Origin of the sequence: Streptomyces hokutonensis (assembly GCF_000376565.1) — a bacterium.
GTDB classification, from domain to species: domain Bacteria; phylum Actinomycetota; class Actinomycetes; order Streptomycetales; family Streptomycetaceae; genus Streptomyces; species Streptomyces hokutonensis.
This window is the reverse complement of sequence record NZ_BARG01000088.1, coordinates 1-98,831: the sequence shown is the minus strand read 5'-3', so window position 1 is coordinate 98,831 and position 98,831 is coordinate 1. Positions and strand designations below refer to the sequence as shown.

Sequence of the window (98,831 nt, the reverse complement as noted above, 5' to 3'; positions counted from 1 at the left end):
CATCACCCTGGAAGAACTCACCAACCACATGGCCGGCGGCACCGAACTCGCCGCACTCAAACACGAGTTGTCCCAGGTCCGTGGTGTCGACGTCGAAAAACTCCCCGACACGACGGACCTCAAAGCCACGGTCGAAAGCGTCGGCTGACGACGACATCAGGACGCCCGCCGTACGCCCACGCGAGCGGATGGCTCCGCCCGACGCACCCTCGCTCCCCTACACCCGAAGGCATTCCCTCATGAAGATCGCCCTCGACCCGTACATGATCCGTCATGTCCCGCTGCTCGAACTGCCCGGTGTGGTGGCCGAGTTGGGCTATGAGTGGATCGAGCTCTCCCCCCGCGAGGACTTCATCCCGTTCTTCCGGCACCCTCGGGTGGACGACGCCACCGTGCGCAAGTTCCGCAAGGCGCTCGACGCGGCCGGTGTCGGAATCTCCTCCCTGCTGCCGCTGTTCCGCTGGTCCGGTCCCGACGAGGACGCCCGGCAAGCCGCCGTACGGTACTGGAAGCGGTCGATCCAGATCGCCTCCGAGCTGGGCGTGGACAGCATGATCTCGGAGTTCAACGGCCGGCCCGAGGAAGCGGACCGCAGCGAGGCCCAGTTCTGGAAGTCGATGGACGAACTCCTCCCGCTCTTCGAACAGGAGGGCATCCGGCTGACCCTGGAACCGCACCCGGACGACTTCATCGAGGACGGCCACCAGGCGGTCGACTTCATCCGGGGCATCAACCACCCCAGCGTCAGCTTCCTCTACTGCGCCCCGCACACCTTCCACATCGGTGACGACGCCCCCGGCATCGTCCGGCACGCGGGCGATCTGCTCACCCATGTCCATCTGGCCGATGCGTTCGACCACAACGCGTCCTCCGGCAACCGCTACATCCTCAACCCGCCCGGCACCACCGCCCGGATCCACCAGCATCTCGACATGGGCCAGGGCGAGGTCGACTTCGGCGAGCTGTTCCGGGCCCTCCGGGACAACGACTTCGACGGCACCCTCACGGCGTGCGTCTTCGCCTGGGAGGAACGGGCCAAGGAGTCCTCGCTGTTCATGCGCGCGAAGATCGACGAGTACCTCGCCGCATCGTCGTAGCAAACCGCTGGCATGGCCGTTCAGCTCGGAAACAACGCTCCGCCACATGCGCTCTTAAAGCGCTCCAAGTCACCCGTGCCGAGCGGAGCTCACTCTCCGCTCGGCACGGGCCCATGCACACCGGGCCCAAGGTTCGTCGCGCACTGCCGCACGCCCGGCCATCCCGGCCTCCCCCACCCCCAGCTGACCTCTCTTCTCAAGGGACACCTCATGACCTCCTCCGCCAAGCCCCTGTCCGTCGCGGTGATCGGAGCCGGTATGGCCGGCCGTAGTCACGCCGCCGGGTATCGCAACGCCAACACCGTGTTCGGGCCGGGACTGCCGCCGGTCCGGCTGGCCGCGATAGCCGATGCCAACACCGCGCTCGCCGAGGACGCCGCCCGCCGCTACAGGTTCGAGAAGGCGTTGCCGAGTTGGGAGGCCGTCGCCGAGGACCCGACGATCGACGCGGTCAGCATCGTCGTAGGAAACGCGCTGCACCGGCCGATCGCCGAGGCGTTGGTCGCCGCCGGGAAGCATGTGCTGTGCGAGAAGCCGCTGGCCGGTTCGCTCGAAGACGCGCGTGCGATGGCCGAGTTGGAGCGGACCGCCGACGTCGTGACCGCCGTCGGATACACCTTCCGCCGCTCCCCCGGTATCGCCGCGATCCGCGAGCATGTGCGGCGCGGCGAGCTGGGTGACCTCACCCTGTTCAGCGGACGTTACTGGTGCGACTACGCCACCGACCCCAAGGGGCCGCTGAGTTGGCGGTTCAAGGGGGGTGCAGGTTCCGGCGCGCTCGGTGATGTCGGCTCGCATGTCATCGATGCCGCCGAGTACGTCGCGGGCCCCATCATCTCGGTTTCCGGCGCCACGCTCTCCACGCAGATCCCCAAGCGTCCGCTGCCGCTGGGTGCGGTCGTCGGGCACAACGCGGCTCCCGTCTCGGACGAGTTCGGCGAGGTGGAGAACGAGGACACCGCGTCCTTCACCGCCCGCTTCGAGTCCGGGCTCGTCGGTACCTTCTCCGTCACCCGTACCGGCTTCGGGCTGCCCAACGGGCTCGCGTTCGACGTCCTCGGGGTCGGCGGGCGGGCCGCGTTCGACCAGCACCGGCCGGCCGAGTACCTCTTCGACGACGCCCAGCCCGACGCCCGTACCCGAGGCGCCCGGCAGATCATCGCCGGACCCCAACTGCCGTACTTCGCGGGCGGGGTGCCCATGGAGGCACCTGGTGTCGGGGCCAGCAACGCGGACAACTTCACCTACCAGGCCCGGGCGTTCCTCGACCAGGTCGCGGGCGTCGCCGAGCCGTTGCCCGCCTGCGCCACGTTCGCCGAGGGGCTGCGGACCATGGAGATCATCCGCGCGATCGTCGAGTCCTCGCAGGCCGGCGGTACTGCCGTCACCGTCCCGCCCGCCATCTGACCACCCGCACCCATACCAAGGAGCTTCCCAATGCTGATGTCAAGCCGCTGCCGTGGCAGGTGGTGTGGCTTGGTAGCACGCTCCGTCGCGGATCATGGCCCACAGGACGTTGAGGCGGCGGCGCGCGAGCGCCAGCAGCGCCTGCTTGTGTCCCTTCCCCTCGGCGCGCTTGCGCGCGTAGAACGCCTTGGAAGCCGGGCAGCTCTTCAGACTGGAGAGTGCGGAGAGATACATCGCGTTGAGCAGGCCGCGGTGGAAGCGGCGCGGCCTGCGGAGGTTGCCACTGACGCGGCCGGAGTCACGCGGGGCAGGCGCCAGGCCGGCGAAGCCGGCGAGCCGGTCGGCGCTGTCGAAGGCGTCCATGTCGCCTCCGGTGGCGGCGATGAACACGGCGCCCATCATCTTGCCCATGCCGGGCAGGCTGAGGATCACCTCGGCATGCGGATGCTCGCGAAACCGGGCCTCGACGAGTGCTTCGACTTCCGCGATCTCCTCATCGAGGGCCATCACCCCCTTTGCGAGGCGGACCACCATGGCGGCGGCCAGCTTCTCGCCGGGAAGGGCGGTGTGTTGGGCCTCGGCCGCCTCCACCGCCGTCCCGGCGAGCGTGGCGGCACCTCGGACCTTGCGGTTGCGCAACCACGTCTCAATCCGCTTGGCCCCGCTTCGGCGGATCGCAGCAGGTGTCTGGTATCCCGTGAGCAGGATGGCCGGCCCCTTGTTGGTCAGGTCCAGCGACCGCTCCAATGCCGGGAAGATCTCCAGCAGCTGAGCGCGGAGCCGGTTGATCTGGCGAGTGCGGTCGGCCACGAGGTCGGTGCGGCGGGTGGTCAGAGTGCGCAGGTCGACGGCGACTTCGTCGCCGGGCCGCAGCGGGCCGAGGTCGCGGCGCATACGGGCCTGATCGGCGATGATGAAGGCGTCCTTGGCGTCCGTCTTGCCCTCGCCCCGGTAGGAGGCCGAGGCCCGATGCACGGTCAGGCCGGTGATGTAGACCATCGGCTGGGCGTGGCTGAGCAGCAGACCGATCAGCAGGGCGGCACCACCGCCGTTGAGGTCGACAGCCCACAGCACGTCAGTGTCGAGGGCCAGGACGTCGCCGATCAGCTCCAGCAGTGCCGACTCGTCGTTCAGGACCCGGCGGGACAGAAGCCGTTCGCCGTCCTGGTTGATCACCACGCAGTGGTGATGTTCCTTGCCGATGTCCACTCCGGCCCATATCCGGGGCACGGTCACCTCCGCCAGCTCGTCGCACATGCACAGCCCAGCAGACGACCTCGCCGACGTTGCCCTACGCAGCGATCGAGTCGCATCTCCCAATTGGCGGTCGAGTCGTCGCGGGGCTCCGGGTGGCCAAGCTCCTTGAGCCATCAAGCGGTCTCACCCACATCAGCCATGCCCAGAACCCCTGGATCCCGCTGATCTTACGAATGATCATTTCGAACCCACCAGAAAGGTAGGGCACCCGCATGTCCCTCAAGCTCGGCGCCTACACCGCCTGTCTGCACGACCGCCCGCTGGCCGAGGCCCTCGACATCCTCAAGGAGAACGGCCTGACCTCCGTCGAGGTCAACACCGGCGGGTTCATCCCCTCCCCGCACTGCCCGGTCGATCTGCTGCTGTCCTCGGCGACCGCGCGCGAGGAGTACCTGGCGACCTTCGCCGAGCGCGGGATGGAGCTGACCGGCCTCAACTGCAACGGGAATCCGCTCAATCCGCTGCCCGGGGTCGGCCCGAAGCACGCCGACGACCTGCGTCGTACGATCCGCCTCGCGGGGCTGCTCGGAGTACGGCACGTGGTCACCATGTCCGGCACGCCGGGCTCCGACCCGGACGCCAAGTATCCGTCCTGGGTGGTGAATCCGTGGGACGGCGTCTACATGGACGTCCTGGACTACCAGTGGGGAGTGGCGGTCGAGTTCTGGAAGGAGATCGACGCGCTGGCCCGGGAGAACGACGTCCGGGTCGCCATCGAGATGCACCCCCACAACCTCGTCTTCTCCCCCGTCACCCTGAAGCGGCTCGTCGACGCGACCGGCGCGACCAACGTCGGTGCGGAGATGGACCCTTCGCACCTGATGTGGCAGGGCATGGACATCGTCGCGTCCATCAAGTGGCTGGGCCCGCTGGTGTTCCACGCCGCCGCGAAGGACGCAATGCTCTGCCCCGGCGCCGACATCCGAGGTGTCCTGGACACCTCCTTCACCCGCGTGCCCGCCGACGCACCCGACAAGGTGCCCACCGGCTACGGCTTCTGGTGCAACTCCTGGCCCGAGAACCCGGCGTGGAAGTTCGTCGCCGTCGGGATCGGCCACGACGTCGCGTACTGGACCGAGTTCCTGCGCGCCCTCGCCGAGGTCGACCCGGACATGGCCGTCAACATCGAGCACGAGGACGCCGCGTACTCGCAGACCGAGGGCCTCGCTCTGGCCGCGAAGAACCTGCACGCCGCCGCAGCCGCCGTCTGACGCGAACTCCCCACCGCCACCACGGTGGGGATCAGCTGTCGGTCCTGTGCAGCTTGAGGACGCGACCGGTGAGGGGATTCGAGATCGCGCGGAGATAGGCGAGGCCGACTTCGGCGGCCGGCACCGTGGGGAATCCGGGGAAGTACGGATGGTAGGCCACGGACTCCGTCAGCACCGTGGGGCTGACGCAGTTGATCCGCACACCGCGTGGCAGTTCCGTCGCGGACGCCTTCACGAAGCCCTCCACCATGTGGTTCACCGTCGCGCCGATCGTGGCGGCCTGCGTGAACTCGTCCGCCAGCACGCCGGAGACCAGCGTGAACGAGCCCCGGTCGGCGATGTGCGGCAGGGCGGCCCGTACGAGGTTGATCTGCCCCATTCCCTTTGCCGCGACGGAGTCGGCCCACTGCTGGTCAGTGGTCTGCTCCAGCGGCGCCGGGAACACGTCTCCGGCCGCGCTCGCCACGGCGTCGAAGCCGCCGGTCTCGGCGACCCCGGCGAAGAGAGTCCGCAGGCCGGCCATGTCCGTGATGTCCGCGCGGAGGTCGCCGGAGTGGCGGCCCACCGACAGAACCTCGTGTCCATGGGCGACAAGCGCGTCCCGCACGGCCGCCCCGATCGTCCCGGTTCCGACAACGATCACCTTCATGATGCGCTCACTCCTCAAGATCATCGATCGCTTCACACGTGGGTCCGGTCGACGCCCGGACCGGTGTCAACCATAGACGAGATTGTCAGTGACTGACAGGTAAGGCAGCGACCGCTATTCTGGACACATGGCCAACACAGCGAGGGCGAAGTCGGGGCTGCGGGAGATGACCCGGCGCGCCGTGCGCGCGCAGATCGCCGAGACCGCGATGACACTGTTCGCGGCGAACGGCTTCGAGCAGACGACCGTCGACCAGATCGCCGCCGAGGTCGGCATGTCGGGACGCAGCGTGTTCCGCTACTTCCCGACCAAGGAGGACATGGTCGTCGGCCACATGGACGAGATCGGCGAGGGACTCGCCGAAGCCCTGGCGGCACGCCCCCTCGACGAAGACCCCTGGACCGCGCTGCGCCACGCCATGCAACCCCACCTCGACGAGCTCACCGCCGACGCCGACACCAACATCGCGATGGCGAGGATGCTCGACGCGACGCCCGCGCTGCGGCCGTCGTTGCTGAACAAGCGGGCACGCTGGGCGGAGGCCCTGCTCCCCGACACCACCCGAAGGCTCCGGGGGCCGACCCGTACCCGGGAGCTGCGGGCCCGCGCGATCGTCTCCTCCGCCCTCGCCTGCCTGAACGTCGCCGTCGACGAGTGGGCGCGAACCGGCGGCACCAAGCCGCTCGATGGACTCCTCGACACCGCGCTGACCGCCGTCCGGAGCTGACGACGGGCCGCGAACCGAGTCGAGGCCCGGGAGATCTTCTCCTTCGTCGGCAGGGAGCGCAGAGCCTTCACTCCGGCCGCGCCACCGAGGAGTCGAACCCGTCGTCGTCGACGCCGGAACCGGCCGCCGGCTCGATGACAGCAGCGCGTACGTCTTCACGGCGGGCCCCGCCGCGAGCGACGCGATGCGCGACCGCTACGCACCGACGACAGGGAAATGAAGGCGAGGGGCTGGTCTACGGTCCTTCGGTACGGAGGGCTCAGAGCGGCGGGAGTAGTCCTCACGCACTGCGGCGCCCAGAAGGGCGCCGAGTTCCCGGGGCACGGCCGTGGGGGCACGAACGTCCGGCTCGGCCCGGGCGAAGAGGATCTCTCCCTCCAAGGCGCTGATCATGAGCGTGACCATCGCTTCGACACGCCTGGGTCGACCTGATGGGCGAGCTGGGCCGGGAGCCGCTGCGCGACCACCATCCGCTGCCCGAACGCGACGGCGACACCCTCACACGTCTGCTCTGAGCGGTCCACGAGACGAGGGCGCGGCATCGGCAGAAGACCGGTCCCGTCTCGACCAACTCCGGCTTCATCCAGACCTGTTCGTCAGTCCGCCGGCCCGCGGACCGGGATGCCGAGTCGGTCGGCGACGGTCGTCAGGGCCGTCCCCAGCGGCAGCGCGATCCGGGTGCGGGCGTGCGGGTCGCCCCGGGTGGGGTCCCGGTTGACGATCAGCACCGGCTTGCCCTCCTGCGACGCCTGACGGACGAACCGCAACCCGGACATCACCGTCAGCGACGAGCCGAGTACCAGCAGCGCGGTCGACTCGCGGACCAGCCGCCGGCAGTGCTCGACGCGCTGCGGCGGAACCGACTCGCCGAAGAACACCACGTCCGGTTTGAGGACGCCCCCGCAGTCGGCGCACGGCATGACCCGGAAGTCCCCGACCTGCGCGTCGGTGAGGTCCGCGTCGCCGTCCGGGTTGATCCCGGCGGCGACCGGGTCGAAGCCCGGGTTCTCGGTCTCCAGGCGCCGGGCGAGTTCGCGGCGCGGGCTGGTGGCGCGGCAGGAGAGGCACACGACCCGGTCCAGGCTGCCGTGGAGCTCCACGACGTCCTCGCTGCCTGCGGCCTGGTGCAGGCCGTCGACGTTCTGGGTGATCACGCCCGAGACGCGGGCGTCCCGGGCGAAGGCGGCCACCGCCAGGTGTCCCGCGTTGGGGCGGGCCAGCCCGAAGGTGCGCCAGCCGAGGTGGCTGCGCGCCCAGTACCGGCGCCGCGCGTGCGCGCTCCCGGTGAAGTCCTGGTAGGTCATCGGGGTGTGCCGGCTCAGGCTCCCGCCCTCGCCCCGGTAGTCGGGGATGCCCGACTCCGTGGAGATGCCCGCCCCACTGAGCACCAGCACACCGCCGGTGCTCAGCGCGTCGACGACCGGCTCCAGGTCGGTGGTGCCCGGCAGCAGGTCCGCCGCCGCGGAGTTCCAGCTCAGGGTGGGGCGCATGCGCATGCCGCAAGGGTACGGAATCGGCGTTGGTCCTCGGCGGGCATGGGCGGTTGCCGGGGAACAGTCCGCCATCCGTCGCGGGCAAACCGGCGCCCGGCGCACCGGGCGGGCGCGTGGGCGCGCGGACACCCGCCGCGGTGAGCGCGAGCGCCGTTGCGAGCCGGCCGCCCGCGGAAAGCATGTCCTCAGTACTGCGCGTGAGGAGACATGTGATGTCCAGCGAGTTCCAGCGGGCCAAGCTCCAGGCCATGTTCGAGGCGTTCGACGCGGACGGCAACGGCTATCTGGAGGAGGCGGACTTCGTGGCCCTGGCGGACCGCTGGGGGCGACTGCCGCGCGTGAGAGAGGGATCGGAACTGGCCGCGCGCGTGGACGGCGTGCTGAAGGGCTGGTGGCAGCAGCTGGCGGAGACCGTGGACACGGACCGGGACGGCCGGATCGACATGGACGACCTCCTCGCCATGGTGGACCTGCTGCCCACCGTCCCCGAGGCCGTCACCGCCACCGCCGACACCATCTTCGACGCGGTCGACGAGAACGCCGACGGGCGTATCTCGCGCGGCGAGCACCAGCGTCTCGTCGACACCTGGCACGGGCGGCCGGTGGAGACCGGCGACGTCTTCGACCGGCTCGACCAGGACGCCGACGGCTACCTCGGCCGCCCTGAGTTCGCCGCGCTGTGGACCCAGTTCTGGACCAGCGACGACCCTGCCGAACCCGGCAACCTGATGTGCGGACCGATCGGCGCCGGGTGAGGCACCGGCGGCGACCGTTCAGAGCCGACCGTGGCGGGCCGCCTGCCCGGAGAGCCGCATACGGGCCGTGGGCCCGGCGAGGATCGTCATCCGCTGGATGTGACGCTATATCGTGCGCCGGCTGAGCCCCGTCCGGCTGGCGAAGGCCTTGTCCGCGATGCCCGCCACCGTGAAGAAGACCGTGGCCCGGGCACGCGCGCTCTGCCTCGCCGGCGGATGACGTGCTTGCGTCCGGTCCGAAGCGCTCTCCGTCCCCCGGGGAATCCGGTGATCAGATCGCACGCCCACGCCGCGGGGCCCTGAGGATCTCCTGTATGCCGTGGCACGCCCCACGGATAGGGTGGACGGTGATCGACAGTGACCGGCTGGGTGAGGGCGGCGGACGGCGTGGGCGGTGCCGGGGAGAGCGGGAACACGGGCACCGGGCGCCCGACGTCACGGGACGTCGCCCGGCTCGCCGGTGTGTCGCACACCGCTGTGTCCTTCGTGTTCAACGGCAGGGCCGAGGGCAACCTCTCGGCCGCCACCCAGGAACGCATCCGGGAGGCCGCGGTCCAGCTGGGCTACCGCCCCGACCCGGTGGCCCGCGGTCTGCGCCGTCGCCGTACGGCCGTGATCGGGTTGGTCACCGATGAGATCGCGTCCTCGCCGTTCGCCGGCCGGCTGCTGCGCGGCGCCATGGAGACCGCGTGGGACAGCGACCATCTCGTCCTCACCGTCGACTCCGGCGGTGACCCGGCCAAGGAGGACGCGGCCGTCGCGGAACTGCTCGACCGGCGCGTGGACGGCATCATCTACGCGGCCATGTCACTGCGCCGGGTCCGCGTCCCCGAGGGCCTGCACCGCACCCACTCCGTGCTGGCCAACTGTCTGCCCGAGGACGACTCCCTGCCCGCCGTGGTCCCGGCCGAGCGCGCCGGTGGCCGTACCGCGGCCCGGCTGCTGCTCGGCGCGGGCCACCGTCGGCTCGCCGTGATCGGCGGCCTGGACGACATCGCCTCGGTGGAACGCACCCGCGGCTTCCGGGACGCGCTGCGCGCCGAGGGCGTCACCGTGCCCAAGGAGTGGATCGTGCGCGGCGGCGGGGAAATCTCCGCAGGGTACGCGGGAGCGCTGCGCCTGCTCGACGGGGTCGAGCCGGGCCGCCGCCCCACCGGCGTCCTCTGCTACAACGACCGGGTCGCGGCGGGCGTCCTGCACGCCGCGACCCGGCTCGGGATCGACGTACCCGCCGACCTGTCCGTGGTCGGCTACGACGACCAGGAGCACATGGCCGCGTTCCTCACCCCGCCGCTCACCTCGGTCGCACTGCCGCACCGGGCGATGGGCGAGGCGGCGACCCGACTGCTCCTGGACGCCATCGAAGCGGGCCAGGCACCGCCCACGACTGTCCGGCGCCTGACCTGCCCCGTTGTCAGCCGCGCTTCCGTGGGTCCGGCACCCAGCCAATGACCGGGGCGCCCTGCCGGTCATGGCGAGGCACCGGCCGGGTTGCTCCTGGACGCCATCAAAGCCGACCAGACCCGGCCCGTGACCGTCCGGACGCCTGGCCAGCCGGTCTCGTCAGCCGCGCCTCCCTCCGTCCAGCGCCCACCCCGTGACGCGCGCACCTGGCCCGTCGACGACCAGCTCGGCGATGTAGTCGGCACGTCGGTAGACGCGCTCGGTGACCATGGCCCGGTCCGCGACGAAGAGTTCGAGGAGTGAGCCGTCGACGAGCAGTCGGAGCGTGAGTTCCGGTGCCTTCGGCACGTGCACGGTTATTGGGGCGGAGCCTTCCCTGCCGGTCCGGGGCCAGGCGCTGCGGTCGAGGACGACGGTTCCGGAGGCGGGGTCCGCTCGGATGGTCAACTCCCGCCCCGCCGCGTCCCGGAGCAGGCTCACCGTGGTCGGTTCGCATGCGGTGACCATCAGGTCGTACGACTGTGGAAGCGGGACCCGGCCCGGCGCGGTGACGAACGGCTCAGCCGGGTGCAGCAGTTCGAGTTCCGGGGCCGGGGTCACGCGTAGCGAACCGTCGGGGTGGACGTCGACCACCCGGGGTGCCGTGAGTACGCCCGCCCATCCGGCCCGATCCGTCTCCTCCTGCTCGCGGGCCTCCCACGACCAGCCCCACAGCAGTGCGCGGTCCGGCTCCTGGAGCACGGCGGGGGCGTAGAAGTCCCGCCCCTGGTCGAGTCGGCCGCCGGTGCGCGGAACCAACCTCAACTCGCCCTGTCCGTCAGCCTCCAGATAGCCCGTCAGGTATCCCGTGGAGCAGGGATCTCCGTCCCACAGGGACAGCACGAGCACATGGTCGCCGCTTGCCGTCCGGTACAGGTGCGGGCACTCCCAGCCCACCGCCTTGTCGCCGAACACGCCCGCCGCCACAGGGTCGTTGCCGTCCAGCAACACGCCGGCGAACCGCCAGTCGGTCAGGTCGTCGCAGTCGTAGAGCAGGACCGAGGGCGTGCCGTCGGCGTGCCCGGCCCCGACGAGAGCCCAGCGCCGGTCCGCGAAATAGAAGACGAACGGATCGCGGAACATCACCACATCCAAGCCCGGCGGCGGACCCGCCACCACCGGCGTCGGCAGCGGCTTCCACTCGGTCAGTAGCTCGTCGTCCGGGTCCGCCGCCCGTGCCAGGCAGATGGTGCCGAGTCCGGTGTGGGCATGGTCAACTCCCGTGTATACGGCGGTCGGTATGCCCGCGTCGTCGGTCACGCACCCCGACCAGCAGCCGGCTTCGTCGGGGCCGCCGGGCGTCGGGGTGAGGGCGATCGAGTGGTGCTCCCAGTGGGCGAGGTCGGTGCTGGAGGCGTGACCCCAGTGGACGTTCGCGTGTACCGGCGCGTCGGGGTTGTGCTGGTAGAAGAGGTGGTAGCGGTCCCGCCAACGGAACGGCCCATTGGGGTCGTTGATCCAGCCGACGGGCGGACGGACCCTGAAACGCGGTGCGTTGGGGTCATGGCTCAACGGTTGACTCCTGCCGAGGTGATGCCCTCACGCAGAGGGCGTTGGCCGACGACGAACACGGCGAGGGCGGGGAGCATCGAGAGGACGACACCGGCGAGGACGACGGAGATCGAGCCGGTGCCGAGGTTGCCCTGCAGGGAGACCAGCCCCAGCGGAAGCGTGTAGTTCTGGCCGGAGGTCTCCAGGATCAGCGGGCGGAAGAACTCGTTCCAGTGGTAGTTGAAGGCCAGTACGCCGACGATCGCCAGGCCGGGCGCGGCCAGCGGCGCGTACACCGAGCGGAAGATCCGCCAGGGCCCCGCGCCGTCCAGCATGGCCGCCTCGCCCAGGTCCTTGGGCATACCGAGGAAGTACTGGCGCATGAGGAAGGTACCGAAGGCCGTCGGGAAGGCGGGAATGATCAGGCCCAGGAGTGTGTCGGTGAGGCCCATCGATTTCAGCACCAGGAACACCGGCACGATGGTGACCTGCAGCGGCACCATCATGGTCGCCAGGACCAGGCCGAAGAGCGGCTTCTTGAAGCGGAACTCCAGGCGCGCGAAGGCGTATCCGGCCAGGCCCGCCGTGATCATCTGGCCTACGGCGACCAGTGCCGTCACCAAAGTGGAGTTCAGGGCGAGCAGCCAGACGTCGATCTGATCGAAGACCCCGCGGTAGGCGGCGGTCGTCGGGTGGGTCGGGATGATCTGCGGGGGCAGGTCGAAGGACTGGGCCGGCGTGCGCAGCGAGGTGGCGACGGTCCAGATGACCGGGCCCAGCGTCAGCAGCGCGCACACGGTCAGTGCGGCGATCCGGGCCCAGGGGGTGAGTGAATAACGTACGCGGCTCAGGGTCGGGGTTGCTTGGCTCATGGCACTCATGCGGCTCACCGGCTCACTGGTAGTGGACGAAACGCCGGCTGAGCCGGAACTGGACGGCGGTGACCGCCATGATCAGCGCGAAGAGCAGCACGCCCACCGCGGACGCCTCGCCAAAGTCGAGCTGCTCGAAGGCCCTCTCGTAGATCACCATCACCACGGTGCGGGTGGCGTCGCCGGGGCCGCCGTCGGTGAGGACGTAGGGCTGTTCGAAGACCTGGAGGGCGTTGATGATGCCGACCACCGACGCGACGAGCAGCGTCGGCGACAGCAGCGGCAGCGTGATGCCCAGGTGCTTGCGCAGGCCGGTCGCGCCGTCGAGGGCGGCGGCCTCGTGGATCTCCTTGGGGATGTTGTTCAGACCGCCGACGAACAGCAGGAACGAGAAGCCGAACTGCTGCCAGACGTAGACCAGGATCACCGTGGCCATCGCCGCGTGCTCCGAGGTCAGCCAGGGCACGGGCGCGATGCCGACCAGGCCGATCAGCCAGTTCACCACCCCGAAGTCCTGGTTGAACAGGTACTTCATCACCACCGAGATGGACGCGGCGGACAGTACGAGGGGGAAGAAGAAGGCCGAGCGGAACAGCGACCGCAGCCACCCCGGCATCCGCGCGTTCAGCGCGAGTGCCAGCGACAGCGCGATCAGCAGTTGCAGCGCGACCGCGAGGACCATGAAGACGAGCGTGTTGCGGAAGGAGACCAGGACGGTCGAATCCGTGAAGGTGGTGCGGTAGTTGGCGCCGCCGGCGAAACGGGGCGGGTCGATCACGTTCCAGTGGAACAGACTCAGCACGAGGGACCCGACGATCGGCACGACCGTGAAGACGACGATGCCGACGACCGTGGGCGCCAGGAACAGCGCGGCCAGCAGCCGGGAGCCGCGGTCACGGACGGACGGCCGTACGGCGACGGCGGGGGGTGATGGTGTGGCGGGTCGCGAACGCACCGAGGGGACCTGGGTGTTCGTCATATCTCACGCTCCATGGCCTGCTCCAGGTCGCCCTGCATCCGGCGCAGCGCGGGACCCACCGCGCGCGGCGAGGCGAGCGCGGTGCCGGTGTACTTGAGCAGGACGTCGGTCACCTCGGCGACCTGCGGCGGCGCGGGGATCGGGCCGGTGTCGGGGAACCGGTCGAGGGTGTCGTAGAAGACCTGCCAGTGCGCGGGGCCGCTCTCGGCGTAGCGTGCGGCGTTGAGCATCGAACGGCGGGCCGGGGTGGTCTGGTTGCCCTGGAACAGCCGGGTCATGGTGTCCTTGCGGGCCGCGTACTTGATGAACTCCCAGGCGGCATCCTGCTTCTTCGAGGTGCGCAGCAGCGCGTAGCCCGCCGCGCCGAACTGGTGGCGCTGGGTGCGCCAGCGGGGGAAGTACTGCACGTCGTAGTCGGCGGCCGGCATGCCGGCCAGGTGCAGGCCGCCCGCCCAGAATCCGCCCGCCGGGGTGACGCCGACGCGGCCGGTGGAGAACACGCCGACCAGATTGCTGCCGTTGCCGCCCTCGGGCCGGGTGCACAGGTCCTCCTGGACGAGCGAGGCGAGATAGTCGTACGCCTCCTCGACCCGGTCGGCGTCGGCCTGCGGGGTGCTCCAGCGGAAGCCCCCGCCGCGCCCCTGCCGGTCGGCGGCCGGGTAGAAGGTGTCCCACAGCCAGGAGCCGCCGGGCGCCTTCGACTCCTTCAGCAGGTTCGTGCCGTTCGCGAAGAGCCAGGGCACCACGCCGCCCCACAGCCGGTTGGTCCAGAAGTACGGCGTGAAGTGCGCGTCGCTGGAACGCTTCAACTCCCGTAGCAGCGCGGTGAATTCGTCGCGGCTCCAGTCGGCCGCCGGGAAACCCGCGCCCGCCCGTTTCAGTACCTGCTTGTTCAGGTACATGTCGGCGGCGTTGAACTCCATGGGGAGTTGGTAGAGGTGTCCCTCGTACATCATCGACTCGACCAGGGAGGGGTGGACGTCGGCGAAGTACTCGCGCAGCTCCACCGCGTCCCGCCGCACCCAGCGGTCCAGGGGAACGCCGAGCTTCTGGGCGAACAACTGCACGCCCTCGGTGGCCACATACACGAGGTCGGGTGCGGTGCCCGCGGCGATCTGGGTGAGGATCTTCGCGAAGAAGTCCGACCAGTCGACGGCCTGCACCGCGTTCACCCGCAGCGGGATGTCGGGGTGGAGGCGGTGGAAGCCCTTGGTGAGGGCGTCGATGGTGGCCGGGTCGAAGGCGGCGCCGAGGGTGGCGACGACGAGGGAGCCGTCGTCACGGCCGGGGATGTCGGCTCCCGTGAGCCGGTCCCAGCTCGCGGCGGTCCCGGCCAGGGCGGCTGCTCCGGCCCCGTACGCGCCGTACCGCAGCAGCGTGCGACGGGGGATGTGCGAGTCAGTCATCAACGGGCCTAACTCGTGTTAGTTCAGGGGTGATGCCCAGATGATGGGAACCGGGCGGCGGACCTGTCAAGGGTCGGGAAGGCTTGACCTTTAACGGGTTAGGCCTCTTGACCTTTATCGAGTTAGGTCTACAGTCCTCGTTCGCAGGAGCCGCCATGAGAGGAACGATGCGTCATGCCCGGAACCCAGGGGATTTCCAGGAGATCACTGTTCGCGGGATCGGCGGCGGGTACCGCCGCCGCGCTGCTGTCCAGCGGAACGGCCACGGCCGAGGGAAGTACCAACTCCGCTGCATGCGGAGCGAGTTACCGTGCCGCGTACCACTTCACGGTCCCCGACCAGTGGAAGAACGACCCGCAGCGGCCCGTCTGGATCGACGGCGAGTACCGCTACTACTACCTCTACAACGCCGACTACTTCACGGGTGTCACCGGCACCGCGTGGCGCCTGGCCACCACCAAGGACCTGGTCTCCTTCACCGACCGCGGGGTCGCCGTGCCCAAGGACACCACGTCCAACGGCGATCTCTGGTCGGGTTCGGCAGTGGTCGACACCGGCAACACGGCCGGATTCGGCGCGGGGGCGGTCGTCGTCATCGTCACCATGTCACCTGGCGGCGGCACCGACCACCAGGAGCAGTTCCTGTACTACTCGACCGACGGCGGTCTCACCTTCACCAACTACGGGACCGACCCCGTTCTGCCCAACCCCGGCGTCGCCGACTTCCGCGACCCCAAGGTGATCCGCGACGAGGACCGGGGCCGCTGGGTGATGGCCCTCGCCGAGAACGACAAGGTCGGTCTCTACCACTCCAGCAACCTCAAGTCCTGGACGTACGTGGGCGGTTTCATCCACGACGGCATCGGCGTCCTGGAGTGCCCCGACCTGTTCCGCATCACCGCGGGCGACGGCACCGTGAAGTGGGTGCTCGGCGTGAGCGCCAACGGGAAGGGCTCGGGGCTGCCCAACACGTATGCCTACTGGACGGGTTCCTTCGACGGGAGCGCGTTCACCGCCGACGCGAGTGAACCGCAGTGGCTCGACCACGGCTGGGACTGGTACGGCGCCGTCACCTTCGAGAAGCGGGGCGCGGGCGGCGCGGTGGACGCGACCGCCCGCTACGCGATCGGGTGGGTGAACAACTGGGACTACGCGAACACCACCCCCACCATCGACTGCGACGGCTTCAACGGCACCGACTCCGTCGTCCGCGAGATCGCCCTGAAGAAGGCGTCCGACAACACCTACTACCTCGCCTCCCGGCCCGTCGCCGGCCTCGACTCGTACGTCTCCCGCACCGTGAACCTGGGCGACGTGACCGTGGACGGCACGAAGGTGCTCGACTACACCGGTATCTCCTACGAGGTGACGACCGAGATCACCTGGTCCCAACTCACCGGCGCCGGACTCCAGTTGAGGCGCTCGCCCGACGGCGGCCGGCACATCGACGCCGGGATCTACGCCGACTACGCCTTCCTCAACCGGCGCAACACCGTGAACGCCGACACGTCCGGCAAGTGGCAGGAGAGCCACACCCCGTTCGACCCGTCCGCCGGCACGGTGAAGTTGCGCATCCTGGTGGACCGCACGTCGGTGGAGATGTTCGTCGACGACGGCCGCTATGTGCACACCAGCCAGGTGTTCCCGTACCTGCTGGACACCCGGCTCGCGCTGTTCACGATCGGTGGCAGCGCGGTGTTCCGGAACACGGTGATACGCGAGTTCGCGGTGTGAGCGCCGTCAGGCGGGGATCTCGGCGGTGACGGTCAGGACCGCGCGGGCGAGGATGTGGCTGGTCATGGTGAAGCCGAGGTAGGCCGGGGTGGCCTCGGCCGGTACGCCGATCCGCTCGGTGTCGAGGGCGTGCACGACGACGACGTAGCGGTGTGGGCCGTGCCCGGCCGGCGGGGCGGCGCCGATGTAGCGTGCCACGCGGGCGTCGTTGGGCAGTTGCCGGGCCCCCTCGGGGAGACCCGAGCCGGTCAACTCGCCGACGCCCTCGGTGAGTCGGCACCCGCATTCTGATCCTCACGATGCAGGAGGATCCCGCGTTCGCCCGCGCGGCCCTGCGGATCGGAGCGGCAGGGTATTTGCTCAAGGAGGCGGCGGCCGAGGAACTGCTCAGCGCGGCCCGACAGGTCGCGCAGGGAGGCATCTATCTGCAACCCGCCATGGGCGCCCGCCTCGCCGTCGCGGGCGCCGGGGCTCCTGGTACCGATGGGGACCCCTCTCTGACGGCGCGTGAGCTTCAAGTCCTGTCCCTGCTCGCCCTGGGTCACACCAACCAGGAAGTCGCCCGACGTCTCTTCGTCTCCGTCCGGACGGTGGAGACCCATCGCGCCAGGGTTCGGGACAAGCTCGGGACCGAGACACGGGCGGAACTCATCGCCGCCGCTCGCGAGCGCGGGCTGCTGGGATGACCGGCACGCTGCGCGCCAAGGCCGGCCCGGTCATGGAGGCCACCGGTGCCACGCTGCTCGTCGTCGCCTTCGCGGTCGAGGTCCTCCAGCAGCAGCCCCGCTGGGTGATGCGCTTCTCGCTCGGCGCCGCCGCCGTCCTCATCGTCGCGGCGGCGCTGAGCAACGCCGTCCGGAGGGCCTGGCTGGCGGCGCTGTGCGGACTCGCGCTCATCCTCTCCGTGTCACAGCTGGTCCGCATGACCGACGAGCCGCTCTTCAACGGCTTGAACATCGTGCCCCTGCTGCTGATCGGCTGCGCCTTCATGCTGGGCCGCAGTGCGGTGGCACGCCGGCAGAGTCTCGCCCGGGAGCGGGCCCAGGCACGCAGCGACGGCGAGGAACGTGAACGTCGGCGCTGGGCACGTGAGTTGCACGACGAGACCCTTCAGGAACTGGTCGCCGTTCAGCTCGTCCTGTCCAGCGCCGCCGGCACGGGCCGGCTCGACGCCATGGACGAGGCCATCGGCCAGGCACGGAGCCTGATCGCGAACCAGATCACGTCCTTGCGGCACCTGATCGTTGAGATGCGGCCTTTCGCCCTCGATCAGCTCGGACTCGCGCCCGCTCTCGAGACGCTCTGCCGGCGCACCGAGGACACCTTCGGGCTGAAAGTCGAGCTGCGCGTCGCAGCCGAGTGGCACGGGTTGGAGGCCGAACTGTCGCCGGAGGCCCAGGTCCACGTCTATCGCATCGTGCAGGAAGCGGTGAACAACGCGGTCAAGCACGCCCACGCAGACCGGCTTCTCGTCGAACTCGACAGCGACGAGCGGGCGTTCGGCGTGACGGTCAGGGACAACGGCCGCGGGATGGACCAGCAGTCTTCTGCCTCGGTCGGCCGATCCGCGCTCCCCACGGTGGTCTCGACAGGCACCGGGCTGTCGGCCATGCGGGAACGCGGCCATCTGTTGAACGGACACCTCGATGTCGGCTCCGCCCCGGGTGGGGGAACCTGCGTCACGCTCCTGATGCCTCGCCACGCCAAACGACGTTCCAGCCGGTAGTCCCCGCCCCGTGAGCCGGGGCGGCGAGGCCGGCACCCTATTTCGCTACAAGTTCCGAAATTATTCGTGACGGCTCCGCCACGCCGTCGAAATAGGTACTTCTTAGCGTTACTGCCAGTCGCATAGGCGTCATCGCACCCATTGGGTCCCTCAAGCCGCAAGAGGTGCTTTCTCACGAAAAAACATCGCTGTCCTCAGCGATGTCATGAGACAGGAGCCACCGAGTGTCCAACCCCTCCCGTCGCGGCGTCCTCAGACTGACCGCCGGCACAGCTCTCCTCGGCACCCTCGCCCTGACCGGCTGCGGGCGCGGTGACGAGACCACCGCCGCGAAGACCTCCGCCAAGCCGGTCGGCACCACCCCGGCGACCGGCACCGTCAATGTCTGGGCGACCCAGGACGACGCCAGCGTGCTCGACAAGGTGATCAAGCCGTTCAAGGCCGCGAACCCGGACGTCACCCTGAAGTTCACGCTGATACCGAACTCCGACTACTACACGAAGCTCCAGGCGGCGATCGCGGCGGGCAAGGGCCCGGACGTGGCCCAGTTCTTCCCCGAGTCGCAGGCGCAGTTCCTCGACCCGGCGATCCTGCGGCCCGTGCCGGACGGGCTCGTCGACTCCGGCAGCTTCTTCAAGAGCCTGTGGGACGCCGGTGTGGCCAAGGACGTCGCCTACACGGTGCCCTGGTACGCGTACACGTACGCCCTCGTCTACCGCGCCGACCTCGCCAAGAAGGCGGGCGTCAAGGCGCCGACCACCTGGGCCGAGATGGTGCCTTTCTTCAAGGCACTGCAAGGTGCCGGAGCCGTGCACGGGCTCGGGGCCGACAACGGCTGGGACATCTTCAACGGCCAGGACGCCGCGATGTACGCCTGGCAGGCCGGCGGCTCCCTGCTCTCCGCCGACGGCAAGTGGACGCTCGACACACCGGCGATGGTCGACGCGATCAAGTACAACGCGTCGTTCTTCACCTCGGGCGTCGCCGACACCGCGACCCCCACCTTCCTCGACTCCCAGCCGTACTTCGTCTCCGGCAAGACCGCCTGCATGATCACCGGCCCCTGGGTCGTCGGCCAGCTCGACACCGCCGCGAAGAAGACCGGCTGGACGGCGTCCCACGTCGCCACCGCGCCGCTGCCCGCCGGCACCTCGAGCAGCGCCTCCTTCTCCGGCGGCGGCAGCTGGGGTGTGCTCACGACCGGCGGCAACACGGACGCGTCGTGGAAGTTCATCCGCCACGTCTCGCAGCCGAGCACCCAGGTCGCGCAGTTCAAGGCGTACAGCTCGTTGCCGGCGGTCGTGTCGGCCTGGGACGACCCGGCCATCAAGGGGCAGCCGCTCCTCGACGCGTTCTTCACGCAGCTGAAGAAGGCGCGGGCGTTCCCGCAGGTGAGCACCTGGCAGCAGGTCGCGACCCGGCTGGGCAAGGAGATGGAGGCCGTGGCCAAGGGCAAGGAGACCGCGGCGAAGGCCGCCGCGAACATCCAGGCGTACGCCGAGAGCGTCGGCACGAGCACGAAGTGAGCCGCCGATGACCACCACTCTCACCCCACGGGCGCCGCGCACGGAACCGCGCGGGCGGCCGGTCAAGGCACCCGCGCGCGCTCGCAGCCAGGGTCTGCGGCGCACGGCCGTCGCCTGGTTGTTCCTGACCCCGTTCATCGTCGTGTTCCTGCTCTACACGGCGATCCCGACCGTGGCCGCGCTCGGCTTCAGCCTCACCGACCTGCACGGCGCGGATCTGCGGCATCCCTTCGCGGTCAACTTCACCGGCCTTGAGAACTACCTCCGGCTGTTCCAGGACCAGACCTTCCTGCGCGACATCCTGAACACCGCCGTCTTCGTGGCCGTCGGCGTGCCGCTCACCATGGGCGTCGGCTTCGCGCTGGCCCTGGCGCTGAACTCCGGGATCCGGCGGCTGCGCGGCCTCTTCCGTACGGTGTTCTTCGCACCGGTCGTCACCAACGTCGTGGCCGCCGCCCTGATCTGGCAGTACGCCTTCAACCCGAGCGGCACCGTCAACAAGGTCCTCGGCACGTTCGGTTTCGCCGGACCGAACTGGCTGGACGACCAGCGCCTGGCCATGCCCGTGGTCATCCTGCTCGGCGTCTGGCGCAACTTCGGCACCGCGATGGTCCTCTTCCTCGCCGGACTCCAGTCCATCCCGCAGGACGTCTACGAGGCCGCCGCCCTCGACGGGGCGGGAAAATGGCGGCAGTTGAGGCACATCACCGTCCCCCTGCTGCTGCCCACCACCCTCATGGTGTCGGTGCTGCTGACCGTCTTCTACCTCCAGGTCTTCGACGAGCCCTACCTGCTCACCAACGGCGGCCCGCTCGGCTCCACCGAGTCCGTGGCGCTGTACACCTACCACCAGTTCGGGGTCGGCGAGTTCGGGGTGTCCTCGGCCGCCTCCTTCGTGACCCTCCTGCTCGTGGCCCTGGTGAGCGTCGTCCAGTTCCGATTGCTGAGGCCCCGCGCATGACCGCCGTCACCGCGTCGGAGAACACCGACATGACCGCACGCACCGCCACGGCCCGAAGTGCCGTACGGACGCGACCAGTCGCACAGCCCCTGCTCTACGCCGCGCTTGTACTGTGCGCGCTGCTCACCCTCCTCCCGTTCGTCTGGGGGATCAGCGGCTCGCTGCGCAGCCTCGACGAGATCCGCTCCGACCCCGGCTCCCTCCTTCCCCACCACTTCACGCTCGACAACTTCACCCGGCTGTTCAGGACCCAGGGCTTCGGCCGGTTCATGGTCAACAGCATCGTGGTCGCGGCGATGGTGGTGGTCGGCAACATCGTGGCGGCGTCGGCGGCCGGCTACGCGCTCGCGAAACTCGAATTCGCGGGCAGGCGGCTCGCGTTCGGCGCGGTCATGGCGGCGATGATGGTGCCGTTCACTGCGGTGTTCGTCCCGCAGTTCGTGCTCACCGTCGACATGGGTCTGGCGGACACCCTCGCCGGTATCGCGCTGCCCAGCCTGGCGATGCCGATGTCGGTGTTCATCATGCGGCAGTACGCGTCGTCGATCCCCGACGAGTTGCTGGAGGCGGCCCGCATCGACGGCGCCGGTGAGTTCCGTATCTTCTTCCGGATCTTCCTCCCGCTGGCCGGCCCGGCGGTCGCGACGATCACGATCATGTCGTTCCTCAACTCGTGGAACTACTTCATCTGGCCGCTCATCGTCGCCCAGAGCACGTCCAGTTACACGCTCCCAGTGGGCCTCGCGGCCACCAGCCAGGCGGCCGCGCACGTCACCGACTACGGCCTGATGCTCGCCGGTGCCGTCGTCGTCATGCTGCCGGTGCTCGTGCTCTTCCTGTTCCTGCAGCGGTACTTCGTGCAGGGCATCGCCGGAACGGGAATGAGGTGAGCCGGCTGAAGTCCGCGACCAACGGGATGAACCAGAGCGCCGTCCGCCGCGTCAACACGTCAGTCATTCTGCGCACGTTGGCGGTGTCGGCCGGTCCGATGACTCTGACCGAGCTCGCCGAGCAGGCCGGACTCTCCCGCCGTACCAACGAGTTGATCCTGGACTCGCTCATCGAGGCGGGCTGGGTCACCGAGCTCGACCGCGTGCCCACCAGCGGCTGCGCCGGCCGCCCCGCCCGCCGGTACCAACTGCGGGCCGAACACGCCCTGTTGGCAGCCGTCCGCATCAGCACCCTGGACGTGTCCGCGGTGGTGGCCGACGTCCGCGGCCGTATCCTCGGCCGCGCGCACCGACCGCTGCGCGCCTACCAGGACCCGCAGTCCACGCTCGACGACGCGGCGGCCCTCGTACGGGAGGCGCTCCACGACGCGGGCGGCTCGCCGGACCGGCTGCGCGCCGGTGCGGTCGCGGCCGGTGGCGCCATCGACGACGAAGGTGTCGTACGACGCCTGGTGCACACCACGCGCTGGGAAGGCGTGTGTCTGCCCGACGAACTCGGGCGCCGCGTCCGGATGCCCTGGTTCGCCGACAACGACACCAACCTCGGTGCGCTGGCCGAGCGTTGGCGGGGTGTCGCCGGCGACCACGACAACGTCGTCTGGGCGGTCCTCGGCAACCGGACCGGCCTCGGCATCCTCATCCGGGGCGCCGTGCACCGGGGCCTTGACGGGGCCGCCGGCGAGATCATCGAGGCGCACTCGATACCCGTCGGCTCGGTCGAGAACCGCCCGGTCGCCTGGCTCACCTCGCCCGAAGCGGATCGACGCCGTATCGCGCTGGACCGCTTCGACGCGGCCCGCGCGGGGGACACGGAAGCACTCGCCGAGGTGGACGAGTTCGTCGAGAACATCACCTCGATCCTCACCACCCTGTCCTGGACGGTCGCGCCCTCGCTCATCGTGCTCGGCGGCGGCCTGGAGGACGCGGCCGACGTGCTGCTGCCCCGCGTCCGTGAGGCGATGCGCCTCGCCCGCACCCCCGCGATCGAACTGCGCGCCACCAGCCTGGGCCGCGACGCCGCGCTGATCGGCGCCGTGAAGATGGCATTGGACCGCATGGACACGGAGCTGTTCGGCCCGCTCGTCCCGGGCGCGTAACTCCCCCCACACCAGACGACTTTGGAGCTCCCCTGTGACCGACACCCCGCACACCGACGTCCTCATCGTGGGCAGCGGCATCATGGGATCCGCCGTGGCCCGGCTGCTGCGGGACAGCGATCCGGGGCTGGGCATCACGATGGTCGACGGCGGCAGCGCGATCGGCAGGACACCCGGGCTGCACTTGCACGACGTCGACGACCCGGTCCTCTGGGCGCGCTACAACGAACAGGTCGTCAGCGGCATCCAGGGCATGTACACCGGCGCCGAGGTGGTGCGCGAGGCCGCCGACAGCCTCACCGGCCTGACGCCCGGCATGTTCCACGCACTGGCCTTCGGCGAGGACGCCGAGGCGATGCCCGCGACGGCACTGGCCTGGAACGCGGGCGGCATGGGCGTGCACTGGACCGCCGCGACCCCGTGGCCCGCCGGAGACGAGGTGTTCGACTTCGGCGACCCGGCCGGCTGGGCGGCGGACCTGGACACCGCGCGCCGACTGCTCGCTGTCACGCCCTCCCCCATCGGCCCGACCGAGGTCGGCCGCCTGGTCCTCGACGTACTGCGAAGGCGCTACGACGCCACCGCGCCGGCCGACCGGCGCCCGCAGCCGATGCCCATGGCCGTCGCGACGGCGCCGTCCGGACCCCTGCCGCGCACCGCGCCCGGGACGATCTTCCCGCCCATCGCGTCGGGCGACGACCCGGCATTCGCTCTGCTGACCGGCACACTCGCCACCCGGTTGCTCGTCTCGGACGGCCGGGTCGCGGGCGCCCGGCTGCGCCGTGTCGCCGACGGCACGGAGACCGAACTCCACGCGGACACCGTCGTCGTGTGTGCCGACGCGCTGCGCACGCCGCAGCTGCTGTTCGCCTCGGGCATCCGCCCCGCGGCCCTGGGCCGCCGGCTCAACGAGCACGCGTTCATCACGGCCCGGGTGCTGCTCGACCTGGACCGGTTCGGCATCGCCCTCGACGAGCTGCCCCTGCCGCGCACCGGCGAGTTCAGCACGGACTCGCTCTGGCTGCCGCAGAACGGGACGGCACAGCCCTTCCACGGGCAGATCATGAACCGGACGTACGTCGACGACGACGGCCGCCCTCTCGCGCACTCCGTGGGCCTCACCTTGTACGCCCCGGTCGAGTCGCGCCCCGAGAACCGCCTCGTCTTCTCGGAGTCGGAGACCGATCTCGCCGGACTGCCGCGCATCCGCGTCGAGTTCGACTACTCCGACACCGACCGCGCGCTCATCGACCGGGCGTTCGCCGAAGTCCGGTCGCTGGCCGAGGAGTTCGGCCCGTTCGACCCCGACACCGAACTCGCGCTGCTGCCGCCCGGATCCTCCCTGCACCTGACCGGCACCGTCCGCTCGGGCACCGCCGACGACGGCACCACCGTCTGCGACCCGGACGGCCGGGTGTGGGGCTACGACAACCTGTACCTCGCCGGCAACGGCGTGATCCCCACCCCGATGGCCGCCAACGTCACCCTGACCGGCGCGGTGACCGCCGTACGGGCCGCCCGAGCCGTCGCCACCCGTACCGCGCCGCTCGCCGCGCGCTGAAAGGAAGTTCGACCGTGATCAGCACAGTCAAGGAATACCGCGTGGCGCTACCGGCCTGGATCGACGACGAGTTGGCCGACGTGCCCGCCGTGGTCCCCGGCCGCGAGGACCGGATGCGGCTCGTGCACCGCCTCGCCGACCGCAACTGGCGGGAGGGCAACGGCGGTCCGTTCGCGGCCCTCGTCGCGGAGCGCGACACCGGCCGGATCGTCTCCGTCGGCGTGAACGTCGTGCTCGCCTCCGGTGTCTCCAGCGCCCACGCGGAGGTGGTGGCGCTGGGGCTCGCCCAAAAGACCGTCGGCGGCTGGGACTTGGGCGCCGAGGGGTTGCCCGTCCACGAACTCGTCGTCAACTGGCGCCCCTGCGTGCAGTGTTACGGCGCCACGATGTGGTCCGGGGTGCGCGCGCTGGTGGTCGCGGGGGAAGGACCCGAGCTGGAGGAGATCACCACGTTCGACGAGGGCCCCCTCGGCGCGGACTGGGCCGAGCAGTTCGAGGCGCGCGGGATCGCGGTCGTAGGAGATGTGCTCCGGGACGAGGCGCTGGCCGTGTTCCGGAACTACCGCGAGGCGGTCGACGCGGCCGACGGGATCGTCGTCTACAACGCCCGCGGAGGTGCCGAATGACCGCCACGGCACCACGTTTCGCCACCGACGTGATCACCTTCTACCACCCGGACTTCTGGAACCTCCCCTCCACCGACGCCGTACGCGACTGGGCCCTGACCCACCCCGAGCGCTTCTGGGCACGGGTGATGGACGGGCTGGTCGAGGCCGGTGTCACGGGCATCGAGCTGACCTTCGCGCCGGGCGACATCGACTCGGCCCTGCGGGCCTTCGGCAGCGCACCCGCCTTCCGCCGCGAACTCGCGGCCCGGGGCCTGTCCGTCGTCAGCGCGTTCATCGCCGACAGCGACGCCCCCGACTGGCGGCACGGCGACGACCTCCCCGCGATCGTCGCCGACGCCGAACGCCGCGCGGCCTTCCTCGCCGAGGTGGGCGCGGAACTCCTCGTCGCCGGCCTGCCCATGCGGACGACATTCGGCACGCGACCGCCCTTCTTCGTCGACGCCGCGTACATGACCCGCATGGCCGACATCGCGCACGCGGTAGGAGAGGCCGTGTCCCATCTCGGCGTGAAGCTCGCCTTCCACACCGAGTCCAACAGCACCCTCTGGTACGAGCGGGACATCGACCTGTTCATGGCCCTGACCGACCCGCGCTACGTCTGGCTGTGCCCCGACTCCTGCCACATCGCCCTCGGCGGCGGCGACCCGGTGGCGGTGGCCCGCCGCCACGCCCCGCGCATCGCCCTCGCCCACTGGAAGGACGCGGTCAGGCCCATCGACGTCGAACTCACCGTCGACGAAACGGTCTTCGCCCAACAACAGCCTTACATGGCCGAGTTGGGTACGGGCATCGTCGACTGGCAGGGCTGGGCCGACGCCATGTCCCGCACCCCCGGCGCCGACACCGTACTCATCGAACTGGACGAGGCACCCGACCCGGTCGCCGCCCTCAGAGCCGGAACAGCCGTGGCGCGCACGGCAGTTCGCCCGTGATCGACTTCTCCGCCTGCATCGAGACGATGTTCCTGGAGAACGAACGCCCCCTCGACGACCGCGTACGCGCAGCGGCCGACTCCGGGTTCCGCGCGGTGGAAATCTGGGAGTGGTGGAACAAGGACCTGCCCCGCCTCGCCCGCGCACTGGATTCGACCGGCACACGCCTGATCACCCTGTGCGTCGAGTCCTGGCGGGACAAGTGCGACCTGGGCGACCCGTCGTCGCACGACGAATTCCTCACCCGCGTACGGGCAGCCGCCGACGCGGCCCGACTCCTGAACACACCGGGGCTCGTGGTCCTCGCCGGGGACGCCGTCCCAGGAATCGAGCCGGCCACCCAGCTCCGCAACGCGGCCGATGTGCTCGCGCGGGCGGGAGAGGAAACCAGCGGGCACGGCCTCGAACTGCTCGTTGAGGTCGTCAATCGCGCCCACGAGGGCCCCAACGCCCTGATCTCCGACTCACGCTCGGCGCTCTCCCTCCTGCGCGCGATCGATCTCCCGAACGTCCGCTTCCTCTACGACCGTTACCACGCGATCCTCAACGGCGAGCCCCTCGGAGCCGAGATCCAGGAGGCCGTGCCGTTGATCGGTCACGTCCAGGCGGCCGACGTCCCGGGCCGCCACGAGTTCGGCACCGGGACCATCGACTGGGCCACGGAACTCGCCTGGCTCCACAAGGCCGGCTACGACGGCTACGTAGGCATCGAGGCGACCCCGCTCGGCGACAGCAGCCACGTCTACGCCGCCGCCCGCGCCCTCCTTTGACGGCGGCCGATGTCACAAAATCGGGGCGCCGGTTCGTCGTCCAGGAGATCGACATCCCGCGACGGGGTGTCCAGGACGCTGTCCCGACAGAACCGGAGAAGACGTGTTCGCCGCCTACATCACGGTCACCCTCCTCGGCGCGGTATTCAACGGCGCCGCCGCCGTCACCTACCTGATCGGCCATGAGTACCCCAAGACCCAGGCGGACATGAAGGGCATACCCCGGAAGTACGTACCGGTGCTGGGCATGCTGCTGGCAGCGGGCACCGCGGGACTGCTGGCCGGGCTCGCCGTACCGGTCCTGGGAACCCTCGCCGCTTCCGGTCTCGTGCTGTACTTCATCGGCGCGATCTTCGCCCACCTGCGGGTGGGCTCCCGCAACATCGTCGGCGGGATCGTGTTCCTCGCCACGGCGGCGGCTGCCCTGACTCTGGGTCTGCTGCACCACGGCGCCTGACGGCCGCCGGAGATCAGCGGCCACGTCGGGAACAGCGGGTCCGGTCTGCGCGGTTGCACCGGCCGAGGGACCGGCGCCGTTCGGGCGGGGAACACGGGGCGACCGCGAGGTCGTCCGCCCCACCCGGGCTCCGGGCCCCAGGATGGCGGTAGACCGGCCACGCCCCGTGGACCGCGACGTATTTCTGTTGGAGGACTTCTCATGACCGACCGGCCCTTGACGCTCATGGCGGTACACGCCCACCCCGACGACGAGGCCACCACGACCGGAGGAGTCCTCGCGCGGTACGCGGCGGAAGGCATCCGTACGGTGCTCGTGACCTGTACCGACGGCAGTTGCGGTGACGGACCGGGAGGCGTCAAGCCGGGCGATCCCGGCCACGATCCGGCGGCCGTCGCCCTCATGCGCCGCCAGGAACTCGAAGCGAGCTGCGAGGTCCTGAAGATCAGCGACCTGGAACTGCTCGACTACGCCGACTCCGGGATGATGGGCTGGCCCAGCAACGACGCCCCCGGAGCCTTCTGGCAGACCCCTGTACCGGAGGCCGCGGCCCGGCTCGCGGACCTCATGCGGCACTACCGGCCCGATGTGGTCGTCACCTACGACGAGAACGGCTTCTACGGCCACCCCGACCACATCCAGGCCCACCGCATCACGATGGCGGCCGTGGAGATGACCGACCTGACACCGAAGGTGTACTGGACCACGATGCCCCGCTCGATGATGAGGCGGTTCGGCGAGGTCATCCGCGAGTTGCACCCGGACATGCCGGAGCCGGATCCCACCGAGGCCGCCGAGATGGCCGAGATGGGGCTCCCCGACGACGAGATCAGCACCTGGGTGGACACCACCGCGTTCAGCGGTCAGAAGTTCGACTCGCTGGCCGCGCACGCCAGTCAGGGCGACAACATCTTCTTCCTCAAGATGGGCAAGGAGAGGTTCGGCGAGCTGATGGGCATCGAGACCTTCTCACGTGTGAAGGACGCGACCGGTGCGGCCGTACCCGAGAAGGACCTCTTCGCCGGACTGCGCTGACCTGTCCGTCCGCCCGGCCGGGAAGGCGCGGCGTTTCCGCGTGTCTCCTGGCCGGGCATGGGCATGCGCGAATCGAGTGCGCGCTTTGTCCGTCGACGGGTTCGCAGGTCACGGGTAGTGTCCCCCGGGCAGCTGCTGCGGGACTTCGAGAGCGCTGCCATCTTTCGGGATCGGCATCGGTACGGAGGGCACTTCATGACCAAACTTGTCCGGTACCTGACACTACTGGTGGTGGGCGTTTCCCTGCTGTTCCCGTCCACGGGGACAGCCTCTGCGACTCCGGCGGCCCCCGCCGCGCCCGCCGCTGCCGACAGCACCTGGCAGCCGCCCCTGTCCACACGCGGGCGCTACATCGTCGACGCGAACGGCAACCGCTTCCGGCTGAAGTCGGCCAACTGGGACGGCGCCCAGGGCTCCTGGACCGGCAGCGGCAGCACGGCCGACAGCGCCAATCACCACGCCGGGCAGAACTCCTACGGCATCCCCCTGGGCCTGGACCGCGTGCCCCTGGCCCAACTGATGGCCGACTTCCGCAAGTTGGGCATCAACAGCATCCGACTGCCGTTCTCCAACGCGATGATCCACGACACCACCCCTGTACCGGACGCCGCCGTGGCGGCCAACCCGCAGCTGCGCGGCCGGACGCCGCTCGGGGTGTTCGACGCCGTGGTCTCCGCACTGACGTCGGCCGACTTCGCCGTCATCCTCAACAACCACACCAACACCTCCCGTTGGTGCTGCGGCATCGACGGCAACGAGCGGTGGAACAGCAGCCAGTCGACCGGGCAGTGGGCGGACGACTGGGTGTTCATGGCCCGCCGCTACGCCGCCGACCCCCGCGTGGTGGGGGCCGACCTCTACAACGAGGTACGCCGCGACGTCTGGGACGACCCGAACTGGGGCGGCGGCGACGCACACGACTGGTACGCCGCCGCCCAACTCGCCGCCGACCGCATCCTCACCGAGGCCAACCCGAACCTGCTCATCGTCATCGAGGGCATCAACTGGACCGGCATACCCGTCGACGGATTCGCCCACGGCCGCCCCCTCCTCACCCCCGCCCGCACGCTGTCGCACACCTTGGTGGCCGCCCACAAACTCGTCTACTCGGCCCACTTCTACGGCTACACCGGCCCCCACCACAGCGGTGCCACCGGCATCGGCGAGACCAGCGACCCCCGCTACCAGGACCTCAGCCGCGACGACCTGTTCCAAGCCCTGTACGACGAGGCGTTCTTCATCTCCCAGGACAGCGGCAAGCACTACACCGCCCCTGTGTGGATCAGCGAGTTCGGCATCGGAGCGGGCGAGACGGGCACCGCGGCACGCACCTGGTTCGGCAACATCACCGACTACTTCGCCGACCACGACGCCGACTTCGCCTACTGGCCCCTGGTCGGCTGGCAGGGCCACGACGACTGGGCCCTGCTGCGCTACGACACGGACGGCAGCCGCCACGGCCTCCTGGACGACGCGGACTGGCGCGCCACCGGCTGGCAGCGGCTGATGTCCGCCGCCTCGCTCAGCGGTCCGGTCGCCCCGGTCCCCGCCTGGCAGATGCTCGCCACCGACCACGGCGACTACGTCCAGTCCGTACGGGTGCGCGCCACCGGCGACTGGGACCCGGGCGCCGCCAAGGCGGCCTGCCCGGACGGGCTGCGACTGATCGGCCTCGGGCACACCTCGGGCCGAGGACTGTGCACGGACATCACCGCGGGCGACCTGCGCGCCGCCGACACCGCCCAGACGGTCGTCACCGACGAACGCAACGTCCCCCAGGGCGGCGACTGGGCCACCGGATACACCAAACTCCAGTGCGCCCAGGGCCAGTTCCTCATCGGCTACAGCCACCGGGGTGTGCGGACGTCGGCGGCCCTGTGCGCTCCCTCCGGTACCGCCCTTGCGGGAGCGGGACGCACGGTGTGGTTCGACCGCTCCGACAACCGGCCCGGCGACGCCGGCGGTGACTTCGCCGTCGGCGACTACAAGGGCCAGTGCGCGGACGACGAGTACGCCGCGGGCATCGCGTACACCACCCGCACCGGCAGCTCACCGGGTCCCGCGGCCCTGCTGTGCCGCAAACTGGTCCACTGACCCGCACGGGGGAAGTTGGTGCCGGGCGGGCCGGCTGATCCGCTGCCGCCGCACAGCGCGCCGAGCAGTCCTGACACGGCCGACCCCCGCCTCGCGGGTACTGCCTAGCAGGTCCGGTAGTTGTATCCGGCGATGCGGTCGTCGACGTTGCCGTCGGGGAAGTGGTAGTAGCCGTTGCTGTCGCGGGTGAGGTAGAAGTCGTACAAGGAACCGTTGTAGAAGCTCACGGTGTTGCCGGTGGTCGTGTTGCTGGAGTTGCGCAGCAGCTTGCCTGCCGCGGTCCAGGTGATCTGCCCGGCCGAGCCGTCGGGTTCGGCGGTCGTGTGGACGCTCTGCCACAGCTCCGTCGCGGCCGCGGTCTGGGGCCCGAAGTCGCCGTCGATGTCGCCGGCCGCGAGGAAGCCGTCGGCGTAGAGGATCTTCTGCCACAGGCAAGTCGCGTTGGACACGGTGTTGTGGCTCTGGTCCACGATGCCTTCGTTGCCCCAGTCGTCGGCGAAGACCCCCGCGCCGTAGACGTAGGCCAGACCGCTGTAGGTGCCGCTCGCCGACGCGGGGCTGGCACTCAGGCCGAGGACTGCGGCGGTCAGGGCCGCGATGGTGCCGGCGGTCGCCTTGGCTCTCTTCGAAAACACGCGGGTTCCTCCTGGTTCGGGCGGTCGAACGTCGGATTCGGCCACGGCGCCTTCTTGGCCTGGCGGAACCTTGGCAGGGTCTCGTCAACGGCGAAACACTCTTGCGCCTGAGCGCAAATGTGGAGCTCTTCGGGGGGAATCGCGTGCTCCGTATCCACTTCACTGAGGTCGACCTCGCCCGTGTCCGCGTCGCCGCGGAGCCCGACCCGATGTGGGAAGTGCTCTCGACACTCCACCGGCTGCAGTCGCGGGGCGGCCGGTGGCAGTTCGCGGCCTGGCACCGGACGGTCCGGGCCGCCCTGGACGCGGCCGGGCTTGCCCGGCCGGTGCGCACGGTGCTCTTCCCGCAGTATGCCCTCGGGCCGTACCTGCCCGACCTCCTGACGCCGCCGGAGTCCGAGGACGGAATCGGCGCGGCCCTCGACGGCATCCTCCGTATGCCCGGACGGGACAGGCGCGCCGAGTTACGGCTCCTGGACCAGGTTTCTCCGGTGCCGTCCTGGGTGCTGCGGCTGGATCAGGGGGCCGAGCGCCGGGAGTTGACCGAGCTTATCCGCCGGTACCACGAGGTGGCCGTCGCACCGTTCACGGAATGCGTGGCCGGCGGGATCGTCGCGCACCGCGCCCTGCTTGCCCGCGCGCTGCTGGCCGGGGGCGTCGAGGGGCTTCTGTCGAGCCTGGGGCCCCGGTTCCGCTGGCGCCCGCCGGTCCTGGAGGTGGACTACCGAACGGACCGCGATCTCCATCTGCGCGGACGCGGGATGAGGATCGTACCGACGTACTTCTCGTGGGGAACGCCGGTCGCCCTGGCCGACGACGGCCTGCCGCCCGTGCTCTCGTACCCGCTCAACCACCCGGCGGTGCCCGAGGGAGCACTCCCCGCGGAACACGTGCCGCTGGGCGCACTGCTCGGGGGCACGCGGGCGCGGGTCCTGCGGTGCGTCGCGGACGGGCTGACCGCGGGAGAACTCGCCCAGGTCGTGGGCATCTCGCAGTCCGCCGCCGGCCGGCACGCCTCGGTGCTGCGCGACGCCGGGGTGACGACCAGCCGGCAGATCGGTCCGACCGTCCTGCACACGCTGCCCCCGCTCGGGGCCGCGCTGCTCGGGCAGACGCGCGGCGCGGGGCCCGAGAACCGTGATGCCTCTCGGGCCCTGCCCCGGCGTGAGAGGTATCGGGCCGTACGACCGTGACGGCCGCCGCGGGCCCACACCGGACCGCCGAAGAGTGTTTCCGCTTCGGGGCGAGTGCCTTCTCCGCCCGACTACGGGGAGACATAGGCAAGTTGACCGGATGTTCGGGCCCGCGCCTGCGAGAGTGCGCGAGTCGTGCCTTCCGCCTTCGGCTGCTCGACGATCCCGTCCTGTGTCACTCCAGCGAGATCGCGACCGCGATGACGCAGGCGCTGGCCGCGATCCTGGCGTCCGCCGGATTCGCTGCGAGGACGCGCACGACGAGTACCGCTCTCACCAGCTGCGGGTGACCGACGCGACCCCAGTTCCCCGTTCCCGGTGCCACACCGGTTTCACCACCTCCGGCACCCCTGAGAACGCCCTGAAACCGCGCTGAATGGCGAGGCGGTCACGCTGTGCGGCATGACGACGACGGCCCCGTCAGGGGCAGTGGCCAGGGAGGGGATCGCCATGAACAGCCTGCGACTGATCCGTAGGCACGCGGTGGCCTTCGGGCGCTTCGCCGGGCTGGGCAGTGTGCTCACCCTGGCGGCCTCTGCGGCTCTGGTCCTGCTCTCGCAGTGGATTCCGTGGACGGTGGCGAACGCGCTGACCACCGTCGTGTCCACCGTGGTCGCCACCGAGTTGCACGCCCGCGTCTCGTTCCGCCACGGACGGCCCGGTCTGGCCGGCCACTTGAAGAGCGCTGCCACCATGGCCCTCGGCTGGCTGGTCACGTCCGCCGCGGTCGGCGCGCTGGCCGCGCTCTGCCCCGACGCCGGACTTGTCCTGCAGCAGACGGTGTACCTGTCGGCCACCGCGCTCGTCGGGATCGGCCGCTATCTCGTGCTGCGGCTGGCTGTGTTCGCCCAGGGCACTCCACGTTCCGGGACCGGCAGCGACATCCGGTTGCGGGCCGCCTACGACGCGGTTGCGTAAGTGCTCGGCGCGCGTCACGGCAAGCGCGACCTGCCCGGTGGGTGGGCCCACCAGTTGGCCGTCACAGCCCGTCCCGGGTGACGGTGGGAGGCGCCGACCGGTGACTCGGTTCGGGTCCGGCGGCACCGGCCGTAGAGCCGTGCCAGGCCTGGAGCAGGCGGCCCAGGCGGCGAGCCGGTGTCTCGCTGGGGACGAAGAGCACTGCCGCCACCAGTAGGAGGCCGCCTGCGGCGAGAGCTCCGGCGACCCAGGCGGTCAGCCCTCCCCGCACCATGGCCATCGCGAATGCGGCCAGTGTCCCGAGGGCGGTCCCCAGTCGCGCCGCCCCGCTCGTCATCGTTGTTCCTGAGAGGCAGGACGGCGCAGTGTCATGGAGAGTCGGGGTGCGCCGAGCAGGACGTGGAGTGTGAAGCGGGTGCGGGCGCGGCGGGTGGTGAGGGTCGCCAGGTCGGCGCTCCATTCCTCTTGCCAGCGCACTCGTCGCTGTGACGGCAGCAGCAGAGTGAGGACGGCCAGGATTCGGGTCGTGACGGCGTAGGAAGACACCGCCGGTTGCAGGACTGCTGAGGCGAGGTCCTGCAGTTCACGGCCGACCGACTCCAGTCCCACTGCGCAAGCCGCGGGTGCAAAGACGTCAAGGGTTTCACGCGCCTTGAGGAGCCGCCTGGCTGGGTCCATGAACGCGATGGTGCGCATGTTGTGGAGCCGGTCCGCGAGCCGGATGGCCAGTACGGCCGTCTCCCATGACGGAGCGGCGGCGTCGGAGGCGAGCATGGCGCCTTCGCCGTTCTGCGGGTGCGCGGAGACCACGGCGGTGCGAACTGCCGCGGTCAAGTCGGCGACCTCCTGGCCGATTTGACCGGCGATTCGTTGCGGCGGGCAGGCGGTGTCCTCCACGTCGTGGAGCAGCGCCGCGCACACCACGGGCGGAGGCATGCGAAGCTCGGCGACGATGGCTGCGACGGCAAGGCAGTGGGTGATGTAGGGGTCACCGCTGCGGCGCCTCTGCCCCGCGTGCCAGATCGAAGCCTCGGCATAGGCGCGTTCCAGCAGACCGGCGTCGGAGTCCGGGTGATACGAGCGGACTGCGGCGATGACGCCCTCAAGGGTCGGCGCCAGGTCTGTCCGCGCGGTTGAGGACGGCGGAAACCGCCGCTGCCTCTTCATGACGCCCCTCCCCCAGTGGCCTGGTGAGCGCTGACCCACCCCGGCAAGGGCTGCTTCCGCGACCGATAGGTGCGCGCCAGGGCCTCGCGGGCTGCTTCGGCACCGTCCTGCGTGACCCCGTAGAAGCGGCGGCGCGGGCGCCCCTCCGCCTCGTGCACAGCCGAGTCCTCCCAACTGCTCTCCAACCAGCCGACCTGTTCCAGCCGGGCCAGGATCGGATAGATCGTGCCCGACGGCAGTCCCGCCAGTTCGCACAGCTCAAGGCCGTACCGCAGCCTGGCGGGGTCCTCCAGCAAAGCCCGCAGCACCAGTTGAGTCTGCAGGGTCATACGCGGCGCACCCATACTCGTACTCTACATAGCCCACATACAGGCTGTCGAGAGAAAGTGACGCTTTGTGATCGACTCCCGGGGTTTCGTCCTGGTCCGCACCAGAGACCGCTTCGAACGCGGCCGGCTCACCGGACGATCCAGCAACCAGTCTCCGTTCACGCCAGCATCACGGATCGTCACCGTGTGATCCGTCGTCACCGAGACTTTCTGATGCGGCTGTTGCCGAGTTCCTGGCTCCTGTCCGCGGATGCCTCAGTTCGCTTTCGACGCGGACCGCTTGGTGTTCTTGCTCCTGCTGGTGCGCGTGCCGCTTCGGCCGGGCTCGGCGGGCGCCCTCTTGGCCCGTCCGGCCTTCTTCGCGGCTGCAACCGTTCGCGACGGCGTCGTGCGGGGCGGCGCGGTCGGCCACTTGAACTCGATCTCCAGCTCGATCTCCCCATTACCGATCTCGACCTCTGTCTCGCTGCGCAGGTCGTCGGGGATCCGCAGGCTGAGCGTTCCGAGCCCGAGTTCCACTTCGACATCCCCGCCTTCCCGCAGTGCGGCTGCGAGTGCCGCGAGTTGATCAGCAGCCTCAAAGCGCGACAGAGAGCGCTTCTGCTCGAACTTCAGGTCCTTCATGGGTGTCTCCCCTTCGGAAGAGAAGAGTCGATTACGCCCATTCTGAGGCCAAGCACGAGATCGGACATCCGCACGGCCGGGCGCCCGGAGCTTCTCTCCGACACGACGGACCATGCGCCCCCGCGCGCGAGGCCCGGAAGCGTTCTACCGTGGAGAGGAATCCCTCGCTCGCGGAACTCGGTTCCTTCCGCCTGTTGTCTCTCGGGGTCGAATCTCACCAGGAGGACATACGGCATGTCCACTTCATCGGAAACACCCGTCCTTGACACCCTCGCCGCCATGACGATCGACTCGATCGAGCGATGCGGGATGACCCCGGACCTGCTCATCCTCACGCGTATCGCCGCGCTCGCCGCCTCGGACGCTCCGCCGATCTCGTACGTGGCCCATATCGACCCCGCCCTCAAGACCGGCCTGACCGCCGACCAGTTGCAGGACGTCCTTGTCGCCATCGCGCCCATCGTGGGCACCGCCCGCGTCATGACCGCAGCCGGCAACATCGCCACGGCTCTCGGCGTCGCCATCGCCGTCGCAGACACCGAGATCGAGTCCCAGGGCTGAGAACCGGCTCCGCCCGGCATCGGTGATCAACACCGTGGCTGGAACGGGCGAGCACCAAGTGGACAGCTATTCCATCTGCCACAGGCTCCACCAGGCACAGGCCGGACACGCCCACCACCGACGACCGCTCGCCGGCCGCCCGGTCACCTAGATCGCGAAGTCGCACAAGTACCAGCTCCACCTGTCTGCCGCGGTGTCGGTCACCTCGGTGGTCAGTTGCCGGGTGTCGCCCGTCGTGACGGTCTTGACCGTGGCGAAGTGGGCGGCACCCTTCTTCCTGAACTGGAGCTTGACCTGCCGCCCGGGGAACCCGTGGTACTTGCGGTCCTCCCGATCGGCCCGCGCCAGGTCGGAGATCCAGTAGCCGCCGTCGTTCGCCTTGACGGTGATTTCGACGGGGCAGCGGATCGTCTGCGCCGTGCCCACGGTGACGTTGCCACCACCGTTGACGACGATCCTCGTGTCGTGCGCACGCAAAGCGGAGATCAGCCCGGAAGTTCGCGTCCACCCTGACGGCCCGTCACGAAATAACCGTGTTAACTCGGCGCGCACCCCCTTGCCAAGCAGAGATAGTACGTGCTCGGATTATCTCTGTCGGGCGGCACCCCACCGCCCCGAATCCGCTGCTCAACCCATGCATCGCGGGGTCGATCCGCCCTGCCTCCGCTCCCCGTCTCCCTCCACTCTCCCCTGTTCGCTCTCCCTTCCGTCGCCGTGCCCGGAGCGTGCCTGCGCCATGTCCGCAGGCCGCCGAAGAGCACTGTCGGCACCTCTCGGCGAAACCTGGAGAAGCCCGTGTTCGATCTTTCGTCCGTCGACCTGCTCGATGCCTTCACCCGCGAGCTGCGGCTGTGCAAGCTGCGCAGCGACGAGCACGTCGTGGTGCTGTCCGAGCCCGGCAGCCGCGGCGACTACGTCGCGGCCGCGTTCGGCGCCGCCAAGGCGTGCGGGGCGCATGTCATCTCCGCGACCGTGCCGGGCGGCAGCCCCGCGCCGATGCCCAGCACCCACACCGGCGCGGGCCCGGGACTGGTCTCCGTCCTCAACGACAGCACCGCGCAGGACCTGCTCAAGTCGGCCGACCTGGTCGTCGACCTGACCCGCGAGGGGTTCATCCACGCGCCGGTCCAGCAGGAGATCCTGCGCGCCGGCACCCGCATCATCTTCGTCTGCGACGCCCCCGACGTGCTGATCCGCAACCTCCCCAAGGAGGGCGACAAGGCGGAGGTGCTGGAGGGCGTCGGCCTGCTGAAGCGGTCGTCCGTCATGCGGGTCACCTCGGACGCGGGAACCGATCTCACCGTCCAACTCGCCGGTTCCAAGCCGGAGTTCCAGTGTGGCTTCGCCGACGACCCGGGCCGCTGGGACCACTGGCCGAGCACGATGGTGCTGTGCTGGCCGGAGATCTCCGACGGGCAGATCGTGCTCGCCGAGGGCGACATCCTGCTGCCCTTCAAGGAGTACGTCCGCTCCCCGGTCACCCTGCAGATCGCCGGCGGACACATCGAGAAGGTGTCCGGCGGCGCCGAGGCCGAACTGCTGTCGACGTTCTTCGAGGACGCCCGGGACCAGTGGGCGCGCAGCCTCTCCCACATGGGGTGGGGCCTGATGCGTACCGCCGACTGGTTCGCCACAGCGATGTACGGCAAGGACGACCTGATGGGCATGGACGCCCGCGCCTTCGCCGGCAACTTCCTCTGGTCGACGGGCCCGCACCCGGTCCTCGGGCGTGAGTCCTACGCCCACCTCGACATCGCGATGCGCGGCTGCACCGTGACGGTCGACGAGGTCGAGGTCGTCACCGCCGGAAAGCTGCCCGGCGACTGACCGCGCCGGTCTGCTCCCCCCGAACCACCCGTACCCGCACGCGAGTTGGAGGAAGTGTGGCGCCCAGCCAGTCGTACGAAGTCACCGTCGTCGGAGGAGGTCTCGGCGGGCTCACCACCGCGTTGGCACTGCGGCAGCGCGGTCTGCGGGTCACCGTCCTGGAGCAGGCGTCCGAGCTCGGCGAGGCCGGCGCGGGCATCCAGACGGCGCCCAACGCGAGCCGGGTGCTGATGGGGCTCGGACTGCGGCGGCAGATGGAGGCCATCCACACCGAGCCGCTCGATCAAGTGCGACGGCGGTGGCAGGACGGCCGCATCGTCGGGCTGACCTCGCTGGGACAGCGCGTCAAGGACCGGTTCAACGCCCCCTACTGGCACTACCACCGGGCCGATCTCCACCGCATCCTGCTGGACGCCTGCGTCGACCCCGCCGGTCCCGGTCCCGTCGTCCAGGTGCACACCGGAAGCAAGGTCGTCGACCTGGACCGCACCGACCCCGAACGTCCCGTCGCGGTCACCGAGGACGGGCGTCGGCACGCCGGCGACGCGCTCGTCGGCGCCGACGGCATCCGCTCGCGGACACGTGACCTGATGGGCGCCCCCGACACCCTGCTGTTCTCCGGCGAGATGGCCTACCGGGCGCTGATCCCGGGCGAGTTGATCGCCGCCGACCCGGCGACGCGCTGGCTCGTGGACCGGTTCCAGAGCACCATCTGGTACGGGCCCGACCGGCACCTCGTGCACTACATGATCCGTGGCGGCGAGTACCTCAACGTCGTGGCGTGCGTGCCCTGCACGGACGAGGTCGCCGCGAAGTGGAGTGTGTCCGCGACCGCGCAGGACCTCGTGGACGCGTTCCCCGGCTGGGACGACCGCGTACCGGCCATGCTCTCCAAGGCGAAGGAGGACGTCTCCGCCTTCGCGCTCCACCACCGGCGCCGCGACCCGGTGTGGACGGACGGCCGGGTGGCCCTCCTCGGGGACGCCTGCCACGCGATGCTCCCCTACCAGGCGCAGGGCGCCTCGCAGGCCATGGAGGACGCCGCCGTACTGGCCGAGGAACTCGGCGCGGTCACAGCGGCCGGCGTCGAGGGAGCGCTGCGCCGCTATGTCGACCGGCGTGCCAAGCACGCCGGCATGGTGCAGGACGCCTCCCTGCGCAACAAGACCTTCTACCACCTGCCCGACGGCCCCGAACAGCGGGCCAGGGACGAGAAGTTGAGGAACTTCGACGGGGAGTCGGACCTGTCCTACGACTGGCTGTGGTCGGGCACCCCGCTCAACGACCCGGATCTCGGCGCGTTCTCGTACCAGTTCGCCCGTTGAGCCTCTCCACCTCTTGGCCTCTCCGCCCTTCCCCTCAAGAACGTCAACGCGACCTCGTGGAGCGAACGTGAAAACAGGCGATCAGATCGTTCAGGAACTGCCCTGGAGATGGTCCGTCCAGGGAAAGATCTTCATCATCGGTGGCCTCGGCTACCTCTTCGACGCGTACGACATCGCCCTCAACGGCTTCCTGATGCCACTCGTGGGTGAGCACTTCGGCCTCTCGCTGAGCGAGCGCGGATATGTCGCCACCGCCAACCTCGTCGGCATGGCCGTAGGCGCCATCGCCTGGGGCTCGGTCGCGGACCGGATCGGCCGGAAGAAGGCCTTCAGCGTCACGTTGCTGGTCTTCGCCCTGTTCTCCGTCCTCGGCGCGCTCTCGCCCACGTACCCGGTCTTCCTCGCGCTGCGCTTCCTCGCGGGCATCGGCCTCGGCGGCTGCATACCGGTGGACTACGCGCTGGTGAGCGAGTTCTCGCCGCGCAAGTACCGGGGCCGGGTGCTGACCGGGCTCGATGTGTGGTGGCCGGTGGGCGTCACGCTGTGCGGGTTCGTGTCGACGGCGCTGCTGTCGGTGCACGGGAACTGGCGGTGGATGCTGTCGACGATGGTGCTGCCCGCGCTGCTGCTGTTCTGGGCGCGCCGGGGTATCCCGGAGTCGCCCGTCTACCTGGCGAAGAAGGGCCGCGAGACGGAGGCCAGGCAGGTCATCGACGACCTGGTCGCCCGTACCGGCGCGCCGGCCGTGCCGTACACGATCCCGGAGCCCGTCGCCGAGACCGGCCCGCGCGGAGTGGCCGCCGCGGCCGAACAGCTGCGCCGCGTATGGAAGTTCAGCCCGCGCATCACCTCCGCGGCCTGGGCGTTGTTCGCCACCATCATGCTGGTCTACTACGCGGCCCTGAGCTGGATGCCGACGATCCTCAAGGACGAGGGTCTCGGTGACACGGCGGCTTTCATGAAGACCACCTTGATGAGCGGTGTCGGAATCGTCGGTGTGCTGGTGTCCACGGCGCTCGTCGACATCGTCGGCCGCAAGTGGCTGATCGGGGTCTCGGCTCCGGTCGCGTCCGCCGCGCTGGTCGTGTTCGCGCTGGTGATGAAGATGCCGACCGGGTCCGTCGTGGCGATCGCCGTCTTCGGCTTCCTGATCCAGCTCACGGTTCCCGTCCTGTACGCCTACGCCTCGGAGCTGTACCCCACCGAGCTCAGGGCCAGCGGCTTCGGCTGGGCCTCCTCGGTCAGCCGGGCGCTCACCGGGTTCGCCCCGCTGTTGTTCGGTTCGCTCATGTGGCCCGCGCTGGGGCTGGCGACGACCTTCGCGGTCCTGGGGGTCGCGGTGCTGCTGGCCGTCGTCTGGATGGCGTTCGCGGCGCCGGAGACGAAGGGCCGGGTCCTGGACGCCGACGAGGAGGAGACACCGACGGCCCGCGCACCTCTGGGCATCGCCGAGCAGGCGGCGCTCTGAGCCGACCCCGGCCCTCCCGGGCCGCCCAGCCACCATACGGAGGACCATGAAGCCCGCCCCCTTCCAGTACCACCGGGCCCGCGACGTCGACGGTGCCGCGGGGCTGCTGGCCGAGCTCGGCGAGGACGCCAAGGTCATCGCCGGCGGACAGAGTCTCGTCGCGATGATGAACTACCGGCTGGCCCGACCGGGGCACCTCGTCGACATAGCCGGCCTGCGGGAACTGGACCGGATGCACCGGGACGCCGACGGCGCGCTGCGCATCGGGGCGCTCACCACCCACCACACGGTGGAGAGCGACCCGGCCGGGGTGCTGGAGGCGGGCTTCGAGGTCCTGAACAGGGCCATGACGTGGATCGGGCACCTGCCGATCCGTACCCGTGGCACGGTCGGCGGCAGCATGGCGCACGGCGATGCCACCGCCGAGTGGTGCCTGCTCGCGGTGACACTGGGCGCGCAGTTCGTGGCACGCGGGCCGCGGGGAGAGCGCACGATCGCGGCCGGCGACTTCTTCCTCGGCTACTACACGACGGCCCTCGACCCGGACGAGATCCTCGTCGAGATCGTCTTCCCGCGTCCCGCCCCACACGCCGCGCTCACCGAATTCGCCGAGCGGCGCGGGGACTTCGCCCTGGTGGCCGCCGCCGTAGACCTCGATGTGGAGGACGGCGAGGTGCGCTCCGGGCGGGTCGCGCTGGGCGGGGTGGCATCCGCGGCCGTCCGGGTGCCGGAGGCCGAGGCCGTACTGGCGGACGGCGGTTCGTTCGAGGCCTGTGCGTCGGCCGCGGCGCAGGCCGTGGAGCCGCCCGCGGACGCGTCCGGCAGCACCCACTACCGCAGGGAACTCGTCCGGACCCTGGTCCGCCGCGCCTGCGAGGAGGCCGTGTCCTCATGAGCGATGTCTCCATGAACGACGGCCCCATGAGCGATGTCCCCATGAGCGAACGGAAGTTGGTCGGCAGGGCCGTTCGCCGCCGCGAGGATCCCCGGCTGCTCGCCGGGCGCGGCCGGTTCGTCGACGACATCGCGCTGCCCGGCATGCTGCACGCCCAGTTCGTGCGCAGCACCGTCGCCCACGCGGAGCTGGCCTCGGTGGACGTGTCGGCGGTCCTCGAAGTCCCGGGCGTCGTCGCCGCGTTCACGGCCGAGGACCTGGAGCTGGGCGACATCGTCGCTCAACTGGGTCGCCCGCTCTCGGAGTTCGTCCCGACCGCCATGCCGGTCCTGGCCCGCGACAAGGTCCGCTACGTCGGTGAGCCGATCGCGATCGTCGTGGCCCGCGACGCGTACGCGGCGGAGGACGGCCTGGAGGCGGCGAAGATCTCGTACGTCACGCTGCCCCCGGTCATGTCCGAGGAGGCGGCGTTCGCGGCCGACGCCCCCCTCGTCCACGCCGAGGCCGCGCACAACACCCTGGTGGACGTCTCACTGTTCGCGACGGACGGCATCGACGGGATCTTCACGTCCGCGCCCTGCGTCGTAGAGGTCGACACCAGGACCGGACGACAGAACGCCCTGCCGCTGGAGACGCGGGGTGCCGTGGCCCACTGGGACGACCGCGAGGAACAGCTAGTCCTGCACACCTGCACCCAGATCCCGCACCAGGTACGGACGGTGGCGTCCCGCTGCCTGCGCCTGGACGAGCGCGCCGTACGGGTCGTGGTGCCCGACATGGGCGGCGGGTTCGGCCAGAAGTGCGTCGTCGGCCGCGAGGAGATCGCCGCCGCGGCGGCAGCCCTACGACTGCGACGGCCGGTGAAGTGGATCGAGGACCGCAAGGACGCCCTGACCGCCTCCTTCCTCGCCCGCGAACAGCACTACCGGGCCCGCGCGGCCTTCGACGCCGACGGCAGGATCCTCGCGCTCGACACGGACGTGGTCTGCGACATGGGCGCCTACTCCTGCTACCCCTTCACGGCGGGCATCGAGCCGCTGATGGCGTCCGCCGAGATGCCCGGCGTCTACAAGGTGCCCGCCTACCGGGTGCGGGGCCGTGCGGTCACCACCAACAAAGCGCCCACCGGACCGTATCGCGGGGTGAGCCGGCCGCAGTACGTCATGGTCATGGAGCGGCTTCTCGAGCGGGCCGCCCGCGAACTGGCCCTGGATCCGGTGGAGATCCGCCGCCGCAATGTCATCACCGACTTCCCGTACACGGGCGTCAACAACATCACCTACGACCCGGGCTCCTACCTGGAATCGCTCAACCTGTGCGAGTTGCTCGTCCGCGAGGAGGGCTGGTACGAGAAGCAGACAGCGGCGGCGGCCGAGGGCCGGCACCTGGGCATCGGCTACGCGTGCTTCAGCGAGCGCACCGGCTACGGCTCGGCGGCCTTCGCGCAGCGCAAGATGAAGGTGGTGCCGGGCTTCGACATCTCCGAAGTACGGATGGACACCAGCGGCACGGTCTCCTTCACCACCGGCACCATGAACCACGGGCAGAGCCACGAGACGACGATGGCGCAGATCGTCGCCGACGAACTCGCCCTGGACATCGCCAAGGTGAGGCTCCATCAGGGCGACACCGACCGCATCACCTACGGCTTCGGCACCTTCGCCAGCCGTTCCATCACCATCGGCGGCAGCGCCGTACGCCTGGCCGCCGCGAAACTCGGCGACAAGCTGCGCGCGATCGCCGCCGCCCGCTGGGACATCACCCCTGACGACGTGGAGTTGACGTCCGGCGCGGCCCGTCGCCGTAACGCCTCCGACGTCCTCACCTACGAGCAGATCGCCGACATCGCCTATCTCCAGGCGCACTTGCTGCCCAAGGACATCGAGCCGGGCCTGTCGGTCACCGCCACCTTCGACGTCTTCAACGACGGCACCTTCTCCAACGCCACCCACGGCTGCGTCGTCGAACTCCACGCGGACACAGGGCAGGTGGAGATCCTACGGTACGTGTGCGTCGAGGACTGCGGGGTCGCCATCAACCCGCAGGTCGTGGAGGGGCAGTGCCGTGGCGGTATCGCGCAGGGCATCGCGGGCGCGCTGTTCGAGCAGGTGACGTACGACGCCCAGGGCGAACCGTCGGCGACCGGCTTCATGGACTACAAGGTGCCCACCGCGCACGAGATCCCCGACGTGCTGATCCACCATCTGGAGACGCCCTGCGCGTTCACCGAGACCGGTGCGAAGGGGGCAGGCGAGGGCGGCACGATCGGGGCGCCCGCCGCCGTCCTCAACGCCGTCAACGACGCGCTGCGCCCGACCGGCGTCGAACTCGACCACACACCGATCACCCCCGAGACCGTGCACCGCGCCCTGAACGGCGCTCCGAGCCTGGAGTTGTCCTCATGAACACCGACCCCGTGGTGACACATCCGCCGCTCCAGCTGATCGCCCTCGACGTCAACGGCGAACAGCACGAAGTGATCACCGAGCCCCGTCGCACCCTCGTCGACGTACTCCGGCACGACCTGCGGCTGACCGGTACGCACGTCGGCTGCGAGCACGGCATCTGCGGCGCCTGCACGGTCCTGGTCGACGAACGGCCCGTCCGCGCCTGCCTGATGTTCGCGGCCCAGGCCGAAGGAGCCCGGATTCGCACGGTCGAGTCGCTGTCGGACGGTGACGGCGGCCTGAACGATCTGCAACGGGCGTTCACCGAGCACCACGCGTTGCAGTGCGGGTTCTGTACGCCCGGGTTCCTGATACTCGCCGACGGGTTCCTCGCCGAGCGGCCCGACGCGAGCAAGGAGGAGATCCGCGAGGTGGTCGCCTCGAACCTGTGCCGGTGCACCGGCTACCAGACCATCGTCGAGGCGATCGACGCCTGCGCGACGGCCCGGCGCGGGGCCTGCGCCACCCCCTGTGACATGTCTGCCGGCAAGGAGCACTGACCCATGCAGCTCACCAACACCGTGCCGATCAACGCCTCCCCCGACGACGTCTTCGCCCTGATGAACGACGTCGAACGGGTCGCGTCCTGTATGCCGGGCGCGGCACTCGACGGACAGGACGGCGACACCTGGCGGGGCCGGGTGAAGATCCGGGTCGGTCCCATCAGCGCCTCCTACGCGGGTACCGTCCGCTTCCTGGAGACCGACGCCGAGAAGCGGCGGCTGCGGGTGCACGCGCGCGGTACGGACACCCACGGCAGCGGGGACGCGGAGGCGGAGGTCGCGCTCGAAGTCTTCGCGACACCCGAGGGAGCGCTGCTCCAGCTCTCCACGGACCTGGTGATCCGCGGCAAGATCGTCCAGTTCGGCAAGGGCGCGATCGTCACCGTGTCCGACCGGATCCTCCAGCAGTTCGCACGGAACCTGGGGAGCCTGCTCGACCAGGACCGGGCGATCGGGCCGTCTTCGCCCGCGGCCTCGACTCCGACGGCTCCCGCAGCGGCCCGGCCGGCCATCGCTCAGGACTCCGGCCTCGACGGCCTGGCGATGCTGCTCGGTCCGCGGGCCGCCAAGTACGGCCTGGTGGCAGGGGTGTTCGCCCTCGGTGTCCTGGAGGGCTGGCTGCTCGGCCGACTCGGCGCCCAGGCACGGGAGTTGCGAGCCCTGCGGAGGACGTCATGAGCGGGATCCGGTACGGGCAGGAGACGGAACGGACCTACGAGCGGGCCGGGTTCGGCGCACCCGTGCGCCGCGGCAGCCGCCCGGCGGTCATCGTCGTCGACCTCACCCGCGGCTTCACCGAACAGGCCTTCCCTTCGGGCGCCGACCTCACCGAAGTCGTCCGCGCCACAGGCAGGTTGATCGCGGCGGCGCGTCCGGCCGGCGTACCGGTGGTGTTCACCGCGATCGCCTACACACCGGCCGAGGCAGCGGGCGACGCCGTCACCTGGCTGCACAAGGCGCAGGGCATGCGGAGCCTGGTCGAAGGCGGCGACGAGGTCGCACTGGACCCACGGCTCCCCCTGGCGCCGCAGGACCACCTGATCGTGAAGAAGGGTGCGTCCGCGTTCTTCGGTACGTCCCTGGCCGCCCTGTTGACCGGACTCGGCCGCGACACAGTGCTGGTGTGCGGCGCGACGACCAGCGGTTGTGTACGGGCCACCGCGGTGGACGCCGTGCAGTCCGGGTTCTCGGTGCTGGTGCCGAGGGAGTGCGTCGGGGACCGCGCACAGGGTCCGCACGAGGCGAACCTCTTCGACATTCAGGCCAAGTACGGCGACGTGATCGACGTCAAGGACGCCGTCGGGTACCTCGACGGCCTGCCGAGGACGGCTCCGTAACCCCCTTGCTGCTCCGCCCACTTGGAGAACCTCATGCCCCCGCCCACCCGTCTGCTCTCGCAGCCCGCACTCGCCGATCTCGCCGACGTCCCCGCCACCAGCCGCTGGGTCCGCTCGGGCGGCACCCGCCTGCACGTCCTGGACTACGGGGGTGACGGCGTCCCGCTGGTCGTGCTGCCCGGCATCACCAGTCCGGCCGTCGCGATGGACTTCGTGGCCCGCGAACTGACGTCTCTCGTACGGCCGTTGGTCGTCGACGTCCGTGGGCGCGGGCTGTCCGACGGCGGTGGTTCGTACGGGCTGGAGGAGTACGCCGAGGACACCGAGGCCGTCGTCGCGGGCCTCGGTCTGCACCGGCCGGTCCTCTTCGGGCACTCCATGGGCGCGCGGATCGCGGCCGTGACCGCCGTCCGGGCCAAGGTGGCGCTGCGGGGCACCGTGCTGGGCGACCCGCCGATGAGCGGCCCCGGACGCGGGCCCTATCCCACTCCCCTGGACGTCTTCCTCGACCAGTTGGCGCAGGCGCGGCGCGGTACCGACGCGGACGAGGTGGCCCGGTCCTGGCCGCGCTGGCCGCGCCGGGAGCGGGAGCTGCGGGCGCGCTGGCTGGCGAGTTGCGACTCTGTGGCCGTCACGGCCACGCACCGCGGCTTCGAGAGCGAGGACTTCTTCGCGTGGTGGCCCTCCGTGCCCGGGCCCACGGCACTCCTGTACGGCGCGGACAGCCCGGTCGTCACCGCCCAGGGCGCGGCGGAGGCGGCCCGGCTGCTGCCGTCGGCGGTACTGGCCGAGATCCCGGACGCCGGCCACATGCTGTTCTGGGACAGCCCGCGCGCCGCACTCGCGGCCCTGCGCCAGGTGCTGCGCCCGATGCTGGTGTGACGTCGGCGCGCGGGTTCCCGGAGATCGCCCCTCCGGCCGACGACTCGATCAAGTGCCGTGCTTAAGTGGGCGTCATGGGTGACGAAACCACAGCCCCGACGTCCACGCCTCCCGGGCCTCCCCCGGAGCTCACCGCCGCGCCCGGCTACCAGGTCCGCCGCCTCTACCAGGCGTATCTGGCGGTCTGGATCCGTGCCGTCGACCCGACGCTCACGGGCCCGCAGTTCGCCGTGCTCCAGGCCGTGGACGCGGCGCCGGGGAGCGACCAGCGTTCCATGGCGTCGGCGGTCTCCCTGGACACGTCGACGATGGCGGACGTAGCTCGGCGCCTGGAGAACCGGGGCCTGATCGTCCGCAGGACGGCCGCGGAGGACGGCCGGCGCAAACTGCTCTATCTCACGGAGGAGGGCGAGGAGACCCTCCACGACGCGAACCTCCGCGCCCGGCAGCTCGACGAGCGGCTTCTCGAGCCGTTCGGGCCGGAGCAGCGCGAGCACATCATGCACCTGTTCACGTCCCTCGCCGACCACTGGGAGGGACTCACCGAGGGCCCCTGACTCCGCGGCCGCGGCTTCCGGTTCCCCGGTGGCCGACCACACCCGGAGGATCCCGTGTCCGATCACCACATCGGCATGATCGTGCCCAGCTCGAACCTGACCATGGAGACGGAACTGCCGCGCATGATGCGGCAGCGGGAGTCCCTGGTTCCGGAGGACCGGTTCGTCTTCCACAGCAGCCGTATGCGCATGCGGCACGTCACGCCCGAACAACTCCGTGCCATGAACGCCCAGACCGGGCGAGCGGCACTGGAACTGGCCGACGCCCGGCCGGACGTGGTCGTCACGGCCTGCCTCGTGGCGATCATGGCGCAGGGACCGGGGCACCACTGCACCGCCGAGGACGAGATCACCGCGGTGCTGCGCGCCGAGGGCTCCCGGGCTCCCGTGGTGTCGAGCGCGGGTGCTCTGCTCGACGGCATCAGGGCCCTGGGAGCAGGGCGGGTCGCGATCGTCACACCGTATCTGAAACCGCTCACGCAGCTCGTGGCCGACTACATCGAGGACGCGAGCATCGAGGTGGTGGACGCGCTGAGCCTGGAGGTGCCGGACAACCTGGCCGTCGCCCGCCTCGACCCCGCCGACCTGCGCGAGCACTGGAGGCGCCTGGACCTGTCACGCGCCGACGCACTCGTTCTGTCCGCCTGTGTCCAGATGCCTTCGCTGCCGTCGATCCAGCCGGTGGAGGAAGCGGCGGGACTCCCCGTGCTCTCGGCGGCCACCGCGACGGCGTACCGCGCCCTCGTCGAGCTGGGCCTGCCCGCGGTCGTTCCCGGCGCGGGCAGCCTGCTCAGTGGCCACGCCATGGCTGAAGGACGGAAAGCGGCAGGTCCTGCGCGGCCGTGACGGACGGCGGGCAATCGAGACGGGACGCCGAGCGGCGGTGGAGGGAGCCGGTGTCCTCGCGGGGACGAACGGCTGGAAGACTGAACGCCTGTGACCCGTTCTGATCTTGCTCGCCGCATCCATGCCGCTTCTCATCTGACGGGGCGTTTCACGCTTCGGTCCGGACGCGCCGCCACGGAGTACTTCGACAAGTACCGGTTCGAGGGCGACCCGGTCCTGCTGGACGAGATCGCCCGGCAGATGGTTCCGCTGGTGCCTTCCGGAACCGAGGTCCTGGCCGGCCTGGAGATGGGCGGCATCCCGGTGGTGACCGCGCTCGGCCGGCACACGGGCCTGCCCTGCGCGTTCGTGCGGAAGCAGACCAAGCCCTATGGCACCTGCCGTCTCGCCGAAGGAGCCGAGGTCGAGGGCCGTCGGGTGCTGGTCGTCGAGGACGTGGTCACCAGCGGCGGACAGATCGTGCTGTCGACCGCGGACCTGTGTGGTCTGGGGGCTCAGGTTTCTGCGGCTCTGTGCGTGATCGACCGTGAACAAGGCGGCGCCGACGCCCTCGCGGCCGAGGACATCGGGCTGTTGTCGCTGCTGACGGCCGGAGATCTGCGCGCTGCCGCCGCCTGATCGGCGGGCGGTCGGCCCGCGGCATTCGTTCGCCTCGCTCAGCGGTCCCGACTCCCGGGCCCACTACGCCACGAAGCGCGCAGATCTCCGGTCGTCAGCAGCGAACTGCACCAGTCGGGTCAGGCCATGTCGTCCAGTGGCCGCAGCTCGTCGGCGTAGGAGACCGCGGTGCGGCGGAGGATCCCGTTGCGTGCGACCGTGTACTGGCCCATCCGCCACAGCGGCGGCGAGTACGTGTGGATCGACACGCTGCCGACATCGCGTCCGGTGAGCCGGTGGATGTGGTCGGGGCCGAAGCAGAAGACCTGACCGGCCGACACCTCGGTCGCCAGGCTCGGCACGCCGACGGCCAGATTGTGTTCGACGAGTGCTCCCTCGGCCACCGCCACGGCACCGGACGAGACATCGTGATCGTGCCAGCCGGTGTCGTTCCGCGGTGTCCAGCACAGCACCCAGACATCGACATGGGCGTCCCGGTACAGGGAGACGTAGTGCCGGTTGTCGTCGTCGAAGGCCACGTGCTCACGCCAGATGCCGGGGTCCGCGACGATCGACGCGGCCAGCTCCAGCAGTTCCCGCTTGTCCAGGTCGCGGCCTGGGAGCGCGTCGAGAGTGACGGCCGCCCGCACCCGGTGCCACGGCTCGGCATCGCGGGCGGCTGCGGTGTCGAGGTCGTGGGACGGCAGCGGTGCGGTCATGGTCGTACTCCTTCGAGTAGGAGGTGGTGTGGATTGCCGACGCGTGCGGCACGTCCGGCGGTCGTACGACGAAGGATCGTTCACGGGGGCAGGCACAACTGGCCGACGAGGCCTTCCGGACACGGGTGTTGGTGAATGGCGGTCGCACTGTGCCCGCTCGTGCCGTCTCTTTGGTTAAGCGCTTCAGTGATGCGTTCCAGTGAAGCGCTTAAGCTGAGCCGGTGTCAATGTTCGCCGAAGGTCGCTCCGCTCCGGACGGCAGGAGCGGCTCGCCAGTTCATCGAGTCGTTACACTGACGAGGTGCCAAAACAGCCGCGGCGGATCACCCTGCGCGACATCGCGGAGGAGACCGGGCTCTCCGCCGCCGCGGTGTCGTACGCGCTCCGCGGTCTTCAAGTACCGCCCGAGACCCAGCGACGCGTCCGCGAGGTCGCAGATCGGCTCGGCTACCAGGCGGACCCGATCGCCCGCGCCCTGGCCTCCGGACGCACAGGGTACGTCGGGGTGCTGTGCGGGTCGCTCGCCGACGTCTGGCAGCAGGATCTCGCCGCCGCCCTGGGCCGCAGGTTCCTCGGCGTCGGCCGGCACGCTCTGATCGTCGACGCCTCGAACGACCCCGAACTCGAGGCCACGCTCGCCTCCCAGCTGGCCGACCAGCGGGTGGACGCGCTCATCGTCCTGCCGGTCGACCCGGCCGCCGCGCACTGGAAGGAGGTCGCCCGACGGACGGTGCTGACGTCCATCGGCGACGGACTGCCGGGTGCGGCCACCGCGGCGGAGGTCGTTTTCGACAACGAGGCCGGGGTCACCGACGCCTTCCACCGACTCGTCGACTGCGGTCACCGGAGGATCGCCGTCATGACCCCGAGCCGGCCCACCACCCCCGACCGCCCAGCCGAGGTGATCGCCCATCGGGTCGCGCGGAGTCTCGGACTGGACGTCACGCTCCACCCCTCACCGCACGACCTGGACGGCGCCACGGCCGTGGCGCGGACCGTACTGAGCTCGGCGAATCCGCCGACCGCGTTTCTCTGCCTGGCCGATTCGATGGCCTACGGCGTCTACGCCGGCGCCCGGGAGCTGGGACTCGAAGTACCCGACGACGTCTCGGTCATGGGCTTCGACGACCACCCGCTGTCGCGGCTGTTGACGCCCCCGCTGTCCAGCTACCGGTGGCCGGCGGACCTGCTGGTGGACCTGGTGGTCAAGCGCACGGTCAGAGCGATCGACGAGAACAAACTCAGCCGTCGCAAAGTCCTGCCCCCGGCGGCGAAGCCACGCGGTTCGGTGGCTCCGCCGAGAACCGCGCGTCCCTAGGGCCACAGAGCGGCACGGGGGCGGAGCGAACGAAGATGGACAGGTCACCTTTACCCGCCGCCGAAGAGGCCTCCGCACGCACATGCGGACTCCCGCCTACCAGGCGTGAGGAGTGAACCCCAGCCGCGCCGCGCCTCCGTACGCTCTTCGCCCCGTCCCTGTCGCGCAGGACGATGGCCGGGGCCACCGCCGGTGAACGAAGCACGCGGACGCCGGTAGCCGGTCGTACACGACACGAGCGAGGAGCGGACATTGGCTGTGGTGATGTTCATGCGCTGGACGGGTGTCACACCTGATCAGTACGACGCTGTTCGGGACACCGTGGGCTGGGAGGAGACGGCCCCTGCGGGCTCACAGGTGCACGTGGCCTGGTTCGACGACGAAGCGCTCAATGTGACCGACGTCTGGGACTCCGAGGAGGCCTTCGAGACCTTCTTCGCCGAACGGTTGGCTCCCGCTGTCGAGAAGGCCGGCATCAGCGGTCAGCCCGAAAGTGAGTTCCGGCCACTGCATCGCCGCTTCGTCCCACCCGGAGTCGTCGGCGGCGCTTGAGAAGCCAGTGCCGGGCCTCTCGGGCTCGGCACCGTCGTCCGTGGGGTCAGCGGCCCTTGCGTACCCGGGCCGCCGCGCGGGCTTCCGCGGTCTTGCGGGCCTCGGCGGCCTTGCGGGACTCCTTGGCCGGGCGGCCCGGACGGGTGCCCATGCCGCGGAAGGGGGCGTTACCTGCGGGCTTCGTCCCCGCCGGAGGGCGCTTGGCCCCGGTGATGGCCGTCAGTTTCTCCTCGCCGGAGCGCACCTGTGTGACGATCGGCCGGATGCCGGCCTCGGACATCATGCGGTTCACCTCGCGCCGCTGGCCGGGCGTGACCAGGGTGACCACCTTCCCGGACTCCCCCGCACGTGCCGTCCGACCGCCCCGGTGCAGGTAGTCCTTGGCGTCGGCCGGCGGGTCGACGTTGACGACGAGGTCGAGCTCGTCGATGTGGATGCCGCGGGCGGCGACGTTGGTGGCCACCAGCACGGTGACCTCGCCGTCCTTGAACTGGGCGAGTGTGTGCGTGCGTTGCGGCTGCGACTTCCCGCTGTGCAGGGCCGCCGCCCGTACCCCGCCGGCCCGCAGGTGACGGGTGAACTGGTCCACCCCGGCCTTGGTGTCCAGGAACATCAGCACACGGCCGTCCCGCGCGGCGATCTCGGTCGCCGTGGCGTACTTGTCGGCGCCGTGGATGTTCAGCACGTGGTGTTCCATCGTCGCGACCGAGCCCGCCACCTCGTCGACCGACGCGAGAACGGGGTCGTGGAGGTAGTCCTGGACCAGCCGGTCGACGTCGCCGTCGAGCGTGGCCGAGAACAGAAGCCGCTGCCCGTCGGAGGGGACCTGGTCCAGGAGGTCCGAGACCTGCGGCAGAAAGCCCAGGTCGCACATCTGGTCCGCCTCGTCCAGCACCGTGATCCGTACGTGGTTCAGGTGGCAGTCGCGACGCGACACCAGGTCGGTCAGCCGCCCCGGCGTCGCGATGAGCACCTCGACACCGGTGCGCAGCAGCGCCGTCTGCCGGTTGATCGACAGGCCGCCCACCACCGTCGCCAGCCGTACGCCGACTGTCCGGGCGTACGGGGTGAGCGCGTCGTCCACCTGCTGCGCGAGTTCCCGGGTCGGCACCAGGACCAGTGCGAGCGGCCGCTTCGGCTCCGCCCGCCGGCCCGCGGTCCGTACGAGCAGCGGGAGCCCGAAGGCGAGTGTCTTGCCGGACCCGGTCCGTGCCCGGCCCAGCACATCGTGGCCGGCCAGTGCGTCGGGGAGCGTCGCCGCCTGGATCGGGAAGGGTTCCGTCACCCCGAGGTCCGTCATCGTCCCGACCAGCTCGGGCGGCAGTCCGAGCGTGGCGAAGGAAGCGGTCGGCGGCTTCGCGTTCATGGGGAACCTTCCTCGGTCTGTTGCCCGCAACGCGCCGGGGCCCGCACCCCTTGGTACGGGCCCCGGCGATCTCGAAGCGTTCGTCCACTTTATCAGCGGCCACCCGGGGCACCCGCCGCTCCGCCGGCCCGGGCGGTACGCGCTATAGAGTTCTGCCATCAGGGCTATCTGAGGTAACGGTCCGGCGTTCGGCACACGGCTGCGCCGGGCAGTGTGCATCACACCGAAAGTGACAGAATTTATTATGAGCAACGTCTACTTCGACATCACCATCGACGGCGCCCCCGCAGGCCGCATCGTCTTCAACCTCTTCGACGATGTCGTCCCGAAGACCGCCCGCAACTTCCGCGAGCTGGCCACGGGGCAGAACGGCTTCGGCTACGCGGGCTCCGGCTTCCACCGCGTCATCCCGCAGTTCATGCTGCAGGGCGGTGACTTCACCAACCACAACGGCACCGGTGGCAAGAGCATCTACGGCGAGAAGTTCGCGGACGAGAACTTCGACCTGAAGCACGACCGCCCCTACCTGCTGTCGATGGCGAACGCCGGCCGCAACACCAACGGCTCGCAGTTCTTCATCACCACCGTCGTCACCTCGTGGCTCGACGGCAAGCACGTCGTCTTCGGCGAGGCCGTCGAGGGCCAGGAGATCATCGACAAGATCGAGTCCCTGGGCTCGCAGTCGGGCGCCACCAAGGCGAAGATCGAGATCGCCGCTTCCGGCGTCGTCGAGGGCTGATCCGCACTCGGTACCCGTACGCCCGGGCCCCGGGGACGATGTCTGTCCCCGGGGCCCGGGCTGTCTCCGCTCTTGGAGGGTGTCGTACGACATGCCCCCTCCGAACGCTCCTACTTCGCCTCCGGGCGCGGGCGCCAGGTGCCGTCGAGCGGGATGCCGGCGGCCTCTGCGATCCGGTTGCGGGAGGCCAGGAGGCGGGAACGCAGGGCGGGCAGGTCGACTCCCACGAGCACCCCGTCGCGCTTCACCACGCGGCCCGCGACGAGGACCGTGTCGACGAGGCCGGGGTGGCCGGCGCTGACGATCGTGGCGGCCGGGTCGGTGACCGGGAAGACGGTCAGGTCGTCGGTGCGGAGCAGGATGATGTCGGCGTCCTTGCCGGGCGTGATGCTGCCGACCTGGGCGTCGAGCCCGCAGGACCGGGCGGCGTCTACGGTGGTGAACTCCAGCAGGTCGCGCGAGCGCAGGCCGCCGTCCAGGCCGCGCTGTACGGCGAAGGCCGTACGCATCGTGGAGAACATGTCGCCGCCGACCGACGGGACGTCGTCGACGGACAGCGTCGGACGCAGGCCCGCCGCGAGCACCCGGCCGGTCATCGGCCAGCCGAAGCCCATCTTGAGTTCCACGTCCGGGCTGATCGACACCGAGCTGCCCGCGTCGGCGAGCATGCGCAGCTCTTCGTCGCCGAGCCCGTTGGCGTGCACGAACGTGGTGGTGTCCCGCAACAGGCCGTGCTCGTGCAGGTCGGCGACCGGACGGCGCGTACCGTCGCCGCCGCTCGCGCCATCGCCGTCGACGTGCAGGCTGGTGCGCAGGCCGAGTTCGGCCGCGAGCTTCAGTTCACGGGCGACGGTGTCCATGCCGGTGTCGTCGGCTCCGCGCAGCCCCAGCGCCATGGTGACCAGGCCGTCCCCGGCCAGGTCGGCGTGGACGCGGCGGATGTCGGCGTCGACGGAGTCGGCGGTGCCCCAGCCGGCGCCGAGGCAGAAGATCGACCGGCCCGGGGCGTCCCGCAGTGCGGCTACGGCGGCGTCCTCGTGCGCGTGGCTCTGGGCGACGTGGTACCAGTCCAGCATCGTGGTCACCCCGGAGTGCAGGGCCTCCAGGCGGCCGAGCAGGGTGCCGGCGTAGACGTCCTCGGGCCGGTAGTGGGGCTTGACCGTGCCGTGCATGGCCACCGCCCACTCGGGGAACGTCCAGTCCGCGCCGACGCCCCGGAACGCGGTCTGCCAGGAGTGGCGGTGGTTGTCGACGAAGCCGGGCATGACGATCCGGTCGGTCGCGTCGATCACCTCGGCGTCCGGCGCGTCGATGCGCTCGGCGACCTGGACGATCACGCCGTCCTCGATCAGTACGTCACCGTGTTCGAGGTCACCGACGGCCGGGTCCATGCTGACCACGGTGCCGCCGGTGAGCAGGTTCTTGGTCTTCATCGGGGGATCTCCTTCACGGACGCTTGCGGGTGGTTCAAGTGGGGGTTGTTCAAGGGCGGATGGTTCAAGCGGTGAGCACCGCGTCCGCCGCTTCGAGCGCGTCGGCGACCAGGTCGGCCGTGTCCTCCGTGCCTGCGGCGAGCCGGACCAGGCCCAACGGCACGGATTCCGCTATCTGTTCGTCGCTGAGCATTCCGCGCCACATGGACGCGGGATGGACGGCCAGGGACTCGACTCCGCCGAGACTGGCCGACCGGCGGGGGTAGCGCAGCCGCCCGAGGAAGGCGTCGGCCATCTCGAAACCGCCGGTGAACTCGATGCCGAGCACCCCGCCGAAACCGCTCATCTGGTCGACGGCCAGCTTGTGTTGGGGGTGGGTCGCCAGACCGGGGTAGTGCACCTTCGCCACCGCCGGATGCGCGCTCAGCGCCTCCGCGAGCGCAAGACCGTTGGCGTTGTGCCGGGGCACCCGCAGCGGCAGGGTGCGGATGCCGCGCAGCAGCAGCCACGCGTCGATCGGGCCGAGCGTGGCACCTGTGAGCAGGCCCACGTCCCAGACGCGGTCCAGGATGTCGGCCGAGCCGGCGAGCACTCCGGCGGAGACGTCCGAGTGGCCGTTGAGGTACTTGGTCGCGCTGTGCCAGACCAGTTCGATGCCGTAGTCCGTCGGGCGCTGGTTGAGCGGGGTGGCGAAGGTGTTGTCGGCGACGGTCAGCACGTCGTGCGCGCGGGCCAGGTCCGCCACGGCGCGCAGGTCGGTGATCTGCAACAGCGGGTTGCTCGGGGTCTCCACCAGGATCAGGCGGGTCTGCGGGGTCAGCGCCCGCGCGAACGCCTCCGGGTCGGTCTGGTCCACCAGGGTGGTCGACACCCCGAGGCGCGGCAGCAGGTTCAGCAGCACCGACGCCGTGCCACCGTAGGTGGACTTCTGCCCGATGACGTGGTCGCCGGCGGACACCAGGGCCAGGACGGCCGTGGTGAGCGCGGCCATCCCGGAGGCGGTGACCATGGCCGCCTCGGTGTGCTCCAGTTCGGCGACGACGGCCGCGACCTGGGCGTGGTTCGGGTTGCCGAAGCGGGTGTAGAAGTCCTTGCCCCGTGGGGCGACGGCGCCCTGTGCGAACGTCTCCGCGTCCTCGGCCGCGAATGCCGCCGTCTGGTAGATGGGCGGAGCCACGGCACGGCTGGGGTGGACCTCGCGATCGGCGTGAACGGTGATGGTGCTGCTGCCCGGCATGGTTGCCTCCGTGGACCGTCGGTGTGCCTCCAACTCCAAGAAGCGTGGCCGACCGCAGCTCCGATGTATCCGGATCCCGGCAACTTTGGCAGCAAATTGCGCCCAGCATAGGCGCAGGATTGTGCTAGGCAATCTGGTGGAGCAATAATCTGCCACCATGGATGAGGTGGACCGGTCGATCCTGGCCGTACTCGAACAGCACGGCCGGATCAGCAACAACGAGCTCGCGGCCCGGGTGGGGCTGTCGCCGTCACCGTGTCTGCGGCGGGTGCGTCAGCTGGAGGAGGCCGGGGTGATTCGCGGCTACCGGGCGCTGATCGATCCCGCGGCGGTCGGGCGTGGGCTGCGGGTGTTCGCGGGTGTACGGCTGGTGCGGCACACCCGTGCGGACGTGGTCGCGTTCGAGAGCGCGGTGACCCGGCTGCACGAGGTGGTCCACGCCCACCACATCACCGGCAACTTCGACTATCTGCTCCAGGTCGAGGTGGCCGACCTGCCGGCCTACGAGGACTTCCACGCCAACCAGCTGGCCGGCCTGCCCGGCGTGGCCACCGTGACCAGTTACGTCAGCATGAAGACCCTCTCGCCCGACAGGGCGTGAGGACTGCGGTCAGAGGGTGATGGTGCCTCGGATACGGATGGTGGCGGCGCCGCTGACCCAGACGGTGCCGTCCGGGTCTGCGGTGATCTCGATGCTCGCGGCCCGTCCCAGCCGGGCGCCCTGGGAGACGCGGTAGGAGGAGGGTGCGGCGCCGGTGGAGGTGAGCCACTGGCCGACGGCGGCGTTCATGCTGCCGCAGGCCGGGTCCTCGGGCACGTCGACGGCGGGGGCGAAGGTGCGCATCTCGAAGCGGTACGGATGTCCGTCGGGGTGGGCGCCGATCGCGCCGACCATCGCGTTCGGGATGAGGGAGAGGTCGGGTTCGAGGGCCAGGACCTCCTCGGCGGTGGGGAGTTGGAGTACAGCCCAGCCCGGACCGTTGTCGACCCACTGGTGGTCCACGACCCGGTCCCGCGTGATACCGAAGGCGGCTGTGATCCGGTCCAGGTACTCGTCGTCGAGCGCGCCCTCCCGCACCCGGGGCGGGGCGGCGAAGGACAGGGTGTCCTCGCCGCGGCGCACGGTGACCAGGCCCGCGCCGCACTCCTGCACGATGCGGTCGGCATCGCGTGGTGTCCCGCCGCCGTCCAGCCAGGCACGTGCGGAGCCGAGGGTGGGGTGCCCGGCGAACGGCAGTTCGCCCTTGGGCGTGAAGATCCGCAGCCGGTAGTCCGCCTCCGGGGCGGTGGGCGGCAGTACGAACGTGGTCTCGGACAGGTTCGTCCAGCGCGCCAGGCGCTGCATCTCCTCGTCGGTCAGGTCCGTCCCGTCCAGGACGACCGCGACCGGGTTGCCGGAATAGGGGCTCGTGCAGAACACGTCGACCTGCACGAACGAGCGGGTGCGCGGCATGGTCATCAAGGGCCTTTCGAGCGGCTGCGGCGGTTTCCGCGCCTCCCGCCCGTCGGCGTACGGCGGGAAGCGGGTCCATCCCAGCGGGCGGGCGCGCGGCGAGGACAGGGCCAGCCGCAACAAAGTGGATTGATTCGTACCCTGGGCCAGAAGGAAAGGTTGGAACGACGAGTGACAGACAGCAGATCCGGGAATCCGGCGAAAGCAGGCCAACCGCTGAATGAGACGGACAGCCGGATCGCCGCCGCGCTGCTCGCCTCCCCGCGGGCCTCCTGGCGCACGGTCGGGCGTGTCCTGGGTCTCTCGGAGCGCACGGTCGTGCGTCGCGCGGCACCGCTGTTCCACGACAGGACGCTGCGCGCCACCGCCGTACGCAATCCTCTGTGGTTCCCCGATCTGATCCCACTGGCTCTGCGCATCAAGTGCCGGCCCAACCAGATCAGCGCCATCGCCGCCACCCTGGCCCGTCGCGCCGACACCGTCTGGGTGGATGTCCTCGGCGGCGGCGACGAGATCTGCACGATCCTGTTCCTGGACGGGCCGGACGCGCGCAACTCGCTGCTGCTGCGCGATCTTCCGGCCACCCCGGCGGTCCAGTCGTGGACCTCGTACCTTCTGCTGCGGGTCTTCCCGGCGGCCTTCGACTGGAGCGGCGGCCTGCTGACGGAGGCCGAGTTGGCCGACCTGCGGACGGAGCACTCCACCCCGGCCGTCCGACCGGGTCTCCAGCCCGTCGACCACGCGCTGGTCGCGGCCCTGATCGAGGACGGGCGGTCCTCCTACGCCGATCTCGCCCGCCGCGCCGACACCACCCCGCTCACCGCCCGGCGCCGGCTGGAGTCGCTGGTCGACAACCAGGTGCTCAGGCTCGCGACCGAGGTCGACCTGGGCCGGCTGGGCATCCGTACCGAGGCACTGCTGTGGATCACCGTCGCACCCGGCGGTCTGGAGGAGACGGGCCGCCAACTGAGCCGCCACCCACAGGTCCGCTTCGCCTCCGCCACCACCGGCGCGGCCAACCTTCTCGTGGCGGTCGCCGCCACCGATCTCGACGCGCTCTACCGCTTCGTGAGCGAGACCATCGGCGACCTCCCCCACATCTCCACGCTGGAGGTCACCCCCATCCTGAGCGGAGTCAAGCGGACCGGTCTCGTCCGTCCCGGGAGCCTCTGAACCGACGCCTTCACGAGGGACCGGCCGCGACGAACGGGACGACCGAATAGTTGCCAAGCCCGATCACCTGTGACCGTTTCCCGCGAGAGGGTTTGGCGCCGTGCCCGGGCCGTGCAGGATGGGACCGTGGTAGGCAACCTCCCCGTCGTGACGACCAGCTTCGTCGGCCGCGCAAGCGAACTCGACGCAGTCGGAACGGCGTTGACGCAGCATCGGTCGGTCACTCTCACCGGTGGCGGAGGTGTGGGCAAGAGCCGCCTGGCACTGCGCGTCGCGGAGCAGGTCCGGGACCGGTACGCCGACGGGGTCTGGTGGGTCGACCTGTCGAACCTCTACGACGACCGGCTCTTCACCGCGACGGTCTGCGACGCCGTGGATCTCCTGGACCACAATCCGCGCGCTCCCGTCGAGGCGCTGTGCGAGTGGCTGGCCGGCCGGCACGTGCTGCTCGTCTTCGACTGCTGCGAGCGCGTGCTGCCCGCCTGCCTCCTCCTGGTGAGCGAACTCCTCGCCTCCGCACCGGGGTTGACGGTCCTGGCCACCAGCAGACAGCCCATCGGCGTCAGGGATGAGCAACTCGTCGAGGTGATGCCGCTGTCGATGGACGACGGAGGTGCCAGCGACGCCGTACGCCTCTTCCGCGACCGCTGTGCCACGGCCGCCCCGGACGTGTCCCTCGACTCGCCCGGCTCCGCCGAAACCGTCTCCGCCATCTGCCACCGCCTGGAGGGCATCCCGCTCGCCGTCGAACTGGCCTGCGCGCGGCTGCGGGAGAACAGCCTCGGCGAGATCGCCGAGCGCCTCGCCTCGCGCCTCGACACGCTCGTCGACGAGACCGCGTGGCCCCGGCGGCACCGGGCGCTGCGCACGGCGATCGGCTGGAGCCACGAACTGTGTTCCCCGCTGGAGCGCCTGCTGTGGGCCAGGCTCTCCGTCTTCCGCGGCCCCTTCGACGCGGCGGACGCGCAGTCCGTGTGCGCCGGCGGCCCGCTCGACGCCGACGCCGTCCCCCGGCTCCTCGACCGGCTGGCCGACCAGTCCGTGCTGCAACGGGTCGGCGTCCGCTACCGCATGCTCGACACACTGTGCGAGTACGGCGCCATGTGGCTCGCGGAACTCGGCGAGGAGCAGGCTCTCGTCGGCCTCCACGCCGCGCACTTCGCCACCATGCTGGCCGAGGCCGAGGCCGGCTGGCTCAGTGAACAGCAGGTCGCCTGGTACGCACGGATCTCGGCGAGCCACAGCGACGTACGCGCCGCACTCGACCACCTCATCGAGACGGACCCCGAGACCGCCGTCGAAATGGCGGGCCGCACCGGCCTGTTCTGGCCCTGCTGCGGGCACCTCCACGAATCCCGCGACTACCTCGAACGCGCCCTGGCCCTCGACACGCCCAAGGGCCCCTCCCGCACCCGCGCCCTGTGGGCCCTGGGCATCACCCTCACCCTCCAGGGCGACCACCGCAGGGCCCTGCTCGTCGGGGAGGAATGCACCGCCGCCGCGCACCAGGACGGCGACCCGCAGTCCGAACTCTTCGCCGCCCACACGGTCGGCCTCACCCACCTCATGGCCGGCCGCCCCCAGGACGCGTACGAGGTGTGCGACCACGCTCTGATCACCCACGGCCAGTCGCCGCCGTCGGGCGCGCCGCAGCTCTGCTGCATGGTGATCCGCACCTTCGCCCACTCCGCGCTGGGCCGACTCGCCGAGGCCTACGAGGCGGCCGTCGCCCTGCGCCGGCTCAGTGTGCGGTACGGCGAGCACTGGGCGCGGTCGTACGCGTTCCACCAACTCGCCTTCATAGACCTCCTCCAGGGGCGGGCGCACGACGCCGAGCTCCATGCCCGGGCCATGCTCACCAGCAAGCACAACCTCCACGACAATCTCGGCATCGCCCTCGCGCTCGACCTCCTCACCGGGGCGAACGCGGTACAGGGCAACGGCATCGCAGCCGCGCGGACGTCGGGTACCGGGAACACCTTCTGGCGCATGCTCGGCCACCCCAACCACGGCACCCCCGAACTCTCCGCCGTCCGCGAGGAGTGGGAGCTCCAGGCCCGCAAGGCGGTCGGCGACGACGCCTACGACAGCGCCTTCCACACCGCCCTCAACGACGACGCCGAACAGGGCCTCGCCCTGGTGATGCAGGGCCCGCTCGCGTCGTGACCGCCGCCCTCACTCAGGTGCGTCGACGCTGAACGTCAACTGGTCGACGGTCGAACCGTCGTCGAGCCGTTGGCGTTCGACGGCGGTGACGGTGCCGTTCAGCGTGCGGTGGGCTTCGTCGTCCTCGAAGAAGAAGATCGCGGGACCGGGCCCGATCGTTTCGTCGTGTCGGACGGTGGAGGTCTTCCGCGCGGTGGCGACGGCCTCGTAGTCGTGCCCGTCGAACCGGACGATGCGACGCGCGTCCGCGTCGGGGAAGAAGTAGGTGTCCGGCAGCAGCATGCGGATCGGGCGCAATACCGGCCCGTCGTCGGTCGGTACGGCGACGTGGACATCCGGATGCAGATCGAGCAGCGCTTGACGGCAGCGACCGCACGGCGGGATGAGGCCTCGCCCCCGATCTCCCGCGGCGGCGATGGTGACGAGCGGACCCGCTCCCGCAGTTGCGGCGACACCGAGTGCGACCAGCTCGGCACACGGTCCGCCGGTGAAGTGGTAGACGTTCACCGCCTCATGAATCCGCCCGGCCGTGTCCATCGCCACCGCGGCGACGGTGTGGTTCGAGTCGCTCCCGAGCGTGGCGGCGAGTCGTTCCGCCGCCTCGACGACACGACGGGCGGATGCGGAGAGCTTCATGGCGACCATGGCGCCGACCCTAGATCAGCGGCCTCAATCCTCGACGGCTCGGTGCGCTGATCGTGAACGGACCTGTCCATGGGACGATCTTCGCGCACACCAGCCGACAGGGGGCGCGGATGCTGTACGTCGTACACGAGGACCCGGTCGGCCGGGCCGAGAGCAACTACATCGCCCAGGCCGAGCTGGCCCCCTTCGGCCTCGAAGGACAGATCGAGCAGCTGTGGCTCCGGCCCGAGGCGGACGGTACACACGTGGTGGCCTGCATCCCCTTCATGACCTACGGCCTCGCTCTGGGAGACCGGGTGCGTCTGTCACCGGCATCCCGTGTGGTCGCGGTCGCGCGGAGGAGCGGACATCGCGTCCTGCGCACGCTGCTCTCACCGAGCACCGACGCCGACGCCGCACGGCTCGGCCGCAGCATCGACCTCATCAAGAACTCGATCAGGGAATCCGGCCTCCTCAGCGAATGGCACGGGGAGCGTTTCGTCGCCGTCGACGTCCCTCCCGGCACCGACATGAGCCCGTTGTTCGCCCTGCTGCAACGGGAAGTCGACGAGGCCGGTGCCTTCTGGGAATGGGCGGACGCCATGCCGTTCTCCACCACACGGGACTGACCGCGCCACGACGGGTCCCGGCGCGCTGTTCCGCGGCAGGAAACTGCGCTCTCTCGAATAACGTTATCGCACGCGATCCAGCCGCCGTTCCCCCACGCACCACACGACCTGAGCGTCAGACCGGCACCTCCCCCGACCCCCGGACCTTCAACGTGACCGGCACGACCACGGACTGCACGGGACGAGCCGGGTCGACGATGCGGGCGCGGAGCAGTTCGACGGCCGTTCGGCCGATCTCGGTGGTCTGTTGGGCGATGACGGTGAGGGCGGGTTGGAGGAGGTCGGCCAGGGGGACCTCGTCGAAGGCGACCAGGGCCAGGCGGGAGGCCGACTGCGGGCCGAGGTGTCGTAGGACCGCGAGGGTGGTGTCCATGTTGCCGGTGACCAGGGCGGTCGCCGGGTTCGGGCCGTGCAGTGCCGTGTCGAGGGCGGCTGCCACGCGTTCGGGAGTGATCTCGCCGGGGTGCACCAGGCCCTCGACCGGCTCGCCGTGGGCGCCCAGGGCCGCGCGGAAGGCGGCGGCGCGTTCGCGGCCGGAGTAGACGCGTTCGCTGTCGCCGATGTAGGCGATGCGGCGGTGGCCGTGCCGGTGGAGGTGGTGGAAGGCCATGCCGATGCCGGAGGCGTTGTCGGACATGACGCAGTCCACGGAGATGCCGCTCATGGGGCGGTCCATGGCCACGAGTGGGACCCCCGCATCCAACTCCGGTTGCAGGTAGGCGTGGTTCTCGCCGAACGGCTCGACGATGATGCCGTCGAGGCGCTGCCTGCACATGGAGATCAGGATGTCGTGCTCCCTCTTCTCGTCGAAGTCCGTGGAGGCGGCGAAGAGGGTCAGGCCGGCGTCCCTGGCGGTCCGTTCGATGGCGGCCAGTTCGGGGTTGACCTCGGCGATTCTGCGGACGGCGGCGCCGATCGTGCCGGTGACGCCGGTGCGGAGCTGGCGGGCGCGGTCGTCGGGGCGGTAGTTCAGCGCGGCGATCGCGGCCTCGACCTTGGTGACGTACTCCGGTCCCACCGTGGGGTCCTGGTTGACCACCCGGGAGACGGTGCGCAGGGCCACCCCGGCCTCACGTGCGACGTCGACCATCGTCGGGCGCCGGGGCCGTCCCCCGCTCTCGCGCCGTGCTTGCGTCATCCGGCAGCTCCTCCTCGGATCCCTGAGCGTGAATCCCTCGAAACATCGGACCGATATCAGACCGGCCCTTGACACATTCCCGCAACGCGCTTCTATCCTCGCGATAACGTTATCCCGAGGAGCCGCGAGGTGTCGATCCTGTTGGATCCACCCCCGCCCGTCGGGCCGCATCGTCCCTTCAGGAGACTTCCATGAGGCGCAAACGTCCGACCGTTGTCTGCCTCGCCGCAGCGCTCGCCCTGACCGGATGCTCTGCCGCGTCGACCGGGGGCGCGAAGGGCGGCAGCGCCCTGACCTACCTCACCTTCGAGACCCCGAGCCTGACCGCGTCGTTCTGGAACACCTCGATCGCGAGCGCCGAGAAGAAGGTCCCGGGCGTCACGGTGAAGAAGATCGTCGCGCCGAGCACCGACCGGGACGCCTACGCCAAGCAGTTGCAGGCCTCCGGGCAGTTCCCGGATCTGCTCCAGTCGATCACCCCGTCGACGTTCGCGACGGCCGGGCTGCTGAAGCCGTACGACCAGAAGTGGGTGGACGCCAACTTCCTGCTGCCGCTGGGCAACGCCTACAAGGGCAAGGTCTACATCCCGCCGACGAACTCGCAGATCATCCCCGAGGTCTTCTACAACAAGAAGCTGTTCGCGAAGGCCCACATAGCCCAACCGCCCAAGACCTGGGCGGAGTTCATGTCGGTGTGCGCCAAGCTCAAGGCGGCCGGGGTCACGCCGGTGGAGCTGGGCGGCGGCGATCCGTTCTCGGCGTCGATGCCGCTGACCGGCATCCTCTCGGCCGACGTGCTGGGCAAGAACCCGAACTGGCTGAAGGAACGCTACGCGGGCAAGGTCAAGTTCACCGATCCCGACGTCAAGGCGGCGGTGGGCAAGTACCGGACGATGGTGAAGAACGGCTACTTCGAGGACGGCGCCCTGGGCGTCAAGTACGCCGACTCCATCACGAACTTCACGTCCGGCAAGACCGCGATGTACATGATGGGCAGCTGGTTCCTCGGCGCTGTGCCCAAGGACCACGCCGACGACTTCGGCGCCTTCCTCACCCCCACCGAGGACGGGTCGCTCGTGGTGCCGTTCTCGGTGGGCGGCTCGATGGCGATCAGCGCGAAGACGAAGGACCCCGCGAAGGCGACCGCGTTCGCGCAGGCCTGGTCGCTCGACCCGGCCAACTACAAGGCCCTGATCGAGGGCGACGGCGCGTTCCCGATGCTCAAGGGCAAGACCCTGGACGACTACGGCGTGACCGTCACCAAGGTCTTCAAGGACTCGTACTCCTACGTCACCCAGCAGAACACGAAGGTCTCGTCGTTCGGCTGGGCCACCAACGACGACTCCATGCCCTCGGGGCTCAACAACGCCTTCTACGCGGCCAGTCAGGCGCTGTACTCCTCCGACGACGTCGACGGACAGCTGGCCAAGCTGGACGCCGCCTGGGACTCGGCGACGAAGTAAGGAAGCCGCCATGACCACCCGAGTCCGCGCCCGCCGCGGCGACCCCGCCCTGGGCGCGATCGCGCTCCTCGCCCTGGGCCTGTACGCCCTGTTCATCGTCGTGCCCGTGCTGATGAGCGCCTGGAAGAGCCTCACCAACGAGAACCCGCTGCTGGCGCGCTCCGACTTCGTCGGTCTCTCCAACTACCGGGAGATGGCGCACGACAGCGCCCTGGCCGACAGCCTCGGCTTCACACTTCTGTTGGCCGGCGCGGTGACGGTCGTCGCCAACGCCGCAGGCATCGGTTTCGCGATGCTGCTGAACCGGACCTCCCTGAGCTTCCGGATGATGCGCACCCTCGCGTTCCTGCCGCAGGTGCTGTCCGGGGTCATCGTCGGCTTCGTCTGGCGCTACATCCTGGCCAGGGACGGCATCCTCGACAACGTCCTCGTCTCACTGGGGATCATCGACAAGCCGATCACCTGGCTGGGCAGTCCGCACCTGGCGGCCCTGTCCGTGGGGATCGTCTCGGCCTGGGTGCTGACCGGGTTCACCACCGTCGTCCACCTCGCCGCCCTCCAGTCGATCCCGGTCGAGCTGTACCAGGCCGCGATGGTCGACGGGGCCGGCCGTTGGCAGCGGTTCCGCCGGATCACGTTCCCGATGCTGGCCCCGGGCACCACCATCAGCGTCACGATCTCGCTGATCACGATGCTGAAGCTCTACGACATCATCACCGTGCTCACCTCGGGCGGACCGGCCAACTCCACCCAGTCCACGGCCCTTTACATCATCCAGCTCGCCTTCACGGACGACCGCTACGGCTATGCCTCGGCCGTCGCGATGCTCCTGCTCGTCGTCTCGATCGTGATCGCGCTGTCCGTGACCGCCCTGCTGCGCCGCCGGGAGGTGGACCTGTGAGCACGTCGACCTCGCACCGGCCCATGACACACGGGCGGACTACGGCACCTCCGCCCGTACCGGCTCGGCGCGGGAGCCGCCGCCCCTGGGCCGGGCGCGGACACCTCGTGGCAGCCGCGCTGCTCACGCTGGCCTTCGTCAGCCCGGTCTATCTGACGATCGTCAACGCGTTCAAGACCCAGGACCAGATCGTCCGCGATCCGACGGCTCCCCCGGTCCCGCCGACCACCCACAACCTGTCGGACGCGCTCGCCCGCCCCGACCGGATCGTCCAGATCGGGCTGACCAACTCGGCGGTCACCGTGGCTGTTTCGGTGCTGCTGATCATCCCGCTGGGCGCGGCGCTCAGCTTCTGGCTGTCCCGCCGCTCGGCCCGGCTGCGCAGGATCGTGCTGGCGGCCTTCGCCGCCGGTCTGATGATCCCGCCCGCGGTGGTGCTGCTGCCCACGATCCGCGTCCTGACCTTTCTGCACCTGGACCACACCTATCCGGGGCTCGTCCTGGCCAACGTCGGCGGCGGTTATCTGTCGTTCGCGGTGTTCGTCTACTCCGGGTTCCTGCGGTCGATCCCCGGCGAGATCATCGAGGCCGCGACCGTGGACGGCGCCGGCAGCCTGCGGATCTGGCGGACGATCGTCATGCCGCTGCTGCGCCCGGCCACCGCGACCGTGACGATCTTCCTGTCGCTGTGGATCTGGAACGACTTCATGAATCCGCAGTTCATCCTCGGCCCGCTGCACGGCCAGACGATCACGACGGGGCTCTATCTGTCGGTCGGTCAGTACTCCACCAACTACGCCCAGTTGTTCGGCGTGATGTTCCTGGCGGCGGTCGTCCCCGTAGCCGGCTATCTCGCGCTGCAGAAGCAGTTCATCGCCGGACTGACCTCGGGAGCCACCAAGTGACCACGAAGACCGACGAGTTGAGCGTGGGCATCGGCGGGACGGGCGTACCGGACCTCGCCGACGTCGCCGGGCACTGGGTCGGCGCCGACGAGATCGCGCATCTCCCCTCCCTGCGCAACCAGCGGGGCCAGGCCCACGTCAACCACGACCTGACCTCCCTGTCCTGGCTGGCCGCCCCGCCGTTCACCTTCGGCTACCACACCGGCGAACTGCGCGTCGACGGCCAAGTCCCGGCGGCGCAAAGGTTCTTGTGGAAGCCGTGGGGCGTCCTGCGCGAACACCGCGGCGCGGACGGCCTGTTGGTGACCACCGACACCCGCATGGCCCTCAACCGGGATCTGCTCCTGTGGCGGATCGAGGTCACCAACGACAGCGCCGAGGCCCGGACCGTCGAGCTGACCCAGGACCTCTTCGCGATGGCCGCCCACTCCGACGTCGGCTACGGCTGGCTGTACGACGGCCCGTGGAACCACGGAACGCACCACGATTTCATGGCACTTGAGCGCATCCGGGCCACAACGGGAGGAGGCGAGCCGCACTACCTCCTCTCCCCCGCGTCCCGGCGCCTCCGCCTCGGCAAGCCCCGGATCCCCGGCATCCAGCGCGACGAGGACCACGGCCCGATGCTCCTGGACGACGCCCTCCCGGCACACGTCAGCCACGACAAGCCTCCGGAGCCGCGCGCCGGTGTCGCAGGAGCCGTACGCGGGCTGCGGGTGGCGGGCGCCGACGGCGAGGTGATCCTGCGGGCCGCCGACGAGCCGATCCCGCTGACGCCCGACGGCGAGACGACGCTCGCCCCCTTCGCCCTCTCCCCCGGCCTGACGATCGGCTTCGAGCTGCGGCTCGACGCGGCGGGCCAGTCCGGGACCGTGCTCACCCACGGCAACCACCCCGACTCGCTGCAGATCGGTGTCGAGGACGGCCGGTTGTGGCTCGGCATCACGGGCGAGCGGGAGTTCACCGACGCCGAACTCCCCGTCGGGGCCTGGCGCCGGATGCGTATACAGGTGGAGGCCGACCACGTCGTACTGCGGCTCGCGGGCGCCGAGATCGCCCGCACCCGGCACTGGACGGAGTCCCAGCGCTGGACGTCCCGTGTCGAGGACGGCACGGTCGCCTTCGCGGACTCGCGGTCACCGGCGCGCGCCGTCCACGCCTTTGCCGGACCACCCGCCGAACTCCGGGCCACGGGCGCCGGCGGCCGGGCCACCTGGACCCGACGGATCGAACCCGGCGGGCGCGTGACCCTCGGGATCGTCTGCGCGTACGGAGCCGACGCGGACGCCGTCTCCGCCCAAGCCCGTGCCGCCGCCGCGGACTTCGAGGTGACGGCGCGGGCCGGGGAGGACGGGTGGCGGCGGCTGTGGGCCAACATCTTCACCCCCGGCAACCCCGACTTCTCCGGGCACCTGCCGACCTTCACCACCGAGGACGCCGGACTCGCGCGCACCTACTACATGGGCGCGCTGCAGGCGCTGTACCTGCGCAACACCCGTATCCGTCCAGGCGAGCCGGTGTTCCTCACCGGCGGCCCCCGACTCGGCCCGACCACGACCTACTTCTGGGACCACTGCGAGTGGAGCCGCCTGTACGCCCTGCTGGAGCCGGCGGGCCTGCGTGCCTGGCTGTTGCGGGTCCTGGCCGGTCCCTACCGGGACTCCTTCGGTGTCGAGAACCTCAGCGGCGGGCCCCTGGGCAATGCCTACAGCTCCACCGACTACGCCCTGTTCCGGCTGATCGAGCACTACGTCTGTGTCACCGGCGACTTCGCCTTCCTCGACGAGACGACCGGCGGGAGCACGGTCCTCGCCCACTTGGAACGGCTCGGTCTTGGCTGGCGCGAGCGCCGCAACCCGGCCACCGGGGGCGTGCTCGCCGACTTCGGTGACGATCCATGGCAGTTGCTGGAGTGTGTGCCCACCTACACCGGTGTCGTCGCCTCCTTCAACGGTGCCTACGTCGCCTCGACGCGCTCGCTCGCCGGACTGTACCGACGGCTGGGCCGCACGGAGGAGGCCGAGCGGACCGAGGCCGAGGCCGGTCAACTGGCCGCCGCACTCGTGGACTTGTACGCCGGATCGGGCCGCTGGCGGATCCTCCGGCCGGACGGGACCGACACGATCGGGCACTGTCTGGACTTCGGTCTGGTCGCGGCGGCCCTGCACCGCGAACTCCCGGACGGGACACGGCGGGAGATGGCCGACTTCGTCAACGACCGTCTGCTGGTGGGCGGTTGGATGCGGGCGCTGAGTCCCGACGATCCGATCGCCGCCGCCTCCGACCGTCCCGACCACGGCGCGGCGGGCGCCTTCGCCGCCTGGCCCGGCGTCACCGCCCACGGCCTGGCCCGCCTCGGCTACCGCGACCGGGCGACCGCTCTCCTGCGCGACCTCTCCTCCGCCGCGTCGGGCGGGCTGTGGGGGCAGGCCATGGAGATCGTCACCGGTCCGGACGGGCGGCACCGTGCCCAGGTGGCCGAGCGGGGCACCGCCGTCCGCGACAACATCGCGGGCGCGGCCGGAGCCGAGGCGGTGCTGTCGGCCCTGTTCGACATCAACCCGACCTTCGCGACCGGCGACACCGCTCCGCTGCCGACCGCCCTGTCCGTCGAGGGCGTCGGCACGCTCACGCAGCTCGGACCGGTCTCTTGAGCGACCAGCGCCACACTCACAGAAAGGCCGAGACCGTCATGCCGACAGTTCGCGGCTACGAAGCCGAGCCGTGCCACAGCATCACAGGAGAGGTCGGCCTCGGATACCGGGCGGCGGTCGCCGCCCTCACGCCCGGGCTGGTCCTCGCCGTCGACGGCCCGGTGGCCGTCGACTGGGAGACGGTGGCCGCCGGTATCCGCGACGCGCTGGCCGCGCTCGACATCACGGCCAAGCAGATCGACATGCGCGAGCACTTCGCTCCCTGGCCGGACATCCTCGCCCTCACCGCGTCCGCGGTACTGGCGGACGACCCGGACTTCGCCCCCTTGTCCCAAGCGGGCCTCGCCGAATTCTTCGCCGAGTTGCCCGCGCCCGAGGCCCGCGCCGACTCCGTCACCGTCGTCTTCGGACCGGGCGCGGCCCTGGTGCCGTACGACCTGCTCTGGTACGCGGACCTGCCCAAACGCCATGCCGAGGCCGGGATCACCGGTGGGAGCGGCGGCAATCTGGGGCAGCCGGCCGGTACCGGAGCGGGTACGACCCGGCGGCTGTTCTACATCGACTGGCCCGTCCTGGACCGGCATCGCGACACGCTCGTCGGTGGTGTCGACCTGTGGCTGGACACCCAACAGCCGCAGGATCCGGCCTGGTTGGCGGGCCCCGTGCTGCGCGAGGCGCTCGCCGGTCTGGCCGGGCGGCCGTTCCGGACCCGGCCCACCTTCAACACCACGTCCTGGGGCGGGCATTGGGCCCAGGAACAGCTCGGCTTCAACCGCGAGGCGGCCAACACCGCGCTGGGCTACGAGCTCATCGCACCGGAGAGCGGCATCCTCGTCGGCACACCGGACGGCCCGCGCGTCGAAGTCCCGCTCCAGGCGCTGGTGGCGCTGCACCCCGAGGACATCCTCGGCGAGGACGTGCACGCGACGTTCGGCACCTCGTTCCCGATCCGCTTCGACTATCTCGACACCGTCGGCGGCGGCAACCTGTCCATCCACTGCCATCCCCGATCCGACTACATGCGGCGGGTGTTCGGATGGCCGTACACCCAGCACGAGACGTACTACATGATGCTCGGCGGACCAGGCCGCAAGGTCTTCCTCGGTCTGCGCGAGGGCGCCGACCTGGCGGCCTTCCGGAGCGAGGCGGACCGGGCGTTCCACGACGGCGTGCCGTTCGACATCGAGCGCCACGTCCAGACCTTCCCCGCCGACCCGCACCAGCTCTTCCTCATCCCGGGCGGCACCCCGCACGGCAGCGGCGAGGGCAATGTCGTACTCGAAATCAGCGCGACGCCCTACCTCTACAGCCTTCGCTTCTACGACTGGCTGCGCACCGACCGCGCGGGGAAGCGGCGGCCGGTGCACGTGGACCACGCCTTCGAGAACCTCGATGCCGACCGGTCGGGCGAAGCGGTGGCGAGGGACCTGGTCCAGCAGCCGCGCACCCTGCGCTCGGGCGAGGGCTGGCGGGAGGACGTCATCGGGCGGCTCCCGGAGATGTTCTTCGAGGTCCGGCGCCTCGAACTGGCACCGGACGCCGTCGTGGACGACGACACGGACGACCGCTTCCACGTCCTCAATGTCGTCGAGGGGGACGGCATCCTCCTGGAGACGAGCGGCGGGCACTCCTTCGAGCTGGCCTACGCCGAGACGCTGACCGTGCCCGCCTCGGTCGGTGCCTACCGGGTGCGGGCCCTCGGCGCGGGGCCGGTGCGCTGTGTGAAGGCGCTGGTGCGATGAGTCCCGGGGACGGGAGTGTCGTTCCGGTGCTGGAGGTCGGCGGTACGCATGTGACGTCGGCGTGTGTGGACATCGGGACGCGCGGTCTGCGGTCCGGACGGGCGTTCAGTGAGCCGATGGACGGCGACGGAAGTGTCGACGAGATACTGTCCGCCCTCGTCCGATGCGCGCGGCGCCTGGCCACCGACGGCTCGGGGCCGTGGGCCGTGGCGCTGCCCGGTCCCTTCGACTACGAGCGCGGGCTCGGGCGGTACGAAGGGGTGGGCAAGTTCGACGCCCTGCGGGACTTCGATCTCCGTACCGCCCTGACGGCCGCGCTGCCCGGCGCCACCGCGGTCAGTTTCTGGAACGACGCGGACGCGTTCGTGCTCGGTGAGTGGTGGGCCGGGGCGGCGCGCGGGCACCGGTCCGTCGTCGGGATCACTCTCGGCACCGGCGTGGGTTCCTGCTTCCTGCGGGACGGCCGCATCGTGCGGCAGGGGCCCGGGATCCCGCCCGAGGGCCGGGTCCACACCTTGCGGTACGCGGGCGGGCCGGTCGAGGAGACGGTGTCCAGGCGTGCCCTGCGGCGGGCATACGCGCGGGCCACCGGCGCCTCGCCGCCCGACGTTCGCGAGATCGCGCGGCGGGCACGGGAGGGCGACGAAGCGGCGGCCGATGTGTTCGCCGAGACGTTCAGCGCCCTGGGACGGGTGCTGGGCCCGTCGCTCGCGGCCTTCGAACCGACCGTTCTCGTGGTCGGGGGTGCCATCGCGGGCGCCTGGGATCTCGTGGCCGAACCGCTGCGGGCGGGGCTCGTCGAAGCCGACCCGGAACGCAACCGACGCATCCTCATCACCCCGGCGCAGCAACCGACTCAAGCCCCGCTGCTCGGCGCGGCCTACCTGGCCACGGCGTGCGGTGAGGGCCCCGGATGAAGGACGAACAGAAAGGTCACACCGTGGTGGCTTCCTCACTTCGCTACCGGAGACGCATCAGCACCCTGCTGGCCTCGGCCCTCGTGGCCATCGGCCTGACCACCCTTCAAAGCGGCCCGTCCGCGACGGCTGCCGTACAGACCGTCTCCGATCCCACGGCGGCCCAAGCCCTGCGTACCGTCGCGCAGTTCAAGGGCGAGTGGGACTCCCCGCCCACCGTCCTGTCGAACGGCGAGACGGTCGACGCGCCGCTCATGGGCAACGGTGACGTCGGTGTCGCGGTCGGCGGCTCCATCGACGACCAGACCTTCTATCTCGGCAAGAACGACTTCTTCTCCACCGCGACCAACGGCATCGAACCGCTGGGTCGGATCGTGCTCGCCGTCCCGGGGCTGGCCGGCGCCGGCCATCACGTCGTACAGAACATCGCCCGGGCACAGGTCGAGGGCACCTACACCCTCGGCAACCAGACGCTCTCGTCCAGGAGTTGGGTCTCCGCCACCGAGAACCTGTTCGTCACCACCCTGCGGCTGTCCGGCTCCCGCACCCAGGACGCGACCGTCACCGTGCAGGACGGCCTCGGGAAGACTCCGCCAACTTCCAGCAGCAAGGGGGTACTTGACGCCGACGTACAGGCAGGCACCACCGACGCGTCCGGCAACCCGCACGCCCGCATCGCGACCAGCGTGCGCGGCACGACCGCGAGACCGGCGGGCAACCGGATCAGCCTCACCCTCGAGCCCGGCGTGACCTACACCCTCGCCGCGGCGATCCAGAGCAGCCATGACACGCCTCGCTACGAGTCCGTCGCGCACGCGACGGCAGCCGCGCTCACCCGGACCGAGCTGGCCAAGCTGTACGCGGCCCACGAGTCCTGGTGGCGTGCCTACTGGTCCCGGTCGTTCGTGCAGATCCCGGATCAGGCGGTGGAGAAGAGCTGGTACGGCTCGCTCTATCTCCTCGGCTCGGTCTCGCGCGCCGGGAAGTACGCCCCGGGCCTGTGGGGCAACTGGACCACCGGGCCCATGAATTGGTACGGCGACTACCACGCCAACTACAACTACGAGGCGGCGTTCTACCCCTCGCTCTCCACCAACCACGTTGCCCAGATGGGCAGTTACGACGACCCGATCCTGGACTGGATACCGAGAGGCAAGGCGAAGGCCGCGGCAGCCGGATACAAGGGCCTGCTCTACCCCGTGGGCATCTCGCCCAACGGCACCAGCGCGGCGGACGACCTGTACAACCAGAAGTCCGACGCCGTGAACTTCGCCAGCGACATGGTCATGAAGTACGAGTACACGCGCAGCGCCTCCTACGCGCGCAAGGTCCTCCCCTACCTCCAGCAGGTCGGACTGTTCTGGCAGGACTACCTGACCTGGGACGCGACCACGGGCACCTACATCATCGAGAACGACGCCCCGCAGGAAGGCGGCGTCTACCCGCAGACCAACAGCATCCTGTCCCTCGGCCTGGTGCACCTGCTGTTCCAGGGCCTGATCGACATGAGCAAGGACCTGCACATCAACGGCTCGCAGATCCCCGCCTGGCAGCACATCGACAGCCACCTCGCGCCGCTGCCCACGATGACGCGGAACGGCCAGACGGTCTTCCGGCAGACCTCCGAGGGCTCCGGCTGGGTCACCGACGGCAACGATGTCGCCATTCAGGCCGTCTACCCGGGCCTGCAAGTGGGGTTGAACAGCTCCGCCGCCCTGCTCGCGACCGCGCGCAACACCGTCGAGCAGCTGAACAACTGGCACAGCGACAACTCCCCGGCCACCCTGTACGCGGCGGCGGCGATGGTCGGCTACAACCCCAGCACCCTGATGGACGAGTTGCACTCCGAGGCCACCGCCTACTCCTATCCGAACATGGCGGTGCACCACTACGGCGGCGGCATCGAGAACCTCAACGTCACCACCTCGGGACTCGACGAGATGCTCCTGCAGTCCGCCCAGCACGACATCAAGGTCTTCCCGAACTGGCCCACCGACTCCAACGCCAAGTTCGGCGGCCTGCTCGCCTACGGCGACTTCGAGGTGTCCAGCAGCATCCGGAGCAACGCCGTCGAGTACGCCCGCATCACCAGCAGGTCCGGCGGCGACCTCACCTTCACCAGCCCCTGGCCCGGCAAGTCCGTGGAGTACTACGCGAACGGCGTCCACAAGGGGACCCTCTCGGGCACAACCATCAAGTTGCGCACAGCCGTTGGCGAGACGATCGACTTCGCGCCGGCGGGTACCACCGAGGCCACCATCCAGCACGAGCTGTCCCAGCCGGCCGAGTCCGCGACGACCACCGCGCTCACCACGGGCTTCGAGACCGGGCAGCCCCAGCCGACCTGGACCGACACCGTCGACAACGTCGACACCCACGGAGACGGCAACTACGGCATCACCGGCCTGTGCTGCGGTCTCACCGGCCCCCAGGCAACCCTGCGCACCGGTGAACAGGCCCACACCGGCGACACGTCGCTGATGTACTCGGGCCGCGCCGACGGCGGTCCGTACGACCACGCCTACATGCAGGTCTACGGCTTCAACGGCGCGCCGCTCACCGTCCGCGGCGACACCGCGCTCAGCTACTGGATCTTCCCGCAGTCCAACGCCACCACCCCCTGGGTGGACGCCGGTTCGGACAACAGCACCTGCGTCGCCGTCGACCTGGTCTTCACCGACGGCAGCAACCTGAGGGACTCGGGCGCCACCGACCAGTCCGGCAACGGGGTCCATCCGGCCCGGCAGTGCGGGCACCTCACCCTGGACACCTGGAACCAGGTGACCGTGAACCTCGGTGCGGTCAGGGCCGGCCAGTCGATCAGCAAGGTCCTCCTGGGCTTCGACCGGTCGGGCGCCACGGGTGGCAACCGCGGCTATGTCGACGACCTGCGCATCGGCTGACGGAGACAGGCAACACATTCAGAGTTGAACGCGTTCAATTTCTCCTTCATGATGGTCCTCTCGTCGGACGTCCCTGCCCGTCGGGGCCGTCCGACGAGAGGACCACGATCATGACCAGTTCGCTGCTCACACCGCGAAGGCGTTCCCGCCTCGGTACGACCGGCGGTGTGACGGCGACGGGGAGCACGGCCCCGACTCGGATCCTCGACTGGCGGGATCCGCTCGTGGCCTCGCTGCTCGACGGGATCGAGGTGACGGCGGACTCGGAGACCGTCCGCCGGATCGAAACCCTGCGCCGGGCCCACCACCGGATCACCGAAGCGGTGCGGCCGGTGTACTCGGTGCAGGACGAGCGGCCGGTGTCCGAGGTGCTGCGCCGCGGCCGTGGCTCGTGCAGCCAGCGGCTCGCCGTACTCGAAGCTGTGGCGCGGGCCGCCGGGGTGGCGACACGGGTGCGCGGTCTGCTGGTGGACGGGACGTTCTGGTATCCGCGTTTTCCCCGGTTGCGCCGGATCGTCCCGGACCGGGTGCTGCTGGCCTGGCCGGAATTCCGTCTTGACGACACGCCGTCCGCCTCATGGCTGGCGGTGTCCGAACTCTTCGGCAGCCTGGGGGAGTTGAGCGACGGTGGCGAGGCCGGTTTCACCAACTCGGGTTCGGAGACGCTCTTCGAGGCTCTGTCCAGAACTGCGATCGACTGGGACGGGGCGACGCTCTGCCCGACAGCCGGGGGCGCCGGGTGCGACCTCTCGGCCTACGTCGTGGCGGATCTGGGCCGCTTCGACTCGCGCGACGAACTCTTCGCCCGGCACGGTCAGACTCTGTGTCCGGTGGCGAGAGTGCTGGCCGAGCCCGTCATGGGGCGGCACCGGGCGGCGTAGCGTCCGGCGCCCCGGTCAGCCGGACGGCTCCAAGTACTTCTGGACGCGCCCGAGCGGCCAGACCTCACCGATCTTGTGCGCGATGTCGAAGAGATTCGCCGCGTGGATGTCGGGATCCCGGTCGCCGACCGCCTCCTCGACCACGATCGGGACGAATCCGTGCTGCATGGCGTCGAGGGCGGTGGCGCGGACGCAGCCGCTCGTCGAGAGTCCGCCGATGAGGACCGTGTCGATGCGGGCGGCGGTGAGGTGCTCGGCCAGCCCGGTGCCGAAGAAGGCGCTGGGGCACTGCTTCGTAATGGTCAGTTCGCCCGCCGTCGGGGCCAGTCCGTCGATGAACTCGGCGAAGGTGCTGCCTTCGGCGAATACGCGCAGGCTCGGCACCTTGCGTAAGAAGACCCCGCCGTCACTGCCGTCCGCCTTCAGCAGCACCCGCGTGACAACGACCGGAATCCCGGCGCGGCGCGCGTCGGCCAGCAGGGTCCGCATCGCGTCGGCGGCCGGTTCGACGCCGGCGTAGAGCGGGCAGTCCGGGTCGACGTAGGCACGGGCGGGGTCCACCAGGAGCAGCGCCGGGGAGGTGCCGGGGCTGAGCCGCCCGTCGAGCCCGGCGCGCGCGTAGTCCTCCTGCTGGGAACGACGGGTCACGGCGCGTCCTTCCTGTCCTGACTGGTCCGGAGCGGTCGGACAGTGGGGTGTCCGACCCTCCGGGGCCGCCTTCGCGTGGAAAGGGGTCAGCGGGACTGTGCCCGGGACTTCATCAGCGGCTGGATGCGGGTGCCGAAGTTCTCCAGGCCTTCGAGGAAGTCGTCGAAGACGAGCATGATGCCCTTGGTTCCCTCGACCTCGGCGACCTCGTCGAGCAGCTTCGCGACGGTCTCGTACGACCCGACCAGTGTGCCCATGTTGAAGTTCACCGCGCCCTCGGGCAGCGCGATGGTCCGGGCGGTCGATGTGCCGTCGGAGGTCGTGTCGGTGGCCGTCTCCCCCGCCATGTACGCCAGCGCCGCGTGGTCGGCGTTGTCGTGGTAGTCCTGCCACTTGGCGTGGGCGGCCTCGTCGGTCTCGTCGGCGATGACCATGAAGAGGGAGAGGGCGCCGACGTCACGGCCGGTCTCCTCGGCCGCTTCCACCAGCGTGGCCGTGGTGCCCGACAGCGCGAGGGGGGTGTTGACGCCGCTGCCGAGGATGAAGTTGTACTCGGCGTGCTCGGCGGCGAACCGGATCCCGGTGGTGCTCTGTCCGGCGGCGACGATGTCGATGTGGCCGTCCGCCGGGCGCGGGGACAGCACGCAGTCGTCCATCTCGTAGAACTCGCCCTTGAAGTTGCTGACGCCCTCGCTCCACAGCTCCTTCATCACGGTGACGTACTCGGCGGCGCGCGCGTAGCGGTTGCCGAAGTGTTCGTCGCCGGGCCACAGGTCCATCTGGGAGTACTCGCCGGGGGCCCAGCCGGTGACGATGTTGATGCCGAAGCGGCCGGGGGCGATGGAGTCGATGGTCGTGGCCATGCGCGCGACGATCGCCGGGGGCAGCACCAGGATGGGGGTGGAGGCGTACAGCTTGATCCGCTCCGTGACGGCGGCCAGGCCCGCCATCAGGGTGAACGACTCCAGGTTGTGGTCCCAGAACTCCGTCTCGCCGCCGAACCCCTTGAGCTTGATCATCGACAGCGCGAAGTCGAGCCCGTGCTCCTCGGCCTTCTGCACGATGGCCTTGTTCAGCTCGAAGCTCGGGTGGTACTGGGGCGCGCTCTTCGATATGAGCCAGCCGTTGTTGCCGATGGGGATGAATACGCCGATGTCCATGCCGCTCCTCGTTGGCGGGTGGGCGGTGAGCCTGACGGGGTGACAACGCGCGGGCATGATCAAGGGTTTCCGGGACGACCACAAAGGTAGTCGTCGGCCGTTACCGCTCCCCACCCCTTCCGTGAACTGCGCGATGTCCGCGGTCCCTGCTGTCGCACAGGGCGCGGGTGCCCCGGATGCCGAGTATTGTCACCCGAGGGAACGTCGGCGGAACTCCGATGCAACTCAGCCTGGAATGCTGGCTGTTGGGAGCCTTGGGCGACAGCTTGAGTCAAGGGTGGGAGTCCTGCGGAGACAGTGTCATGTGAGGCGGGAACGGTAAAATTTACGGTATGAACGCACGTCTGGCTCTGCTCGGCACTGTGGACCCCGGCGTCACCGAGAGCGAAGTCTTCCGGCTGGCACTGCAGCATGCGGTGGGCGAGCTGGGAGCCCTTGGTGGAGCGATTCATCTGCGTGGCCCGATGTCCGCGCTGCGGCTGGTGTCGTCGACCGGTCTGCCTCCCGCCCTGACCCGCCCGTGGGAGATCATCGACCAGGAGGGCCCGACGGCCCCGGCCAGGGCGCTGCACCAGGGCAGTGGTGTGTGGGTTCCGTGGGTTCCGGTGGAGTCCACGCCCGTGAGCGGGTCCGCGGGCCAGAAGCTCCCGTGGCCCGGTACCGGTCTGGCCTCCGTGCCGGTGTCCGGCGGGGACCGCAGCATCGGCGCGCTCACGGTCCTGATGGGCGAGCAGGGTGAGCCCACACTGCGGCAGTGGGCCTTCCTGCGGGACCTGGTCGCCTGGACCGAGGAGCGCATGAGCCAGGCGCCGCCGCCCTCCGGCCCCTCCACGGCGGAGCCGGCCGGCCACCGTGACCGGCTGCGGCAGGCGCTGAAGGAGGTCAGCGTCGGTTCGTGGGACTGGGACATCCAGGGCGGCGAGCTGATCTGGGACGAGGCGGCCCTGGAGCTCTACGGCACAAGGCCCGAGGACTACACCGCGAGGGTCGAGAACTGGATGGTGTGCGTCCATCCGGACGACCTGCCGCCGACGCTGGACGCGGTGGACCGGGCGATCCGCGAGCACGACGTGTTCGAGGCCGAGTACCGGGTGCGCCGACTGGACGGCACGTACGGCTGGACGCGGGCCCGCGGCCGGGCGACCTACGACGAGCAGGGCGAGCCCCTGCGGATGATCGGTGTGGGCTGGGAGAGCAACGAGTCCCGGTCCGCCCGGGACTCCCTCAGCCGGGCCCTGCGCCACATGAGCGACGGCTTCCTCGCGGTGGACGACGACTGGCGGATCACCTTCGCCAACCTGGAGGCGGAGCGCACGCTGGGCCTGTCCGAGGAGGAGCTGTTCGGGCGCCTGCTGTGGGAGCTGCCCACGGTGCGGAACGTCCCCGGCCTGGAGGACCGCTGCCGCAAGGCCGCGGCCGAGGAGACGCCGGTCGGCTTCGACGCCCAGTTGGAGGGCACCGGCCGCCGTCACCACCTGCGGCTGGTCCCGGGGCCCGACGGAGTCACCCTCTATCTCACCGACGTCACCGAGAAGCGCCAGCACGAGGAGGAGCGCCGGGCGTCCGAGCTGGCGGTGGCCCGGCGCGCGGCCCGGATCGGGGAGCTGACGGCCGCTCTCGCCAAGGCGACGACCTCGCAGGACGTGGTGGCCGCGGTCGCCCGCCGGGTGCTGCCGCCGTTCGCGGCCACCGGGCTTCTGGTGCAGGCCATCGAGGGCGACCGGCTGCACACCGTGGGAGCGGACGGCTATCCGGAGGAATTCCTCTCCGTCGTCGACGGCCGCGCCCGGACCCCCGGCGAGCCGTCCTGGGACGTGATCGCGTCCGGCGTGCCCCTGTTCCTCTCGTCGGTCGGGGAGTACTCGGCCCGCTACCCCGAGCTGGCCGCCAGACCGGCCAGGGCCCAGAAGCAGGCGTGGGCGTTCCTGCCGCTGACGGCGTCCGGCCACACCTTCGGCGTCTGCGTCGTGGCCTTCGACCACCCCCGCCGGCTCACCGACGAGGAGCGCACCCTCCTCGCCACGATCTGCGCCCTCGTCGCCCAGGCCCTGGAACGGGCCCGGCTCTTCGACGCCGAGCACGACCGTTCCCGCGAGCTCCAGCGCAGCCTGCTCCCCCGGGCGCTGCCCGACCTGCCGGCGTGCACCGCCGCCGCCCGTTACCTCCCGGCGGGCCAGGGCATGGACGTGGGCGGCGACTGGTACGACATCATCCCGCTGTCCGGCGGCCAGGTGGCCCTGGTGGTGGGCGATGTGATGGGCCACGGTCTGCCGGAGGCGGCGACGATGGGCCGGCTGCGCACCGCGCTGCACACGCTCGCCGACCTGGAGCTGCCGCCCGACGAGATCATGAGTCACCTGAACGAACTCGTCGCCGGGATGGGCGAGGAGTCGTACGTGACCTGTCTGTACGCGCTCTACGACTCGACGACCCAGATCTGTTCCATCGCCGGGGCCGGTCATCCGCCACCGGCCGTGGTCCATCCGGACGGCACGGTGCACTTCCCCCAGCTGTCGGCCGACCCGCCGCTCGGCGCGGCTGAACCGCCGTTCGAGACGGTCGAGTTGAAGGTGCCGGAGGGCAGTCTGCTGGTCCTCTACACCGACGGTCTGGTGGAGTCGTCGAAGCGCGAGATGGACGAGGGCATGTCGGATCTGGCGCGGCTGCTGAGCGCGGCGCACCGGTCCGGGTCCGGCGTGGACGCGGGCTCGGAGCGGCTTGAGCTGGAGCGGCTGTGCGACACGCTCACGGCGGGTCTGCTGCCCGCCGAGCAGCCGACGGCCGACGACGCCGCCCTCCTCGTCGTCCGGCTGCACGCCCTGACCCCCGACAAGATCGCCTCCTGGTCGCTCCCCGACGACCCGCGAGCGGCCGGCCAGGCCCGCCGTCATGTCCGGGAGCAGCTGAGCACCTGGGGTCTTGAGGAGCTGACCCCGACCACGGAACTGCTGGCCAGCGAGCTGGTGGGCAATGTGGTGCGGCATGCCAAGGGCCCGGTCAGTCTGCGCCTCCTGCACGGCGCCGAGCTGATCTGCGAGGTCTTCGACGGCAGCCTGACGATGCCGCGCATCCGGCGCGCCACGGACACGGACGAGGGCGGGCGCGGCCTGCAGCTGATCACGGCCCTCACCCAGCGCTGGGGCACCCGGTACACGTCGACGGGCAAGTGCATCTGGACCGAGCAGGCGCTGACCGCCTCGGGCGCCCGGCAGGAACTCCCTGGCGACGCACTGGAGTTGATGTTCCCGAGCGTGGAGGACTTCACCGGGGACCTCGACTCGCTGCCCTTCGGGGACGACGAGGACTGACGGCACCGTCGCAAATCAGCCAGGCTCCCGCCCTTCACAACGTACCCACGGGTAACGTGAGTTGGAACTGTTACTTTCCCCTTTCAAGATCCCCGGATCTTTCGTACGTCCCCACTCACACTCCCCTGTACCGAGGCCGCCATGCCCAACTCCCCCACGACCGACCACGCCAGCGGACGCCACCGCAGGAGCAGAACGGTCGGTCCGATGTTCCGCCGGGTCGCCGTCGTCGCGGTGACCGCCCCCGTCGCCGGGACGATCCTGTTCGGCACGTCCGCGTTCGCCGCCGGGCAGACCGCCGCCACGCTGGACCCCGCCGAGCAGCAGATCGCGACCAACCTCGACACGCGCATCCAGGACACCCGCCTGGGCACCACGCTCAGCGGTGTGGTCATCGACGCGCAGTCCAACAACGTCGTGTGGGGCCATGACGCGACGACCGCGCTGATGCCGGCGTCCAACACCAAGCTCGGCACGTCGACGGCCGCGCTCACGGTCCTCGGCCCGGATCACCGCTTCACCACGAAGGTCGTCTACGACGCCGGCACGGTCACCCTGGTCGGCGGCGGGGACCGCACCCTGACCTCCGCCGACCTCAGCGCGATGGTCACGACCGTCGTCGCGGGCCTGAAGAGCGCGGGCCTGACCTCGGTGAAGGTCCAGGTCGACGACAGCCTCTTCCCCGAGCCCTCCCTGGCCGTCGGCTGGAACGACGGCTACTACCCCGACTCCATCGCTCCCGTAAGGGCGTTGGTCGTCGACGGCCACCACGTCACGGACACGTCCCTGGACGCCGGACAGACCTTCGCGAAGCTCCTCGCCGCGCAGGGTGTCACGGTCACCGGCAGTGTCACGCACGGCGTCGCCGGCACCGGAGCCGTCCCCGTGGCGGAGCACCAGTCCGCGGCGCTGTCCACCATCGTGGAGCACATGCTCAAGGTGAGTGACAACGATATCGCCGAGACCCTGCTCCGGATGACCGCGCTCGCCTCCGGCCGCCCGGCCACATTCGAGGACGGCACGGCGGTCGTCCGCCAGATCCTCACGCAGTACGGCATCTCGCTGACCAACTTCGAGATCCACGACGGCAGCGGGCTGTCCCGCTCCAACCGCATCCCGGCCCAGACCATCGCCGACATCCTCGACCTGGCCGACGACCCGGCCAACGCCCCGACGCTGAAGTACATCATCGACGGACTGCCCGTCGCGGGCGAGGCGGGTTCGACGCTGGGACCCGAGTGGGGCCGGTTCGACACCGCCGACTCGCAGTGCGCCGTCGGCAAGGTGCTGGCCAAGACGGGCACGCTCACCGGCGCGATCGCGCTGAGCGGACTGACCAAGGCGGCGGACGGGAACTGGAAGATCTTCTCCTTCGTCGAGAACAACTCCACCGCTGCCCCCGCCGACACCAAGGACGCCCTCGACGGCCTCGCCGCCACCGTCAACGGCTGCTGGACGTAAGGGCGTTCAGGCAGTCGGCTACGGCGCCGTGAAGAGCCCCGGGAAGCGCGGACCGAGCCACGGTCTGCGGCCCCAGACGATCACCTTGGCGCGGGCCATCGTGGCGGGGGCGCTCCAGCGGCCGAGGGCGAGGAGGAGGAAGGCGACGGGGTCGATGGCGATCGTGCAGTCGGGGCGCCGGGGCGGCTCGTCGCTGACCGTGGGGATGCCGTCGGCGAAGGTGACGGCGAAGCGGTCGCGGCCGGTCCGTACCACGTAACACGCGTGGTGACCGGCCGCGGCGGCACCCACCACGCGCGGCATGGCGAGCCGCATGAAGGGCAGCGTGAACGGGACGACGTCCCGGCTCACCATGTGCGGCCGACCCAGCGCGACCGCGATGTCGTAGCCGTGCCCCAGCAGATGCGTGAGCAGGTACGAGCCAAGGGTGTCCAGATCCATCGGTCCCATGGGTGTGAGCACCTGCTCCTGCGGAGAGCGGCCGGCGCTGTCCGTGACGAAGGCCCTGGCCTGGTCCGCGATCATCGTGCCGAGGACCGCCGGATCCCGCTCCGGAAAGGCGGCCAGGGACGCGCTGTTGGCCGCCGCGAGCCCACCGGGCGTCCCGTCGCCGTACGGCCGGATCTTGCCCGCCCCGATGTCCCGCATCAGCTTCCCCGCCAGCGCGAGGTGCGCCGCCGCCTCCCCCACCGTCCACTCGGCACCGGGCAGCGGTGTCCGCGGGTCGGTCTCCGCCGGGAGCAGCGCGGCGATCCGGTCGGCGGTGGCGGTGATGGCGTCCTCGACTGTCATGCACGGGATCGTGTACGGAGCGGGCCGATGTGTCCAGTGCCGGACCAGGATGGCCGACTCGCTGCCACCTGCGTCAGCGGCCAAGGGCCTTCAGCAGGTCCCCCAGTCGTTCCGCCGGCTCAGGGCCGATCATGCGCAGCACCACCGTGTCCGCGCCGGCCGCTTCCAGTTCGCGGACCCGTTCGGCGGCCTGTTCCGCCGTGCCGGAGACGGTGTACACCTGCTCCGCCGGGCGGCCGAGCCAGGCGCCGTGCCCGTCGACATGCGGCTGCAGCTCATGCCTCACCTGATCGGCGTTGTCGCCCACGCAACAGAAGGCGAACACCGTCATGGTGTGGTCCGCGGAGGCACCGCCCTTTTCGACAGACGCCCGAGCGCTCCTGACATCGGACGGCCCGTGCCCCTCGGCGATGACCGTCCCGTCCGCGACCCGCCCGGACAGCTCCAGCGAGCGGGGCCGCACCACACCCGCGACCACTGGCGGTGGCTCCGTCGGCGGATGGACCAACTGGACGCCGGTCAGCCGCACTTCCCGCCCTTCCATGACGACGCGCTCCCCGCGGAGCAGGGCGCGCACGGAGCGGATCGTCTCCTCCAGCAGAGCGAGCGGTGACCGCGCGACCGCGTCGACGTCGGCCATCCACTCGGTCACCCCGTGCCCTGTCCCGGCGACAAGCCGGCCGGGGAACACCCGCGCCACCGTGGCCACCTCCATCGCCAGCAGTGCCGGACTGCGCAACGGGGCCGGCATGATCCCGATGCCCACCCGCAGGCGTTGTGTCGCTCCCAGCGCGATGGAGGCGGCCGATATCCCTCCGTTCCATCCCAGATCCTCGACCACCCAGAGATCGTCCACGCCGAGGGCCTCGACCTGCCGGGCGAATCCGGGCAACTCCTCCGGGGCCCAGTCGCGGTTGTACATCACACCGATCCGAAGCTGTGTCATGAGGTGGGGCCTCTTCCCGTCGTGGCGCGCCGCCGATCTTGCATGCGACTCAACACTCTCCGCGATCATCGGCCCGGGTGTCTACGGCCGCGATGTCGCCAGCGCCGAGATGAGCCCCTCGGCCAGGCGCGTGGCCGGGGCCGGGTCCCCGTGTTCCGTCAAGGCCCTTACGACGGCCCGGAGTTGGGCGGCGGGAAATGTCCCGGCGTACGCCTCGCACTCATCGGTCGCGTACGCCCGTGCCAGTGCGGGACCGAGTGCCAGCGCGTGGGCCTCGGCACAGGCCCGCGCGTTCGCGTCGCTGCTCAACTGCGCGTACTCGTGGCCGTATCCGTCCGCCTCGGTCGCGGAGAAGCCGTTGGCCAGCGCGTAGTCGCGGGCGCCCGTGTGGGCCTCGGTGTACGCGCCGGCCCGGTCGTAGGCCGCATCGTAGAGATGCAGGAGCATCGGGGTGAGCGCCGTTCTCCAGGTGGCCTGGTCCGGCGTCCTGCCGCGCGCCGCCGCACGGTGCAGGTCTCCCGGAGCCGCGAACACGGCGGCCTGCCCCTCCTGCGCCGCCTCAGCGAGGAGCGGCAGGACCGTCTCGGCCTGCCAGACATGGACGGCGAACAGGCCTGCCGTGTACGGGACTTCGTCGAGAAGGTCGTGCAGACGGGCCGTCCAGTCGTCCCGGACGTCCGTCGGCAGCTGCAAGGGGAGTTCCGTGGCGACGTGCCGCAGCCAAGCCGGAGCGATGTCGGTCGTGGGCATCGTTCAGGCCTGCAGGGAACTGCCGTTGACTGCCACGCGGCGGCCCTCACGGGTGTGCGGGAAGTAGTCCCAGACGGCGTGGTGCTGGACGCTGCGGTTGTCCCAGAGGACGAGGGTGCGCTCCTGCCAGCGGACCCGGCAGTGCAGCAGCGGGGTGCGGGCTATGTGCGCGTACAGCAGGTCGAGCAGGGCGTCGCTCTCGGCGCGAGACAGCTGGGTGATGTGGGAGGTGTAGGGGGCGTTGACGAAGAGCAGCTTGCGGCCGGTCTCCGGATGGCGGACGACGACGGGCTGTTCGGTGCGCGGTACGTCGTACTCGGGCGGCGGGGTCTGTCCGGCGGCGGTCCAGGGGAGCGCTCCGTCGTGGAGGGCGGTGAGGCCCTCGAGGAAGCCGCGCATCGTGGGTGAGAGCAGGTCGTGGGCGAGGTGCATGTTGGCGAAGACGGTGTCGCCGCCGCTGCCGCCCTCGGGGATGGTGGTGATGTAGAGCAGTGAGCCGAGGGAGGGTTCGGGGTCGGCGGTGCCGTCGGCGTGCCAGCCGTTGCCGGCCACGGCCCGGGACTCCTTGTTCGCCTTGATGTCCAGGATGTACGGGTCGGATCCCTCGGGCGCGAGGGCGACGGGGTGCAGTTCGCCGAAGACGCCCGCGAACCGCTTGTGTTCCTCGGGGGTGATGTCCTGGTCGCGGAAGACCAGGACGTGGTGGGTCTGGAACGCGTGCTTGAGTTCCTTCTCCTGCTGGGGTGTCAGCTCCTGGGACAGGTCGAGGCCGGTGACCTCGGCGCCCAGCAGCGGGGTGATCGGCTCGACGGACAGGGTGTCGTAGGGCTCGGCGGGCCGGGTGGTGAGCCGTTCGACGGCCTTGAGCGCGTAGTCGTCCATGAGGGACCTCCTTGGTGTGGGTGGGCGAAGGGGGAGGCTCACAGGCCTCGGTCGAGGAGTTCGGACACGACGAGGCGGCCGAAGGCGAGATTGCCGTGGATGGTGTCGTCCGGCTGGCAGAACGCGGGGCGCTGCAGGCCGGTCCCGTCGGTGACGCGGGTCCGCAGATCCACCAACTCGGCGCCTCTCGCGATGAGTTCGCCTACGAGGATGTCCTGCGCGGCGAAGAAGACGTCCGGGTCGGACATGCCGGGGACTCGCTGCGGCGGCAGGGGCACCAGGACGCGCAGTCCCAGGGCGGCGGCGTGGTCGTAGAAGGCGAGCGCGCCCCGGGCGGTCGCGCGGATCAGGTCGGCGAAGAGACCGCTGCGCAGGAAGGTCGCCGGGACGGTGCCGTGCCGGTCGCGGTAGAGGTCCCAGTTCTGCCGGGTGGCGACGGTGTGGGCGCTCAGGCCGAAGGTGCACACCAGCGGGACCCGGAGTTCGGCGAGCGCGGGCACGTCGAGGGTGTCGAGGAACTCGCGGTACAGCCGCTGTGTCTCGGCCTGCCGGAAGGTGAGGTCGGTGGTGTCGGTGTCGAAGAAGGGGCCCAGGAAGTCCCGCCCGGAGCCGACCGGGCCGCCGGTGAAGGGCAGGTCGGCCGCCTGAGCGGCGCGGCCGATGCAACCGGCGTGGGAGTCACCGAGCAGCAGGAAGCGGGCGGGGGTTGTAGTAGTCGAGCACTGCGTCGTCACACCGGTTGTCCTCTCCGCCGTCGACGAGGGTGGGGGTGATGGGCGTGGTGGTGGTCCGGCCCTGGACGGCCTCGAAGAAGTGCCGCATCACGAAGGCCACCCCGTCGGGGCTGACCGTGCGGAGGTTGGGTTCGTAGAAGGCCGCCCGGTAGGGGTAGCCGGTGACGATCTCGTACGACGGGAAGTAGTCGACGTCGGCGTTCTCGTCGGCGAGTTGGCCGGCCGCCGCGCGCAGGACGGACTTGGAGTGGGTGGTGGCGACGAGGGCGTGACGGCCGGTGGCGGTGGCCGTCAGGGGGACCGGGGAGACGGTGAGGACCATGCGCAGCCGGGAGTTGACGGTGCGGGCCAGCGCGAGCAGGGCCGTCAGGTCGTCGTACACCTGGGCCACCGTGTGGTTGCGCAGCACGTGCCGGGCGGGATCGAAGGTGCCGCGTACGGTTCCGGGGCACATCGGCAGCACCGTGCCGGTGCGGATGTCGTGCCAGGCCTCGGTGAGGCCGAGGGTGAAGACGAGGACGTCGGCCTTGGTGAGGGCGGCACGGACGGCCGCGAGGGTGATGTCGCGGGAGCGCAACAGGTCGGCGGGCGAGGCGAAGCCGTCCGGTTCGACGCTCGGCCGGTACGGGTCGTGGAAGGCGCCGTCCTCCGCCCAGACCTCCTCGGGCGGCTTCTCCTCGTCGAGCGCCCAGGCGATCCACTGGCGCAGGGCGGCGGCGGTGTAGATGTTGCCGGTGCGGAAGGAGAAGCGCCGGTAGCCGCGCGCCGACCGCTCCGCGCGGGTGAGACCCGGCGGCGGCGGTTCGGCGTCGTACCAGTGCATGCCCTCCTCCAGGAGGGCCCGTCCGATGTGGGCGGCGAAGCAGGATCCGGCGGTGACGACGGGGTCGTCCTGGCCGATGGTGAACTTCGGCGTCCACAGGTCGGTGATGTCGAGCGGGTCGGGTTCGGTGACCGCGGTGCGCCAGAAGGACCGCTCGGGCAGGCGGGTGTAGGGGTGCCGCACGGTGGCCTCCTCAGGATCGTCCGGCGGGATGGGGCAGAGCGGCGGTTGTCGCGAGTGCGGCGGCGATCGCCTGTACGTGGGGTTCTGCCACGAGTTCGTAGTGGGTGGCGTCGAGGTGGTGCAGGCGATAGGTGGCGGGCAGATGGGCGTCCCACGCGCCGGGCGGGGTCGGGTCCGGGGTCAACAGCCCTTCCTCCACCGGGCGTTGCGCGATCCATACCTCGGTGGGTGTCATGTGCAGTCGTGGCAGCCGGTGTTCGGCCATGGCCGCGAGGTTGGTGCGGCAGCAGTGCCCGAGACGTTCGGCGTAGGTGCGGCCGGACTCCGACAGTGGTCCGCCGCCGTTGCCGCTCAACTCGCGGGCGAACACGGCGTCCACCTGCTGTTCGTCGTAGGCGGCGAGGCGTTGGCCGGCGCCGGGTGGCGGTGGGTCGAGGAGGTGGACGGCGTCGACGGGTCTGCCCTCCGCCTCGGCAAGTGCAGCCATGGAGAGGGCGGTCCAGGCTCCGAACGACCAACCGGCAAGGCTCAGGCGGTAGTTGGGTTCAGGGAAGGCGGCCCGTACGGCCTCCAGATAGTGCGCGGCCCGGTCGGCGATCGACCGGGCGGGCAGTCCCGGGTCGCGCAGTTTCGGGTCGGCGATCAGACAGACGGTCGACTCGGCGGGGAGGGCCGCCACCAGCGGTCGGTAGGCCTGGATGTCGCCGCCGACCGGATGGACCAGGCACAACACGTCCGGGCCTGGCCCCCGTTGCCACACTTCGACGGCCACCGCGGCGGACGCGTGGCGGGTGCCGGTGTCGAGGTGACCGAGGATCTCGGCGAGGCTCACCCGGTGGCTGAGCCGGGACAGGTCGATGTCGGTGCCGAAGCGGCGTTTCACCTCGTCGATGAGTTCCAGCAGGGTGAGCGAGTCGGCGCCCAGGTCGTACAGCGCCGCTTCGGGGTCGACGGCGTCCACACCGAGGAGGTCGCGGAGGATCTCGGTGAGGTCGGCGGCGGGGTCGGCGGGGGTGGGGTGCGTGGCGAGCGTCCGCCTGTCGACGACAGGCTCAGATTGATGCTCGTACTCGTAGAAGTGGTGAGCCTCCGTCAGGGGCGTGGTGTTGACCAGCAGATGCGGCAACTGCAAGTGCAGGGCCCGCTCGAAGACCGCCGCGCCGTCCTCGGGGGTGAGTGCCGCCTTCAGGTGTTCCTGGTGGCGGGCGTCGGCCGTCAGGGCGTGCTGTGCCATGCCTACCTCCCGCCAGGCGTCCCAGCCGATGCTCATACGGACGGTGGCGTCGTCGGCTCCGGAAGGCACGTGATGGGCATAGGCGTCCAGGCAGGCGTTGGCCGCCGCGTAGTCGAACTGCCCTACTCCCCCGAATCTGGCGGCCATTGACGAGCAGTAGGCCGCGTAGTCGGGGTCGTACTCGGCGATGATCCGCTCGACGAGCAGGGCGCCGCGCAGTTTCGCGGCCGTGGCACGGCGGCCGGTGTCGGGGTCGCGGCGGACGAGAAGCCCACCGGCGGCGGTGCCCGCTGCGTGGACGATCCCGGCAAGCCCGTCGAGGTGTGGGGCCAGCAGGTCGACGACCCTGTCCAGGTCGTCGGTGGCGAGGTCGGCCGGGACCAGCGTGACGCGGTCCCGGTGTGCGCGCAGCGCGGGCGGCGTCCCGGTCCCCCGGGCGACGAGGACCACACGGTTGCCGGGGTGTTCGAGGAGGCGGGCGGCCAAGGTGGTACCGATGCCGCCGGTGCCGCCGAGCACCAGGTGGGTTCCGGGAACGGCCGTACGGACGGCGGTAGTTGGGGACTCGGGGACATGGACCGGCTGGAGGGTGCGCTGCCACCAGAAGCCGTCGCGCAGGCCGGTCGACGGTTCGGTGATCGTGTCGTCCAGGAGCAGGTCCGGCAGCTGGGCCGCCCACTCGGCCGAGCGCGGTCCCGGCAGGTCAGTCCAGCGCAGGGTCACGCCCAGTTCCTGCCGGGGCACTTCGAGGGCGGCGGCGAGCAGGCCCGCCTCGGGGGTACGGACGGGGCCGGTGACCGGCTGCGCCCCGTGGGACAGCAGCCAGGCGCGGGGCCGTTGGGCGTCGGGGACCCGGGAGAGTGCGCGGGCGAGCGCCGCGACGGTGTCGAGGCAGGCCCACCGGGCCGCCTCCAGCGCGCGGTCGTCGAGGCCGCCGTCGAGGGTCAGAGGAAGGGTGTGCAGCCAGTCGACGCCGGGGCCGGCGCGCCGGGTGATCTCCGCCAGCACGAGGGCGAGTTGCTCAGTATCGGCGGGGTCGGCCTCGTAGCGGTCCTCGTCGAGCCGGGCGAATGCCTGCCCGGCGCGCACGGTCACCACTCGGGCGTAGTGCCGTTCCAGGAACCGCCACGCCGTGCCGTCCGCGTCCGGCGCGGTGACCACGACGGCGGTCCGCCGGGGCTGATGGGCGCCGGTGCGGGCGCGGCGCAGGCGGGTCCACAGCGGCTGGTGCAGCCACTGACCGGCGGGCAACCGTTGCGGCGCGCAGCCGGCCTCGGGCTCGTCGGTTCCAGGCGCGCGTTGGAAGTCGTACTCCGCCGTGTCGAAGGCGGGCGGTGGGAAGTCCCAGGGCGCGGGTGCGGGTCCCTCGGGCCATACGAGGGTGTGTCCGGCCGTCCAGGCCTCAGTGAGGGCTTGGGGGTCGCGGCCCGGTGCCTCGAGGTCGGTCTGCGCGAGCGGCTCGCCGACCTCACCGAGCGCATCGAGCCACGCAACAGCGGAGGCGACGTCCGGGCACACGGCCGCCGCCCGGTGGCCGAGCGCCGGGCGTCCGGCCTGGAGGTGGCGCAGCACCTGCGGGTACGTGTCGGGGTTCGCCCTCAGGTAGTCGGCGATACGGCGCCCGTCCGCGCGTACGGCGGACGCGGAGCCGCCGGAAAGCACCAGACACGGCACCGGCTCGGACGGAACGGGACCGGGATCCGACAACTCCCCCTGCTCCAGCAGCAGATGGGCGTTGGTCCCGCCGATGCCGAAGCTGCTGACGGCGGCGACTCTCGGGGTGTCGGACGGCCAGGGTTCGGCGGTGACCGGTACGCGGAACGGTCCGTCCTCGATCTCGGGGTTGAGCCGCTCGAAGTCCACCGTCGGCGGTATGACCCCGTGATGCACGGCAAGCACGGCCCGCACAAGGCCGACGACACCCGCGGCGGCGCCCAGGTGCCCGATCTGGCTCTTCACGGAGGACAGCGCCACGCGCGCGTCGCGCGCGAGCCCGTACGCCTGCCGCAGCGCGGCCGTCTCCACCGGGTCCCCGAGCCGGGTACCGGTCCCGTGCGCCTCGACGTAGCCGAGGTCGGTGCCTCTACGACCGCTGCGGTGCAGGGCGGTGCGGATCGCGGCGCGTTGTCCGGCCAGGGCGGGGGCGCTGTAACCGAGCTTGTCCGAACCGTCGTTGTTGATGCCGGAGCCGGTGACGACGGCGTACACGGTGTCGCCGTCGCGGCGTGCGGCGGCGAGCGGTTTGAGGACGACGACGGCGGTGCCGCTGCCCCCGACGGTGCCGGCGGCGTCCGCGCTGAAGGGCCGGCAGTGGCCGTCCGGCGAGAAGATGTGCTGCGGCCGGTAGGTGTAGCCGTCGGTCAGGTCGGGGTCGACGAGGACCCCGCCGACGAGCATCACGTCCGCGTCGCCCTGCCGGAGCATCCCGGCGGCCACGTGGACGCCGACGAGCGAGCTTGAGCACGCGGACTGCACGGTGAAGGCCGGCCCGGTCAGCCCGAGGTGGTAGGCCGCCTTGGTGGCCAGGAAGTCCTTCTCGTGGTGCAGCGCGAGCCGGAAGGAGTCGGGGAGTTGGGCCGGCTCGGTCTCGCGCAGCATGCGCTGGAAGTAGGTGTTCTCGCCGCAGGCAGCGAGGAGTCCCACCCGTTGGGCCGCCGGGTCCGCGATGCCCGCGTGGGCGAGTGCCTCGACGCAGTTCATCAGGAGCTGTCGTTGCTGGGGGTCCATCAGCCGGGCCTCGTGCGGGCTGATGGTGAAACGCCCCGGGTCGAAGGCGAGCGGCCCTGCCAGCTGGCTGCGGGCACCGACCCGACCGTCGGTCGTCGGGAAGTGCTCAATGCCCCGGCGGCCGGAGACGACGAGGTCCCAGAAGGCGGCCAGGTCGGGGGCGCCCGGCAGCCGCACGGCCATCCCGATCACGGCGATGGGTTCGCCCACGGGTCGTGGCGCGTCAACGGTCATCGAATCCGTACGCTCCGACGCGCGTCCCTCGATGAGGCGGGCCAGTGCGCGGAGGCTGACGTGCTCGAACAACTCCGGGACGCCGAAGGCAAGTTGATCCTCACCCGCGCAACGGAGCTGGAAGCGCATCAGGTCCAGGCTGGTGGCACCGGCGTCGAAGAACCGCTGCTCCACACCGATCGCCCTACCGGTCACCGTCTCGAACAGGGCGGCCAGCCGTGCTTCGAGCGGTGACAGGGCGGCCTGGGCCATCGCGCTCGCCGGGCGCAGTTCACGGCCCTGGACGGTGAGCGCTGCCCGGCGGTCCAGTTTGCCGCTAGGGGTGCGCGGCAGTTCCGTCAGGCGGCGGAACCGGCTGACGCGCACATAGGACGGCAGCAGCCCGGACAGATGGTCGGCGAGGTCCTTCGGGTCGGGGTCGCCGCCCCGGCACTGCAGGCAGGCCACCAACAGCCCGTCCGTCACCGCCGCGACAGCATTGGTAATGCCGGGATACTGCAGCAGCGCGGCTTCCACCTGGCCCAACTCCAGCCGGTGTCCGCCGAGTTTGACCTGACTGTCGTCGCGGCCCGCGTAGTGCAGCAGACCGTCCGCGTCGAAGCGCGCGAGGTCGCCGGTGCGGTAGAAGGTGCCGAGGTCGGGATCGTCGGTGAAGCGGTCGTGGTGTGCTGTGTCGTCGCCGAGGTAGCAGCGGTGGGCCATGGGGCCGCCGATCAGCAACTCACCGGTGACGCCCGGCGGGACGGGGTGGCCACCCTCGTCGACGACCCGCAGCACGGCATTGTCCACCGGCCGTCCGATCGCGGGCCGCAGCGGCCAGGCAGCCGGATCGCCGTCGAGACACAAGCCGCTGACGACATGGGTCTCGGTGGGGCCGTAGTGGTTGAACAGGCGGGCGTCCGGCAGTCCGGCGAACCAGCGGCGGATCGCGTCCGTGCACACCAACTGCTCCCCTGCGGTGACGACTTCACGCAGCCGGGACGGGAACTGCCCGGTGCGCACGCCGTGTTCGGCGAGCAGTTGCAGGGCGACGTACGGCAGGAAGATCCGCTCCGCTCCCCCGGTCTCCAACTCCCGCAGCAGGGACGGGACATCGTGCCGCCACGCGGGTTCGACCAGGCGGAGCAGGCCGCCGGAGCACAGGGTGGTGAAGATCTCCTGGAAGGAGACGTCGAAGGACAGCATGGAGAACTGCTGGGTGACCGCGGGTCCGTGCAGGCCGCCGTCGACGCGTTGCCAGGTCAGCAGGTTGCACAGGGTCCGGTCGAAGACCTGGACGCCTTTGGGCTCGCCGGTGGAGCCCGACGTGAAGAGGGTGTAGAGCGGACGCGCCCCTTGGTGCGCAGGAGTATCAGGCACAGACGTCGGGGCGTCCGCGAGGATCAGCACGTGCCGCGGGAGGGACGCCGGCGCGATCGCGGCGAGGGCGTCCTCGTCCTCTGGTGCCACCAGCACGCACAACGGGTCGGCCCGGTCGAGCACATGGCGCAGCAGGGGCGGCGGATAGGCGGGGTCGAGCGGTACGACGGTGAGGTTGAGCCGGGCCGCCGCCAGGAGGGCCACGATGTGTTCGGCGGAGGGCCGGAGATGGAGCGCCACGGCCGCCGGGGCGGCGGGATCGGCCGGGAGACGGGCGCCCAGCACGGTCGCCAACTTGGCAGCCTGCGCATCGAGTTCGGCGTAGGTGAGGGACACCTCGCCCGTGGCGACGGCCGATTCATGCGGAGTCCGCGCCACTTGCCGGGCGAAGCCCTCGGCGACCGTGGCGAAGTCCGCTGTCCGCGTGGGACCTTGGCCGTGGTCGGGCAGGGAGCGGCGGTAGTCGGCGACCAGCTGGCGCAAAGTGGTGTCGGTGTCGCCGGTCAGGTGGTCGAGGGCCTGGCGGAAGAGCTGGGCCGCACCTCGGGCCCGTTCGGCGCCGAGGTCGTCGCGGTACTCCCACAGACAGTCGAAGCCGCTCTCGTGCTCCACCACCGACAGCGTGAGGGCGCATTTCGCGCCGAGCGGCTCGGGCCACAGCGGCCGTACCTCGCAGCCGTCCAGCCGCAGCGCGGAGAAGTCGGTGTTCTCCAGCACGAACAGGTAGTCGAACAAGGGAGTTCGCTCGCCGAAGGCGCGGTCCGCGAGGACGTCGGCGAGGGCCACCTCCTGGTCGCGCAGCACGGCGTGCACGATGTCGGCGTGTTCCGACAGCTGGGCGTCCAATGAGCGGCGCGGCTCCATCGGCAGGTCGAGGAGCACGGTGTTGGCGAACATGCCGACCGTGTCGGCGAATTCGGGCCGGGGCCGGTTCACGACAGGCGTGGCGATCAGCGGACGCCCCTGCCCGGTGACGCCGTAGACGCTCGCGGCGAACGCGGACACCAGCAACTGGAAGCGGGTCAGGCCGAGTTGTGCCGCGCGTCGGTCCAACGCGCTGCGGCGGACGACGTCGAGCGTGGTGCGCAGCAGGCGGGCCCGTGGCGCGTCGGGAACCGGCAGTGCGGGTGACGGTTCACCGTCGCGGCCGTAGTGGGAGCGCAGCCGTGCGCGACGGTCCTCGTAGGCAGCGCTCGTGTGCCAGGCCCGCTGCCAGTGGGCGAGGTCCAGGGGCGTATGGGACGCGCCGTCGGCGATGCACGCGTCGGTGAGGTCACGGAAGAGCAGGTTGAGCGACCAGCCGTCCACGGCGACGTGGTGCAGATGCAGCAAGAGCAGTCCGCCGTCGGCCTCCGGCACCCAGGCCGCCCGCAGCATCCGGCCCTCGGTGAGGTCGAAGCGGTGCTCGAAGAACCGGTCTGCGGTGTCCTGCCACTCCTCTCCGGGGCGGGCTTCGAGGCGTTGCCACGGGTCGTAGGGATCACCGGTCTGCTGGAGCAGCCCGTCCGGGGTGGGGACCAGCCGGGTGCGCAGGGCGACATGCCGTTCCACCAGACCACGCACCGCGCGGTGCAGGGCCGCCGTGTCGACGCGACCCCGGACCCGGAAGGCCAACGGCACGTCGTAGGACCGGTCTTCGGGCGCTCGCTGGTGCAGAAGCCACAGCCGCTCCTGCTCACTGGTGGCGGGCGCCGTCGTTTCACCGGCGGGGCCGCGTACGGGTGGATGTTCTCCTACGGTCGTTTCGGCGGCGTCGACGGCAACCGCGAGAGCGGCGAAGTCGGCGCGCAGGACCAGGTCGTGCGGTAGGTCGACGGCGTAGCGCTCGAGGATCTCGAAGCGGAAGCGCAGCGCCTTCAGCGAGTCGCCGCCGCTGGCCGCCCAACGGTCCCCGGGGCGCAGCCCGTTGACGGCGAGGATGTCCTCCGCGACCTCCAACACTCGCCGCTGCCCGGCGCTGACGGGTGGTGCGTCACCTTCGGACGTGCCGCGCCACGGGGTGCGGGCATCGCGCAGCAGGGCCTCTCGGTCGACCTTCCCGTTGGCGTTGCGCGGCAGTTCGGCGACGAGGTAGGTGTGGTGCGGGCGCATGTACGAGGGCAGGGTCGCGGCGAGGTGGCGGTCGTAGGTGTCGTAGGAGAGTTCGTCGCCGAGCACGAGAAAGGCGAGCAGTTCGTTGCGGTCCTCGGTGTCGCGGCGGGTGCAGACGTAGGCCTGGCGGACGGTGGGCTGGGCCAGGATCTGCCGTTCCACCTCGCCTGGTTCGATGCGGAAGCCGCGCACCTTGACCTGGCGGTCGGAGCGGCCGACGTAGGTGATCCGGCCCTCGGTGTCCTGCCGTACGAGGTCGCCGGTGCGGTACCAACGCCCTTGCCCCGCCTGCTCGTTCGGCAGCCGTACGAAGCTGTGGGCGGTTCGATCCGGGAGGTTGCGGTAGCCGAGGGCCAACGCCGGTCCGGACAGCAGGAGTTCGGCCACCTCGCCCGGTTCGGCGGTGCGTCCGTCCTCGGTGCGCAGGAGTACGCCGGTGCCGGGGAGCGGGGTGCCGATGGGAATCGTGTCGCCGGCGAAGTCGCGTGGGACGGGGTGGCAGAGGGCGAAGGTCGTCGCCTCGGTCGGCCCGTACACGTTGTGCAGGACGGCGCCGGCCTCGGGGTTGGTCTCGTACCAGCGGCGGACGATACGGGTGTTGAGCTGTTCGCCGCCGACGAGGACCTGTCCGACCGTGGCGAAGCAGTCGGGGACCTGCTCGACGACCGCGTTGAAGAGTGCCGTCGTGATGAACAGCGTGTCGACGCGGCGCTCGACGAGGGCGCTCGCGAGTCCGGGCGCGCTGTGCACCTGGCTGTCGTCGAGTACGACGCACACGCCACCGGTCAGCAGCGGAACCCACACCTCGAAACTGAGCGCGTCGAAGGCGGGGTTGGCCAGACAGGCGAAGCGGGTGCCGGGCCGCAGGTCGAGGTAGCCGGGCCGGGCCAGTCGCAGCACTCCCCCGTCGGTGACCTCCACGCCCTTGGGGTGCCCTGTGCTGCCGGAGGTGTAGAAGACGAAGCCCGTGGCGGTGTCACCGGGGTATGCCGCGGACACGGCGGGCAGGCCGTTGCCGTCACCGCTCAGGAGCAGGTCGACGTTCAACACCGGGAGATGCGCGGGTGGTTGGGTCCCGTTCTCATGGATCACAGCGACGGCGCCCGAGTCGTCGAGGATGTGGCGCTGGCGGTCGGGCGGACTGAGGCGGTCGAGGGGGACGACGGTGGCTCCGGCGCGGCGGATGCCGAGCATGACGCAGACCAACTGCCAGGAGCGCGGCAGGTGTACGGCGACCGCGTGTCCGGGGCGTACTCCGGCCGCGCGCAGTCGCGCCGCCACCAGGCCGCCGGCTCGCACGAGTTCCGTGTAGTCGAGGACCTGTCCGTCGTCCTCTACGGCGGGGGCGGTGGGGGTGCGGCGGGCCTGGGCGAGGACGGTCTCGGCGAGGGAGGCGGTCCTCGCGGGGGCCGGCTCGAGCGGTTCCGGGAAGGCGCTGGGGGCAGGTCCGAGGTCCATCACGCCTCCCGTATCGGCAGGGCCAACTGGGCGGTGTGGTGGGCCAGTTCGGCGCCGAGCAGGCTGCCGACCCGCGTCGCTCCGGCGCCCTCCAGGATCTCCCAGTGGTCGCACTCCAGCGTCTCCACCCGGTACGCGCCCTCGGCGCGGCGCTCCCAGAAGGCACGGACCTCTGCGTGGAAAGGGGTGTCGGTGCCGCCCGGTACGGCCTGGGCGAGGACCAGGCGGGCCGGGGAGGCCGCCGGGAGGTGTTCGCGGGCGGTGAGCCGGTTGTGGTTGTAGAGGTGGAAGTAGCGGTCGACCTGGGCGTCGTCGATGCCGGGGTACATCCCGTTGAACCTCACGAGTTTGTCGCGGAACTCGGCCGCGTCGACGGCACCGATCCCCGCGCGGGCGGTCGCGTCGTCGGTGGCCTGGGTGTCGAGGAGGACGACAGTGACCGCGCGGTGTCCGGCGGCGGCCAGGAGGCGCCCCATCTCGTGGGCGACGAGGCCGCCGTAGGAAAGGCCGGTCAGGACGAGGGGGTGGTCGCCGAGCGGTTCCAGGAGCCGCAGGTATGCCTCGGCCATGGCCTCCACGGTCGGCAGGAGGTCCTCGCCGGGGTTCACTCCCGGGGACTGGATGCCGTAGAGCCCGACGCTTTCGGGCAGGAGGGTGGCCAGAGGCAGGTAGCAGAAGGCGGTGCCGCCGGCGGGGTGGACGCAGACCACGCGCGGGCCGGTGCCGGGGCGGAACTCGATGAGGCTGCCGGGGGCGCGGGCGGTGCCGTCCTCGCGGAGCAGCGCGGCCAGGGCCTCGATGGTGGGGCGCGTCATGACCTCACCGACAGGGAGTCGGCGGCCGAAGGTCTCGGTGACGGCGTGGGCCATCTTGATGGCCGACAGTGAAGTACCGCCGATCTCGAAGAAGTTGTCGCTGACGCCGATGTCGGGGTGGAGCAGGATGCGCTGCCAGATCCGGTACAGGCCGTGTTCTACGTGGTCGCGCGGGCTGGCCGTGTTGACCTGGTCGGAGGTCGACTCCTGGGCCAGGCGCAGGAGTTGGGGCCGGTCGAGTTTGCCGCTGTGGTTGAGCGGGAGGGCGTCGAGGTCGAGGAAGACGGCGGGGATCATGTAGTCCGGCAGCCGGCGGACGAGTTCGGTGCGCCAGTCGTGGGCGGTGCGGGCGGGTGCCGCGCCCCGGCCTATTCCGGCGATGAGGCGAGGTTGGCCCGTCGCGTCGTGGTCGACGAGAACGGCCGCCTCCCTTACGCCGGGCAGGGCCGTGAGCGCCGCCTCGACCTCGGCGGGCTCGATCCGGAAGCCGCGGAGTTTGATCTGGTCGTCTGCGCGTCCCATGAAGTGGGCCTGGCCGTCCGGCAGTCGGCGGGCGAGGTCGCCGGTGCGGTAGATCCGCTCGCCGGGCACGAACGGGTCGGGCAGGAAGCGTTCCTTGGTGAGGTCGGGGCGGCCGAGGTAGCCGCGGGCCAGCGACGCTCCGCCGAGGTAGACCTCGCCCACCACTCCGGGCGGGACGGGTTCCAGGCGGCCGTCGAGCACGTACATGCGGGTGTGCGGCAGCGGGCGGCCGATGGGGCAAGGCCGTTCCAGCGGGCGGGGGTTGTAGTAAGCGGTGCTGTAGAGGGTCGCCTCGGTGGGGCCGTAGCCGAAGCAGATCCGCAGGCCGGGGAGGTGCTGTGTCATGCGGTGCAGCGCGGCTTCGGTAAGCGACTCGACGCCGGTGAGCAGCTTGCGCAGGGGCAGGCCGTGCAGTCGTACGGCGGGGTCCTCGTCGATCCACTTGACGTAGGCGGGCGGCAGGAACGCCTGAGTGACCGCGTGTTCACGCATCCACGCCAACAGCGCCTCGGGGTCGCCGCGCAACTCCTCGGGGACGATGTGGAGTTCACCGCCGGTGGTCAGGGGCAGCAGCAGTTCGTGGATCGAGGCGTCGAAGCCGATGCCGGACCAGGCGGAGCCGACCTCACCGGGGGCGGTGCCCATGCGGGCGTGCCAGGTCGCGAACAGGTTGAGGACACTGCGGTGTTCGACCGCGACGCCCTTGGGCCGACCTGTGGACCCGGAGGTGAAAATCACGTAGGCAAGCTGGTCGGGCGCGTGGTCTATGTCCGCCGGCGGTCCCTGCCTGGTCACCCCTTCAGCCTCTACGGCGCCCAAGTCGAGCCATTCCGGGGCGCGTTCGGCACTGTCGTGGTCGCTCAGCACGAGGGGGCAGGCGGCGTCCTCGACCATACGGGCGAGGCGTTCGGCGGGCTGGCCTGGGTCGAGCGGGAGGTAGGCGGCGCCCGCCTTGAGGATGCCGAGGATGCCTACGGCCAGGTCGCGCGAGCGTTTCGCGTGCAGGCCCACCACGTCACCAGGACGGACGGACCGGGCGACGAGCGCGTGCGCGAGGTCGTCGGCGCGGCGGCCGAGCGCCGCGTAGTCCAGCGAGCCGTCCCGGTCGACGACGGCGGTCTGCGCGGGGCGTTCGCGGACCTGCGTCTCGAAGAGTTCGACGAGTCCGGACGCGGAACGCAGGGCGGTCTCGGACGGGTTGGGCGGGGCGGTGGTGCCGGGCGGGGCGCCGGATTCGAGCGAGGCGCCGGTCTCGAGCGGGGCGCCGGTCTCGAGCGGGGCGCCGGTCTCGGGCTGGGCGATGGTCTCGGATCGCCCGGCGGTGTCGGATCGGGCGGCCGTGTGGGGCGGGGCGCCGGTCCCGGGCTGGGCGACGGTCCCGGGTTGGGCGACGGTCTCGGATCGCCCGGCGGTGTCGGATC

The 98,831-nt window shown here is 70.5% G+C and carries 83 protein-coding genes and 2 pseudogenes; 54 read left to right on the top strand and 31 right to left on the bottom strand.

The features are described from left to right. From SSP08S_RS63890 to SSP08S_RS45115, 3 genes are all read left to right on the top strand, one after another. On the top strand, positions 1 to 148 hold a 148-nt coding region (locus SSP08S_RS63890; RefSeq protein WP_078532747.1), incomplete at its 5' end, for an ABC transporter ATP-binding protein. A 91-nt stretch (positions 149 to 239) separates the two neighbouring features. Then, positions 240 to 1,097 (top strand): sugar phosphate isomerase/epimerase family protein, encoded by an 858-nt coding sequence (locus tag SSP08S_RS45120; protein WP_019074251.1) that lies wholly within the window; start codon positions 240 to 242, stop codon positions 1,095 to 1,097. Positions 1,098 to 1,307: 210 nt separating this feature from the next. Continuing rightward, positions 1,308 to 2,504 carry a Gfo/Idh/MocA family protein gene (locus SSP08S_RS45115; protein WP_019074250.1) on the top strand — a complete coding sequence of 399 codons (1,197 nt, stop codon included), beginning with the start codon at positions 1,308 to 1,310 and terminating at the stop codon, positions 2,502 to 2,504. Between the two features lie 39 nt (positions 2,505 to 2,543). Here SSP08S_RS45115 and SSP08S_RS45110 read toward each other — a convergent pair whose 3' ends face one another. Further along, positions 2,544 to 3,761: an IS110 family RNA-guided transposase gene (locus tag SSP08S_RS45110; protein WP_019074249.1), complete on the bottom strand. Its 1,218-nt coding sequence runs from the start codon at positions 3,759 to 3,761 to the stop codon at positions 2,544 to 2,546. A 212-nt stretch (positions 3,762 to 3,973) separates the two neighbouring features. Here SSP08S_RS45110 and SSP08S_RS45105 point away from each other — a divergent pair, with 212 nt between their 5' ends. After that, a complete protein-coding gene (locus SSP08S_RS45105) occupies positions 3,974 to 4,972 on the top strand; it encodes a sugar phosphate isomerase/epimerase family protein (RefSeq protein ID WP_019074248.1) in 999 nt (332 codons plus the stop codon). Positions 4,973 to 5,003: 31 nt separating this feature from the next. Here the strand turns inward: SSP08S_RS45105 and SSP08S_RS45100 are convergent, their stop codons facing one another. Continuing rightward, positions 5,004 to 5,621, bottom strand: a complete 618-nt coding sequence (locus SSP08S_RS45100) for a short chain dehydrogenase (protein ID WP_019074247.1) — start codon at positions 5,619 to 5,621, stop codon at positions 5,004 to 5,006. Positions 5,622 to 5,748: 127 nt separating this feature from the next. Here SSP08S_RS45100 and SSP08S_RS45095 point away from each other — a divergent pair, with 127 nt between their 5' ends. Continuing rightward, the gene (locus SSP08S_RS45095) at positions 5,749 to 6,348 is read left to right on the top strand and encodes a TetR/AcrR family transcriptional regulator (protein ID WP_019074246.1); all 600 of its coding nucleotides are present in this window, start codon (positions 5,749 to 5,751) and stop codon (positions 6,346 to 6,348) included. 91 nt (positions 6,349 to 6,439) lie between these two features. Then, positions 6,440 to 6,568 (top strand): annotated as a pseudogene (locus SSP08S_RS63885) (winged helix-turn-helix transcriptional regulator); the annotation flags it as partial. 376 nt (positions 6,569 to 6,944) lie between these two features. On the opposite strand, the gene SSP08S_RS45085 reads toward SSP08S_RS63885, so the two are convergent. Further along, complete coding sequence (locus SSP08S_RS45085; RefSeq protein ID WP_019074245.1) at positions 6,945 to 7,844, bottom strand: NAD-dependent protein deacetylase; 900 nt, start codon at positions 7,842 to 7,844, stop codon at positions 6,945 to 6,947. A gap of 209 nt (positions 7,845 to 8,053) precedes the next feature. Here SSP08S_RS45085 and SSP08S_RS45080 point away from each other — a divergent pair, with 209 nt between their 5' ends. Together SSP08S_RS45080 and SSP08S_RS45070 are read left to right on the top strand one after the other, a co-directional pair. Next, positions 8,054 to 8,596 carry an EF-hand domain-containing protein gene (locus tag SSP08S_RS45080; RefSeq protein ID WP_019074244.1) on the top strand — a complete coding sequence of 181 codons (543 nt, stop codon included), beginning with the start codon at positions 8,054 to 8,056 and terminating at the stop codon, positions 8,594 to 8,596. A 387-nt stretch (positions 8,597 to 8,983) separates the two neighbouring features. Continuing rightward, positions 8,984 to 10,048 (top strand): LacI family DNA-binding transcriptional regulator, encoded by a 1,065-nt coding sequence (locus SSP08S_RS45070; protein ID WP_026179382.1) that lies wholly within the window; start codon positions 8,984 to 8,986, stop codon positions 10,046 to 10,048. A gap of 111 nt (positions 10,049 to 10,159) precedes the next feature. Here the strand turns inward: SSP08S_RS45070 and SSP08S_RS45065 are convergent, their stop codons facing one another. The 4 genes from SSP08S_RS45065 to SSP08S_RS45050 are packed head-to-tail and all read right to left on the bottom strand — an operon-like array spanning position 10,160 to position 14,787. Then, complete coding sequence (locus SSP08S_RS45065) at positions 10,160 to 11,551, bottom strand: glycoside hydrolase family 32 protein (RefSeq protein WP_019074241.1); 1,392 nt, start codon at positions 11,549 to 11,551, stop codon at positions 10,160 to 10,162. Next, positions 11,548 to 12,402 carry a carbohydrate ABC transporter permease gene (locus SSP08S_RS45060; RefSeq protein ID WP_019074240.1) on the bottom strand — a complete coding sequence of 285 codons (855 nt, stop codon included), beginning with the start codon at positions 12,400 to 12,402 and terminating at the stop codon, positions 11,548 to 11,550. The genes SSP08S_RS45065 and SSP08S_RS45060 overlap by 4 nt, the downstream gene beginning before the upstream one ends. A gap of 22 nt (positions 12,403 to 12,424) precedes the next feature. Beyond that, a complete protein-coding gene (locus SSP08S_RS45055; protein ID WP_019074239.1) occupies positions 12,425 to 13,381 on the bottom strand; it encodes a carbohydrate ABC transporter permease in 957 nt (318 codons plus the stop codon). Beyond that, positions 13,378 to 14,787: an extracellular solute-binding protein gene (locus SSP08S_RS45050; RefSeq protein WP_019074238.1), complete on the bottom strand. Its 1,410-nt coding sequence runs from the start codon at positions 14,785 to 14,787 to the stop codon at positions 13,378 to 13,380. The genes SSP08S_RS45055 and SSP08S_RS45050 overlap by 4 nt, the downstream gene beginning before the upstream one ends. A 174-nt stretch (positions 14,788 to 14,961) precedes the next feature. On the opposite strand from SSP08S_RS45050, the gene SSP08S_RS45045 reads away from it, so the two are divergent. Continuing rightward, on the top strand, positions 14,962 to 16,521 hold the full coding sequence (locus tag SSP08S_RS45045) for a glycoside hydrolase family 32 protein (RefSeq protein WP_019074237.1): 1,560 nt from the start codon (positions 14,962 to 14,964) through the stop codon (positions 16,519 to 16,521). A 6-nt stretch (positions 16,522 to 16,527) separates the two neighbouring features. On the opposite strand, the pseudogene SSP08S_RS57220 reads toward SSP08S_RS45045, so the two are convergent. Continuing rightward, positions 16,528 to 16,794: pseudogene (locus SSP08S_RS57220) on the bottom strand (YbhB/YbcL family Raf kinase inhibitor-like protein); the annotation flags it as partial. A 26-nt stretch (positions 16,795 to 16,820) separates the two neighbouring features. Here SSP08S_RS57220 and SSP08S_RS57215 point away from each other — a divergent pair. The 13 genes from SSP08S_RS57215 to SSP08S_RS44975 all read left to right on the top strand — a co-directional run bounded on the left by SSP08S_RS57215 (position 16,821) and on the right by SSP08S_RS44975 (position 30,259). Beyond that, positions 16,821 to 17,207, top strand: a complete 387-nt coding sequence (locus tag SSP08S_RS57215) for a response regulator transcription factor (RefSeq protein WP_019074235.1) — start codon at positions 16,821 to 16,823, stop codon at positions 17,205 to 17,207. Next, on the top strand, positions 17,204 to 18,247 hold the full coding sequence (locus tag SSP08S_RS45030) for a sensor histidine kinase (RefSeq protein ID WP_019074234.1): 1,044 nt from the start codon (positions 17,204 to 17,206) through the stop codon (positions 18,245 to 18,247). The genes SSP08S_RS57215 and SSP08S_RS45030 overlap by 4 nt, the downstream gene beginning before the upstream one ends. A gap of 224 nt (positions 18,248 to 18,471) precedes the next feature. Beyond that, positions 18,472 to 19,773, top strand: coding sequence for an extracellular solute-binding protein (locus SSP08S_RS45025; RefSeq protein ID WP_019074233.1), 1,302 nt, complete (start codon positions 18,472 to 18,474; stop codon positions 19,771 to 19,773). Between the two features lie 7 nt (positions 19,774 to 19,780). Then, on the top strand, positions 19,781 to 20,734 hold the full coding sequence (locus tag SSP08S_RS45020; protein ID WP_019074232.1) for a carbohydrate ABC transporter permease: 954 nt from the start codon (positions 19,781 to 19,783) through the stop codon (positions 20,732 to 20,734). Further along, on the top strand, positions 20,731 to 21,624 hold the full coding sequence (locus tag SSP08S_RS45015) for a carbohydrate ABC transporter permease (protein ID WP_019074231.1): 894 nt from the start codon (positions 20,731 to 20,733) through the stop codon (positions 21,622 to 21,624). The genes SSP08S_RS45020 and SSP08S_RS45015 overlap by 4 nt, the downstream gene beginning before the upstream one ends. A gap of 26 nt (positions 21,625 to 21,650) precedes the next feature. Beyond that, positions 21,651 to 22,781 carry an ROK family transcriptional regulator gene (locus tag SSP08S_RS45010; protein WP_026179381.1) on the top strand — a complete coding sequence of 377 codons (1,131 nt, stop codon included), beginning with the start codon at positions 21,651 to 21,653 and terminating at the stop codon, positions 22,779 to 22,781. A 34-nt stretch (positions 22,782 to 22,815) separates the two neighbouring features. After that, positions 22,816 to 24,342: a GMC oxidoreductase gene (locus tag SSP08S_RS45005; RefSeq protein WP_019074229.1), complete on the top strand. Its 1,527-nt coding sequence runs from the start codon at positions 22,816 to 22,818 to the stop codon at positions 24,340 to 24,342. Between the two features lie 14 nt (positions 24,343 to 24,356). Further along, positions 24,357 to 24,968, top strand: a complete 612-nt coding sequence (locus SSP08S_RS45000; protein WP_019074228.1) for a nucleoside deaminase — start codon at positions 24,357 to 24,359, stop codon at positions 24,966 to 24,968. Then, on the top strand, positions 24,965 to 25,903 hold the full coding sequence (locus tag SSP08S_RS44995; RefSeq protein WP_019074227.1) for a sugar phosphate isomerase/epimerase family protein: 939 nt from the start codon (positions 24,965 to 24,967) through the stop codon (positions 25,901 to 25,903). The genes SSP08S_RS45000 and SSP08S_RS44995 overlap by 4 nt, the downstream gene beginning before the upstream one ends. Then, positions 25,900 to 26,673, top strand: a complete 774-nt coding sequence (locus tag SSP08S_RS44990; RefSeq protein WP_019074226.1) for a TIM barrel protein — start codon at positions 25,900 to 25,902, stop codon at positions 26,671 to 26,673. The genes SSP08S_RS44995 and SSP08S_RS44990 overlap by 4 nt, the downstream gene beginning before the upstream one ends. A 103-nt stretch (positions 26,674 to 26,776) precedes the next feature. Then, complete coding sequence (locus SSP08S_RS44985; protein ID WP_019074225.1) at positions 26,777 to 27,130, top strand: DoxX family protein; 354 nt, start codon at positions 26,777 to 26,779, stop codon at positions 27,128 to 27,130. Between the two features lie 201 nt (positions 27,131 to 27,331). Next, complete coding sequence (locus tag SSP08S_RS44980; RefSeq protein ID WP_019074224.1) at positions 27,332 to 28,165, top strand: PIG-L family deacetylase; 834 nt, start codon at positions 27,332 to 27,334, stop codon at positions 28,163 to 28,165. Between the two features lie 195 nt (positions 28,166 to 28,360). Beyond that, positions 28,361 to 30,259, top strand: a complete 1,899-nt coding sequence (locus tag SSP08S_RS44975) for a glycoside hydrolase family 5 protein (protein WP_019074223.1) — start codon at positions 28,361 to 28,363, stop codon at positions 30,257 to 30,259. Between the two features lie 104 nt (positions 30,260 to 30,363). Here the strand turns inward: SSP08S_RS44975 and SSP08S_RS44970 are convergent, their stop codons facing one another. Next, positions 30,364 to 30,894: a peptidoglycan-binding domain-containing protein gene (locus SSP08S_RS44970; RefSeq protein ID WP_019074222.1), complete on the bottom strand. Its 531-nt coding sequence runs from the start codon at positions 30,892 to 30,894 to the stop codon at positions 30,364 to 30,366. Positions 30,895 to 31,037: 143 nt separating this feature from the next. On the opposite strand from SSP08S_RS44970, the gene SSP08S_RS44965 reads away from it, so the two are divergent. Together SSP08S_RS44965 and SSP08S_RS44955 are read left to right on the top strand one after the other, a co-directional pair. After that, on the top strand, positions 31,038 to 32,087 hold the full coding sequence (locus tag SSP08S_RS44965; RefSeq protein ID WP_051106103.1) for an ArsR/SmtB family transcription factor: 1,050 nt from the start codon (positions 31,038 to 31,040) through the stop codon (positions 32,085 to 32,087). 450 nt (positions 32,088 to 32,537) lie between these two features. After that, entirely contained in the window at positions 32,538 to 33,005 is a 468-nt protein-coding gene (locus SSP08S_RS44955; RefSeq protein ID WP_019074219.1) for a GtrA family protein, read from the top strand. Between the two features lie 61 nt (positions 33,006 to 33,066). Here the strand turns inward: SSP08S_RS44955 and SSP08S_RS44950 are convergent, their stop codons facing one another. From SSP08S_RS44950 to SSP08S_RS44935, 4 genes are all read right to left on the bottom strand, one after another. Further along, the gene (locus SSP08S_RS44950; RefSeq protein ID WP_019074218.1) at positions 33,067 to 33,342 is read right to left on the bottom strand and encodes a hypothetical protein; all 276 of its coding nucleotides are present in this window, start codon (positions 33,340 to 33,342) and stop codon (positions 33,067 to 33,069) included. Next, positions 33,339 to 34,172, bottom strand: a complete 834-nt coding sequence (locus tag SSP08S_RS44945) for an HD domain-containing protein (protein WP_019074217.1) — start codon at positions 34,170 to 34,172, stop codon at positions 33,339 to 33,341. Before SSP08S_RS44945 ends, SSP08S_RS44950 begins: the two co-directional genes overlap by 4 nt. Beyond that, the gene (locus tag SSP08S_RS57210; protein WP_019074216.1) at positions 34,169 to 34,501 is read right to left on the bottom strand and encodes a PadR family transcriptional regulator; all 333 of its coding nucleotides are present in this window, start codon (positions 34,499 to 34,501) and stop codon (positions 34,169 to 34,171) included. Before SSP08S_RS57210 ends, SSP08S_RS44945 begins: the two co-directional genes overlap by 4 nt. A 255-nt stretch (positions 34,502 to 34,756) precedes the next feature. Continuing rightward, positions 34,757 to 35,125, bottom strand: a complete 369-nt coding sequence (locus tag SSP08S_RS44935; protein ID WP_019074215.1) for an amphi-Trp domain-containing protein — start codon at positions 35,123 to 35,125, stop codon at positions 34,757 to 34,759. A 234-nt stretch (positions 35,126 to 35,359) separates the two neighbouring features. On the opposite strand from SSP08S_RS44935, the gene SSP08S_RS44930 reads away from it, so the two are divergent. Beyond that, positions 35,360 to 35,686: a carboxymuconolactone decarboxylase family protein gene (locus SSP08S_RS44930; RefSeq protein WP_019074214.1), complete on the top strand. Its 327-nt coding sequence runs from the start codon at positions 35,360 to 35,362 to the stop codon at positions 35,684 to 35,686. Positions 35,687 to 35,833: 147 nt separating this feature from the next. On the opposite strand, the gene SSP08S_RS44925 is transcribed toward SSP08S_RS44930, so the two are convergent. Beyond that, positions 35,834 to 36,163, bottom strand: a complete 330-nt coding sequence (locus SSP08S_RS44925) for a hypothetical protein (protein WP_019074213.1) — start codon at positions 36,161 to 36,163, stop codon at positions 35,834 to 35,836. 318 nt (positions 36,164 to 36,481) lie between these two features. Between SSP08S_RS44925 and SSP08S_RS44920 the strand changes: the two genes are divergently transcribed. From SSP08S_RS44920 to SSP08S_RS44865, 12 genes are all read left to right on the top strand, one after another. Continuing rightward, positions 36,482 to 37,513: a 2,5-dihydroxypyridine 5,6-dioxygenase NicX family protein gene (locus tag SSP08S_RS44920; RefSeq protein WP_019074212.1), complete on the top strand. Its 1,032-nt coding sequence runs from the start codon at positions 36,482 to 36,484 to the stop codon at positions 37,511 to 37,513. Positions 37,514 to 37,569: 56 nt separating this feature from the next. Continuing rightward, positions 37,570 to 38,838, top strand: a complete 1,269-nt coding sequence (locus tag SSP08S_RS44915; RefSeq protein ID WP_019074211.1) for an FAD-dependent oxidoreductase — start codon at positions 37,570 to 37,572, stop codon at positions 38,836 to 38,838. Between the two features lie 67 nt (positions 38,839 to 38,905). Beyond that, on the top strand, positions 38,906 to 40,306 hold the full coding sequence (locus SSP08S_RS44910) for an MFS transporter (RefSeq protein ID WP_019074210.1): 1,401 nt from the start codon (positions 38,906 to 38,908) through the stop codon (positions 40,304 to 40,306). A gap of 46 nt (positions 40,307 to 40,352) precedes the next feature. Continuing rightward, positions 40,353 to 41,201, top strand: coding sequence for an FAD binding domain-containing protein (locus SSP08S_RS44905; RefSeq protein WP_019074209.1), 849 nt, complete (start codon positions 40,353 to 40,355; stop codon positions 41,199 to 41,201). Next, positions 41,198 to 43,606: a xanthine dehydrogenase family protein molybdopterin-binding subunit gene (locus SSP08S_RS44900; RefSeq protein ID WP_019074208.1), complete on the top strand. Its 2,409-nt coding sequence runs from the start codon at positions 41,198 to 41,200 to the stop codon at positions 43,604 to 43,606. The genes SSP08S_RS44905 and SSP08S_RS44900 overlap by 4 nt, the downstream gene beginning before the upstream one ends. Next, entirely contained in the window at positions 43,603 to 44,148 is a 546-nt protein-coding gene (locus SSP08S_RS44895; protein WP_019074207.1) for a (2Fe-2S)-binding protein, read from the top strand. Before SSP08S_RS44900 ends, SSP08S_RS44895 begins: the two co-directional genes overlap by 4 nt. A 3-nt stretch (positions 44,149 to 44,151) precedes the next feature. After that, complete coding sequence (locus tag SSP08S_RS44890) at positions 44,152 to 44,829, top strand: SRPBCC family protein (protein WP_019074206.1); 678 nt, start codon at positions 44,152 to 44,154, stop codon at positions 44,827 to 44,829. Then, positions 44,826 to 45,488 (top strand): isochorismatase family protein, encoded by a 663-nt coding sequence (locus SSP08S_RS62930; protein WP_019074205.1) that lies wholly within the window; start codon positions 44,826 to 44,828, stop codon positions 45,486 to 45,488. Before SSP08S_RS44890 ends, SSP08S_RS62930 begins: the two co-directional genes overlap by 4 nt. 33 nt (positions 45,489 to 45,521) lie before the next feature. Beyond that, positions 45,522 to 46,370 (top strand): alpha/beta fold hydrolase, encoded by an 849-nt coding sequence (locus tag SSP08S_RS62925; RefSeq protein ID WP_019074204.1) that lies wholly within the window; start codon positions 45,522 to 45,524, stop codon positions 46,368 to 46,370. A 74-nt stretch (positions 46,371 to 46,444) separates the two neighbouring features. Beyond that, entirely contained in the window at positions 46,445 to 46,927 is a 483-nt protein-coding gene (locus tag SSP08S_RS44875) for a MarR family winged helix-turn-helix transcriptional regulator (protein WP_019074203.1), read from the top strand. 54 nt (positions 46,928 to 46,981) lie between these two features. Next, the gene (locus tag SSP08S_RS44870) at positions 46,982 to 47,773 is read left to right on the top strand and encodes a maleate cis-trans isomerase family protein (protein WP_019074202.1); all 792 of its coding nucleotides are present in this window, start codon (positions 46,982 to 46,984) and stop codon (positions 47,771 to 47,773) included. A 90-nt stretch (positions 47,774 to 47,863) separates the two neighbouring features. Further along, positions 47,864 to 48,391 carry an orotate phosphoribosyltransferase gene (locus SSP08S_RS44865; RefSeq protein WP_019074201.1) on the top strand — a complete coding sequence of 176 codons (528 nt, stop codon included), beginning with the start codon at positions 47,864 to 47,866 and terminating at the stop codon, positions 48,389 to 48,391. Positions 48,392 to 48,510: 119 nt separating this feature from the next. Here the strand turns inward: SSP08S_RS44865 and SSP08S_RS44860 are convergent, their stop codons facing one another. After that, the gene (locus SSP08S_RS44860) at positions 48,511 to 49,089 is read right to left on the bottom strand and encodes a cysteine dioxygenase (RefSeq protein ID WP_019074200.1); all 579 of its coding nucleotides are present in this window, start codon (positions 49,087 to 49,089) and stop codon (positions 48,511 to 48,513) included. Between the two features lie 301 nt (positions 49,090 to 49,390). Between SSP08S_RS44860 and SSP08S_RS44855 the strand changes: the two genes are divergently transcribed. Together SSP08S_RS44855 and SSP08S_RS44850 are read left to right on the top strand one after the other, a co-directional pair. Beyond that, entirely contained in the window at positions 49,391 to 50,407 is a 1,017-nt protein-coding gene (locus SSP08S_RS44855) for a LacI family DNA-binding transcriptional regulator (RefSeq protein ID WP_019074199.1), read from the top strand. 258 nt (positions 50,408 to 50,665) lie between these two features. Then, positions 50,666 to 50,959, top strand: a complete 294-nt coding sequence (locus tag SSP08S_RS44850) for a hypothetical protein (RefSeq protein WP_019074198.1) — start codon at positions 50,666 to 50,668, stop codon at positions 50,957 to 50,959. A 46-nt stretch (positions 50,960 to 51,005) separates the two neighbouring features. Here the strand turns inward: SSP08S_RS44850 and SSP08S_RS44845 are convergent, their stop codons facing one another. After that, positions 51,006 to 52,325, bottom strand: a complete 1,320-nt coding sequence (locus tag SSP08S_RS44845) for a DEAD/DEAH box helicase (RefSeq protein ID WP_019074197.1) — start codon at positions 52,323 to 52,325, stop codon at positions 51,006 to 51,008. Positions 52,326 to 52,569: 244 nt separating this feature from the next. Between SSP08S_RS44845 and SSP08S_RS44840 the strand changes: the two genes are divergently transcribed. Beyond that, complete coding sequence (locus tag SSP08S_RS44840) at positions 52,570 to 53,064, top strand: peptidylprolyl isomerase (RefSeq protein WP_019074196.1); 495 nt, start codon at positions 52,570 to 52,572, stop codon at positions 53,062 to 53,064. 110 nt (positions 53,065 to 53,174) lie between these two features. Here the strand turns inward: SSP08S_RS44840 and SSP08S_RS44835 are convergent, their stop codons facing one another. Together SSP08S_RS44835 and SSP08S_RS44830 are read right to left on the bottom strand one after the other, a co-directional pair. Continuing rightward, the gene (locus SSP08S_RS44835; RefSeq protein ID WP_019074195.1) at positions 53,175 to 54,497 is read right to left on the bottom strand and encodes an amidohydrolase family protein; all 1,323 of its coding nucleotides are present in this window, start codon (positions 54,495 to 54,497) and stop codon (positions 53,175 to 53,177) included. Between the two features lie 64 nt (positions 54,498 to 54,561). Continuing rightward, a complete protein-coding gene (locus SSP08S_RS44830; RefSeq protein ID WP_019074194.1) occupies positions 54,562 to 55,734 on the bottom strand; it encodes a trans-sulfuration enzyme family protein in 1,173 nt (390 codons plus the stop codon). Positions 55,735 to 55,891: 157 nt separating this feature from the next. Between SSP08S_RS44830 and SSP08S_RS44825 the strand changes: the two genes are divergently transcribed. Next, the gene (locus SSP08S_RS44825) at positions 55,892 to 56,335 is read left to right on the top strand and encodes an Lrp/AsnC family transcriptional regulator (protein ID WP_019074193.1); all 444 of its coding nucleotides are present in this window, start codon (positions 55,892 to 55,894) and stop codon (positions 56,333 to 56,335) included. A gap of 9 nt (positions 56,336 to 56,344) precedes the next feature. Here the strand turns inward: SSP08S_RS44825 and SSP08S_RS44820 are convergent, their stop codons facing one another. Further along, positions 56,345 to 57,310 (bottom strand): PhzF family phenazine biosynthesis protein, encoded by a 966-nt coding sequence (locus tag SSP08S_RS44820; RefSeq protein ID WP_245608082.1) that lies wholly within the window; start codon positions 57,308 to 57,310, stop codon positions 56,345 to 56,347. Positions 57,311 to 57,358: 48 nt separating this feature from the next. On the opposite strand from SSP08S_RS44820, the gene SSP08S_RS44815 reads away from it, so the two are divergent. After that, positions 57,359 to 58,360 carry an Lrp/AsnC ligand binding domain-containing protein gene (locus tag SSP08S_RS44815; protein WP_019074191.1) on the top strand — a complete coding sequence of 334 codons (1,002 nt, stop codon included), beginning with the start codon at positions 57,359 to 57,361 and terminating at the stop codon, positions 58,358 to 58,360. 147 nt (positions 58,361 to 58,507) lie between these two features. Then, positions 58,508 to 60,526 carry an ATP-binding protein gene (locus SSP08S_RS44810; RefSeq protein ID WP_245608081.1) on the top strand — a complete coding sequence of 673 codons (2,019 nt, stop codon included), beginning with the start codon at positions 58,508 to 58,510 and terminating at the stop codon, positions 60,524 to 60,526. 9 nt (positions 60,527 to 60,535) lie between these two features. On the opposite strand, the gene SSP08S_RS58820 is transcribed toward SSP08S_RS44810, so the two are convergent. Next, positions 60,536 to 61,171 carry a hypothetical protein gene (locus tag SSP08S_RS58820; RefSeq protein ID WP_019074189.1) on the bottom strand — a complete coding sequence of 212 codons (636 nt, stop codon included), beginning with the start codon at positions 61,169 to 61,171 and terminating at the stop codon, positions 60,536 to 60,538. Between the two features lie 53 nt (positions 61,172 to 61,224). On the opposite strand from SSP08S_RS58820, the gene SSP08S_RS58500 reads away from it, so the two are divergent. After that, complete coding sequence (locus SSP08S_RS58500; protein ID WP_158697299.1) at positions 61,225 to 61,779, top strand: DUF4265 domain-containing protein; 555 nt, start codon at positions 61,225 to 61,227, stop codon at positions 61,777 to 61,779. Between the two features lie 115 nt (positions 61,780 to 61,894). Here the strand turns inward: SSP08S_RS58500 and SSP08S_RS44795 are convergent, their stop codons facing one another. Beyond that, positions 61,895 to 62,917, bottom strand: coding sequence for a LacI family DNA-binding transcriptional regulator (locus SSP08S_RS44795; protein WP_019074187.1), 1,023 nt, complete (start codon positions 62,915 to 62,917; stop codon positions 61,895 to 61,897). A 191-nt stretch (positions 62,918 to 63,108) separates the two neighbouring features. On the opposite strand from SSP08S_RS44795, the gene SSP08S_RS44790 reads away from it, so the two are divergent. The 8 genes from SSP08S_RS44790 to SSP08S_RS44755 all read left to right on the top strand — a co-directional run bounded on the left by SSP08S_RS44790 (position 63,109) and on the right by SSP08S_RS44755 (position 75,283). After that, entirely contained in the window at positions 63,109 to 64,380 is a 1,272-nt protein-coding gene (locus tag SSP08S_RS44790; protein ID WP_019074186.1) for an ABC transporter substrate-binding protein, read from the top strand. Positions 64,381 to 64,390: 10 nt separating this feature from the next. Then, positions 64,391 to 65,281 (top strand): carbohydrate ABC transporter permease, encoded by an 891-nt coding sequence (locus SSP08S_RS44785; protein WP_019074185.1) that lies wholly within the window; start codon positions 64,391 to 64,393, stop codon positions 65,279 to 65,281. Between the two features lie 107 nt (positions 65,282 to 65,388). After that, positions 65,389 to 66,186: a carbohydrate ABC transporter permease gene (locus SSP08S_RS44780; protein WP_019074184.1), complete on the top strand. Its 798-nt coding sequence runs from the start codon at positions 65,389 to 65,391 to the stop codon at positions 66,184 to 66,186. Continuing rightward, on the top strand, positions 66,183 to 68,840 hold the full coding sequence (locus tag SSP08S_RS44775) for a hypothetical protein (protein WP_019074183.1): 2,658 nt from the start codon (positions 66,183 to 66,185) through the stop codon (positions 68,838 to 68,840). Before SSP08S_RS44780 ends, SSP08S_RS44775 begins: the two co-directional genes overlap by 4 nt. A 38-nt stretch (positions 68,841 to 68,878) precedes the next feature. Continuing rightward, positions 68,879 to 70,582 (top strand): class I mannose-6-phosphate isomerase, encoded by a 1,704-nt coding sequence (locus SSP08S_RS44770; protein ID WP_019074182.1) that lies wholly within the window; start codon positions 68,879 to 68,881, stop codon positions 70,580 to 70,582. After that, entirely contained in the window at positions 70,579 to 71,499 is a 921-nt protein-coding gene (locus SSP08S_RS44765) for an ROK family protein (protein ID WP_043260253.1), read from the top strand. Before SSP08S_RS44770 ends, SSP08S_RS44765 begins: the two co-directional genes overlap by 4 nt. Before the next feature lie 26 nt (positions 71,500 to 71,525). Beyond that, on the top strand, positions 71,526 to 74,402 hold the full coding sequence (locus SSP08S_RS44760; protein ID WP_102133538.1) for a glycosyl hydrolase family 95 catalytic domain-containing protein: 2,877 nt from the start codon (positions 71,526 to 71,528) through the stop codon (positions 74,400 to 74,402). 110 nt (positions 74,403 to 74,512) lie between these two features. Further along, positions 74,513 to 75,283: a transglutaminase domain-containing protein gene (locus SSP08S_RS44755; RefSeq protein WP_019074179.1), complete on the top strand. Its 771-nt coding sequence runs from the start codon at positions 74,513 to 74,515 to the stop codon at positions 75,281 to 75,283. Positions 75,284 to 75,298: 15 nt separating this feature from the next. Here the strand turns inward: SSP08S_RS44755 and SSP08S_RS44750 are convergent, their stop codons facing one another. Together SSP08S_RS44750 and rutA are read right to left on the bottom strand one after the other, a co-directional pair. Beyond that, a complete protein-coding gene (locus SSP08S_RS44750) occupies positions 75,299 to 75,931 on the bottom strand; it encodes an isochorismatase family protein (RefSeq protein WP_019074178.1) in 633 nt (210 codons plus the stop codon). Between the two features lie 86 nt (positions 75,932 to 76,017). Continuing rightward, a complete protein-coding gene (gene rutA / locus SSP08S_RS44745; protein ID WP_019074177.1) occupies positions 76,018 to 77,091 on the bottom strand; it encodes a pyrimidine utilization protein A in 1,074 nt (357 codons plus the stop codon). Between the two features lie 332 nt (positions 77,092 to 77,423). On the opposite strand from rutA, the gene SSP08S_RS44740 reads away from it, so the two are divergent. Both SSP08S_RS44740 and dacB read left to right on the top strand, forming a co-directional pair. Continuing rightward, on the top strand, positions 77,424 to 80,399 hold the full coding sequence (locus SSP08S_RS44740) for a SpoIIE family protein phosphatase (protein WP_019074176.1): 2,976 nt from the start codon (positions 77,424 to 77,426) through the stop codon (positions 80,397 to 80,399). A gap of 141 nt (positions 80,400 to 80,540) precedes the next feature. Then, entirely contained in the window at positions 80,541 to 81,860 is a 1,320-nt protein-coding gene (gene dacB, locus SSP08S_RS44735; RefSeq protein ID WP_026179377.1) for a D-alanyl-D-alanine carboxypeptidase/D-alanyl-D-alanine endopeptidase, read from the top strand. 18 nt (positions 81,861 to 81,878) lie between these two features. On the opposite strand, the gene SSP08S_RS44730 is transcribed toward dacB, so the two are convergent. From SSP08S_RS44730 to SSP08S_RS57190, 8 genes are all read right to left on the bottom strand, one after another. Next, a complete protein-coding gene (locus tag SSP08S_RS44730) occupies positions 81,879 to 82,652 on the bottom strand; it encodes a maleylpyruvate isomerase family mycothiol-dependent enzyme (RefSeq protein WP_019074174.1) in 774 nt (257 codons plus the stop codon). A gap of 73 nt (positions 82,653 to 82,725) precedes the next feature. Beyond that, positions 82,726 to 83,598, bottom strand: coding sequence for an LLM class flavin-dependent oxidoreductase (locus SSP08S_RS44725; RefSeq protein ID WP_019074173.1), 873 nt, complete (start codon positions 83,596 to 83,598; stop codon positions 82,726 to 82,728). A gap of 81 nt (positions 83,599 to 83,679) precedes the next feature. Beyond that, positions 83,680 to 84,348 carry a hypothetical protein gene (locus tag SSP08S_RS57195; RefSeq protein ID WP_019074172.1) on the bottom strand — a complete coding sequence of 223 codons (669 nt, stop codon included), beginning with the start codon at positions 84,346 to 84,348 and terminating at the stop codon, positions 83,680 to 83,682. 3 nt (positions 84,349 to 84,351) lie between these two features. After that, on the bottom strand, positions 84,352 to 85,230 hold the full coding sequence (locus SSP08S_RS44715) for a TauD/TfdA dioxygenase family protein (protein WP_019074171.1): 879 nt from the start codon (positions 85,228 to 85,230) through the stop codon (positions 84,352 to 84,354). A gap of 38 nt (positions 85,231 to 85,268) precedes the next feature. Beyond that, a complete protein-coding gene (locus SSP08S_RS44710; RefSeq protein ID WP_019074170.1) occupies positions 85,269 to 85,964 on the bottom strand; it encodes a hypothetical protein in 696 nt (231 codons plus the stop codon). After that, complete coding sequence (locus SSP08S_RS44705; RefSeq protein ID WP_019074169.1) at positions 85,909 to 86,970, bottom strand: GSCFA domain-containing protein; 1,062 nt, start codon at positions 86,968 to 86,970, stop codon at positions 85,909 to 85,911. The genes SSP08S_RS44710 and SSP08S_RS44705 overlap by 56 nt, the downstream gene beginning before the upstream one ends. Positions 86,971 to 86,980: 10 nt before the next feature. Then, complete coding sequence (locus tag SSP08S_RS44700; RefSeq protein ID WP_019074168.1) at positions 86,981 to 96,073, bottom strand: non-ribosomal peptide synthetase; 9,093 nt, start codon at positions 96,071 to 96,073, stop codon at positions 86,981 to 86,983. After that, positions 96,073 to 98,831 (bottom strand): non-ribosomal peptide synthetase (locus SSP08S_RS57190; protein WP_019074167.1); only part of this gene is annotated, 2,759 nt, incomplete at its 5' end. The genes SSP08S_RS57190 and SSP08S_RS44700, both read right to left, overlap by 1 nt.

Bases quoted from the DNA above. Each gene is read 5' to 3' on its own strand.
- SSP08S_RS44830 (WP_019074194.1), bottom strand. From the start codon at position 55,734: ATGCCGGGCAGCAGCACCATCACCGTTCACGCCGATCGCGAGGTCCAC.
- SSP08S_RS57195 (WP_019074172.1), bottom strand. From the start codon at position 84,348: ATGCCCACGACCGACATCGCTCCGGCTTGGCTGCGGCACGTCGCCACG.
- dacB (WP_026179377.1), top strand. From the start codon at position 80,541: ATGCCCAACTCCCCCACGACCGACCACGCCAGCGGACGCCACCGCAGG.
- SSP08S_RS45120 (WP_019074251.1), top strand. From the start codon at position 240: ATGAAGATCGCCCTCGACCCGTACATGATCCGTCATGTCCCGCTGCTC.
- SSP08S_RS44845 (WP_019074197.1), bottom strand. From the start codon at position 52,325: ATGAACGCGAAGCCGCCGACCGCTTCCTTCGCCACGCTCGGACTGCCG.
- SSP08S_RS44955 (WP_019074219.1), top strand. From the start codon at position 32,538: ATGAACAGCCTGCGACTGATCCGTAGGCACGCGGTGGCCTTCGGGCGC.
- SSP08S_RS62930 (WP_019074205.1), top strand. From the start codon at position 44,826: ATGAGCGGGATCCGGTACGGGCAGGAGACGGAACGGACCTACGAGCGG.
- SSP08S_RS44980 (WP_019074224.1), top strand. From the start codon at position 27,332: ATGACCGACCGGCCCTTGACGCTCATGGCGGTACACGCCCACCCCGAC.
- SSP08S_RS45050 (WP_019074238.1), bottom strand. From the start codon at position 14,787: ATGACTGACTCGCACATCCCCCGTCGCACGCTGCTGCGGTACGGCGCG.
- SSP08S_RS44795 (WP_019074187.1), bottom strand. From the start codon at position 62,917: ATGACGCAAGCACGGCGCGAGAGCGGGGGACGGCCCCGGCGCCCGACG.
- SSP08S_RS44725 (WP_019074173.1), bottom strand. From the start codon at position 83,598: ATGACACAGCTTCGGATCGGTGTGATGTACAACCGCGACTGGGCCCCG.
- SSP08S_RS45030 (WP_019074234.1), top strand. From the start codon at position 17,204: ATGACCGGCACGCTGCGCGCCAAGGCCGGCCCGGTCATGGAGGCCACC.
- SSP08S_RS44975 (WP_019074223.1), top strand. From the start codon at position 28,361: ATGACCAAACTTGTCCGGTACCTGACACTACTGGTGGTGGGCGTTTCC.
- SSP08S_RS44825 (WP_019074193.1), top strand. From the start codon at position 55,892: ATGGATGAGGTGGACCGGTCGATCCTGGCCGTACTCGAACAGCACGGC.
- SSP08S_RS45045 (WP_019074237.1), top strand. From the start codon at position 14,962: ATGCCCGGAACCCAGGGGATTTCCAGGAGATCACTGTTCGCGGGATCG.
- SSP08S_RS44905 (WP_019074209.1), top strand. From the start codon at position 40,353: ATGAAGCCCGCCCCCTTCCAGTACCACCGGGCCCGCGACGTCGACGGT.
- SSP08S_RS44895 (WP_019074207.1), top strand. From the start codon at position 43,603: ATGAACACCGACCCCGTGGTGACACATCCGCCGCTCCAGCTGATCGCC.
- SSP08S_RS62925 (WP_019074204.1), top strand. From the start codon at position 45,522: ATGCCCCCGCCCACCCGTCTGCTCTCGCAGCCCGCACTCGCCGATCTC.
- SSP08S_RS44875 (WP_019074203.1), top strand. From the start codon at position 46,445: ATGGGTGACGAAACCACAGCCCCGACGTCCACGCCTCCCGGGCCTCCC.
- SSP08S_RS44790 (WP_019074186.1), top strand. From the start codon at position 63,109: ATGAGGCGCAAACGTCCGACCGTTGTCTGCCTCGCCGCAGCGCTCGCC.
- SSP08S_RS44935 (WP_019074215.1), bottom strand. From the start codon at position 35,125: ATGAAGGACCTGAAGTTCGAGCAGAAGCGCTCTCTGTCGCGCTTTGAG.
- SSP08S_RS44730 (WP_019074174.1), bottom strand. From the start codon at position 82,652: ATGACAGTCGAGGACGCCATCACCGCCACCGCCGACCGGATCGCCGCG.
- SSP08S_RS44770 (WP_019074182.1), top strand. From the start codon at position 68,879: ATGCCGACAGTTCGCGGCTACGAAGCCGAGCCGTGCCACAGCATCACA.
- SSP08S_RS44945 (WP_019074217.1), bottom strand. From the start codon at position 34,172: ATGAAGAGGCAGCGGCGGTTTCCGCCGTCCTCAACCGCGCGGACAGAC.
- SSP08S_RS44860 (WP_019074200.1), bottom strand. From the start codon at position 49,089: ATGACCGCACCGCTGCCGTCCCACGACCTCGACACCGCAGCCGCCCGC.
- SSP08S_RS44785 (WP_019074185.1), top strand. From the start codon at position 64,391: ATGACCACCCGAGTCCGCGCCCGCCGCGGCGACCCCGCCCTGGGCGCG.
- SSP08S_RS44900 (WP_019074208.1), top strand. From the start codon at position 41,198: ATGAGCGATGTCTCCATGAACGACGGCCCCATGAGCGATGTCCCCATG.
- SSP08S_RS44700 (WP_019074168.1), bottom strand. From the start codon at position 96,073: ATGGACCTCGGACCTGCCCCCAGCGCCTTCCCGGAACCGCTCGAGCCG.
- SSP08S_RS44715 (WP_019074171.1), bottom strand. From the start codon at position 85,230: ATGGACGACTACGCGCTCAAGGCCGTCGAACGGCTCACCACCCGGCCC.
- rutA (WP_019074177.1), bottom strand. From the start codon at position 77,091: ATGGACATCGGCGTATTCATCCCCATCGGCAACAACGGCTGGCTCATA.
- SSP08S_RS45015 (WP_019074231.1), top strand. From the start codon at position 20,731: ATGACCGCCGTCACCGCGTCGGAGAACACCGACATGACCGCACGCACC.
- SSP08S_RS44765 (WP_043260253.1), top strand. From the start codon at position 70,579: ATGAGTCCCGGGGACGGGAGTGTCGTTCCGGTGCTGGAGGTCGGCGGT.
- SSP08S_RS45115 (WP_019074250.1), top strand. From the start codon at position 1,308: ATGACCTCCTCCGCCAAGCCCCTGTCCGTCGCGGTGATCGGAGCCGGT.
- SSP08S_RS44930 (WP_019074214.1), top strand. From the start codon at position 35,360: ATGTCCACTTCATCGGAAACACCCGTCCTTGACACCCTCGCCGCCATG.
- SSP08S_RS45110 (WP_019074249.1), bottom strand. From the start codon at position 3,761: ATGTGCGACGAGCTGGCGGAGGTGACCGTGCCCCGGATATGGGCCGGA.
- SSP08S_RS44755 (WP_019074179.1), top strand. From the start codon at position 74,513: ATGACCAGTTCGCTGCTCACACCGCGAAGGCGTTCCCGCCTCGGTACG.
- SSP08S_RS57210 (WP_019074216.1), bottom strand. From the start codon at position 34,501: ATGACCCTGCAGACTCAACTGGTGCTGCGGGCTTTGCTGGAGGACCCC.
- SSP08S_RS45055 (WP_019074239.1), bottom strand. From the start codon at position 13,381: ATGACGAACACCCAGGTCCCCTCGGTGCGTTCGCGACCCGCCACACCA.
- SSP08S_RS57215 (WP_019074235.1), top strand. From the start codon at position 16,821: ATGCAGGAGGATCCCGCGTTCGCCCGCGCGGCCCTGCGGATCGGAGCG.
- SSP08S_RS45020 (WP_019074232.1), top strand. From the start codon at position 19,781: ATGACCACCACTCTCACCCCACGGGCGCCGCGCACGGAACCGCGCGGG.
- SSP08S_RS44740 (WP_019074176.1), top strand. From the start codon at position 77,424: ATGAACGCACGTCTGGCTCTGCTCGGCACTGTGGACCCCGGCGTCACC.
- SSP08S_RS45100 (WP_019074247.1), bottom strand. From the start codon at position 5,621: ATGAAGGTGATCGTTGTCGGAACCGGGACGATCGGGGCGGCCGTGCGG.
- SSP08S_RS45060 (WP_019074240.1), bottom strand. From the start codon at position 12,402: ATGAGCCAAGCAACCCCGACCCTGAGCCGCGTACGTTATTCACTCACC.
- SSP08S_RS44840 (WP_019074196.1), top strand. From the start codon at position 52,570: ATGAGCAACGTCTACTTCGACATCACCATCGACGGCGCCCCCGCAGGC.
- SSP08S_RS44950 (WP_019074218.1), bottom strand. From the start codon at position 33,342: ATGACGAGCGGGGCGGCGCGACTGGGGACCGCCCTCGGGACACTGGCC.
- SSP08S_RS44890 (WP_019074206.1), top strand. From the start codon at position 44,152: ATGCAGCTCACCAACACCGTGCCGATCAACGCCTCCCCCGACGACGTC.
- SSP08S_RS58820 (WP_019074189.1), bottom strand. From the start codon at position 61,171: ATGGTCGCCATGAAGCTCTCCGCATCCGCCCGTCGTGTCGTCGAGGCG.
- SSP08S_RS45010 (WP_026179381.1), top strand. From the start codon at position 21,651: ATGAACCAGAGCGCCGTCCGCCGCGTCAACACGTCAGTCATTCTGCGC.
- SSP08S_RS45105 (WP_019074248.1), top strand. From the start codon at position 3,974: ATGTCCCTCAAGCTCGGCGCCTACACCGCCTGTCTGCACGACCGCCCG.
- SSP08S_RS44995 (WP_019074227.1), top strand. From the start codon at position 24,965: ATGACCGCCACGGCACCACGTTTCGCCACCGACGTGATCACCTTCTAC.
- SSP08S_RS45085 (WP_019074245.1), bottom strand. From the start codon at position 7,844: ATGCGCATGCGCCCCACCCTGAGCTGGAACTCCGCGGCGGCGGACCTG.
- SSP08S_RS44835 (WP_019074195.1), bottom strand. From the start codon at position 54,497: ATGAAGACCAAGAACCTGCTCACCGGCGGCACCGTGGTCAGCATGGAC.
- SSP08S_RS45095 (WP_019074246.1), top strand. From the start codon at position 5,749: ATGGCCAACACAGCGAGGGCGAAGTCGGGGCTGCGGGAGATGACCCGG.
- SSP08S_RS45080 (WP_019074244.1), top strand. From the start codon at position 8,054: ATGTCCAGCGAGTTCCAGCGGGCCAAGCTCCAGGCCATGTTCGAGGCG.